116 protein-coding genes, 1 tRNA gene, 2 other RNA genes and 1 pseudogene (2 of these 120 running past the window's edge) are annotated in these 110,882 nt (G+C 61.3%); 74 read left to right on the top strand and 46 right to left on the bottom strand.

Annotated features, from left to right (window positions below):
• From HS968_RS22895 to HS968_RS22875, 5 genes are all read right to left on the bottom strand, one after another.
• Positions 1-1,982, bottom strand: partial view of an FdhF/YdeP family oxidoreductase gene (locus tag HS968_RS22895; protein WP_182368804.1) — the 5' portion only. It extends 322 nt beyond the left edge of the window; only the first 1,982 of its 2,304 coding nucleotides appear in the window; the start codon lies at positions 1,980-1,982; the stop codon falls past the left edge of the window.
• A gap of 121 nt (positions 1,983-2,103) precedes the next feature.
• A complete protein-coding gene (locus HS968_RS22890) occupies positions 2,104-3,441 on the bottom strand; it encodes a hypothetical protein (RefSeq protein WP_182368803.1) in 1,338 nt (445 codons plus the stop codon).
• Positions 3,442-3,566: 125 nt separating this feature from the next.
• A complete protein-coding gene (locus HS968_RS22885; protein ID WP_182368802.1) occupies positions 3,567-5,126 on the bottom strand; it encodes an acyl CoA:acetate/3-ketoacid CoA transferase in 1,560 nt (519 codons plus the stop codon).
• A 112-nt stretch (positions 5,127-5,238) separates the two neighbouring features.
• On the bottom strand, positions 5,239-6,624 hold the full coding sequence (locus HS968_RS22880; protein WP_182368800.1) for a GntP family permease: 1,386 nt from the start codon (positions 6,622-6,624) through the stop codon (positions 5,239-5,241).
• A 649-nt stretch (positions 6,625-7,273) separates the two neighbouring features.
• Positions 7,274-8,734, bottom strand: a complete 1,461-nt coding sequence (locus tag HS968_RS22875; RefSeq protein ID WP_182368799.1) for a sigma-54 interaction domain-containing protein — start codon at positions 8,732-8,734, stop codon at positions 7,274-7,276.
• Between the two features lie 213 nt (positions 8,735-8,947).
• Here HS968_RS22875 and HS968_RS22870 point away from each other — a divergent pair, with 213 nt between their 5' ends.
• Positions 8,948-10,048, top strand: coding sequence for a GGDEF domain-containing protein (locus tag HS968_RS22870; protein ID WP_182371675.1), 1,101 nt, complete (start codon positions 8,948-8,950; stop codon positions 10,046-10,048).
• An 80-nt stretch (positions 10,049-10,128) separates the two neighbouring features.
• Positions 10,129-10,521 (top strand): helix-turn-helix domain-containing protein, encoded by a 393-nt coding sequence (locus HS968_RS22865; protein WP_106738576.1) that lies wholly within the window; start codon positions 10,129-10,131, stop codon positions 10,519-10,521.
• 205 nt (positions 10,522-10,726) lie between these two features.
• Here HS968_RS22865 and HS968_RS22860 read toward each other — a convergent pair whose 3' ends face one another.
• Positions 10,727-11,254: a BRO-N domain-containing protein gene (locus tag HS968_RS22860; protein WP_182368798.1), complete on the bottom strand. Its 528-nt coding sequence runs from the start codon at positions 11,252-11,254 to the stop codon at positions 10,727-10,729.
• Positions 11,255-11,399: 145 nt separating this feature from the next.
• Here HS968_RS22860 and HS968_RS22855 point away from each other — a divergent pair, with 145 nt between their 5' ends.
• Both HS968_RS22855 and HS968_RS26455 read left to right on the top strand, forming a co-directional pair.
• Positions 11,400-11,672 (top strand): helix-turn-helix domain-containing protein, encoded by a 273-nt coding sequence (locus HS968_RS22855; RefSeq protein WP_322790696.1) that lies wholly within the window; start codon positions 11,400-11,402, stop codon positions 11,670-11,672.
• Positions 11,673-12,087: 415 nt separating this feature from the next.
• Positions 12,088-12,339, top strand: a pseudogene (locus HS968_RS26455) (helix-turn-helix transcriptional regulator).
• Between the two features lie 133 nt (positions 12,340-12,472).
• Here the strand turns inward: HS968_RS26455 and HS968_RS22850 are convergent.
• From HS968_RS22850 to HS968_RS22815, 8 genes are all read right to left on the bottom strand, one after another.
• Positions 12,473-13,336, bottom strand: a complete 864-nt coding sequence (locus HS968_RS22850) for a hypothetical protein (protein ID WP_182368797.1) — start codon at positions 13,334-13,336, stop codon at positions 12,473-12,475.
• Positions 13,326-15,029, bottom strand: a complete 1,704-nt coding sequence (locus HS968_RS22845; RefSeq protein WP_182368796.1) for an AAA family ATPase — start codon at positions 15,027-15,029, stop codon at positions 13,326-13,328. Before HS968_RS22845 ends, HS968_RS22850 begins: the two co-directional genes overlap by 11 nt.
• A 59-nt stretch (positions 15,030-15,088) precedes the next feature.
• Entirely contained in the window at positions 15,089-16,009 is a 921-nt protein-coding gene (locus HS968_RS22840) for a restriction endonuclease (protein WP_182368795.1), read from the bottom strand.
• 34 nt (positions 16,010-16,043) lie between these two features.
• Entirely contained in the window at positions 16,044-16,571 is a 528-nt protein-coding gene (locus HS968_RS22835; RefSeq protein ID WP_182368794.1) for a hypothetical protein, read from the bottom strand.
• Positions 16,572-16,596: 25 nt separating this feature from the next.
• On the bottom strand, positions 16,597-17,367 hold the full coding sequence (locus HS968_RS22830; protein WP_182368793.1) for a nuclease-related domain-containing protein: 771 nt from the start codon (positions 17,365-17,367) through the stop codon (positions 16,597-16,599).
• A 185-nt stretch (positions 17,368-17,552) separates the two neighbouring features.
• Positions 17,553-18,674: a Fic family protein gene (locus tag HS968_RS22825; protein ID WP_182368792.1), complete on the bottom strand. Its 1,122-nt coding sequence runs from the start codon at positions 18,672-18,674 to the stop codon at positions 17,553-17,555.
• Between the two features lie 120 nt (positions 18,675-18,794).
• Positions 18,795-19,127, bottom strand: a complete 333-nt coding sequence (locus HS968_RS26840) for a putative Ig domain-containing protein (RefSeq protein ID WP_407681669.1) — start codon at positions 19,125-19,127, stop codon at positions 18,795-18,797.
• 293 nt (positions 19,128-19,420) lie between these two features.
• Positions 19,421-20,149 carry a LexA family transcriptional regulator gene (locus tag HS968_RS22815; RefSeq protein WP_182368790.1) on the bottom strand — a complete coding sequence of 243 codons (729 nt, stop codon included), beginning with the start codon at positions 20,147-20,149 and terminating at the stop codon, positions 19,421-19,423.
• Between the two features lie 168 nt (positions 20,150-20,317).
• Between HS968_RS22815 and HS968_RS22810 the strand changes: the two genes are divergently transcribed.
• From HS968_RS22810 to HS968_RS22670, 29 genes are all read left to right on the top strand, one after another.
• Positions 20,318-20,656 (top strand): helix-turn-helix domain-containing protein, encoded by a 339-nt coding sequence (locus HS968_RS22810; protein ID WP_182368788.1) that lies wholly within the window; start codon positions 20,318-20,320, stop codon positions 20,654-20,656.
• Positions 20,657-20,658: 2 nt separating this feature from the next.
• On the top strand, positions 20,659-21,090 hold the full coding sequence (locus HS968_RS22805) for a hypothetical protein (protein WP_182368787.1): 432 nt from the start codon (positions 20,659-20,661) through the stop codon (positions 21,088-21,090).
• Complete coding sequence (locus tag HS968_RS22800; protein ID WP_182368786.1) at positions 21,087-21,281, top strand: hypothetical protein; 195 nt, start codon at positions 21,087-21,089, stop codon at positions 21,279-21,281. Before HS968_RS22805 ends, HS968_RS22800 begins: the two co-directional genes overlap by 4 nt.
• Positions 21,274-23,322 carry a DNA-binding protein gene (locus HS968_RS22795; RefSeq protein ID WP_182368785.1) on the top strand — a complete coding sequence of 683 codons (2,049 nt, stop codon included), beginning with the start codon at positions 21,274-21,276 and terminating at the stop codon, positions 23,320-23,322. The genes HS968_RS22800 and HS968_RS22795 overlap by 8 nt, the downstream gene beginning before the upstream one ends.
• Positions 23,323-23,339: 17 nt before the next feature.
• On the top strand, positions 23,340-24,062 hold the full coding sequence (locus HS968_RS22790) for an AAA family ATPase (RefSeq protein WP_182368784.1): 723 nt from the start codon (positions 23,340-23,342) through the stop codon (positions 24,060-24,062).
• Positions 24,062-24,679, top strand: a complete 618-nt coding sequence (locus HS968_RS22785) for a helix-turn-helix domain-containing protein (protein WP_182368782.1) — start codon at positions 24,062-24,064, stop codon at positions 24,677-24,679. Before HS968_RS22790 ends, HS968_RS22785 begins: the two co-directional genes overlap by 1 nt.
• The gene (locus HS968_RS22780; protein ID WP_182368781.1) at positions 24,676-25,062 is read left to right on the top strand and encodes a hypothetical protein; all 387 of its coding nucleotides are present in this window, start codon (positions 24,676-24,678) and stop codon (positions 25,060-25,062) included. Before HS968_RS22785 ends, HS968_RS22780 begins: the two co-directional genes overlap by 4 nt.
• Entirely contained in the window at positions 25,049-25,363 is a 315-nt protein-coding gene (locus HS968_RS22775; protein WP_182368780.1) for a hypothetical protein, read from the top strand. Before HS968_RS22780 ends, HS968_RS22775 begins: the two co-directional genes overlap by 14 nt.
• A 10-nt stretch (positions 25,364-25,373) precedes the next feature.
• Entirely contained in the window at positions 25,374-26,039 is a 666-nt protein-coding gene (locus tag HS968_RS22770) for a DUF3164 family protein (protein WP_182368779.1), read from the top strand.
• 1 nt (position 26,040) lies between these two features.
• Complete coding sequence (locus tag HS968_RS22765; protein ID WP_182368777.1) at positions 26,041-26,484, top strand: hypothetical protein; 444 nt, start codon at positions 26,041-26,043, stop codon at positions 26,482-26,484.
• Position 26,485: 1 nt separating this feature from the next.
• Positions 26,486-26,752, top strand: coding sequence for a hypothetical protein (locus HS968_RS22760; RefSeq protein WP_182368776.1), 267 nt, complete (start codon positions 26,486-26,488; stop codon positions 26,750-26,752).
• A 2-nt stretch (positions 26,753-26,754) separates the two neighbouring features.
• Positions 26,755-26,949: a hypothetical protein gene (locus tag HS968_RS22755; RefSeq protein ID WP_182368775.1), complete on the top strand. Its 195-nt coding sequence runs from the start codon at positions 26,755-26,757 to the stop codon at positions 26,947-26,949.
• Positions 26,948-27,018: hammerhead ribozyme type II (locus HS968_RS22750), an RNA gene on the top strand. The genes HS968_RS22755 and HS968_RS22750 overlap by 2 nt, the downstream gene beginning before the upstream one ends.
• A gap of 5 nt (positions 27,019-27,023) precedes the next feature.
• Positions 27,024-27,431 carry a hypothetical protein gene (locus tag HS968_RS22745; protein ID WP_182368774.1) on the top strand — a complete coding sequence of 136 codons (408 nt, stop codon included), beginning with the start codon at positions 27,024-27,026 and terminating at the stop codon, positions 27,429-27,431.
• Positions 27,430-27,501, top strand: an RNA gene (locus HS968_RS22740) — hammerhead ribozyme type II. Before HS968_RS22745 ends, HS968_RS22740 begins: the two co-directional genes overlap by 2 nt.
• Positions 27,501-27,779 (top strand): hypothetical protein, encoded by a 279-nt coding sequence (locus tag HS968_RS22735; protein ID WP_182368772.1) that lies wholly within the window; start codon positions 27,501-27,503, stop codon positions 27,777-27,779. The genes HS968_RS22740 and HS968_RS22735 overlap by 1 nt, the downstream gene beginning before the upstream one ends.
• A complete protein-coding gene (locus HS968_RS22730) occupies positions 27,776-28,174 on the top strand; it encodes a gp16 family protein (protein WP_182368771.1) in 399 nt (132 codons plus the stop codon). Before HS968_RS22735 ends, HS968_RS22730 begins: the two co-directional genes overlap by 4 nt.
• Complete coding sequence (locus tag HS968_RS22725; RefSeq protein ID WP_182368770.1) at positions 28,171-28,611, top strand: Mor transcription activator family protein; 441 nt, start codon at positions 28,171-28,173, stop codon at positions 28,609-28,611. The genes HS968_RS22730 and HS968_RS22725 overlap by 4 nt, the downstream gene beginning before the upstream one ends.
• Positions 28,612-28,666: 55 nt before the next feature.
• Positions 28,667-29,002 carry a hypothetical protein gene (locus HS968_RS22720; protein ID WP_182368769.1) on the top strand — a complete coding sequence of 112 codons (336 nt, stop codon included), beginning with the start codon at positions 28,667-28,669 and terminating at the stop codon, positions 29,000-29,002.
• Entirely contained in the window at positions 28,999-29,532 is a 534-nt protein-coding gene (locus HS968_RS22715; RefSeq protein WP_182368767.1) for a lysozyme, read from the top strand. The genes HS968_RS22720 and HS968_RS22715 overlap by 4 nt, the downstream gene beginning before the upstream one ends.
• On the top strand, positions 29,529-30,167 hold the full coding sequence (locus HS968_RS22710; protein WP_182368766.1) for a hypothetical protein: 639 nt from the start codon (positions 29,529-29,531) through the stop codon (positions 30,165-30,167). Before HS968_RS22715 ends, HS968_RS22710 begins: the two co-directional genes overlap by 4 nt.
• Positions 30,164-30,478 carry a hypothetical protein gene (locus HS968_RS22705; protein WP_202884196.1) on the top strand — a complete coding sequence of 105 codons (315 nt, stop codon included), beginning with the start codon at positions 30,164-30,166 and terminating at the stop codon, positions 30,476-30,478. Before HS968_RS22710 ends, HS968_RS22705 begins: the two co-directional genes overlap by 4 nt.
• Positions 30,478-30,780: a hypothetical protein gene (locus HS968_RS22700; RefSeq protein ID WP_202884195.1), complete on the top strand. Its 303-nt coding sequence runs from the start codon at positions 30,478-30,480 to the stop codon at positions 30,778-30,780. The genes HS968_RS22705 and HS968_RS22700 overlap by 1 nt, the downstream gene beginning before the upstream one ends.
• A gap of 4 nt (positions 30,781-30,784) precedes the next feature.
• Positions 30,785-31,297, top strand: a complete 513-nt coding sequence (locus HS968_RS22695) for a DUF3486 family protein (RefSeq protein ID WP_182368765.1) — start codon at positions 30,785-30,787, stop codon at positions 31,295-31,297.
• On the top strand, positions 31,294-32,868 hold the full coding sequence (locus HS968_RS22690) for a hypothetical protein (RefSeq protein ID WP_238338875.1): 1,575 nt from the start codon (positions 31,294-31,296) through the stop codon (positions 32,866-32,868). The genes HS968_RS22695 and HS968_RS22690 overlap by 4 nt, the downstream gene beginning before the upstream one ends.
• Positions 32,868-34,445, top strand: coding sequence for a DUF935 domain-containing protein (locus HS968_RS22685; protein WP_182368764.1), 1,578 nt, complete (start codon positions 32,868-32,870; stop codon positions 34,443-34,445). The genes HS968_RS22690 and HS968_RS22685 overlap by 1 nt, the downstream gene beginning before the upstream one ends.
• Positions 34,442-35,233, top strand: coding sequence for a phage head morphogenesis protein (locus HS968_RS22680; protein ID WP_182368763.1), 792 nt, complete (start codon positions 34,442-34,444; stop codon positions 35,231-35,233). Before HS968_RS22685 ends, HS968_RS22680 begins: the two co-directional genes overlap by 4 nt.
• 280 nt (positions 35,234-35,513) lie before the next feature.
• Positions 35,514-35,741 (top strand): Com family DNA-binding transcriptional regulator, encoded by a 228-nt coding sequence (locus HS968_RS22675; RefSeq protein WP_322790695.1) that lies wholly within the window; start codon positions 35,514-35,516, stop codon positions 35,739-35,741.
• Complete coding sequence (locus HS968_RS22670) at positions 35,683-36,450, top strand: Mom family adenine methylcarbamoylation protein (RefSeq protein WP_182368761.1); 768 nt, start codon at positions 35,683-35,685, stop codon at positions 36,448-36,450. Before HS968_RS22675 ends, HS968_RS22670 begins: the two co-directional genes overlap by 59 nt.
• On the opposite strand, the gene HS968_RS22665 is transcribed toward HS968_RS22670, so the two are convergent.
• Entirely contained in the window at positions 36,434-37,165 is a 732-nt protein-coding gene (locus tag HS968_RS22665) for a hypothetical protein (RefSeq protein WP_182368760.1), read from the bottom strand. The two genes, HS968_RS22670 and HS968_RS22665, sit on opposite strands and share 17 nt — an antisense overlap.
• 114 nt (positions 37,166-37,279) lie before the next feature.
• On the opposite strand from HS968_RS22665, the gene HS968_RS22660 reads away from it, so the two are divergent.
• Genes HS968_RS22660 through HS968_RS22620 form a run of 9 tightly spaced genes read left to right on the top strand, consistent with a single transcriptional unit; the run spans position 37,280 to position 42,325 of the window.
• Positions 37,280-38,278: a phage protease gene (locus tag HS968_RS22660; RefSeq protein ID WP_182368759.1), complete on the top strand. Its 999-nt coding sequence runs from the start codon at positions 37,280-37,282 to the stop codon at positions 38,276-38,278.
• Between the two features lies 1 nt (position 38,279).
• Positions 38,280-39,197, top strand: a complete 918-nt coding sequence (locus HS968_RS22655) for a Mu-like prophage major head subunit gpT family protein (RefSeq protein ID WP_182368758.1) — start codon at positions 38,280-38,282, stop codon at positions 39,195-39,197.
• 12 nt (positions 39,198-39,209) lie between these two features.
• Positions 39,210-39,656 carry an HI1506-related protein gene (locus HS968_RS22650; RefSeq protein ID WP_182368757.1) on the top strand — a complete coding sequence of 149 codons (447 nt, stop codon included), beginning with the start codon at positions 39,210-39,212 and terminating at the stop codon, positions 39,654-39,656.
• Positions 39,657-39,658: 2 nt separating this feature from the next.
• Positions 39,659-40,069 carry a gp436 family protein gene (locus HS968_RS22645; protein ID WP_182368756.1) on the top strand — a complete coding sequence of 137 codons (411 nt, stop codon included), beginning with the start codon at positions 39,659-39,661 and terminating at the stop codon, positions 40,067-40,069.
• Positions 40,066-40,509, top strand: a complete 444-nt coding sequence (locus HS968_RS22640) for a phage virion morphogenesis protein (RefSeq protein ID WP_182368755.1) — start codon at positions 40,066-40,068, stop codon at positions 40,507-40,509. The genes HS968_RS22645 and HS968_RS22640 overlap by 4 nt, the downstream gene beginning before the upstream one ends.
• Positions 40,502-40,969, top strand: coding sequence for a hypothetical protein (locus tag HS968_RS22635; RefSeq protein ID WP_182368754.1), 468 nt, complete (start codon positions 40,502-40,504; stop codon positions 40,967-40,969). The genes HS968_RS22640 and HS968_RS22635 overlap by 8 nt, the downstream gene beginning before the upstream one ends.
• 8 nt (positions 40,970-40,977) lie before the next feature.
• Positions 40,978-41,175, top strand: a complete 198-nt coding sequence (locus HS968_RS22630) for a DUF7210 family protein (protein WP_182368753.1) — start codon at positions 40,978-40,980, stop codon at positions 41,173-41,175.
• 2 nt (positions 41,176-41,177) lie between these two features.
• Positions 41,178-41,915 (top strand): phage tail tube protein, encoded by a 738-nt coding sequence (locus tag HS968_RS22625; RefSeq protein WP_182368752.1) that lies wholly within the window; start codon positions 41,178-41,180, stop codon positions 41,913-41,915.
• Between the two features lie 50 nt (positions 41,916-41,965).
• Positions 41,966-42,325 (top strand): hypothetical protein, encoded by a 360-nt coding sequence (locus tag HS968_RS22620; RefSeq protein WP_182368751.1) that lies wholly within the window; start codon positions 41,966-41,968, stop codon positions 42,323-42,325.
• Between the two features lie 221 nt (positions 42,326-42,546).
• Here the strand turns inward: HS968_RS22620 and HS968_RS22615 are convergent, their stop codons facing one another.
• Positions 42,547-42,711, bottom strand: coding sequence for a hypothetical protein (locus HS968_RS22615; protein WP_182368750.1), 165 nt, complete (start codon positions 42,709-42,711; stop codon positions 42,547-42,549).
• Here HS968_RS22615 and HS968_RS22610 point away from each other — a divergent pair.
• The 7 genes from HS968_RS22610 to HS968_RS22580 are packed head-to-tail and all read left to right on the top strand — an operon-like array spanning position 42,710 to position 51,458.
• Entirely contained in the window at positions 42,710-46,003 is a 3,294-nt protein-coding gene (locus tag HS968_RS22610; RefSeq protein ID WP_182368749.1) for a phage tail tape measure protein, read from the top strand. The two genes, HS968_RS22615 and HS968_RS22610, sit on opposite strands and share 2 nt — an antisense overlap.
• Positions 46,000-46,518, top strand: a complete 519-nt coding sequence (locus HS968_RS22605) for a hypothetical protein (RefSeq protein ID WP_182368747.1) — start codon at positions 46,000-46,002, stop codon at positions 46,516-46,518. The genes HS968_RS22610 and HS968_RS22605 overlap by 4 nt, the downstream gene beginning before the upstream one ends.
• Complete coding sequence (locus HS968_RS22600; RefSeq protein WP_182368746.1) at positions 46,515-48,251, top strand: hypothetical protein; 1,737 nt, start codon at positions 46,515-46,517, stop codon at positions 48,249-48,251. Before HS968_RS22605 ends, HS968_RS22600 begins: the two co-directional genes overlap by 4 nt.
• Positions 48,251-48,595: a hypothetical protein gene (locus HS968_RS22595; RefSeq protein WP_182368745.1), complete on the top strand. Its 345-nt coding sequence runs from the start codon at positions 48,251-48,253 to the stop codon at positions 48,593-48,595. The genes HS968_RS22600 and HS968_RS22595 overlap by 1 nt, the downstream gene beginning before the upstream one ends.
• On the top strand, positions 48,592-50,454 hold the full coding sequence (locus HS968_RS22590; RefSeq protein ID WP_182368744.1) for a hypothetical protein: 1,863 nt from the start codon (positions 48,592-48,594) through the stop codon (positions 50,452-50,454). Before HS968_RS22595 ends, HS968_RS22590 begins: the two co-directional genes overlap by 4 nt.
• A 9-nt stretch (positions 50,455-50,463) precedes the next feature.
• Positions 50,464-50,916 (top strand): hypothetical protein, encoded by a 453-nt coding sequence (locus tag HS968_RS22585; RefSeq protein ID WP_182368743.1) that lies wholly within the window; start codon positions 50,464-50,466, stop codon positions 50,914-50,916.
• A complete protein-coding gene (locus tag HS968_RS22580; protein ID WP_182368742.1) occupies positions 50,913-51,458 on the top strand; it encodes a hypothetical protein in 546 nt (181 codons plus the stop codon). Before HS968_RS22585 ends, HS968_RS22580 begins: the two co-directional genes overlap by 4 nt.
• Before the next feature lie 226 nt (positions 51,459-51,684).
• Here HS968_RS22580 and HS968_RS22575 read toward each other — a convergent pair.
• The 5 genes from HS968_RS22575 to rpsU all read right to left on the bottom strand — a co-directional run bounded on the left by HS968_RS22575 (position 51,685) and on the right by rpsU (position 59,980).
• Positions 51,685-51,761, bottom strand: a tRNA-Ile gene (locus HS968_RS22575).
• A gap of 16 nt (positions 51,762-51,777) precedes the next feature.
• Positions 51,778-55,512: a bifunctional diguanylate cyclase/phosphodiesterase gene (locus tag HS968_RS22570; RefSeq protein ID WP_182368740.1), complete on the bottom strand. Its 3,735-nt coding sequence runs from the start codon at positions 55,510-55,512 to the stop codon at positions 51,778-51,780.
• Positions 55,513-55,712: 200 nt separating this feature from the next.
• The gene (rpoD, locus tag HS968_RS22565) at positions 55,713-57,560 is read right to left on the bottom strand and encodes an RNA polymerase sigma factor RpoD (RefSeq protein WP_182368739.1); all 1,848 of its coding nucleotides are present in this window, start codon (positions 57,558-57,560) and stop codon (positions 55,713-55,715) included.
• 67 nt (positions 57,561-57,627) lie between these two features.
• Positions 57,628-59,619, bottom strand: a complete 1,992-nt coding sequence (dnaG, locus tag HS968_RS22560) for a DNA primase (protein WP_182368738.1) — start codon at positions 59,617-59,619, stop codon at positions 57,628-57,630.
• Between the two features lie 145 nt (positions 59,620-59,764).
• On the bottom strand, positions 59,765-59,980 hold the full coding sequence (rpsU, locus tag HS968_RS22555; protein WP_003290642.1) for a 30S ribosomal protein S21: 216 nt from the start codon (positions 59,978-59,980) through the stop codon (positions 59,765-59,767).
• 202 nt (positions 59,981-60,182) lie between these two features.
• On the opposite strand from rpsU, the gene tsaD reads away from it, so the two are divergent.
• The gene (gene tsaD / locus HS968_RS22550; RefSeq protein ID WP_182368737.1) at positions 60,183-61,208 is read left to right on the top strand and encodes a tRNA (adenosine(37)-N6)-threonylcarbamoyltransferase complex transferase subunit TsaD; all 1,026 of its coding nucleotides are present in this window, start codon (positions 60,183-60,185) and stop codon (positions 61,206-61,208) included.
• Between the two features lie 56 nt (positions 61,209-61,264).
• Here tsaD and plsY read toward each other — a convergent pair whose 3' ends face one another.
• Entirely contained in the window at positions 61,265-61,834 is a 570-nt protein-coding gene (gene plsY / locus HS968_RS22545; RefSeq protein ID WP_119694321.1) for a glycerol-3-phosphate 1-O-acyltransferase PlsY, read from the bottom strand.
• 75 nt (positions 61,835-61,909) lie between these two features.
• Here plsY and folB point away from each other — a divergent pair, with 75 nt between their 5' ends.
• Both folB and folK read left to right on the top strand, forming a co-directional pair.
• Positions 61,910-62,266 carry a dihydroneopterin aldolase gene (gene folB / locus HS968_RS22540; protein ID WP_182368736.1) on the top strand — a complete coding sequence of 119 codons (357 nt, stop codon included), beginning with the start codon at positions 61,910-61,912 and terminating at the stop codon, positions 62,264-62,266.
• Positions 62,257-62,799 (top strand): 2-amino-4-hydroxy-6-hydroxymethyldihydropteridine diphosphokinase, encoded by a 543-nt coding sequence (folK, locus tag HS968_RS22535; protein ID WP_119694323.1) that lies wholly within the window; start codon positions 62,257-62,259, stop codon positions 62,797-62,799. The genes folB and folK overlap by 10 nt, the downstream gene beginning before the upstream one ends.
• Before the next feature lie 57 nt (positions 62,800-62,856).
• Here the strand turns inward: folK and HS968_RS22530 are convergent, their stop codons facing one another.
• The 12 genes from HS968_RS22530 to HS968_RS22475 form a co-directional block, all read right to left on the bottom strand.
• On the bottom strand, positions 62,857-64,086 hold the full coding sequence (locus tag HS968_RS22530; protein ID WP_182368734.1) for a multifunctional CCA addition/repair protein: 1,230 nt from the start codon (positions 64,084-64,086) through the stop codon (positions 62,857-62,859).
• Positions 64,087-64,214: 128 nt separating this feature from the next.
• On the bottom strand, positions 64,215-64,727 hold the full coding sequence (locus HS968_RS22525; RefSeq protein ID WP_182368733.1) for a DUF4136 domain-containing protein: 513 nt from the start codon (positions 64,725-64,727) through the stop codon (positions 64,215-64,217).
• Between the two features lie 61 nt (positions 64,728-64,788).
• Positions 64,789-66,354 carry a SpoVR family protein gene (locus HS968_RS22520; RefSeq protein ID WP_182368732.1) on the bottom strand — a complete coding sequence of 522 codons (1,566 nt, stop codon included), beginning with the start codon at positions 66,352-66,354 and terminating at the stop codon, positions 64,789-64,791.
• Positions 66,355-66,364: 10 nt separating this feature from the next.
• Positions 66,365-67,636 (bottom strand): YeaH/YhbH family protein, encoded by a 1,272-nt coding sequence (locus HS968_RS22515; protein WP_182368731.1) that lies wholly within the window; start codon positions 67,634-67,636, stop codon positions 66,365-66,367.
• A gap of 216 nt (positions 67,637-67,852) precedes the next feature.
• Positions 67,853-69,775, bottom strand: coding sequence for a PrkA family serine protein kinase (locus tag HS968_RS22510; protein WP_182368729.1), 1,923 nt, complete (start codon positions 69,773-69,775; stop codon positions 67,853-67,855).
• Positions 69,776-70,054: 279 nt separating this feature from the next.
• Positions 70,055-70,384 carry a thiosulfate sulfurtransferase GlpE gene (gene glpE / locus HS968_RS22505; RefSeq protein ID WP_182368728.1) on the bottom strand — a complete coding sequence of 110 codons (330 nt, stop codon included), beginning with the start codon at positions 70,382-70,384 and terminating at the stop codon, positions 70,055-70,057.
• 30 nt (positions 70,385-70,414) lie between these two features.
• Positions 70,415-71,233: a symmetrical bis(5'-nucleosyl)-tetraphosphatase gene (locus HS968_RS22500; RefSeq protein ID WP_179622743.1), complete on the bottom strand. Its 819-nt coding sequence runs from the start codon at positions 71,231-71,233 to the stop codon at positions 70,415-70,417.
• Positions 71,233-71,613, bottom strand: coding sequence for a Co2+/Mg2+ efflux protein ApaG (apaG, locus tag HS968_RS22495; RefSeq protein WP_119694329.1), 381 nt, complete (start codon positions 71,611-71,613; stop codon positions 71,233-71,235). Before apaG ends, HS968_RS22500 begins: the two co-directional genes overlap by 1 nt.
• Before the next feature lie 29 nt (positions 71,614-71,642).
• Positions 71,643-72,452, bottom strand: coding sequence for a 16S rRNA (adenine(1518)-N(6)/adenine(1519)-N(6))-dimethyltransferase RsmA (gene rsmA / locus HS968_RS22490; protein WP_182368727.1), 810 nt, complete (start codon positions 72,450-72,452; stop codon positions 71,643-71,645).
• A gap of 117 nt (positions 72,453-72,569) precedes the next feature.
• A complete protein-coding gene (gene pdxA, locus HS968_RS22485) occupies positions 72,570-73,565 on the bottom strand; it encodes a 4-hydroxythreonine-4-phosphate dehydrogenase PdxA (protein WP_182368726.1) in 996 nt (331 codons plus the stop codon).
• A gap of 101 nt (positions 73,566-73,666) precedes the next feature.
• Complete coding sequence (locus tag HS968_RS22480; protein ID WP_182368725.1) at positions 73,667-74,959, bottom strand: peptidylprolyl isomerase; 1,293 nt, start codon at positions 74,957-74,959, stop codon at positions 73,667-73,669.
• A complete protein-coding gene (locus HS968_RS22475) occupies positions 74,940-77,738 on the bottom strand; it encodes an LPS-assembly protein LptD (protein WP_182368724.1) in 2,799 nt (932 codons plus the stop codon). The genes HS968_RS22480 and HS968_RS22475 overlap by 20 nt, the downstream gene beginning before the upstream one ends.
• Positions 77,739-77,863: 125 nt before the next feature.
• Here HS968_RS22475 and HS968_RS22470 point away from each other — a divergent pair, with 125 nt between their 5' ends.
• Genes HS968_RS22470 through HS968_RS22460 form a run of 3 tightly spaced genes read left to right on the top strand, consistent with a single transcriptional unit; the run spans position 77,864 to position 80,319 of the window.
• Entirely contained in the window at positions 77,864-78,889 is a 1,026-nt protein-coding gene (locus HS968_RS22470; RefSeq protein WP_182368722.1) for an aminoglycoside phosphotransferase family protein, read from the top strand.
• Complete coding sequence (gene murU, locus HS968_RS22465) at positions 78,886-79,557, top strand: N-acetylmuramate alpha-1-phosphate uridylyltransferase MurU (RefSeq protein WP_182368721.1); 672 nt, start codon at positions 78,886-78,888, stop codon at positions 79,555-79,557. The genes HS968_RS22470 and murU overlap by 4 nt, the downstream gene beginning before the upstream one ends.
• A complete protein-coding gene (locus HS968_RS22460) occupies positions 79,558-80,319 on the top strand; it encodes a DnaJ domain-containing protein (protein ID WP_182368720.1) in 762 nt (253 codons plus the stop codon).
• A 37-nt stretch (positions 80,320-80,356) separates the two neighbouring features.
• On the opposite strand, the gene HS968_RS22455 is transcribed toward HS968_RS22460, so the two are convergent.
• Positions 80,357-81,337 (bottom strand): alpha/beta hydrolase family protein, encoded by a 981-nt coding sequence (locus tag HS968_RS22455; protein WP_182368719.1) that lies wholly within the window; start codon positions 81,335-81,337, stop codon positions 80,357-80,359.
• Between the two features lie 115 nt (positions 81,338-81,452).
• On the opposite strand from HS968_RS22455, the gene HS968_RS22450 reads away from it, so the two are divergent.
• From HS968_RS22450 to trpC, 12 genes are all read left to right on the top strand, one after another.
• Complete coding sequence (locus tag HS968_RS22450) at positions 81,453-83,858, top strand: PAS domain-containing sensor histidine kinase (RefSeq protein ID WP_182368717.1); 2,406 nt, start codon at positions 81,453-81,455, stop codon at positions 83,856-83,858.
• Entirely contained in the window at positions 83,855-84,484 is a 630-nt protein-coding gene (locus HS968_RS22445; RefSeq protein ID WP_179622735.1) for a response regulator, read from the top strand. The genes HS968_RS22450 and HS968_RS22445 overlap by 4 nt, the downstream gene beginning before the upstream one ends.
• 218 nt (positions 84,485-84,702) lie before the next feature.
• Positions 84,703-85,800: an ABC transporter ATP-binding protein gene (locus HS968_RS22440; RefSeq protein WP_106738603.1), complete on the top strand. Its 1,098-nt coding sequence runs from the start codon at positions 84,703-84,705 to the stop codon at positions 85,798-85,800.
• A gap of 53 nt (positions 85,801-85,853) precedes the next feature.
• Positions 85,854-86,885, top strand: a complete 1,032-nt coding sequence (locus HS968_RS22435) for an ABC transporter substrate-binding protein (protein ID WP_182368716.1) — start codon at positions 85,854-85,856, stop codon at positions 86,883-86,885.
• Between the two features lie 67 nt (positions 86,886-86,952).
• Entirely contained in the window at positions 86,953-88,200 is a 1,248-nt protein-coding gene (locus HS968_RS22430; protein ID WP_106738605.1) for an ABC transporter permease, read from the top strand.
• Between the two features lie 166 nt (positions 88,201-88,366).
• Positions 88,367-89,194 (top strand): ABC transporter permease, encoded by an 828-nt coding sequence (locus HS968_RS22425; protein WP_106738606.1) that lies wholly within the window; start codon positions 88,367-88,369, stop codon positions 89,192-89,194.
• A 350-nt stretch (positions 89,195-89,544) separates the two neighbouring features.
• Positions 89,545-90,219 (top strand): ribulose-phosphate 3-epimerase, encoded by a 675-nt coding sequence (gene rpe / locus HS968_RS22420; RefSeq protein WP_182368715.1) that lies wholly within the window; start codon positions 89,545-89,547, stop codon positions 90,217-90,219.
• Positions 90,216-90,896, top strand: coding sequence for a phosphoglycolate phosphatase (locus HS968_RS22415; RefSeq protein ID WP_182368714.1), 681 nt, complete (start codon positions 90,216-90,218; stop codon positions 90,894-90,896). The genes rpe and HS968_RS22415 overlap by 4 nt, the downstream gene beginning before the upstream one ends.
• Before the next feature lie 348 nt (positions 90,897-91,244).
• Positions 91,245-92,735, top strand: a complete 1,491-nt coding sequence (gene trpE, locus HS968_RS22405; RefSeq protein WP_119694345.1) for an anthranilate synthase component I — start codon at positions 91,245-91,247, stop codon at positions 92,733-92,735.
• A 15-nt stretch (positions 92,736-92,750) separates the two neighbouring features.
• Complete coding sequence (locus tag HS968_RS22400; protein ID WP_182368713.1) at positions 92,751-93,347, top strand: aminodeoxychorismate/anthranilate synthase component II; 597 nt, start codon at positions 92,751-92,753, stop codon at positions 93,345-93,347.
• A complete protein-coding gene (gene trpD, locus HS968_RS22395; RefSeq protein WP_182368712.1) occupies positions 93,344-94,390 on the top strand; it encodes an anthranilate phosphoribosyltransferase in 1,047 nt (348 codons plus the stop codon). The genes HS968_RS22400 and trpD overlap by 4 nt, the downstream gene beginning before the upstream one ends.
• Positions 94,387-95,187: an indole-3-glycerol phosphate synthase TrpC gene (trpC, locus tag HS968_RS22390; RefSeq protein ID WP_182368711.1), complete on the top strand. Its 801-nt coding sequence runs from the start codon at positions 94,387-94,389 to the stop codon at positions 95,185-95,187. Before trpD ends, trpC begins: the two co-directional genes overlap by 4 nt.
• A 46-nt stretch (positions 95,188-95,233) precedes the next feature.
• On the opposite strand, the gene crp is transcribed toward trpC, so the two are convergent.
• Positions 95,234-95,878 carry a cAMP-activated global transcriptional regulator CRP gene (gene crp / locus HS968_RS22385; RefSeq protein WP_106738613.1) on the bottom strand — a complete coding sequence of 215 codons (645 nt, stop codon included), beginning with the start codon at positions 95,876-95,878 and terminating at the stop codon, positions 95,234-95,236.
• 235 nt (positions 95,879-96,113) lie between these two features.
• Between crp and HS968_RS22380 the strand changes: the two genes are divergently transcribed.
• Positions 96,114-96,536 (top strand): OsmC family protein, encoded by a 423-nt coding sequence (locus HS968_RS22380; protein WP_182368710.1) that lies wholly within the window; start codon positions 96,114-96,116, stop codon positions 96,534-96,536.
• A gap of 46 nt (positions 96,537-96,582) precedes the next feature.
• On the opposite strand, the gene coq7 is transcribed toward HS968_RS22380, so the two are convergent.
• The 3 genes from coq7 to HS968_RS22365 all read right to left on the bottom strand — a co-directional run bounded on the left by coq7 (position 96,583) and on the right by HS968_RS22365 (position 98,490).
• Positions 96,583-97,230 (bottom strand): 2-polyprenyl-3-methyl-6-methoxy-1,4-benzoquinone monooxygenase, encoded by a 648-nt coding sequence (coq7, locus tag HS968_RS22375; RefSeq protein WP_179622729.1) that lies wholly within the window; start codon positions 97,228-97,230, stop codon positions 96,583-96,585.
• A gap of 112 nt (positions 97,231-97,342) precedes the next feature.
• Positions 97,343-98,152, bottom strand: coding sequence for a formylglycine-generating enzyme family protein (locus HS968_RS22370; protein WP_182368709.1), 810 nt, complete (start codon positions 98,150-98,152; stop codon positions 97,343-97,345).
• Positions 98,152-98,490: a histidine triad nucleotide-binding protein gene (locus tag HS968_RS22365; RefSeq protein ID WP_182368708.1), complete on the bottom strand. Its 339-nt coding sequence runs from the start codon at positions 98,488-98,490 to the stop codon at positions 98,152-98,154. The genes HS968_RS22370 and HS968_RS22365 overlap by 1 nt, the downstream gene beginning before the upstream one ends.
• A 100-nt stretch (positions 98,491-98,590) precedes the next feature.
• Here HS968_RS22365 and HS968_RS22360 point away from each other — a divergent pair, with 100 nt between their 5' ends.
• Positions 98,591-100,072, top strand: a complete 1,482-nt coding sequence (locus tag HS968_RS22360; RefSeq protein ID WP_182368706.1) for an AAA family ATPase — start codon at positions 98,591-98,593, stop codon at positions 100,070-100,072.
• Positions 100,073-100,080: 8 nt separating this feature from the next.
• On the opposite strand, the gene HS968_RS22355 is transcribed toward HS968_RS22360, so the two are convergent.
• The 5 genes from HS968_RS22355 to hemJ all read right to left on the bottom strand — a co-directional run bounded on the left by HS968_RS22355 (position 100,081) and on the right by hemJ (position 104,622).
• Positions 100,081-100,869 carry an SDR family NAD(P)-dependent oxidoreductase gene (locus HS968_RS22355; protein WP_119694354.1) on the bottom strand — a complete coding sequence of 263 codons (789 nt, stop codon included), beginning with the start codon at positions 100,867-100,869 and terminating at the stop codon, positions 100,081-100,083.
• A 9-nt stretch (positions 100,870-100,878) separates the two neighbouring features.
• The gene (locus HS968_RS22350) at positions 100,879-101,838 is read right to left on the bottom strand and encodes a DUF805 domain-containing protein (RefSeq protein WP_182368705.1); all 960 of its coding nucleotides are present in this window, start codon (positions 101,836-101,838) and stop codon (positions 100,879-100,881) included.
• A 123-nt stretch (positions 101,839-101,961) separates the two neighbouring features.
• Entirely contained in the window at positions 101,962-103,224 is a 1,263-nt protein-coding gene (locus HS968_RS22345; protein WP_182368704.1) for an alanine racemase, read from the bottom strand.
• Positions 103,221-104,183, bottom strand: a complete 963-nt coding sequence (locus tag HS968_RS22340) for an NAD(P)H-dependent flavin oxidoreductase (protein WP_182368703.1) — start codon at positions 104,181-104,183, stop codon at positions 103,221-103,223. Before HS968_RS22340 ends, HS968_RS22345 begins: the two co-directional genes overlap by 4 nt.
• Before the next feature lie 10 nt (positions 104,184-104,193).
• The gene (gene hemJ, locus HS968_RS22335; RefSeq protein WP_182368702.1) at positions 104,194-104,622 is read right to left on the bottom strand and encodes a protoporphyrinogen oxidase HemJ; all 429 of its coding nucleotides are present in this window, start codon (positions 104,620-104,622) and stop codon (positions 104,194-104,196) included.
• A gap of 134 nt (positions 104,623-104,756) precedes the next feature.
• Between hemJ and argC the strand changes: the two genes are divergently transcribed.
• From argC to erpA, 4 genes are all read left to right on the top strand, one after another.
• On the top strand, positions 104,757-105,791 hold the full coding sequence (argC, locus tag HS968_RS22330) for an N-acetyl-gamma-glutamyl-phosphate reductase (protein WP_182368700.1): 1,035 nt from the start codon (positions 104,757-104,759) through the stop codon (positions 105,789-105,791).
• A complete protein-coding gene (locus tag HS968_RS22325; protein WP_238338874.1) occupies positions 105,788-106,531 on the top strand; it encodes a DUF6776 family protein in 744 nt (247 codons plus the stop codon). Before argC ends, HS968_RS22325 begins: the two co-directional genes overlap by 4 nt.
• Complete coding sequence (locus HS968_RS22320; protein ID WP_179622720.1) at positions 106,521-106,931, top strand: bactofilin family protein; 411 nt, start codon at positions 106,521-106,523, stop codon at positions 106,929-106,931. Before HS968_RS22325 ends, HS968_RS22320 begins: the two co-directional genes overlap by 11 nt.
• 128 nt (positions 106,932-107,059) lie before the next feature.
• Entirely contained in the window at positions 107,060-107,410 is a 351-nt protein-coding gene (erpA, locus tag HS968_RS22315; protein ID WP_182368699.1) for an iron-sulfur cluster insertion protein ErpA, read from the top strand.
• Between the two features lie 63 nt (positions 107,411-107,473).
• Here the strand turns inward: erpA and HS968_RS22310 are convergent, their stop codons facing one another.
• Positions 107,474-108,565: an anhydro-N-acetylmuramic acid kinase gene (locus HS968_RS22310; protein ID WP_182368698.1), complete on the bottom strand. Its 1,092-nt coding sequence runs from the start codon at positions 108,563-108,565 to the stop codon at positions 107,474-107,476.
• 3 nt (positions 108,566-108,568) lie between these two features.
• Complete coding sequence (locus HS968_RS22305; protein WP_182368697.1) at positions 108,569-109,999, bottom strand: peptidoglycan DD-metalloendopeptidase family protein; 1,431 nt, start codon at positions 109,997-109,999, stop codon at positions 108,569-108,571.
• 209 nt (positions 110,000-110,208) lie between these two features.
• Between HS968_RS22305 and tyrS the strand changes: the two genes are divergently transcribed.
• Positions 110,209-110,882, top strand: partial view of a tyrosine--tRNA ligase gene (gene tyrS, locus HS968_RS22300; protein ID WP_119694363.1) — the 5' portion only. Its footprint extends 526 nt past the window's final position; the window shows 674 of its 1,200 coding nt (coding positions 1-674); its start codon is at positions 110,209-110,211; the stop codon falls past the right edge of the window.

Raw genomic sequence — 110,882 nt, 5'->3', positions numbered from 1 at the left:
TTGAACTGATCGTTGCTGCGCACCGTCATCAGGTTCAGCACGTCACGGCGTTCCGTCGTCGGCTCGACATCATCATTGATCGCCAGCGTCTCCGGGCGGGTGAAATTGGCCTTGCCGCTGTCGGTGCTCCATTCACGCTTGGTGGCCGGCAATGGGCGGTGGAAGCCACCCGGTTCGAGCATGCGCGTGTTGAAGTCGTGAAAGGTTTCCGGGTAGGTGGTGGCGATGGCGTCGCGGATCAGCCCGTAGTCGGCTACCCAGGCGTCCCAGTCCATCAGCGGGCTGGCTGGTAGCGTGGCCTTGGCCAGGGCGGCGATGATCGCGGGCTCCGAGCGCAAGTGCGAACCAGCCGGTTTGACCACCCCCTGCCAGGCGCGGATGCATGCGGTGCTGTCCTCGGTGGTGTGGTATTGCAGGCCGCTGGCCTGAGTATCCATTTCGGTGCGGCCCAGGCAGGGCAGGATGTAGGCTTTTTCGCCGTGCACCAGTGCGCTGCGGTTGAGCTTGGTGGCGATCTGCACGGTCAGGCGCAACTCGCTCCAGGCCGGTTCCAGCCGATGTGAGTCAGGGGTGGCGCGGACGAAATTGCCGCCGAGGGCGAGGAACGCCTTGATCTTGCCGCTCAGCACGCCTTCGCAGGCATCTACCGTGGTCGTGCCGTCGTGCTCCGATACGGTGAAGTCGAACTGCTCGCGCAGGCGCTCGACCGGTACCTGCGTCACCTTCTCTGTGATGCCCACGGTGCGCTGGCCCTGCACGTTGGAGTGGCCGCGTACCGGGCAGATACCGGCGCCTTCCTTACCCAGATTGCCGCGCATCAGCAGCAGGTTGACCAGCATCTGGATGCTGGTCACGCCGTGGCGATGCTGAGTCAGCCCCATGCCATAGATGGCGATAACCCGTTGGCCGCTCGCGTAGATCCTGGCCGCGCCTTCCATGGCACTGCGGCTCAGGCCGCTGCGACGCTCCAGCATCGACCAGGCATAGCTGCGGATAACGTGTTCGAACGCTTCGAAGCCCTGGGTGTGCTGTTCGATGAAGGCAATGTCGAGTACGCGATCCTGACCGGCTTCGCGCGCCGCATCGTCCATCGTCAGCAACGCCTTGCAGATACCGGCAATGGCCGCTGCATCGCCGCCGATGGTGACTTGGTGATAGTGGGTGCTGACCACCTGTGATTCGCCCGTGAGCATCTGTTTGGGCGACTGCGGATTGGTGAAGCGCTCCAGGCCCCGTTCGCGCAGCGGATTGAAGGTGATGATCGGCGCGCCGCGCTGCCTGGCTGCCTCCAGGTCATGCAGCATGCGCGGGCTGTTGCTGCTGGTGTTGTGGCCGAAGATCAGCAGGCAGTCGGTCTTGGCAAAGTCGTTCAGCGTAACGGTGCCGACCGGTACGCCGATGCTCTCCGGCAATGCCACCGAAGTGGTTTCGTGGCACATGTTGGAGCTGTCGGGCAGGTTGTTGGTGCCGAAGCGGCGGGCCAGCAATTGCCACAGATACGAGGCTTCCAGCGAGGCGCGGCCGGAGGCGTAGAACACTGCCTGATCCGGAGCATCGAGGCGCTTCAGCTCGGCGCCGATCTCGGCGATGGCCTCTTCCCAGGTCACGGGCAGGTAGCGGTCGCTGGTCGCGTCCCAGCGCATAGGGTGAGTTAGCCGGCCCTGTTGCTCCAGCTGGTAGTCGCTCCAGTTGCGCAACTCGCTCAGGGCGTGAGCGGCAAAGAACTCGGGAGTGCAACGCAGGCTGGTGGTTTCCCAGGCCGTGGCCTTGGCGCCGTTCTCGCAAAAGGCCAGCGGTTTCGACGGATGCGGTTTGGCCCAGGCGCAACTGACGCAGGCGAAACCGTCGATGGGACGGTTCTGCTTGAGCAAGGTGACTGCGCCGGTCAGCGGTGCCCGCTCGCGCAGCAGGATGGTGCCCACGGCGTTGGCCGAACCCCAGCCACCGGAAGGGCCACGATAGGGTTTGAATCGGGGTTTCATGCTCCGCCTCCCTAAGTCGTCATCTTGCAGTTACGACGGAGGGGGCGGGCGGATGGTTCAGGTTGTTTGCCTGGCGCCAGTCGAAGTCGGCCTGGGGAGCCGCGCGATTGGTTTGGCAGGGTCAGCTCTTGATCAGCACGGCCAGCATGACAGCGGCGATGACCAGAGCCAGCAGCAGTGCGCCACGGCCACTCGAGGTGCCTCTGGACGAGACATCGCCATCGGATTCGCGTACCCACGGCTGCGCGGCAGCCGCATCGTTATCGGTACTTTCCGTGACGCGTGCCTGCGATGGCGTCGGCGAGGTGCCCTGTCCGAGCGCTGCCTTGCGTTCAACGGGCGCCTGGATGAACTCACTGTCGCGATAGCTTTCCAGCACCTGCGGTTGCTGGTCGGCTCCGATGGCGAGCACCTCCAGTTTGCAGGTCACTTCGAGGTTGATCATCAACGAGCGGTCGGCTGCATCATCGCTTGCCTGCACCCGCTGCCATTCCTCACGCATTTCCTCGTGTGCCAGGGCTTCCCACAGCTGTTCCAGCGCAGGCAGATCGAGGTGCTCTGGCAGCAGGATGCTTTGTTGGCCAACGAGCTTCACACCGCGTACCGCCTTGCCGAAGGCCGGCAGATAGGTCTCTGGGTTGAGCATGTATTGCGCGCTGTAGTGCACCTCGCTGCCGACCATCAGGCGTACGCGCTGCCATTCCTGCTGGCGGGCGGACAGATCGGCTTGACCGCTTTCGAGAGCACGTTGGCGCAGCGCACGCAGCATGACCGAGAGGATGTCGTAGGCGACGCTGTAGGCCGGCTGGCTTTCGTCCAGTGGCTGACCAGCGAGGACGATTTCACAACGCTGCTGTGGCAGGCCGGCCAGTTCTTCCAGTTTGAGTTGCTCCTGATAGGTATCCAGGCGGCTCGGGTAAACCAGGGTTTGGCTATCGGCAAACGCCGGGGTCAGGGTGATGGTCATGCCTGGCAACAGCGCGCAGGTATGTCTCACGGGCTGCGAGATATCGGACTCCTGCAGTTGCTTCAGCGCCTTGGCCATGGCATCGACCGGCTTCAGTCGCGCGTGCAGTGCTTCGACTCCGGCGCTGGCAGGCCCGTCGGCCAGCAACAGCAGATTGCCGATGTAAATGCCGGGGATTATCTGGTGCTCATGCAACGGCTGATCCGGCTCAGGATGCTCTTCACCGAAGCTCAAGCAGCCACCCGAGTGCAACTGGACATGGGCTCTGAGCCCATAGAGCAGCGGCTCGACATCCGCGGCTTGCCTAACGCGCTCCGGATGCTGGTCGGCCAATGCCTGGCGCACCAGGAAACCTGCCAGGTTCAGCAGATTTTCGCTGTGCTCGGGTTGGCCATCGATTTCCAGGGAAAGATCTGGCCATGCCTGGAAGGGCATGTCTCCTTCGATGGGGTTGGTGCAGAAAACGAACGGAGTGGGGGCGGGCATGCTCATCGGTAACGATCCTTGTTCATGAGAGAGGCGCACCATGCCAGCCCCCAACCGGACGCGCAACCATGTAGGTTAGAGCGCGTGAGCGCAGGCAAAAAAACGGGCCTATGCGGCCCGTGAGTTCACGCTCAAAGATTCCCCAGGCATTGCGCCAGGCCGATTGGCTCGGGCCGGAACAGCCGCGCATCCATCAGTTTCGGTTCGCGCACGATGGGGGCGAAGTCCATGCGCGCGAGGATGTCGCGCTCGATGTCCACGCCCGGCGCTACCTCGATCAGTTCCAGGCCTTCGATACTCAGGCGCAGTACGCAGCGCTCGGTGACGTAGAGCACCGGTTGGCCACGTTCGGCAGCCAGGCGCCCGGCGAAGGTGCGGTGCTCCACTTCGCTGACGAACTTGCGCAGTGCGCCGTCCTGGACGATGCGCAACTGGCCATCCTCGATGCGGATGTCCTGCGTACCGGCGCTGAAGGTGCCGACGAACACCACCTGCTTGGCGTTCTGGCTGATGTTGATAAAGCCGCCTGCCCCTGCCAGCCGGCTACCAAATTTGGACACATTGAGATTGCCCGCCGCATCGGCCTGAGCCAGGCCGAGGAAGGCGATATCCAGGCCGCCGCCATCGTAGAAATCGAACTGATAAGGCTGATCGAGCAGCGCGCTGTGGTTGCTTGCTGCGCCGAAGTCCAGCCCCGAGGCCGGCACGCCGCCGATCACGCCGGGCTCAGCAGTCAGGGTCAGGCGCTCGATCACGCCTTCTTCGGCTGCCACCGCCGCCACACCCTCGGGCATGCCGATGCCGAGATTCACCACCGCGCCGCTCTTCAGCTCCAGCGCCGCGCGGCGCGCGATCAGCTTGCGTACGTCCAGCGGCAGCGGTGCCAGGCTGTCCACCGGCACGCGGGTCTCCGCAGCGAAGGCCGGGTTGTAGGCGGTGGCGAAGGTCTGCTGATGGTTGGCCGGTTCGGCCACCACCACGCAATCCACCAGAATGCCGGGAATCTTCACCTGGCGTGGGTTGAGCGAGCCGCGCTCGACCACTCGCTCGACCTGGGCAATCACCAGACCGCCGCTGTTGCGCGCAGCCATGGCGATGGCCAGGCTCTCGATGGTCAGCGCCTCGCGCTCGAAACTGAGGTTGCCGTCGGGATCGCTGCTGGTGGCGCGGACGATGCCGACATGCACCGGAAAGGTCGGGTAGAACAGGTAGTCCTCGCCGTCGATGGGCATCAGCCGCACCAGATCTGCTGTGGTACGTGCATTGAGCTTGCCGCCGCCATGGCGCGGGTCGACATAGGTGCCGAGGCCAACGCGTGACAGTTGCCCCGGCTTGCCGGCGGCGATGTCGCGAAACAGCTGGGAGATCACTCCCTGCGGCAGGTTGTAGGCCTCGATGCGGTTATCCACCGCCAGCTTCTGCAGCCCCGGCACCAGGCCCCAGTGGCCGCCGATCACGCGGCGCACCAGGCCTTCATGGGCCAGGTGGTTGAGGCCGCGACCCTTGCCGTCGCCTTGGCCGGCGGCATACACCAGGGTCAGATCGCGCGGCGCCTGTTCAGCAACGAAGCGCTGTTCCAGAGCGATGGCAATCTGCTCGGCGAAGCCGATGCCGACGAAGCCGCCGGTGGCCAGGTTGGCGTTGTCCGGGATGCGCGCCACGGCAGCGGCGGCAGTCATGATCTTGCTCATAGCGGGTACTCATGCAAAACGGGGATTTGTAGGCGTGGCTAGGCGGTGTTCCGCTTCAGTCGCGAAAGTTGCGGGTGAAGCGGAGCCCCGCCCAGCGCTCCTACAGAGAACGTCAGAAGCTTCCAAACAGCGTGCCCAGGGTGATGACCACCGCCAGTGCCAGCATCGGGAAGGCCACGGTGTTGAAGAAGATGAACTTGTACGACTCGCGGTGGGTGAGCTTGCAGATCGCCAGCAGCGAGATCACCGCGCCGTTGTGCGGCAGGGTGTCCATGCAGCCGGACGCCATCACGGCCACCCGGTGCAGCAGCTCGGGGCTGATGCCGGCGGCGTTGGCCATCTCCAGATACTGCTCGCCGAGGGTCTTGAGGGCGATGGACAGGCCGCCGGAAGCCGAACCGGTGATACCGGCGAGGATGTTCACCGCCACCGCCTCGGAGATCAGCGGGTTGCTCGATACGCCCAGCACCAGGTCGCGGATGATGACGAACCCGGCCAGCGAGGCGATCACCGTGCCGTAGCCCACTTCGGCGGCGGTATTGAGGATCGGCAGCATCGCGCCGAACGAGCCTTCGTTGACGCTCCTCTTCAGATCCAGCCAGCGTTTCCAGTGTATGGCGATCAGCAGCACGATGGCCGCGGCCAGGGCGACGATGATCGACCAGATACCGATCAGCGAACGGGCATCCTGCAAGCCGCCATACTCCGGCTTGGCCAGGTAGCTGGCGTCGATATTGGGCAGAATCTGCTTGGCCATCAGGAAGTTCAGCGCGATCACCAGGAAGATTGGCAGCAGCGCCAGCCAGAAGCCCGGGGTGTAGCCGGTGTCCTGAACGACCGGGTCGTCCTTGTGTTGGCCATACCCCTCACCAGCCGCCTTCAGCTTGCGCGCCTGGCTGTTCAGCCACCAGGTACCGAAACCGAACATGATCAGCGCGGCGATCATCCCCAGGCCTGGCGCGGCGAAGGCGTCGGTGCCGAAGAACGGGTTGGGGATGGCATTCTGGATCGCCGGTGTGCCCGGCAGCGCGGTCATGGTGAAGGTGAACGAACCCAGGGCGATGGCACCGGGGATCAGGCGCTTGGGAATGCCCGCCTCGCGAAACAGCGCGGCGCCGATCGGGTACACGGCGAAGGCCACCACGAACAGGGATACGCCGCCGTAGGTGAGGATGGCGCAGGCCAGCACGATAGCCAGAATCGCCCGCTCGCTACCGACCTTGGCGACGATGCCGTGGGCGATGGCGCGGGCCGAGCCTGAGTCGTCCATCAACTTGCCGAACAAGGCACCGAGCAGGAACAGCGGGAAGAACTGGATCACGTAGCCGCCCATGGCCTTCATGAACACCTGGGTGTAGGTGGGCAGCAGCAGGGCGATGTCGCCGGCGAATAGCAGCGCCAGCAGGGCCAGCAGCGGGGCGAGGATCAGGACGTTGATGCCGCGATAGGCGAGGTACATCAACAAGGCGAGGGAAATCAGAATACCGAGGGTACCCATGGGTGGTTCCTTTTGTTGTTGTTCTACCGGCTCAAGGCCGCTTTATCGGGAAGGCGCAGAATCGGCAGCGCGCCTTTGTCGGATATAGAGCCAGAGTCGTGCCAGACCGGGGTGAGACTTTGGTCGATAGCCTCGAAAGGCTTGTGCGGTGAGGGTTTCAGGCGTTCATGACGAGCGCGGAGCCGTCAGGCTAGATGTAGGGTGGTGTCCATTTTTCTGGATTAAGTCCAGATTCTTGGATTTTATTTGAGGCGAATTCCAGAAATATGGATTCGCAGCCCGAATGCTATTAGGGAGTTTTGTGGTGCCTGATCCCGGATTTCATCCGGGCTACGTAATTGCGGCCGGCACCGGTACCTGTAGGAGCGGCTTTAGCCGCGACTGTGACGAAGCAGCAATCGCGGCTGAAGCCGCTCCTACAAGGAAGCCATACGTAGGGCGGGTGAAACCCGCCAACTGTCTTTATGCCGCGCTGTAGCCCGAATGCAATCCGGGTTTTTTAGGTGCCTATCCCCGGATTTCATCCGGGCTACGCAATTGCGACCGGCAACGGTATCTGTAGGAGCGGCTTTAGCCGCGAAGGGCTGTGGAGAGCATCGCGACTAAAACGGAATGTCGCCCAGTCGCTCCTACGACAAACGAGGTGAGATCAGCCTCGGCGCCCCAGCCCATGCTGCGCTAGCTTGGCGTAAAACCCGGCGCGGGAAATCCCCAGGCGTTCAGCGGCCAACTGGCGATTACCATCAGTGGCTGCCAATGCCGCCAACAGCGCCTGGCGTTCGGCCTGCGCCAACTGCTCGGCCAGCGTCTGCGCTGTGCTCGTCACCACTGGCATAACGGGCGCGGGCTCGCTCGGTGCGACCGGGTCGACCAGCAAACCACGCAAGGCCTCGCCATCCACTCGTCCATCGACGGCCAGTTGCGCCCGCTCCAGCAGATTGCGCAACTCGCGCACATTACCGCGCCAGGGCTGCGCGCAAAGCAGGGCCAGGGCATCGTCGCTCAGCTCCAACGGCGCCAGGCCGGAGCGGTTGGCCAGGTCATCGAGCAGGTGTTCGATCAACGCGGGTATATCGCTGGCCCGTTCGCGCAGCGGCGGTACGCGCAGCGCCAGCACGTTGAGTCGGTAGTAGAGATCGTCGCGGAACTGTCCAGTCGCCACCTTGGCTTCCAGATCGATATGCGTGGCCGCGATCACTCGCACGTTCAGCGGCTTGACCTGATTAGAGCCGAGCGGCTCCACCTCCTGCTCCTGCAGCACACGCAACAGCTTGGCCTGCAAGGGCAGCGGCAGGTCGCCGATCTCATCGAGAAACAGGGTGCCGCCGTTGGCCACCTCGAACTTGCCGATCCGCGCCTTACGCTCTGCGCCGGTGAAGGCGCCCGGTGCGGTGCCGAACAGCTCGGCTTCGACCAGGGTTTCCGGAATCGCCGCGACGTTGACCGCGACGAATGGGCCGTTGGCCCGTGGCGACAGGTTATGAATGCCCTGCGCCAGCAGCTCCTTGCCGGTACCGGTTTCCCCCCGGATCAGCACTGTGGCATCGAGCTGTGCGGCGCGGCGTGCCTGACGCTTCACCTCGCTGGCCGCCGTGCTGGCGCCGATGAACCCGGCGATGGTGTAACGTGCCCGGCGCGCCTTGGCCAGCTCATGCTGGGTGGCGAGCAACTGCGTCTGCAGGTTGTTGTACTTGGCCATCAGTGGCTTGAGGTGACGGGCACGGTCGAACAGCACGAAGCCCAGCGCGCCGACCAGGGTGCCGTCCTCATCGCGCAGCGGAATCCGGGTGACCACGAAATGTTCGCTGCCGAAGGCCATCAGATCGAGCATGCTCGGCTGGCCGCTTTCCACCACCTCACGCAGGCGGCTGGCCGGCAGCACCTCCTCGATCTCCTTGCCCAGCGCCGTGCGCGCATCGGCGATGCCGACCTTCTGCGCGTACTTGTCGTTGATCCAGACGATGCGCGCCTGGCGATTGACCGCGATGGTGCCCTCGCATTGAGCGTCGAGGTGGTCGAACAGCAGCGGCATGGCCACCGCACGGAACCGCTCGGGCGACACACCGATGATCAGGCCGTGCTGGTCGAGATCGTCGCGGGAAATGGCCATGGCGGCTCTCCGAAATCAGGTCTCGGCGATTATGGGAGGGGCCCTGCGCCGCGAGCAAGGCAGTGCACCTGAGGGTTACGGCTTCTCGGGTGTTGGCAAATGGCGTAAACAGCCGTTTGATTCAGCTACGGCTAATGGCTCCCCGACGTCTATAGTTGCGTGATGGTGAGCGGGGAGGGCCGCGCACCGACCACGGCGGTGCTGGACATGAAAATGGTCGATGGCAAGCAGAACCATGACAGGGACATAGGCGCGGGGCATTGCGAAGGGTTACGTGAAGCAGGCAAGCGCGCCTTGATGCGCACCATCCTGCTCGCCACTGGTTTGACCCTGGGCGGGTTTTCCATCCTGCAGGCTTTGGCCGGCAACTACCCCTTCGCCATTCTCGAGGTGCTGTGCACGGCCATCCTGCTGTTCGGCGCCTGGCGTATCGAGCACGCTCGTCATCTGTACCTGTGGATCTACCTCTACCTGATCCCCACCTTCAGCTTCATTCTCTACATCATCATCATGCCGGGCGCCTCATCGGCAGCTTTCGTCTGGCTGTACATGATTCCCCTGCTGGCCTACCTGCTGCTGGGTAAGCAGCGTGGTTTTCTGCTGGCCGCCCCTTTCATGCTTGCCGGGCTGCTGCTGTATTTCGCCGACAAGCACCTCAGCCTTGATACCAAGGGCCTGATCGACCTGGGCAACGCGGCCCTGTGCGGCATTCTGATTCTGGTCTTCGTGCATATCTACGACGGCTTGCGCATGCAGGCCTACGAGGAGCTGGAGCGCCTGGCGCAAACCGACTCGCTGACCGGTGTCGCCAGCCGCGGCAGCTTCCAGCACGCCCTGCAGCGCAGCATTCAGGAGGCGGAACGCAGCAGTGGGAAGCTGGTGCTGGTACTGCTCGACGTCGACCATTTCAAGCAGGTCAACGACCAGTGGGGGCATGACGCAGGGGACATGGCGCTGCGGCATATCTGCCAGATTCTGCAGCAGCGGCTGCGGGTTACCGATTTCCTCGGGCGGCTAGGGGGAGAAGAGTTCGGCCTGCTGTTGCGCTACACCGACGCGGCAGGTGCTTACTCGATGGTCGAGAAACTGCGCCAACAAATCACGGAACAGCCACTGGAATACGACGGTCAGCAGATTGCCCTGTCTGCCACGTTCGGCCTGGCCGCCTGGCCCATGGATGGCCGCGGCGCCGCCGAGCTTTACCGGGCAGCGGATCGCCGTCTCTACAGTGGTAAACAGCGGGGGCGTAATCAGTTGGTCAGTGCCGACCCAGTGGGGGAGCTGTTGCTGGACAAGTTCGACGTACGTCTCTGAGGCGGTCGGGCAATCAGGTCGAACCTATCGCCGGGCAGGGCAGTCGGAACCAGTAAGCCATCGATAGCGGAGATGCCGCCATGTACAACTGGGATCTGATCGAGCGCCTGCTCCACGAAGTGCAGAACGGTGCCGGCAAACCGTTCGCACCGCGCCGTTACGCCGAAGACCTGGCCGAGGAGCTCGACCAGGCGGGCGAGAGCGTCGACAACCTCGACCATTTGCGCGCCGAGGCCGCCCGTTACGAGGCTCGCTTGCTGGAAAGCGGCTTCATCGAACCGCGCCCGGAAGAAGAGGGCGGCAACGGCGAGAACTTCGTGCTCACCCCACGCGGCGCGCAGTTGCTCAGCATGCTCGATAGCAGCATCCCCGGCAGCGAACGTCCACGCGATGTCCTCGACGAGGCCGGTGATACAGCGCTGACGCCCGAGGTCTTCGACCGAATCGCGCCGAAGGCCAATCTCAGCGAATGAGTCTGAGCGGACATGAAAAAGGCGCGCAATGCGCGGCTTTGAAGGTGGTGGGCAGCAGGTTTTTGTTGGGGCCGTCTGGAATGCGAAACGGGGGCGATGAACTGGCGATACGCTGCCTCGTTTAGTCGCCGTCTGTGTTAGCGAACCCACCTTCTGAAGTTGCATTACCGCGAGAAGTAATCGTCGTTACTTGGTTGTTCGGGGTTCAACGCGTTGCCCCAGCTCGGAGAGCCCCTTGCCACCAGCGCGCCAACCACGAGCATGGTTTGCGCGGCGCTGGCTGAACCTGCCGATGGAAGCGCGGCAACTCGTCCAGGGCGATCCACAACTCACCCTGCCACTCCAGCAAACTGACCTGCTGGTTATCCCAGGCCATCAGGCAGCGCGACGGCTCATGAGCTGCTTCCGCCTCACTGTCGCGCAGCGCCGGCAAAGCAACATGACTAAGCCAACGACGCAGATGACGGTTCTCCGGATGCGAGAAGCGCCACAATGCCCTGTACATGCCCGACTCACTGAGCACCTCCACCGCCTCCAACTCCCCGCTGGCCAGTTGGAAGTGCACCACCCGCACCTGATCGGCATCCATCAGCCGACAGATCCGCTCCGGATGGCGATGGCCCAGCAAGCGCGCAAACTCCCGGGCACAGACCCACGGCTGGCGGTCGATCATCACGCCGCGTAGCGGGCGGTTATGCCGCATCAGCAAGATGGGGATGTAGGCGTCTTCCATAAGGCCTCCCGGCTGTCAGTCGATAATGGCAGGTGGGTTCGAGCATGCGGGCAGGGGAATGCACACGCATAGCGTGTCTAGGGCGAACGGCTTTTGATACCCTGCCAGAACTCAGATTTATAAGGTTCCAATCTTGGAACTAATGATGGTTCCAAGATTGGTACCTGTCAAGGGGGTTAAATTGGATTTGCCGGCAAAAATGAAGGCGATACGAGCCAAGGAAAACCTGACCCAGGAAGATTTTTGCCGGGAAGTCGATATCAGCTTGAGCAGCTGGAAGAAATACGAAGCCTCAATCACGGACATGGGGCTGGCTCCGTTCCTCAAGGTCGCTAACCACCCGCGCTTTAAAAAGTACGCACTGTGGCTGACAACCGGAGAAACGGCCCCGGAGTGCGGACAGATCAGCCCGCTTTGAGGCTTTGGCTGTGGATCAAAGGATTATGAGTTGCCTAGAAACGCTGCAAGCCCGGTGAAATCGTGCGTAGCTTAGGGCAGGTACAGTTAGCTGAAAGTAGCGTCGTAGAGCGGGTTAAGCGTAGTTTAGCGTAACCTGCAAAAGCTGGGCACTGTACCGCCAGTGTACTGTTTTTTGTACCGTGAAACGGTCAGGTTTTGCTTTTCCATCGGACGATGACTGCGCAGATGCTGTTGATTGTGTTGCGGATCAAGAGTTGAAACCTATCGCCAACGCAGTCGCGAATTGCGATTGGTGGTAAATCGCTATATGGCCGAGTAGTGTCGTTTCTTGGGCTTGAGCAGCGTATTTGCTTCGCCCATTGAAATGGTCGTGTATACGTTACATCCACTCTGACTTGTGACGTATACCAAACATGGACTATGCCCTTATCGCAACACGCCTTGGCGACGAGGTCCGCCTGCGCCGCCTAAATCGCGGGCTGACTCAGGCTGCGCTTGCCTCCCTGGCCTCTATCACCCGGCAAAAGGTTATCGCTATCGAGAAGGGTGACCTCTAGGTGGGCATGATGGCCTAGGCACGAGTCCTGGGTGCCTTGGACTGTGAGCTTGCGGTTGTGCCTGCAAGAATGCCCACGCTGGATGAAATCCACGAAGTGTTTAATTGATGACAGACGTGCAGCAAATGGAATTCACAAAGTGACCCGCACGAGCAAAGCAGGTTTAGCATCTTGAGAAGGTTTGAGGGGGAGCCTCAGGCTCCTTTAGCCCGGCGGTAAATTTCATTGGTATTTATGTTAGTTAAAGATTGTCTGGGAGATCGCCGTTCTCTAAATAGTCAATGAGATCTTTGTCTGCAAGCGCAGATCGATAGAAAACAGCTTCCCAGCAGTTTATTGATTTGTCTTCTTCGCTCTGTAATAGTATTTCAATAATTTCGCCCAGACCTACGCGCCCTCCTTTGTCTCGATGCCTTTTGGCAGACTTCAGTAAGTGCACATACTTTGTATTACAGAATTTTTTGAGTCTTAGGGTAAGGTCGATCCCGATAGCGTGTTCATTTGCGAGTTTTAGTAGATCTGGCTCTATATCGTCATTCATGACTATCGAGAACTTCGGGCTGTTATATGGGGGTTGAAAAGTAATTTTGTATAATGGTGTAGTGACTTCATCAAAATACGGATGGATGTACTTTTTTGAGCCGTTGTTAGTTTTGTATTGTGTCCCTTTAGCTTGTTGGCATTCGAAACACATGGGGGTGAGGTTTAGCAGTAGTACAGAAAGTTCAGGAAATTCATCTTTAGGGAGGTAGTGGTCTAGCGTCCCTGGAATACCTGCTTCTCCACAAGACGGGCAGCAGATAAGTCCATGTTCTCTACGCATTTTAGATAGTATCTCGTGCGGGGTTTTTCCTTGTTGTGGGCTATAGAGGCCTATGAGTGATTTCTTTCTATCTTCGGCCTCATCTTCATCTTTCGTATAAAGTAGTAAGTCTAAAGCGGCTATTTTTTCTGGATTGCCTTTGTGTTTAATGTATATTTCAATGCTCTTCTGCCAATCGTTTTTTATGCGTTGGTAGAAGTCTAGGTGCCGCTTGCGCTCATCCAAGATTCTCAAGAAAACTTCTATGGAGTCATCCTTGGGAGGGGGTATATTAGCGACCACTACCAATCTCCGAATTTAGAAGTTTTATTATTATTTCCTCATTAATTTCTCGTCCTAGCGCTGATATCAAGGAATTCGCACTGCCATATTCGGTTAGTTTCGTCTCTAACCATTCGTCAAATGGCTTGGATATTGAATCGTCACCGAAAACGTAAGTTGATATACGTTGCATATCACCTCCGAATGTTTCGAAGGGAGGATTGACAACGTCAAGCCCATCTTCAAGCTCTCGGAAAACATGGACGCATCTGGTTGGTATTTCTCTAGCTATTGCGAGTGAGTGCGTCGCTAGGATAGCTTTTGAACTGAATGCAGAGAGAACTTTTTTCAGCAAGGAAATGAATTCAATTTCTAGGGTTGGATGAAGAAATAGCTCTGGCTCATCAATTATTACAAGGCTATCCCTTTTAATTTCTCCGGCCACATTAATTACAATGTAGCAAAATAGCCGTTGCCCGGAACTAAGCTCGACAGGAATGCCGTTTTTTATAAAGGTAACGCCAGCTTGGTAGTTTATAGAGTTAGAGAAGTCGAAAAATTCAAGCGCGTCATAATTTTCCTGGTTTACTATTAGGTAATCATAGTCATTTATCGTTCGAAAGCAGTCTGGTAAGAAAGGATCGTCGTTATCGACTTCGTCAGTTAGCATAAGTGCTAGTTCGTCATACCCAATGGCTGCTTGCAATACACTATTTATAATGTTTACCTTGCCAATCCAGTTTGGCATGAAGCTAAATTTTTCGTCGTCAGCAAAGGCCTTAAGTAGTGAGTGCGCTGAATCACTAGCCGGTAAATTCCTACTGATGCCTATTCGCGACTCTCCGTCTCGCTCTATGTTTTGTCTGAATCCAAAATATTTGTAGGCAGTTTTGTCTAATAGGTTGGTATCTGAAAGATCAAGTGTGTACTCCTCGAATGGGCTGTACGATACAAGTATCAAACGGGAAATGTTTGGTGTCTCATCGAACGGCTCATGGCCGGTTTTGTCGAGCTCTTTCTTACTTCCTTTGTCTACACCAAGCCAGTATTCAACTAAGGATTTTAAACAGTGGGATTTTCCGACCCCATTCGGGCCAATTAAAACATTTATGTCGTATGGAAGTAGTTTTGAGTTGAACTCGAATGAGACCTTCTGTGAGCCGCCATTACGCTTTTCTAGGTTAAGAGAGAAATTCTCTATCGCAGAGTTTCTGCCATGGTCAAAGATCAGCCATCCGTCGCTATATGATTTTCTTGCGCCAGCTTCTCTTAGTAATGAGTTTTTGAATTCATCTTTCTCAATTAGCTTTATGGCTTTTTTATCATGCTTAATGTTCTTTAGGTATCCGGCGTCACGGATTGATTCCATTACTTTTATGGTTGATTTGATTCCTATTTTTCCGATCAAGGCTGAGTATAAGTCTATATCGCTAGGTACTGAAATATAGTCGCTTCCTGGTATGGGGAAGTAGCCATCCCAGCCGTTCGATATTTTTTCATTTAGATGCTGTGCTGTAAAATTTGAGTCGCTGAGCAAGGTTTTTAATGAAAATTCGAGTAATTTTTCGCCTTCAAAAAATAGAGCGGCGTTCAGTGTTGTCTTTGAGCCAAAGTCATCCCAGTTGTTATATGAAAGTGTTAGGATATTTTGCTCTGACTTTGGTCTGCTTGGCGGTCTATTCCAAGAGCTTCCGGTTTGATAATATACTTTCATATTTTTAATTCTGGCTTAAAGCGTTGCAGAGGAGTTGTTTGATTTGGCTACGGCCATAGTCATGCTTCATCGAAGTAGTCACTATCCAGCTTCGGTAGCTTGAGTAAGCGTGAAGTCACACCTACCTCGTGATCCATCATCAGATTGACCAGCCGACTGCCATCAACCAGCACCATGCCTTCTACGGAGCGGGAGAAGTCGATTGCCTGTGCGGTGAAGCCTGAGGTGGTAATAAATACGCCACGCTTTGCCTTTTGCCCTGCAAGAGCGCCATAGAAGGCCTGCAGCTCTGGCCTGCCTACTGTTCCCTGCCAGCGTTTGGCCTGGACGTAGACTTTTTCCAGGCCGAGTTTGTCGAGAGATATCACTCCGTCGATACCGCCATCACCGCTGCCGCCGACGCGCTGCAGATCGTTGCGGCTAGCGCCGTAGCCAAGGCTGTGCAGCACATCCAGCACGATGACTTCAAAGCGGTTGGGGCTGACTTGCAGAAGGTTATCTAGTAGGTCTGCAGCCGTTGCCTCGCGTAGCTCACGTAGAGCCTGTTCCAGGCGGTCGTCAGGGCTAACAGTGGCTGAGATGAGTGCCGGTACAGGCCGTTCTTGCCCATCGAGGGGGATAGCGTCGGTCAGGCTCTTGAGTTTCACGTCCATAAAGCCGATGGCAAGCTGCTCGACCTTATCCGCCGTCAGAGGGGCGGGGTGCTGTGCGGCATAGGTAATGCCTGCGTCGGTCAGCTTCCAATACCCACGCTTGGCACTGCTGGACAGGCCAGCGCGTTTGAGGCGGTCATGGGCCCAGCCTGCTCGGTTCTTGTACGTGGCCTGGCCGCTGGCAATCAGCTCTTGGCGCTGTGCTTCCGACAGGTTCAGCGCATCAGCAGCTGCTTCATGGGCGTCACGTGCTGTCGCGCCTTCTGGCGTGGCGGCCAAGTAGCGCAGGATCGGCTCAATAAACTGGTCGTAGGTTGGGACGGACATTGCGACTCCAGGCGCAGGGGGCATGACAAGTATTTCAGTTATTTTTACTAGGTTGAGTTGCTTGTTTTTTAGCGCTTGCTAAGTCGACGAAATACTGTCCATATGTGAGTGCTGCAGCGATGATGGCGCATATAAAAAATATGCCTGTCATGGATGCTTGTTTTATTAGCTCTACATTTATTGAGCTTGCAGAGAAGTAAGAAGATAGCGCTGCCCCCGCTAGCGTGAATGTGATCCATGAAATAAAGTTTAGTCTTTCATCTTTGAGGTAGAGGGCTTTGTTCTCTCTGCTGAGTGTGCGACTTCTGCCTATTAAAAGAAGGTGAGTGATGTGTAATGCTCCTGATGTTAGTAGGAGTATCGGGATTAGATAAAGTACATCTTCTATGTTGTTTAATGTTGATCTAATAGTTGATATTTGGTCTTCACGGGTTTCTATTTTTACTGAATCCATGCTGGATAGAGAAACTTGCATGGCATACAGCGTTCCAGCCCAGCAGCCGACAAACGTAGATGTAAAGGTGTATATAGCGGTTTTTATTTTTTTGATTGTGGGGATCACCGTGGAGCTCTCCTGATACTTTTTCTCAAAGGCTTTGCATGGATCGACATTTGGGAAACGCCGAACATCCCCAAAACTGCTGCCCCGCTTTCGCCCCTGATTTCACGGTGCGAATCAGCAGCGCACTGCCGCATTTCGAGCATTGCCGCTCGGCTGTCGGATCGCTACGGCGCTTAAGGTTCTGCACATGCTCGCGATGTGTGGCGAGGGTCGGCGCGCGGCGGCCGGTTTGCAGGGCATGCAGCATGGCGTCGACTTCAGCCTCGCTGAATACCTGCTGCTGGAATGACTGGATATAGCGGATAAAGCCGATGCCTTGAGTGACGTTGGCCGGTACTTCGGTTTTGAAGGTGCTGCCGCCCACGAATGTGATGACCGAATGCAGGTGCTCGGGCTTGACGCCGAGGGTGGCTTCCAGCGCTTTGAGGTGTTTGTAGTTCTGCCGCAGCGGGTTCTGGAATTTGAAGGTGCGTTTGTAGAGCTTCTGCGTCCACTGCGCCTGCTTTTCACTGCCGAAGATCCAGCCGCTCATGCTCTTCGTTTCGAGCGCGAAGATGCCGTAGGGCGAGAGGAAAACGTGGTCGATCTGCGTGGTGCCGTCCTGCGTGTTCAGGGTGACGTTGTGCAGGCGGCGGTAGGTTTGCTTGTCCAGCCGCCAATGGGCGAACAGGCGCACCAGCAGTTCACCGATCTGCCCCTTGGCCCAGGGCGATTTAAGCAAGCTGATCAGTAATATCGCTGGAACCAGCCAGAACAGGCTGTCGATAAGCGGGCGAAGAATGAGGCCGACGTCCATATTTTCTTCCGTGAGCAAAGCTGCTTAAGTGGCGCTCGTGGTTCGAGCGAGCAGGCGTGCCGAAATCCAATTGCCTGGCACTGATCCGGATAATGGCTAATTGCTTCCAATGGCTCAAGGGGATCGCGACCATTGTCCTATGGTGCGATGACGCACCAAGGGGCTGACACGCTTGGCTCAGGTGCTCAGCGTGCTATCTGGTAACGCGTACTGCGCCCACCACCGGGCAGCCGCTCGATGCAGCCCTTTTCCAGCAGGTCGCTCAGGTGACGAGTCGCGGTGGCTTTGGAGACTTTGGCCACGGCCTGGTATTGCGACGCGCTGATGCCGTCCTCGAAACCCTGTTCGCCGCCATCGAGCAGGCGGTTAAGCACTTTGACCTGCTCCGCCGATAGCGTTTGGTTGCGGTGGGCCTGCCAGAAGCGCGCTTTGACCAGTACACGATCAATCCGAGCAAGCGCCTGCTCCAGGCTGTTGAGCAAGGTTGCGAGAAACCACTGCAGCCAGTTGGTGATATCCAGCCCACCCTTCTGACTGGCTTCGAGGATGCGGTAGTAACCGGCGCGGTCGTCGAGGATGCTCGCCGACATGGCGTAAAAGCGGATGGCCTGCTGCTCGCCCTGAGCCAATGCAAGGTCAGTGATAGCGCGGGTGAGGCGGCCGTTGCCGTCATCGAAGGGATGCAGGGTCACGAACCAGAAATGGGCGATACCGGCGCGCAGAAAGGGATCGAGGCTGGCATCGCTGCGGCTGCTCTCGAACCAGGCGAGAAAGTCTGCCAGTTGCGCTTCCAGCCCTGTGCGGGGAGGGGCTTCGAAATGGATAGTCGGGCGGTCGATTCGGCCGGAAACCACCTGCATGGGCTCTTCGCCACGCAGTGCGCCGATGTGTAACGGTCTAGCCAGCAGTTGGTCATCGCTGGGGAATAGCCAACGATGCCAGGTGTAGAGTCGCTGTTCGTCCAGCGGTTGTTGGTGCGCACGGGTGGCATCTAGCAGTAGTTCCGCCAGGCCTTCGGAGCGCGACGTGGTGCGGCCTTCTTCATTCAATCCCAGGCGCCGCGCCAACGACGAGCGCACCGAACCAACATTCAGCTGTTCGCCCTCGATGGCTGAAGAGGTGACGATGTTTTGCAGCATGGCATCCAGGCTGCTCTGCACTTCGGTGTCACTGCCCACCGCGCCAAGCATCCCCAGCAAACGCCCCTGGGCCTGAGCGCAAGCGCGCAGCAGCGGTGCAAGTGCTTCGGCTTGCCAGCTGAAGTGTGGCCAGTCGGGCTGCTGCCAGATCCAGAGCGGGTCGTTCATGAGGAGTATCGATGAGCCGATTAGCGAGCCTATTCGGCTCATTCAGTGAGCCGATAATGCCGGCTATTCGGCTCACTGTCTAATCAGGTTCAGTCTCGGCTTTATAGTTTGGGCCTACCGCTATTGCTTCACTTCGAGTTTATAAAGCCGTTCTACGGCTTGCCCTGTGCATTGGGTGCCGAAGGTGCTCCCGTATACCAGCACGTCATATGTGCCGGTCTTGGTCGGTGTCCCGTGGATGACACCATGCTTTTCTCTTGTTTCATGGCTCAAGACTAGTCCTTCAGGCAGAGGGTTGGCTGGAGCCACCAACAGTCTGCTGATGGGCGTGCTTGCGTCGATCACATCAATCCGAACGCTATAAGGTGCTCCCGCTCTGGCTGTTGGAAGTTCTGTAGGTACTAATTTGGGGGGTGGTCTGGTAGCGCAGCCCACAAGTACATTGGCAAACATTACTGCTTCACAGCCAGACAACATCATCACTAATCCGCCAATGACGAATGATCTAAATCTCATGTGCATTTCCTTCTGCGCAATGGAATTTGTGAGGGGGTTATAGGTTTGGCATAGGGCCGATTGGGTGCGGGACTACCTGGGATGAGATGGGTTGATCCGGGACAGCCAGGCGCGGCGCGGGTTTGGGCGCAATGCCAAAAGCCGGGCCTATGCCAAAGGGCTGCGAAGGTCGGAACGGGTCGGGCGACCCTGATAGCCCTTGTTTTGCAGCCCATTTGGCATAGCCGATGTCAGATCAGCCAGCCGCCAGCCCACACCGCGCGGCCGATGATCTGGAGTTCACCCAGGCGCTCCTTGGGGACGGTCATCGGCTGGTAAGCCTTGTTCTCGCTAATGATCTGTATAGCCCCATCAAACTGGCGTTGGAGCCGCTTGGCGTATAGATGGTCATCCAGCATGAGCACATAGACACCCTCGGCCTCAAGGGTGTTGCGGCTCTCGTCAATCATCACCGTATCGTCGTCATCCAGCAGCCCCAGCATCGAATCCCCGTCATTGCGTAGACACGACAGAGTGGCGGGGTTAAGCCCCTTCTTGCGCAGCGAGTAGCGCGTAAACGCTAGATGCGTGAGCACGCGCGCGCGCTCGTTCCATGAACCATGTCCCGAGCTGCAACGCGCATCGTAGAGCGGGATATAGGCGTACTTGTCCTCTTCCGGCTCAGCAGGCTCGGCAGGCCTTGTCTCGTACCGGCCGTACATGTCCCCTTCACCGGTAGCGATCCAATCCAGTGACGCGCCCTTTGCCATAGCGAGGCGAGCCAGTGAGTCGAAGGCTGGCATGCCTTCCTCTGCCAGCCACCGTTGCAAGGTTGAGACAGCTACTCCAGCGGTCGATGCAGCCTGTTTACGGGAATCGAACAGGTCAGCTATCGCTTCAATGCGTGTTCCGATTCCTGCGCGAGGAAAAGGAACTGAATTTGCGTCTTCTTTGTTTGGTTCCGATTCTTCGTAACTCATTGATTTCTCGCAGATTTATCTAAAAATCTTCCATGAAGTCGCACAAACGGGAATCGGAACCGCAAAAACGGGCTTTGATCGCTCCCGTATTTGCGTTATGTTTATGCCCAAGGACAGGTTAGACGTCCCAAAAAAGCCACTCGAAAGTGGCGTAATTAGGACAAGGGCATGAACATTACCGACATTCCAAAAGACCCCGCCCTCCGCTGGGAGTGGATCAAGTTCCAGCTCCGCGCGGCGGGTTCCTCCCTCGCCATCGTGGCTCGCTCGCTAGGGCTCAGTGCCCAGGCTGTGAAGAACGCCAAGCGCCAGCCATACCCAAGCGTCGAACGTGCCATCGCCAAGGTTCTCGGGCTGAAACCGATTCAGCTCTGGCCGGAGCGCTGGAACGAGGACGGATCGCCTCATCGCCAGCGGCCGAACCGCGCGGAATCTGTGGGGCCGCAATTGCGAAAGCATAACCCAGCTCATGACCTTGGGCACCGTAAAACAGGAACGGAGGCTTGAACATGCGTCACGGAAAAGATGACCGCACGCTAGACATCTTCGATGTTCCCCAGCCGAAGCTGGCAGTACCCGGCGAGGGCAACTACGCCGCAGAGGTGAGCCTGATGGTTGGGCTACTTCTCAAGGGTCAGGATCGTCGCGAGCTTGCCGCGCATATGTCGCGCTTGTCCGGCGATGACGTGAGCAAATACATGCTCGACGCCTGGGCGAGCCCGGCCCGCCAGGATCACAACATCCCCTTCTACCGCGTCCCGCTCCTGGAGCAGAGCTGCGACAGCCACGACCTGACAGATTGGCTGGTCGAGCAGCGTGGCGGTCGCGCCTCTTATGGCACAGAAGCGCTCGATGCCGAGCTGGGGCGTTTGAAGCGCCAGGCCGCCGACTTCACCCGCCGCGCCCGTCACCTGGAGAAACTCATGGGGGTGCGGAAATGACCAGCATCCCGCAAAACCTTCTGGACGATCTGCGCCACGCCAAAGAGTTCTATGACTGCTGCGTTGCTGAAAGCGCAGCCGGGCACAACGACGCCGAGACAGGCACTTTCCGCGATGCCGAGGATTGGCTCCGTAGTGCCGCACTGAACCTGGGCACATTCCTTGTGAGCGGCGAGGTGCCCAATGCGTAAGTGGTTTACCTCTGCCGAGCTGGCAGGCCTGGACGGCATGCCCAGCACCGAACGCGGCGTGCGTAAACATGCTGAGCGCGAGGGCTGGGAAGGCCAACGCCGCCTCGGCTCCAAAGCCATCGAGTACCCGTTCGGGTGGCTTCCGCCCGAGACACAGGCTGCCTTGTTGGCACGCATGGTTGGCCAGGAAGAGCCGCAACCGGAACCGGTGCAGGAGCAAAAACCGTGTGAGCGTGACGTGCTTTCGGCGTCACGCTTTAGCGATTCGCAACGCTCCGTCATGCAGGCCCGCCTGTCGTTCGTGCGCGAAATCGAGCGCATGAGCAAGGGCGTATCCCAGCAGCGCGCAGTCATGACCCTGGTCGGCCTGGCCCGCGATGGTGACCTACCGCCGTACCTGGCCGAGCGCGTTGTCCGCGCTAACGACCGCAAGACGGCCGACCGCAGCCTTAGCGAACGTACCCTCAAGCGCTGGCTGTCCGACTACCGCCGCGACGGCGAAGCCGGCTTGGCGCCTGTGCGCCGTCAGGCTGACATGAGCGTGCCTGCTTGGGCGCCCGACTTCCTGCGCCATTTCCAGCGGCCTACCAAGCCCAGCGTCGAGTCGGCCTATGCCGAATATGCCGCGAAATGCACAGGCGACCGCCCGAGCATTCATCAAGTGCGCCGTTTCCTGAAAAAGCTCAGCGCGGAGGCCCGCGAGCGTGGCCGCCGTAGCCCGCAGGAGCTGAAAGCGTTACAGCCCTTTAAGCGCCGCGACACCCGCAGCATCATGCCCGGCGACGTCTACACGGCGGACGGTCACAAGTTCGATGCCGAGGTACTGAACCCGCGCACCGGCAAACCGTACCGCCCGGAAACTACCACCGTACTCGACGTGGGCACACGCCGCGCCCTGGGCTATTCCATTGGCGAAGCCGAGTCGACAGTCGGCGTTGTCGATGCCCTGCGTGATGCCGTGAAACGTGGCGGTATGTTCGCCGTGTTCTACGTCGACAACGGTTCGGGCTTTGCCAACGACACCGTACGCGAAATCGTCGACCGTCTCGGCGGCACCATGACCCATGCGCTGCCCTACAACAGCCAGGCGCGTGGCTTGATCGAGCGTGCCCACCAGTCCATTTGGGTGACGGCTGCCAAGAAGCTGCCGAGCTACATCGGCGCCGCCATGGACAAGCACGCGGGCACTGCGGTGCACAGGATCAGCCGCAAGCAGTTGCGCGAGGTCGGCACCACCGCACTGATCCCGACCTTTGCCGAGTTCATCGCGGGCGTCGAGTTCGAGCTAGAGGCCTACAACAATCGCCCCCACCGTGGCCTGGCGAAAATCCGCGACCCGCAGACGGGACGCATGCGCCACATGAGCCCGAACGAAGCCTGGCAGGCCGCCATCGACAGCGGCTGGGAACCCATGCTGGCGCCGGCCGAGCTGGTCGATGACCTGATGCGCCCGCAAGTGATCCGCCCAACCCGCCGTGGCGAAATCGCCTGGGCCGGCCAGCGCTACTTCCTCGACAGCTTGCGCGACCTACACGGCGAAGAGGTGCGCGTGGCCTACGACGTGCGCGATGCATCCCGCGTTTGGGTGCGCACCCTGGAAGGTCACCTGCTCGGCGAGGCGCTGCTCGATGGCAACGCCAGCGACTACATGCCGAAAACCATGATCGAGCAGGCCTACGAGCGCCGCGAACACGGCCAGATGAAGCGCGCAATCGACAAGCTGGAAACCGTGACCGGCAAGCGTGTCGAGCTGCTCGTACCGACTACCGCACCAAGCGCCAACCTGGAGCCGGCTCAGTTGGCCACCGCCCAGCAATACGCCGCCCTGGCTCTAGATGCCCAGGCCGCCGCGTTCACCGTGCCGGGCGACCCGATGGCCCGCTACGACCTTTGGCAGAGCCTCAACGAACGCCACCTCGCTGGCGCAACCCTCACCGATGACGAAGCCCGCTGGCACAAGCGCTACCCGGCCCACCCGGACTTCGCCTCGATTCAACGCATGTATGACCAATTCGCGGAGCCGGCAACGGCCCGCGCTTGACCTGGGGAGTAACACCTATGAGCGTTTCCAAGATCGTTCCTTTGACCAACGTCGGCCTCCTGGCCAGCGCCATTGACCGCGCCCTGCAACGCCCGCTCGGACTGCCCGGCCTAGTCGTCATGTTCGGGCCGAGCGGCTTCGGTAAGTCCGTTGCCGCCGCCTGTGCGGCAAACCAGCACCGCGCTTACTACGTCGAGTGCCGTGATAGCTGGACTAAGAAGGCGTTTCTACTCGCCATCCTGCGCGATATGGCGATCACCCCCGCCCGCAACATCAGCGAGATGGTTGACCAGATCGCCGAGCAGCTCAGCCTGAGCGGCCGGCCGCTGATCGTCGATGACGTGCAATACCTCCTGGACAAGAGCGCGGCCAACGTCCTGACCGACCTCTACAACGCCAGCCAGGGAACCATCATCCTGATCGGTGAAGAGAAGGTAGCCACCAGCCTGGCCAAGCTGGAGCGCCTGCATAACCGTGTGCTGGAGTGGGTGCCCGCCCAGGCTGCCAACCTGACGGACGTCAAGCGCCTGGCCGACGCCAGTTACCCGAACCTGCGCCTGGCAGATGACCTGCTGCAAGACCTGAACCACCACGTTAAAGGCTGCCTGCGCCGGGTAGCGGTCAACCTGCACCGCGTGAACAGCGAGGCCACCGCGTCCGGCCTGGAGGAAGTCGACTTGACTACCTGGGGCAAGCGCGGCTGGTTCACTGGCGCAGCTCCTGCGCGGAGGGTTGCTTGATGGCAACCGGACGCAAAGCGATTCACCTGGAAATGCGTGGCGGGAAAAACAACCGGCAACGCGTGTGGGAAGCCATCCGCTCTGCGGCCGAGAGCTTCACCAGCGCCCAGGTCGCAAGAAAGGCCAGGGTCGATCACGCCACTGTCCGCACCTATCTCCAGGGGCTGATGAAGGGTGGCTATGTGACGGTGATCGGCGGCGGACGCACAGACGGGCGCTTTGAAGAGCAGACCCTCACCCTTACCAATGATGTCGGCGCCGAAGCCCCAGCAGTCACCCGCGACGGCAAGGCGAGCACGGCAGGTACAGGCACAGAGGCTATGTGGCGAACGCTGCGAATCCTGGGCGAGTTGGATGCGCAGGAGCTGGCTAATCAGGCCTCGATTGCAACGCCGACCACGCGTAGCACAGCCATGCGCTACCTCCAGTGGCTGGTGCATGCCGGCTATGTCCAGATCGTGAGCAAGGGCGCGCCGGGCAAGCCGGCTCGTTACCGCCTCATTCCCCAGCGCTACAGCGGCCCGCGCCCGCCAATGATTCAGCGTATCGGCCAAGTGTTCGATCCGAACCTGGGCAAGGTCGTTTACCGCCAGCCCGAGCCGGAGGGCGACGAATGAACCAGGCCGCCCGCGTAGACCTTTCGGCCTGGGGCGAACAGCCGCCGCTGTTCGTCAGCCTGCTGGCCCGTGAGGTCGAGAACAGCAACCGCACCAAGGCGGCCGGCCGCATCGGTATGAGCCGCACAGCCGTAACCCTGCTGTTGCAGAACCGCTACCCGTCACCAAGCACTGAGCATGTTGAGCGCCGTGTGATGGACACCCTCGGCCGCATTGATTGCGTGGTGCTGGGCGAGGTGATCACGGCCGAGCAGTGCCAAACAAACCGCGATAAACCAGCACCGACACATAACCCGCATGCGATGCAGCACTGGCGTGCCTGCCAGCACTGCCCGCAGAACCCTCGCTGTGCAGCAAAGGAGCAACGCCATGGCAGCCACTGAGCCGCGCCCGCTGAAAGTCCTGACAACTGCGCTGGCAACCAGCCTGCGCGACTTCAACGCAGCAGCTCGCCACCTACAGGGCATGGGTGTGCGACTGCTGCAAATCCTGCCGACCGAAAACCGCTTGGAGATAGGCCCGGAAGATGGCGAGCGCCTACTCGAAAAGCGCCTGACTGACGGCGGCTATCAGGCTCACCGCTCTGCCGGGAGCACGCGTTACACCGTGCTTTTTGAGGGGGTAACCCTCGAATGGCGCCGCCCCATCAGCTACCTCGACCTTCAAAAAAAGACCTTCCACTGAGGAACCGAACATGACCGCACAACAGACCATTCCCGCAGGCTACCGGCAAGACGCACAGGGTCGCCTGATCCCTGAGAGCATGATCAAGCCCATCGACGTCGAGCGTGACCGGCTAGTGCGCCACCTGATAGACCGTGCCAGTGAGCTGAACAGCCTGCTGGCGGACTTCAAGGCCTCGGCCTTTGGTGACGTGCGCGCCTTTATCGAGATGAGTTTCGAAGAGTACGGCGCCAAGCTCGGCGGCAAGAAAGGCAACGTCACCCTGCTCAGCTTCGACGGCAGCTACAAGCTACAGATTGCCGTGCAGGACTCCATCAGCTTCGACGAGCGTCTGCAGGCTGCCCGCTCACTGATCGATGAATGTTTGGCCGAGTGGACGGAGGGCGCCCGGCCGGAAGTGGTCACGCTGGTCAATGACGCCTTCCGTACAGACACCAAGGGCGAAATCCGCACTGCCCGCGTGCTGGCTCTGCGCCGCCTGGAGATCGCAGACGAGCGCTGGCAGAAGGCAATGAAGGCCATTGGCGAGGCGTGCCAGGTGACCAGCTCCAAGGAGTACCTGCGTTTCTACGAGCGCATTGGTGACAGCGACATGTATCGCCCGATCCCGCTCGACCTGGCTGCGATTGCGCTGCCTGCGGAGCAGCCCCTGCAACCGGCGCCGGGGGTGCACTGATATGAGCACTTCCATTGTCGAGTTCACAGACAACGGCCAGGACTTCCTTCACTGGGTGGTTGACGCCGAGGGTGTGGTGATCGACTCACGCCCTTTTCAGGCCGACGTCTGGAAGGGGTTGAAAGTGACCAACCTGGCCAAGCTCAAGGCGGGCAGCGTTATCGAATACCGCCACCATGGCCGCGCGGGTTGCATCAGTCACCTGGTGCGGTCGGTGGTTCCAGTCGTGCCGACCGAGGTTGCAGTGCGGGTCAACGGCATTGCCGGGTACGTGACCAGTTCCATTCGCGGCAAGAAAGTCTCCTGCACTCACAGCGACGAGTACGCAGTTCAACAGCTCGCCAAGAAGCTGTTTCCAGATCGTTCTAGCACTGTCGAGCGCGTGCCGTTCAAGGCAGACGGTCACATACACAGCAAATGGCGAATCACTCCTGAGGGGGCTTGAAATGACCAAGTTCTATGCAGTCTGCGACATCAGCGGGGCAATCAGGATCACCGACGAGCAACCCAGCGAGGGGCAATTCGCCCTTGCCGTTGGGGAGTTTGATGCGGTGATCGAAACCATCGCCAAGACCAGCGATGGATGCACCGTCAACCAGGTTCCTGGCGTGGAGCCTAATGGCGATACCCGCGCAAACCTGGGCGCCATCGCCCGATACATCCAGGTGCTGGGCACACTTGAAGTGCCGGGCTTTCGGGCGCTGGGGGCTTAGGCATGACCAACAAAGTGACATTCACCCTGGAAGAGAAAGACGGCGAAGTGTGCTTGACGCTCGATCTGCGCGAAGCCGCGCGCAACAGCAAGTCCGGGCAGTTGGCAAACACCCTTTACAGGCTGGCGGTACAAGAGGCCTGGATCGACAAACTGCCAGTCTGCTACCGGAATCAGGTACTGAACACCATCCACTAAGCGAAACCGCTCCGGTTGGCCGGGGCGGTCTGCCCAGCGTGGTGGCTGGGTACTGACGAGCAGCCGAGGAATCTATGCAGCAACAAGACTGGGACGATCTGAAACAGCAGATGGCCAGCCCATACGGGTACATGAAATTGAAGTGCGACCAGTTCGAGGTGGCGCTTTCTCAGGAGGTCGATTCCAAAGGCCGCAAATGGGCTACCTCCGTCTATGTCGACGGAGTCTTTAAGGGAGCCTGGTGCTCAGCCGACGAGAAAGGCGAAGCGAAGCACGAAGAAGGCCGGCGTTTCCTGCGCAAAGTCACTCGTCGCATGCACAGTGCCAAGAAGGTGGAGGCTTACCGCAAGGCCTTTGGAAAGCGTGAGGCCAACAAACTTGCGGCAGAGGTCTACACCTACTACCTCCCATCCTGGAACAGCTTCAACAGCCTGAAAAAGCACCTGCTAGCCAACAACACCAGCATCGAGCGAATCCACTAAGCGAAACCTAGCCCCACCAGGGGCGAAGGTCTGCCGGGCGTGGTGGCCCGGTACTGATGAGCAGCCGCAATGAATGAATCGACACAAGACCGCAGACGCCGATTGAGCCGCGCTCGCTCGGCCCGTTACCGCAAGAACAAGCGCGACCAGGTGGCGCGGGTTAAAGGCGTCAAGTTCAAGGGCGTCTTTGGTGCAGGAACCATGGCCGACCTAGAGCACATCCGCGCCGAGTGTGGGTGCCAGAACATCGAGGAGACGATTGCGCTGATGGTTCGATTCGTCGCGGCATCCGTTCGCCTCGATCCGCTAGCAGTCCGCGCCGCCATGAATCCGAGGAACCCGGTATGAGCACAGGTAAGACGAAAATTCAGATCGCCCGCCGCCAGCTCGGCCTGGACGATGAAACATACCGCGCGATCCTCAAGCGCACTGCCGGTGTTGAGTCGTCCAAAGACTTGAACCCGCGCCAGATCGGTCGCGTGCTTGTCGAGCTGGAGCGCCTCGGCTTCAAGCCCAAGGCATCGACAGGTCGCGCCAAGCCGAAGCCCGCAGCAGAGCGCGCTAAGTTGGTCGGCAAGATCGAGGCGCAACTGGCTGAGGCCGGCCGCGCCTGGGAGTACGCCGACAGCCTGGCCAAGCGTATGTACCAGGTCGAGCGTCTGGAGTGGTGCGACACCGACCAACTGCGCGGCATCGTTACTGCGTTGGCGCTAGACGCCAAGCGCCACGGGCGGACGCTATGAAACTGGAACAGGCTCGCGACCTGCTGCCGCCGACCGTGCAACGCATTGCCGAGGTCGTCGGCCTGCCCGCCACGATGAAGCTGGTGGCCGAGCTGGGTGGCACGTCCTGGTTCTTTGCGCAAGGTGTCGGCCGCAATGGTCAGGCCCGTGTGGCGGCTTTGGCCGAGATCGTTGGCGAGGAAGCCGCCGAGAAGCTCGGGCGCTATGCCAGCGAGCGCGAGACGATCTACATACCCAAGTGCGACGCCGCATTGATCGCGCTGCGCGATGCCGAGATTCATCGCCAGTTTGAACAAGCGACGCGCGAGGGTGTCAGTGCAAATACCGTTGTCGCCGAGCTGGCCCGCACCTACAAGCTCAGCGACCGGCACGTCTGGCGCATTCTCAAGCGCCTGCCAGAGCTGGCGGCCCCGTCTACGCCCGACCTGTTCAACTGAGTTACTGACACCCGTCCGCTAATCCCCACATGCCGATGCCGCCGACCATGGCGGCATGAACACTCTAGACCCCAGCATTCTCACCAGCCCCCGCGCCTACGCTGCCGCCGTATTGGTCGAGACGGCGCTCGACCGCCGTCAGTGGCTGATGGAGCGCTGCCCTGTTGAGTGGCGCGCCCAGGTCGAGGAGCACGTCAAAAGCGCCTGGCCAAAGGTCGCCGCCTACCGCCGCCACCGTGCTGGCCGTGAAGAGCAGGCGCGCGAGAAGCCAACGGCCGCACAGCGCCGCGATGCCACCCCCAAGCCCCGCCACGTGTCCCGCTCGGCCCCCGAGGTCGGCAATGCGGCTATCGCCAAGCTACGCGACGCCATCGGCAAGGGGGCAGCATGAGCCTGCGTGGACGTATCGCGGCCGGAACGCTGGTGCTGGCCAGCGCAGGGCTTATGGCTTTCCTGGGTACCTGGGAGGGTGACGGGCAGAACACCGTCTATGGCGACAAGTTGGCCCGTGGTCTGCCCACCGTATGCAAGGGCATCACCAAGCACACCAGCCCTTACCCGGTGATCGTGGGTGACTACTGGTCAGACGAGCGCTGCGAAGAGGTAGAGCGCCTGGTTGTCAGCAAAGGCCAGCTGGGGCTGGCTGACTGCATAACCAATCAGAGCATCAGCCAGAAAACCTTCGACGCGCTGAGCAGCCATGGCCACAACTTTGGCAATCCCTCTACGTGTGCAAGCCGGGCCGTCGTCCTGATCAACCGGGGGCGCGTGGCCGAGGGCTGCAATGCCCTGGCATGGGGGGCGGATGGCCGTCCAGTGTGGGCATACGTCACCGACGCCAATGGCCGCCTGGTGTTCGTGCGGGGGCTTCACCTTCGCCGCCTGGACGAGCGCCGCCTGTGTCTGGAGGGTCTGCAATGAAGTGGCTCAGCTTCCTGCGCGCCGCACTCCCGTTCGCCCTACCTGTTGCGCTTGGCGCAGCTATCTACCTGCTGGTCGGAATGTTGGAGCGTTCCGCCTATGAGGCCGGCGAGCGCGCAGCAACCTCCAGGGGTGATCTGGCCCTGGCCAAGTTGAGGAACGAACACCAGGCCCAGGAGCTGACCCGTGCCCTGGCCGCCGAAGCCGATGCCAAAACCGCCGCAAAACGTCTGCAAGACGAGCAGGCCCGCAACGACAAGCTCGCGTCAGACCTGGCCGAGCAACAACGCCAACACCGGAAAACAACTGACTACCTCACTGGGGAGATTGCTCGTGTCGCAGACCTCTATCGGGAGGCGCTCGATGCGCCGCCTAAGCCTCTGCCTGCCTGTGTTTTTACTGCTGGCTGGGTGCGGATTTATGACGAAGCAACCGGCGCCAGAGCCGCAGTGCCCGGCGCCGCAGATTCCGACCGAGCTGTTGCGCAAAGCCCCGACGCCGTCGCCGCTGAGCAACTCGATTCAGGCCTCGGCCAAGCCGCTCTCCTGGGACACCACATCAAGTACGCCGAGCAGTGCCGCAACACAGCGGCACAGCTGGACGCTCTGATCGACGCCGTCGTGGGGGGCAAATGATGGTGATGGATTTTACGCAGGCCGTGACCTGGGCCATTTCGCTGCTGGGCATCTTCAGCACGTTGGTTTTCGGCCTGGTCAAGCTGCTTCTGAGCCAGATGGAGAAACGCCTGGGTGAGCGCTTTGCAAGCCAGGAAAAGGAGATTGCAAAGCTGGCTGAGTTGGAGCGCGACTTCCTGCGCTTCCAGGCAGAACTGCCCATGCAGTACGTCCACCGCCAGGACTACGTGCGCAACCAAACAGTGATCGAAGCCAAGCTGGACGGGCTACGGGACAAGCTTGAAGTCGTCCAGATGAAAGGAGCCAAATAATGATCGATGCCGCCAAGATTCGCCGTGAGTCGATGCGCTGGTACATCCTGCTCACCCTCAACAACGCGCGCCCAGTAGACCCGCATGAAGCACTGGTGCTTTCCACCATTCAAGGCATTTACAGCGACGCGACCCAGCTTGAAGTGCGCCGCGAGCTGGACTACCTCAAAGACCGCAGCCTAGTCACCCTCGACAAGCAACCTAGTGGTGTCTGGATTGCCGGGCTGACCCACTACGGAGTCGACGTCGCCGAGTACACCATTCCCTGCAATCCGGGCATTGCCCGGCCGGTGCGAGGCTGAGCCTATGCCACCGCGCAGCAAAGTGGGCCAGCTACCAGCCAAGGTGAAAGCCTGGCTGGATCAAGCTCTAGCCGAGAACAACTTCAGCGACTACGAAGCTCTTTCTGTCGAGCTGGCCGGCCGGGGCTTTGCCATCAGCAAGAGCGCGCTACACCGCTACGGGCAGAACTTTGAGGAGCGCTTGAGCGCCCTGAAGGTAGCCAGCGAGCAGGCCCGCGCGGTCGTGGCTGCCGCACCTGACGAAGAGGGGGCGGTAAACGAGGCACTCATGCGCCTGGTGCAAGAACACTTGTTCAAGCTGCTCATGAGCGAGGGTGGCCAGTTCGACCTACCCAAGGTGGCCAAGGCCGTAGCCGAGCTGGGCCGGGCCTCTGTGGTGCAGAAGAAGTGGCAGAGCGAGGTGCGGGCAAAGGCCCAGGCTGCCGCTGAGCAGGTCGAAAAGATCGCCAAGAAAGGCGGCCTCAATGCCGAAACTGTCGAGGCGATCCGCCGAGAAATTCTCGGGGTGGCATCGTGAGTGCCAACATCGAGCACAAGCTATCGCCACTGCATGAGGCCGTTTCGGGCGGCCGGGTGCCTGGCGTGCCAGTCGTCCTGCTCCCGTATCAGCAGCGCTGGGTCAAGTTGCGGGCGCCCCTCAAGGTTGGCGAGAAAAGCCGCCGTATCGGCCTGACCTGGGCCGAGGCATCCGACAACGTGTTGGTCGCCGCCAGCTCCACGGTGGCCGGGGGGATGAACGTCTATTACCTGGGCTACAACCAGGACATGACCGTCGAGTACATACAGGCCTGCGCCATGTGGGCGCGGGCGTTCAACTATGCGGCGGGCGAGATCGAGGAAGCTATCTGGCACGACGAGGACGCAGATAAGAACATCAAGACTTACACCATCACGTTCCCATCGGGCTATCGCATCGTTGCCCTGACCAGCCGGCCCAGCAACTTGCGGGGCCGCCAGGGCGTGGTAGTGATCGACGAGGCGGCGTTCCACTCTGACCTGGCCGAGCTGCTCAAAGCGGCATTGGCGCTGCTCATCTGGGGCGGAGAGGTGCATGTGATCAGTACCCACAACGGCACCGACAACCCGTTCAACGAGCTGATCGACGAGATACGGGCAGGCAAGCGCAAGGGCGAGTTGTTCCGCTGCACCTTCAAGGAGGCCGTGGCCGATGGCTTGTACAAGCGCGTCTGCCTGCGCAAAGGCATCCCTTGGGACAAGGCCGAAGAGCTGGAGTGGGTAAAGGACGTTTACAGCTACTACAGCGACGCTGCCGACGAGGAACTGGACTGCGTTCCAAGCCAAGGCGGTGGCACCTTCCTGAGCCTTGCGATTCTGGAGGCTCGGAGCCGTTCCAGCGTGCCGGTGCTGAGGCTTTCCTACCCTGTTGGGTATGAAGTCATCGCCGAGCCCTTGCGCCTGGTCGATAGCCTGGCCTGGTGTGAGCGTGAATTAGCACCGCTTTTGGCACAACTGCCGGCCGGTGCCTGGAGTTTCTACGGCATGGACTTCGCCCGTAGCGGCGACCTTTCTGTGATCGTGCCATTGCTCCAGGAGCAGGACAGCCGCAAGCGGCCGCCCTTCATGGTCGAGCTGCGAAACGTCCCTTTCAAGCAGCAAGAGCAGATCCTGTTCTACATCGTTGACCGCCTGCCCAACTTCATGGCCGGAGCCAACGACGCGCGGGGCAATGGCCAGGCGCTGGCCGAGGCGGCGGCCGTGCAGTACGGCCACAACCGCATCAGCCAGGTGATGCTTACCGAGGGCTGGTATCGAGACAACATGCCCGGCCTCAAGGCTGACCTCGATGACGGAACGCTTTACGACCTGCCATCGGATCGTGACGTGATAGCCGACCTGCGCGCGTTCCGCATGGTCAAGGGCGTGGCCCGAATCCCTGAGTCCAGGACAAACGAAAAAGGCGCGGCGCAGCGCCATGGCGACGCCGGTATTGCCATCGCCCTGGCCCGCTTCGCCAGCCGCATGGATATCGAGCAGTACGGCTATGAGGCCGTGCGCTCCAGCAACAGCAATTCATTCGATGACGACGACACGTTCAGCGGTGGCCGCAACGTGGGAGGTGTGTGGTAATGGCTGAATCTGTGATCGTTGACGCCCAGGGCCGGCCGATCCATAAAACCGAGCTGCTCCAGGAGCTGGTTCAAGCCAGCACCACGGGCGTCTATCAAGCGTGGACGGTTGAGTCTGTCTCGGCCACCCTCGACCCTGCGCGCCTGCGCTCGATCCTCAATGCCGCCGCCCAGGGCGACCATTACTCGTACCTGACCCTGGCCGAGGAAATGGAGGAGAAAGACCCGCACTATGCCGCCGTGCTCGGTACGCGCAAGCGTGCCGTCAGCGGGCTGCCAGTGACCGTAGAGGCCGCCAGCGAGGACGAACACGACACGCAGTTGGCAGACGTCGTGCGCGAGCTGGTCGAGGCGCCCGAGTTCGGCGACATGCTCGATGACCTGCTTGATGCTATCGGCAAAGGCTTCTCTGTAGCCGAGCCCATTTGGCAACTGATCGGCGATCAGTTCTGGCCGACTCGCTACGAGCACCGCGACCCGCGTTGGTTCCAGTTCGACAAGGTCACCGGCCAGCGCTTGCAGTTGCGCAGCGAGGGCGGCGACGGGCTGGAGATTCCGCCCGGCAAGCTGATCGTCCATAAGCCGCGCTTGAAGTCGGGTCTGCCGATCCGTGGCGGCGTGGCGCGCCTGGTGGCCGTGTCGTTCATGTGTAAGGCATTCGGTCTTAAAGACTGGATGCGATATGCCGAGCTGTTTGGCATGCCGCTGCGTATCGGTCGCTATGGTCCAGGGGCAAAGTCTGACGATATCGCTGTCCTGCGCCGCGCCGTGGCCCAGCTCGCAGCCGATGCCGCAGCCGTCATGCCGGAAGGCATGAAGATCGAGTTCCAGGAGATCGCCAACGCCGCAGGCGGCGCCGAGCTGTTCGAGCGCATGGCCGAGTGGCTCGACAAGCAGATCAGCAAGGGCGTGCTTGGCCAGACCATGACGACTGACGACGGGTCGAGCCAGAGCCAGGCCAATGTGCATAACGAAGTGCGCATGGACATTCTGCGCGCCGATGCCAAGCAGTTGGCCGCGACACTGAACCGCGACCTGGTGCAAACCTTCATCGACCTGAACTACGGCCCGCAGGAGCGTTATCCGCGCATCGTCTTGCAGGTGACCGAGGCCGAAGACCTCAAAGCGCTGGCCGATGCCCTGGGGCCGTTCATTGACCGAGGGCTGCCGGTAGAGGCCTCGGCCATCCTGGACAAGTTCGGCTTGTCAGCGCCCCAGTCCGGCGCCCAGGTGCTGCGCCCGCAGCATTCGATGCAGTCGCCGCTGGCTTTGAACCATCAGCAGCCATCGTGTGCCTGCCCGGCCTGTGGCGAGCGCAAGGCGCTGAACGCCGAACAGCAGCAGAGGCGCGACGAGCTGGACGAGCTGGTGGCCGGCGAGCTGGGTGATTGGGTGCCGGTGATGAAGCCCGTGCTCGATCCCGTGCAAGCGTTGGCGCAAAAGGTTGAAACCTTCGACGAGTTCCGCGCCGGCCTGGCCGGCCTGCTCGATGAAATGGACGACAGTACGTTGATAGAGCGCCTGGCCCTGGCAGCGTTCAAAGCCCGCGCCAAGGGTGACGTGAGCGACCAGCTATGACCGGGCCGACCCGTGAGCCGCTGCCTGTCCCTGTGCCAAAGGAAGCGCTCGACTACCTGCGCGCCAAGGGCTACCGGGTGGGCTTCGATCACCGTGACGTGTTCCAGGAAGAGCACGCCACGGCATGGACGGTGGCCAAGGCCATGCGCCTGGACATACTGGAGGCGATCCGCGCGGCCGTGGACGAGGCTATCGAGGGCGGCCAGGCCTTCGCAGAGTTCAAGCGTGATCTACAGCCGCTCCTGGAAAAGCTCGGTTGGTGGGGGCGCGGCGAGTTGCTCGACCCGCTGACGGGCGAGAAGCGCGACGTGCAGTTGGGCAGCCCGCGCCGGCTCAAGACCATCTATGACGTGAACCTGCGCCAGGCCCACGCTGCCGGTCAGTGGGAGCGCATCGAGCGCACCACCAAGACACACCCATACCTGCTGTACTCGCTCGGCCCAAGCCGGGAGCATCGCCCTGAGCACGTGAGCTGGGCGGGCATTCTGCTGCGTGCCGATGACCCGTGGTGGCAGACCCATTTCCCGCCAAACGGGTGGGGCTGCAAGTGCTGGGTACGACAAGTGAGCCGCCGCGAGGCCGAGCGCCTATTCGCTACCGGGCAGTACCTGAGCCTGGCGCCAGAGCTGGGCGAACAGGAGTACGTCAACCAGAGGACTGGCCAGGTCGTCAGTGTGCCGCGAGGCGTAGAGCCAGGCTGGGCGTACAACCCCGGCAAGGTGTCCAGACTGGCCAGGGCGCAGCAGCTCCTGGACGAGAAAGAGGCCGCAATACCGGCCGAAAGCTGACCCCGCCAAAACGGCCCGCCACGCAACGAACGGCGATCTACGGCTACCAGGGCTAGGGGTGAGGTTCGAAAACAGTTTCTAACGCAGGTCTAACGCGGCCTGCGAACTATCGGAAGGGAGGGCGAACGATGAAATAACGAGGAAGGAACAAAGAGAGGGTGCCCGAGGGCGATGCGCGAACATCGCAAACAGGCACCGACAGCAGAGCAACCCTGCATGCCAGCCAAGACCCTCCCACTCTCGCGAGAGCGGGCGGAAGCCTACCAGCTTATTAAGGGCATTGCAGTTGATAGACATACGTTGCGGCGGCTGTGGCCGACTACTCGGCAAGGCCGCCAGTTTTACCCTGTTGCAGATCAAGTGCCCGCGTTGCCGGGTAATGAATCAGATAGCCACGAGCTGCCCTAGTCCAGAGCGCCCCCGAGCGCCTCGATACTTTGAGGTAGCTCATGGCCAAGAAAGCCCACCACCCGGCAGCACCGGGACAATTCACACCACCTACCAATGACCAGGTGGGATACCTGAACGGGAGCGAAGCCTTGGCCGGCTTCGGCTCCCGTAGCTTCTACGTGGCGCAGCTCCCGCGCGCCGAGGCCAACCAGATGATCATCGCCAACCACTACTCCGGCCGCATCGTGAACAACTCTTACATTCACCTGGGCGTATGGATTGGCGGTGTGCTGCGCGGCGCGTTGCAGTTCGGCTATGCGCTGAACCCCGTAGCTGGCGCGCAGAAGTTCGTAGCCGGCACCCAGGTCGATCAGTACCTGGAGCTGAACCGTATGTGGCTCGATGACGTGGCGCCGCGTAACAGCGAGAGCCGCGCCTTGAGCTATGCATTCAAGTTCATCAAGCGGGCCTGCCCGAAGGTGGCTTGGGTGCAGAGCTTTGCGGACGAGCGTTGCGGGGGCTGGGGCGTGGTCTACCAGGCGGCGAACTTCCTTTACCTGGGCCACCACCGCACCAGCTTCTATGAGCTAGACGGCCAGGCCTATCACCCCATGCTACTGACGGCGCACAAGAAGTCGGGCCAGCGTGGTGAGTTCTTGAGGGCCAACAAGCATCGAGCGGTCAAGCGGAGCCTCTTGCAGTTCCGCTATATCTACCTGATCAAGCCGGCTTGGCGGGCCAAGTTCAAGAAGGCGCCGCTGCCGTTTCCGAAGCCTGGGCAGGTGTTGCCGGATCGGCGCCGTCGCAAAGTCAGTCAGCGTTCTTGACTTGGCCGTGAGACCGGAGCCGTTCTTGAATCAGCTGTTGTATTTCGGCGTACAACGGGGCTGCAGCATCATTGATATGTCTCCACCCATCAAGCCGTCTTGGGTCACTGGGATCTTCGAGAGAAAACCTTTTTGATGAGAGTGCGCTATGGATTGCTTTCGATACAGAATCTAGCTTTTCTTTAAGCTGGCCAGGAAAGAAGATGGCATATCTCGATATGTAGGCGCCGAGTTCGACGCTGTTCTTGTGGGCGATACTCATCCTGTGCCAGATAAATGCCTCCTGGTACAGGTTGTTTCTAGCGCCTGCATCAGCCGAAATAATCTTCTTCTTATCGCTTCCCAGGAGGGGACTTGAATCTAGGAACTCTTCTAGACGGAGGGCGTCCATCTGGGATAGGTCGTTATATTCCTGAAAAGGTGAAAGCAAGTTGATTGCATATGAATATGCCGAGTAGAGCTTCTCCCAAACCTCAGGTAGGACTTTGAACTCATACTCTTGCAATCGAATCGTACCGTTGAGAAGGGAGTCAATCTCAACTCTCAAACGCTGAATCTCCAAGCTTTGTTGATGGCGATGGTTTTCTAGACTCTGTGCAAACTTCTTGTCCAACCAGCCTTTGCCATAATGCCCGAACAACATGTATGCGACGCCTCCTGAGCCTAGGAGGCCAACGACAAATTGAGTCAGCCATCGCAAAACTTCTTGATCCATTGGTTTCTCTCCTTTTGCTTGCCTACACCTTCATTCAATACGCCAGCATATGAAGCGAAGCTACTGACATCCGTCAACTAATCCCGCCCCCCTCATGCCGCCGACACTGGCGGCATGAACACACAAAACGCCCCTCACAATCGCACCACCTCTACAGCCCTCTGTTTCGAGCTGAGCGCAGACGTTCCCGAGTGGATCGAGGTGCTGCCACCCGGCCCGACTGTGGAAGGCCGCGATGGCCGCACTTGGACGTATGACCCGGCCCAGGTGCTGGCCGCCACCAAGGCGCACACCGCCGGTGCCGATCTGCCCTTCGATTATGTACACGCAACCGAGCTGAAAGCCCCGCAAGGCGAAGAAGCACCGGCCAGCGGCTGGGCGCGTGAGTACCGCATCAACGAGCGCGGCGCCATTGAGGCCCGTGTCGAGTGGACGGCCAAGGCCCGTAACGCCATCGCTGAGCGCGAGTACCGCTACATATCGCCGGTCTTCACCTATGACGACACCGGTCGCATCCATCGCTTTAGCAGCTTCGGCCTGGTCAACAAACCGAATTTGCTGACCAAGGCGCTCAACGCCGAACAACCCACCACGGAGAAAATCCCGATGCTCGCAGCAGCCATCCGGGCAGCCCTCGGCTTGCCTGAAACCGCGACGGAAGAGGACGCCGTCGCTGCCATCAACGCGCTGACGGCGGCCAAGGAAAAGGCCGCCCTCAACTCCGAGGGCGTGCCGTCGCTGAATCTGTACGTGCCGCGCCTTGATTACAACGCCCTGGAGCAGCGCGCCCTCAACGCCGAGCAGCAGCTCAAGCAGCGCGACAAGGCCGAGCATGACAAGGCTATCGACACCGAAATCGACGCGGCCCTCAAGGCCGGGAAGATCACCCCGGCGACCAAGGGCTACCACCTGGCGGCCTGTCAGGAGGAAGGCGGCCTGGAACGCTTCCGAGAGTTCGTCAAGGCCGCGCCCTCGGTGACGGCTACGGTCGTGCCCGAAGGCCGGGTGGAAGAGCAAAACAAAACCGCGCTCAACGCCGAGCAGCAGCAGGCCGCGCGGATGTTCGGCATGACCGACGCCCAATACCTCAAACACATCAGCGAGGCTCAATAACATGGCTGTATCCATTACCCCTGCGTTGCTGGCCGCGCTGTTCGCCGGCTATCGCGCTGAGTACCAAAAGGCGCTGGCCGCCGCCCAGCAAACGACCCAGTGGGCCAAACTGGCCACCCTGGTGCCCAGTTCCACAAGCGAGAACATCTATCCCTGGTTGGGCCAGTTCCCGACCCTGCGCGAGTGGATCGGTGCCCGCGTGCTCAAGGACATGGCCGCGCACGGCTATGCCATCAAGAACCGCAAGTTCGAGGGCACCGTCACCATCGAGCGCGACAAGGTCGAGGACGACCTGGCTGGCGTGTTCATGCCGATGTTCACCGAGATGGGCCGCGCTGCTGCGTACCACCCCGAGTTGCTGGTTTTCGAGCTGCTCAAGGCGGGCTTTACCACCGCCTGCTACGACGGCCAGAACTTCTTCGACGAAGAGCACCCGGTCTACGAAAACGCCGATGGCACTGGCGCCGTGACCTCGGTCAGCAACATGGACGTGCCAGCCGCAGACCCTGGCCCGGCCTGGTTCCTGTTGGATACCACCCGCGCCATCAAGCCGCTGATCTTCCAGGAGCGCACCAAGCCGGAACTGACCAGCAAGACCAACCCGGAAAACAGCGACCACGTGTTCACCCATGACGCCTACGTGCATGGTGTGCGCTACCGCTGCAATGCCGGCTTTGGTTTCTGGCAGATGGCCTACGCATCGCAACAGCCGCTGACTGCGGAGCACTACGGCAATGCCCGTGCTGCCATGCAGGGTTTCGTTGCTGATGGCGGTCGCCCGATGAAGATCAAGCCGACGCTCCTGGTCGTGCCGCCGCGCTTGGAAGCAGCCGGCCGCAAGCTCCTGGCCAAGGACGAGAACGGTGGCAACGAATGGGCCGGCTCGGCCGAGCTGTTCGTATGCGACGAGCTGGTCTAAGGGGGCGCCGCCATGATCGTTCGTATCAAGTCAAAACGGGACGGCTACCGTCGTTGCGGCATCAGCCATCCCCGTCTTGCCACCAACCACCCGGCCGAGCGCTTCACCGAGAGCATGCTGGCAAAGCTCCAGGCCGACCCGGTGCTCACCGTCGAGCTGCTCGATGGCGAGCTACCTGGCCCGGCGCCGGAGAGTGCTGGCCCAGGTGGCGGCTCGGAGTCTGGTGACACCGACAGCAATACCAACCAGGAAGCCACCAAGCCGGCCCCGGCCAAGCCGAGCAAGCCCGCTCCGGCTAAACCGAAGGCGAGCAAGGCCGGTGCCAAACCCGCTGCGAAAAAGCCGGCAAAGTCTGCGGCGAAACCGACCGCACCGGCCGCGACGGCTGACACGCCCGCCGCTCAGGAAGAGCAAGCCAGCGCCGAGGAACCGGGCGAGAAGAAGGACGGCGAGGCTTAACCATGGCCTACGCGACCCTTGAGGCGCTGATCAAGCAGTACGGCTTGGATGCCGTGCTGCTTGTGGCCGACCGCGACCAAGACGGCGACATCGACCCGGACGTGGTTGAGGACGCATTGACCTCCGCCACGTCCGAGATCGACAGCTATGTGGGCGTGAAACACCGCCTGCCGCTGCCAATCGTGCCGGACGTCCTGGTGCGGGTCTGCGGCGATATCGCCCTCTATCGCATGTCGTCCGAGGGCGGCTTGCTGACCGAAGACAAGCGCCAGCGCTATGAAGATGCCGTCGATTACCTGAAGCGCGTAGCCGCTGGCACCGCATCGCTCGGCTTGCCGACACCACCTGAGCAGGAAACCAGCGGCGACGCCTGGTTTGACGCTCAGCCTGTGCGCTTTGGGCGGTTGCTGTGAGCGGCGCCGGCATCCGTGCTGACGTGTGGGCCGATCCGCGCCTGGCTGGACGCCTGGAGCGCTTGGCCCAGCTCGACACCACGCCGCTGCTGGAAGCAATCGGCGCCGAAGTCGAGAGCCAGACGCGGCACCGGATCGCCGTAGACAAGGAAAGCCCGGCCGGGATGCCCTGGCCGGAGTGGTCGACCGAGTACGCAACGACGCGGCACAGCGGCCAGAGCCTGCTGCAAGGCGATGGCCATCTGCTCGACAGCATCACGCACCAGGTCGAGGGCGACAGCGTCTTGATCGGCAGCCCGCTGATCTACGCCGCCACTCACCAGTTCGGCGACCTTGAGCGCGGCATCGAGCAGCGCGAGTTCCTCGGGCTTGAGGGTGATGACCTAGATGACGTGGTGGGCCTGATCGAAGACTACCTGGAGGAAATCGCAAGTGACTGAGTACACCGCTGACGAGGTACTGAGCGGCATCAAGGATTGGGCTGAGCAGTGCTACGAGCAAGCTGGCCGGAAGGTTGACGTCGAGCTGCATGGCGGTCGTTTCACAGTTGCCGACCTCAAGAACTACGCCACGAACAAGCTCGCCTGCCGTATCGCCCTGGAAGGTTTGCGCTTTGAAGTGACGGGCCGGGGCGAGTTGATCGCCAGCGGCCAGGCCGTGGTGGTGGTGCTGGCCGGCGACAACGGCAAGAAAGGCACCCGCGCACTAAACGTGCTGCAAGTCGCCAGCCCGTTGCAGGCCGCATTGCCCGCGAGCCGCTGCGGGCTGGAGCTGCAAGACAGCATCAATGCAAAAGACGTGCGTAGCGCGAACCTCTACAACGCCGCGCTCGACACGTTAGGCACTGCCGGCTGGGTCATCACCTGGCCGGTGAAGTTTCAACACCCACGCGTCCGCTAGGAGGACACATGAGCACTACCGAGACTCCCGCCGAAGCGGGCAAACAGGCCAAGACCGTGAAGGTGAAGATCACCCGCGAGAAAGGCCACCGCCACAAGGGCGAACTGGTCGCCAAAGACGCGACCATCGACGTCTCCGAGGACGACGCCGCAATCATCGTCGACCAATTCAAGGTCGGTGATCGTGTAACTGGGAAGGGGAACTGATCATGGCAGCACCCAAGGTATTTAAGGGCATCGGCATCGTGCATGCCCGTCGCCGTAGTGTCCCCGGCTCGGGCTTTCGCGACCTGGGCGACGTCGAGACGCTGAAACTGGCCCACCGCAACAACCAGCAGGTATGGAAACAGCACCGCATCCCTGGTGGCGGCAACCTCGCGACCCTGGACACCCCGGACGGCGTGAGTCTCGACGTGCAGATGCAGGAATGGACTGACGAGAACATGGCCATGACCCTGCAAGGCAAGGTCGTGGACGTTGAGTCCGAAACCGTCACCGGCGAAGAAATCGTGCTGGCGCCCGGCATGCTCAGCCCGACCGAGTTCCCTGGTGCTGGCAGCGTAGTGATCACCAAGACTGAAGGCAGCACACCGATTCCGTTGTCGGCGGTTCGCATCTCCCCGGCCGGTATCACTGTGCCTGCTGGCAGTACCGTCATCACCGTGCCGACCCCGGCGACCATCGCCTACGTCAGCAAAGCGGCCAAACGTATCGAACCGCTAGTCGAGGCCGGCGAGGAATACGAGCTGCTGTTCGACGGCCTCAACGAAGCTGAAGGCAACCGCCCTTGCATCGTCCGTGTGTACCGCTGGAAAGCACCGCCTGCCGAAGAACTGGCCCTGATCGACGCCGAGAACCCCGGCAAGCTCCTGGCCAAGGGCGAAGTGCTGGCAGACCCCAGCGTCCCGCCCGGTCAGTCGCCGTTCTACAGCATCACCTGGCTGTAACCACCCACAGCACGCCGGGTCGCAATGGCCCGGCTATGGAGCCTGCACGCATGAGCATGACCGTAACCAAAACCATCACCGTGGGCGAAGGGCCGGCCGCCCAGGTTGTCACCGTTCGCGAGCTGACCGTGGGCGAGATTCGCGCATGGATGAAACGCGCTGCCGAAGGTGGCGGCGACGTCGTCGACGACACCCTGTTGCAGGAAGTCAGCCTGCCCGACTTGTTCAGCATGACCGACCTGAAAGCCGACCAGGCCGAGGGGATGACCCCTAGCCAGTTGCGACAAGTGGTCAATGGTTGCCGGGAGGTGAACCCTGATTTTTTCGGCCTGCGGGATCGGATCGAGAGCGCCGGGCGCCAGATCCTCGAAAGGCTCTCGGAAGACTTGAAAGAAACGGCAGCGCACTGATCCGCCACGGGCATAGCCAGGTGTGGACGTATCCGTGGGGGACGTTTCTAGCGGCGCTGGATGAAGCGACTAGCGCGGCCGAGAAGGCGAAGCAAGGGCGCTAAGGAACAGCGCCCCAAGACAGACGGCCAGGCTGGCCAGCACGGTGATGGCGAGAGCCGAGGCAGTGAAGCGCGGGAACAGGGCTAGGCAGATGACCAGGCCGAGAAGAGGAAAGGCTTTCACCGAGGCTTGTCCGGGCTACGGCCAAAAAGCGGTTTGCTTAGCGCAACGACAACCCAAAGGACGATGGCCAAGCCGATAAGGGCAGCCAGCATCTTGCTGCCCAGTGCCGGAAGCAGCACAGCGATCAAGGCAAGCGGAATAACCAGGTGGTAAATCTTCATGACTGATGTCCGTCTCTCAGTAACCGTCGATGCCGATGCCGGCCGGCGCAACATGCAGGCCTTCCAGGCCGGCTATAAGGCATTGGTCGAGAATCTGCGCCAACCGCTGGGGCAGATCGGCGCGTTTCGTGACCTGCAGGCAAGCCTAGTTCAGAACGAGGCTCAGCTCAACGCTACCCGTCAGCGTGTGCGTGAATTGCGCGATGAACTAATCCGCGCCGAGCAGCCGACCCGCGCGCAGCAGAACGCCTACCGGGCCGCTACTACCGAGGCGATGAACCTGGAGCGCGCCATCGCTGGCCAGAAAGGCCAGCTTGCTCAGCTCTCATCAGTTCTGAAAGGCGTAGGTGTCGACACCAACTACCTGAGCAATGAGCAGAAGCGTTTAGCGGCGGATATGGCACAGGCCGCCCGCGCCGCTGATCAGCAAGCGCGCATCGCTGGGGCGCGTGACGCCTTGGGCGTGCGCCCACACCGGGAGATTCGCAACGAAATCACCCAGCTTACCCGCGACTATCAGTTGCTCCAGCGCACTGGCAACCTGACCACCGCCGAGCTGGCCCAGGCCAAGGTGCGACTGCGTGAACGTGTCGCCGAGCTGGAGCAAGGCACGAATGGTTGGGTACAGAGCCTGAGCCAGGTGCGGGTGCAGGTAGGTGCCGCCGCCGCGGGCATGGGCGCCATGGTCTACGCAGGCGCTGGCCTGTTGCGCTTCTATGCGCAGTACCGCCAGCAGATCGCGGCTATCGACAGTATTACCAATATGAGCCGCGCCCAGCTCCAGGGCATGTCTGATGACGTCCGCGCTCTTGCTGTGGCCATGGGCCGTGATGCAACCGAGTCAGCGTCTGCCCTTAACGATGCGCTGTCATCTGGTGTTGCTGAGGCAGATGGCATTGAAGTGCTCGGCCTGGCGACCAAGGCGGCTATCGCCGGCCTGACTCAGACTGCGACCGCAATGCAGGGTGGCCTGGCCATCGTGAACGCCTACGGCGAAGGCATCGACAACCTTGAGCTGCGCTTCGACCAGATGTTTCTGGCCGTTCGCGACGGCGTTGTGTCGTTTGAAGAGCTCAGCCGCTTCATCGGTGACGCCCTGCCCAGCGCCCGCGCTGCCGGTGTTGGCTTCGACGAAGTGGCCGCCGCGATTGCCCGAATGACAGTTGCCGGTATCCGCGCGCCGCAGGCTACCACTGCACTCAAGGGCGCCATCAACGCCCTGGCCGCGCCGACACCAGAGGCTGCCAAGCAGATGGAGGCGCTGGGCATTAGTTGGCGCGGCCTGACCGGCACCCTGGAAGACATTGCCGCCCTCGATCTCAACATCGCCGACCTGCGCGCACTGGTGCCTGACGTTGAGGCGCGCACCGCTGTCATGTCCCTGACCCAGGACATTGGCGCCATGCGTGCTCAGGTCGAAGCCATGCGTGGTGCAGGGGGCGCGATGGAAGAGGCCTATGGAAAATTTGCCAGCACGCCCCAGGCCGAAATCGACAAGTTCAACGCATCGTGGGCTGAGTTGAAGTTGCAACTGGGCGAGGCAGCAACAGCGTTCTTGCCGCTGGTACAGGCCGGAACGGAGCTGCTCACGTTCTTCAACGAGCTGCCCGATCCAGTGCGGAACGTAACTGTCCTGGTGCTGGGATTCGGTGCCGCTGTCGTGTCGATCCGCACGGCGATCAACGCATTGCGTAACCCCTACGCGCTGATGCTTGCGCATATGGCTGCCACTCCAGCGGCGGCCGGCGCTGCCGCCTCGGGCATGAGCACCGTGGGCACCGCCGCGACATCGCTGATTCCAAAGCTGCGCACACTGGCCGACGTCGCCAAGCTGGCCAAGGGCGGTCTAGCCCTGGGCGTGGTGAGTTGGACAGCGGGCAACCTGGCTGAGCTGTACGAGGTTCACAAGCAGCACCAGGCACTGATCAAAGGCCAGCGCGACTACGAACAGGCACTACAAGACACCATCACCCGCACCACTGAATACGCCAGCACGGTGGTTTTACCTGCCGCGACGTTGTCGCGCATGACCGAGACTGAGCGCCGAGCCTATGCAGAGCAACTGCGCATGGCTCAGGAGCACTACAGCAAACTTGCCGAGCTGACTATTCGCCAGGACATAGATCGTAACGGCATTGACGCCCCGGTCTCCGAAGAGGCCAAAGCCTCGCTGCAGCGCACCGCGACGTACAGCCGAGCGCTAAAGGAAATGCAGGACGCTCATGCAGCCCGTGAGGCGGCGGAGGTCAAGCACCGCGACACCATCGCCAAGATCAAGGCCGATAACCTGAAGAACATCCAGGACGCGCTGGGTAAAGAGCTGCTGGCCTACGAGCAGGCCACCAAAGCCCTAGAGGAAGAGAATAAGAAAACTCAGGCGGCGATGAAGGCCCGCGCTGATCTGGCGAAAGAGTTCGATCAGTTGGTCAAGGATATGCGTGCGAGTGCCGAGGATGGCCCCGCGACCTTCGGAGATGTAAGTGCCCTCAAGGCAGGCGCACGCCAGTCTCTGCTGCGCGGCGATACCGAGGGCGCGATTCGCCAGGCGCGTGAAGCGGCCGAGGTGTTGCGCGAACTGAAAGCCAATGGCGAGAACACCTATGGCTTTGCAGGTATTGCAACGGAATTGGCACAACTGGCTGACGAAGCCGCGCGCCTCGACGAGCTGAATGCGGACGTCAAACGCATTGATGCCAAAGGGCGCGTGGACGAAATCAAAGCGCGCATGGATGACCTGTTGGCCGAGGCCGAGGCCTTCAAGCGTATCAACATCGAGTTCAATGGCTTTGAGCAGTCGGCGGAGTACCTGGAGCAACAAGCCAAGGCGCTGGCCGAGCGCCTCAAGCAGTACATGATTATCCCGGTCAACTACGTGGGCACGGACGGCAAGGCGCTGAGCGAGTCGGACAAGAAGGCAGCCGAGATCATCGGTGCCGAGCCGGTCAAACGTGCGGCCGGTGGCTGGGTCGATGGTCCAGGTAGCCCAACCAGTGATAGCGTTCTGCTTGCGGCGTCGCGCCGTGAGTTCGTCGTCAATGCGTGGGCGGCTCAGCGTCTGGGCGCGGCTAACCTCGCGTATCTGAACAGCACAGGCGACTTACCCCAGCGTGCGACGTCCATGCCGGACTTCCCAGACTTCCCGCAGTCCCTTGACCGGATGGGCGAACGCCAGCCGATCAACCTGGCGCTGCCCTGGGGTGGCAGTTATGCCTTGGAGGGGGCGCCCGCAGAAGTCGAGCGGCTGAATAACGATCTGGAGCGCCTGGTACGGAAGCTGGGGGCGCCGAGATGAGTCGCCTTGCATTGGTTCTAGGTGGTATCGAACTCGTCGCGCACTCTGGCCCGATTCGTCAGCGCTACGAGCCGCTTGTTGGCGGTGCGCTGCTGCGCCTGTCCAAGGGAACGGGGGTCATCATGACCCACTGGCGCAAGTCGCGGATAACTGCATCCGCCAGCGGCCACCTTGATCCGGGGCTTGAAGACCTGAACTACGGCATGCCTCTGGAGCTTTGGTGTGTGAAGGCCCGGAGCAAGGATAGTGCTGGGCGAGAGTTCATCTTGCCGGCCGGGTCTGGCGGCCCACGCCCAGACTACGCCCCCTGGGGATTGGCACGGGTTGGCGATACCTGGTTTGAGACCGAGCTTCACCAAGTCGGCCAGAGTATCGAGCTGGGCGCCGTGCCCGGAGCGGCTTCGTACCGGCTGTGCTGGATGCCAGCCTTCGTGGTGCATACCAAGGGTGTCGTGTCTGACTTCGATCAGCAGTCGGGGCTTTATGACTGGTCGCTGGAGGCTGAGGAACTGTGAATATCAACGGCGAGCAGATCAACGGCGCCGTCCTCAATGGCGCCTCGGCGTTGCACTTGGTCACTGAGCCTGAGCCGCAGCCCATCACTGGCGGTCACGCCTTCTACTGGCACCTGGAGCTGCTGATCGGCGATCAGGACAGGTCGGATTGGTTGCACGGGCAACCGACTACAGACCGCGAGCGAGGCTCGGCCGCTCTGTGTGACTTCGCCTTGCATGTCCCCGAGAGCGAGGGCAGCTACAACCCGAGCGAGTGGCGCGGTAAGACAGTCCGCTTGAACTACGTCAGTACAGGCATGGATGGCATCACTGTCTCGGCCCGGCGCTTCACTGGCCGAATTATTACGCCGAGCTGGGACGGCACCCGTCGTCTGGTTTCATGCCAGTGCAGTGACCAGTTGCAGCAGCGGGCAGAGGCGCTGAGCATCGAGCAGATCGACACGCTGACGCCCGGCGCGATCTGGACGCAGGACGTGTTTTCCCCCTTGGCCGGCCGGTCTCATTGGGAGTATCTGCAGGAGCGACTAAGCACGATTCCCGCCAGTGTTGACGCTGACGTTTATGGGGATATCAGGCTAACCCCATGGTTCAGCGACGCACCGGCTTGGCGCTTCGGCCCGGACACCACGCTTTATGACACTGCGAGTAACACCTATGCCGACCTCGATCAGCTCATCAATGTTGTCGAGTTGACGGTCGCCGTTCGGTTCGCACGGTTGCGGCAGTTGAATAAAAGCTATTACTGGCAGCACCTGGACACAGCCGGGCAAACCGGGCTGCCAGGCTTTTGCGTGTGGCGTGGTAACTCAGGTGAGTTGCCGAACATCGAGATGGTGCAGGCGGCGGTTGAGGGTTCCGGGCAGACCATCATTAACCCCAATTGGTATCGCTTGCCACCGAGCACACCCAACCCATGCGGCACCGGCATACCGTGGATCAACAATTTTCCATCGCTTTTGCTGGGCGGCTCTTGGGTTGGTGCGCGGCGCTGGTCGCAGACCGTCACAGAGACCTACACGCTGCGCCTGGAGGCACCGGCCAGCATCGAGGACGTGGGTGAGGTTTACAGCCGGGACTCGGCCTCCTACGAAGTGGAAACGGAGCGATCCACTGCCTGGGAGTCCGACCCCATCACGGACGGCATCACAGGGCATGAGGACATTCTTGACGAGCCCCGTCGACAGCTAGTTATCCGCTGCATGCTGGCCCGTGGGCGTGTCGAGATCCTCCGCGCCCACAACCAGACGCTGGTGACCTGGCGCGAACCAACCAGCATGGTTCTCGGGGTTGAGCTGGGACAGACATTGTTTATCGAGGATCAAGGGTATCTAGCACGCGCTCGCTGCTGCCGAATTGTCGACGAGTTCGACCTATCAGGCGCACCTGTTACCACGCTGACCATTGCCCTTATGCGCTTGGGCGGCGAGGCGTCCGACCCGCTGATTCCTCCCGCTCACTCATACGAACCACAGCCAGAACCTGAGCCGATGAACCCTATCGCACAGAGTCTGCCGACCCAGATGGGGCGCCGACCTGGCTTGCCTGAGTATGACGAGGAGCTGGATGGCTTCTCGGGCAACTACGACAACTTTGACCCTGTGCTTGACGCGTTCCCGCGCCGGTTTCAGTTGACGGCCCCTGAGATAGCGGCAGAGCTGCGTGATGAATTGAAGGTTGCCATTGCGGCCACTTACCGGGTTTCGGCAGATAGCGACCCTCTGGAGCTGAGCTGATGAAGACGGTGCAAAGTGAACGCGCTGTCAGCGACCTGAAGCGATTGGTTAACCCGGCATCTGGTCGCGGTAAAGCGCTCAGCCCTGTTGAGCCCAAGGGAGCTGTAGCTGCCAAGAAGGGGCGTGGCAACTGGGATGATCACGCCAACGAACTGCCACCGAGTGGCGGCGTCGCCAGCCCCTTGATCGAGCAGGACTACAACTCCCGTGAGCGTTGGGGCGCTCGCACCTTGTCGTCTGTTGATGGACTCCTGTCATTCCGTTATCGCCCTATCAAGCAGACGCACCAGGTCGATGCCAATGGCGCCGAAGTGGTCAACCAGTGGGCAGAGCCGCCGCTATGACAGAGATATTTCTTGATGATCTTTTGGATCATCCTTTGGACGAGCCAGACGCATTTGGTTGCACCGTCCACGGCCTCGTCGCCAGCTTTGCTGGTGTTGAACGCCGCAAGGTTGGCGAGCAACTTTGGCCATTGCCGGAAGGCTACATGGACTCACTTCGCGTCATTCCCGAGCGCCACGTCGAGGATTTTGGCGATACGCATCTGCTGCGTGTTCCTGGCGTGCCCGAGTTGGATTGGGAGGCGCAGGAGCTGCAAGCCGAAACGGCGGCCGGGCGTGTGTGGCAGAACTATGCCCTGCTGTCAGGTATGGGGCCGGGTCTATTCGGGCACCCATTAAGGGGCTGGGTCTATGTTGACGATGAAGGTAAGCGCTGGCTCATCCAGCCCGCAGAGTTTTACCCAAGTCCATGGGGCGGCCAGCTCTCGCAAAGCGGCTCGGCCAGCCTGGCATTTACTGTTCGGCCCTTTGGCGAGCTGGGGGCAGAGCCGGTTGAACCTTGGACGGTTAGCGCCTCGCTTGTGGATATCGGCCAAGCCAACCCAGCGGGCCTAGCGGATTTTGCTGGAACGCCCCAGGGCAGCACCCTCTTGTATATGCGGGTCGCAAACATATCGAGCGCCGGGCGGCAGTTGATCATCGGCCTCTATCCGTCTGTCACGTACATCAATGACCGCCGTGATCTGCCCTATGGATTCTTGATGTTGAGCGTTGCAGGCACTGACCAGGACATTGCCGTGACGCTTGAGGTGCTGCGTTCTCGCTCTCAGACGTTAGGGCAATTCAGCTCAACCCATACCGGCAGCATAGCGCCTGCGGTTGTAGAGCCGAGCTTCGACGTAACGGTGACAGACCTACAGTTGAACGGCGCCGGGGCGGTCACACACGCTGAGGCCGATATTGTCGTCAGCGGCTATTCGCTGGTTCCCCCAGGTAGTCGACCGCCAGGCTCGCTCACGCATGAGCTTGTGGTCTCGCTCGGCTCAGACCAGGGGGAGCGCGAGGTTCAGGGGCGAATCATCGCCCTGCTTTTTGACGATGCAGACCAAATTGTCGAGTTCACAGCAGACTGGGAATCTACCGTCGTGCGCGAGTACGGGTTGGCTGGCGCCAGCTTTTCCGGTAGCTGGCACATCGAAGCGAATCGCTCACCCGCAGACGGTGCCACCGGCAATGTAAATGCGGTGCTTGAGTACCGCTCCCATGAGCGGGTGAGCAGCGTGCTGCGTATTAAGCGCGGCAGCGAGCTGTTGCAGACCTTCGAAAACCAGTTTGAGTTACTGGGCGAGTACACCTGGAACACTGGCGTGCTTGGAGGCTTCTGGGGCGGGCTCGGCCCGGTGACCGTGGACTTCCTGGCCGGCTCTGCTACCACCAGGTTCTGGCTCGGTAGCGGCGGTCAAGCCGCCTGGCCTCCTCAAGGTGGCGTGCCAATCCACGCCACCTGGCACTGGTCATCCTCCACAGCGCTCGATGGTGCCGTGGTGGCGGAGCGGTCGGGGGCAGAGATCACAGATGCCCCGCTAGTGAATTGGACGTGGCACCGAGTCGCCGTCTCGTTTGTCGAGCAGGCTGCAACGCCTGGGCCGTATAGCCGGACAGATTACGCAGTGCAGCGGCTAAGCAATAACGTCATCACCGGCCGCTATGAGCTTTATTCCGCTGCCACGGGCACGGCCCCGACCTTCGCGCGGTCGCCCAGTTTTTTTGCGCCGCAAGCCACGATGGCCAATGCCGATACAGGCAGCGATGACGCTAACCGTGCGTTGATCCGCGCGACCTACCACCCCGTTACTCGTGAAATCCATGTTGTGACCCGTGCCGTGGGCGGCGCCTATCCGTTCGGCGTCTGGGTCTGAGAGGTAAGCATGCAACTGTACCTAAATAACTTTGCCACCACGCTACTCGCGCCGGCCGATGCTGACGCTGATCAGTTCAGTGTGCCGCCTGATGAGGCCGCCCTTCTGGTCGGTCTGGATGGCGCGAACTACTACTGCCTGACGGCCGTTCTTCGTGACGACCTAGGCCGCGAGGTTGCCTGGGAAATCATCCGGGTGACGAGTAAATCAGGCGGCATGCTCACGGTTCAACGGCATCAGGAAGGCACCACAGCGCTCAACCTGGAGGCTGGTGCGGAGCTGCATTTGAGGCTCACTGCTGCCGCGCTCATGACGTTACAGGAGCAGGTTAAGAGCCTTTCAGAGCGTGTCTCGGAGCTGGAGACACCAGAGCAGCCCGGCGCAGATGGCGTTTTGCTCGACGCTAGCGGCAACCAACTCACAGACCACATGAACAACCTGCTCACAGGAGTAAGCGAATGACCACCGCACAGCATATTTTCAAGGGCAACGGCGCACCGACGGACGTGCCGCAGAGCCTGGCAGCACATTACATTGATGAAGACACTGGAGATCAGTACCTCTCGACAGGCACCACAAACGCAACGGACTGGCGCCTGGCCGTCCAGGTTAGTGAAGGCAAGTTGGCCGCGCAGAACCCTGGCACCTACTTGATTAAGCAGACCACTCGCACAGTGGAGGCTGATATATCTGAAGGAAGCGTCACGCTGGAGCTGGAGCCGGCGCTGCTGATCGGCTCAACCTCTTTCGAAGTATTGCTGTACCTCAATAGCTCGCCTGCAACCCTATCGATTCGCGGCACGGCGAGCGGGCCAGGGGCGTCCTTGGGGTATGCGAAGCTCGATAGCATGCCTTACTCAGATCACTTAGCGGGTGCTGGCCAGGAGTGGAGGCTTAGCTCTGAAGGCGCGAACGTGTGGTTTGTCTGGTTCCAGGTGATGGTCAACGGCGGCGCAATCTATCTGCTGGAACGCATGGCTAATGTGAGTGACCCAGAAGAGTAGCGGCACGTTATGCCAAGTAGGTTGCGAAATTCGCAGGGTGACTGCGTGGAGCCTTGTGCCAAATAGGTTGCAAGGCTATGCCAAATCCGCCGCGCGCTTACAGAATTCGGGTGAGTATCAACGCGTACTGGCCTGTACCGGTACTGTGCTGAATTTGCACTCTTGGATCTGCCTAGCTGCTTTTACAGCGGACATGAAAAAGCCGCGCAGTGCGCGGCTTTGAAGGTGGTGGGCCCACACGGACTCGAACCGTGGACCAAAGGATTATGAGTCCTCTGCTCTAACCAACTGAGCTATAGGCCCCCAGAAGGCCGGCGGATTATAACGGCGCGTTCTCGCCAGCGCCAACTGCTTGACCTGGCGAAAGAAATTTCCGGGCGAAGGCTTCTGCCGAGAGGGGGCAACTGACTACGTAACCTTGAATCTGCAGGCAGCCTTCGGCGGCCAGACAGAGTTCCTGGGCTTTGGTCTCCACGCCCTCTGCGATCACTGTCAGTTGCATGCTGTTGCCCAGGGCGATGATGGCGCGGGTGATCGCCAGGTCGTGCGGGTCGTCGGGCAGGCCGCGGACGAACGACTGGTCGATTTTCAGCACGTCCAGCGGCAGGCGCTTGAGGTAGCTGAGCGAGGAGTAACCGGTGCCGAAGTCGTCGATGGCCAGTTGTACGCCCAGTTGTTTGAGGCGATGGAGAATCTCCAGCGCCTCGCCTGACTGGTTCATGATGAAGTTTTCGGTGATCTCCAGTTGCAGCAACTCAGGTGCCAGGTCGTAGCGCTGCAGCAGTTCCTTGATGCGCGGTAACAGGCTGGGTTGGTGCAGCTGAGCGCCGGCCAGGTTGACCGAGAGGGTGCCGAAGCCGCGATTGCTCTCCTGCCATTCCTGCAGTTGGCGGCATGCCTCTTCCAGCACCCAGTCACCCAGCGGAACGATCAGCCCGCTTTCTTCGGCCACCGGGATGAAACGATCCGGTGGTATGTCGCCGAATACCGGGTGTGGCCAGCGTACCAGGGCTTCGGCGCCGATCAGGCGTTGGCTGCGCAGGCAGTACTTGGGCTGGTAGTACAGGCGCAGCTCGTTGCGCTCCAGGGCGCGACGCAGTTCCTGTTCCATGGCCATGCGCTCGTTGACCTGAAAGGTCAGCGAGCGGGTATAGAACTCGCTGCGGTTGCGCCCTTTCGCCTTGGACTGGTACATGGCGGCGTCGGCGTTCTTGACCAGTGTGGCGACGTCCATGCCGTCCTGCGGGTAGAGGCTGATACCGATACTGGCGCTGATGAAGAACTCGTGGGCGTCGATCTCGAAGGGGGCGCTGAAGCAATGCAGCAGTTTCTGCGCGACCTGTTCGGCGTCCTGTGCCTGTTGCAGGCTCGGCAGCAGGATGATGAATTCGTCGCCGCCGAGGCGGGCGACGGTGTCGACGTTGCGCAACTGCAACTTGAGGCGTGCGGCGATGGCTTTGAGCAATTGGTCGCCGACCGGGTGACCGAGGCTGTCGTTGATCTGTTTGAAGCGGTCGAGGTCGAGAAACAGCACTGCGCCCAATTGTTCGCTGACACGTGAGCTGTCCAGCGCGCTGCGCAGGCGATTTTCGAACAGCAAGCGGTTGGGCAGGCCGGTCAGGTGATCATGATGGGCCTGGTGGTCGAGTCGAGCCTGGGCGTGCTTGAGGCTGGAGATATCGGCGAATACGCCCACGAAATGGGTGATCAGGTTGTCGCTGTTACGCACGGCGCTGATGTTCAGCCATTCGGGATAGAGCTCTCCGTTCTTGCGCCGGTTCCAGATCTCGCCTTGCCAGTGGCCGTTGGCCGCCAGGCTGTGCCACATGGCGGCATAGAAGGTGCTGTCGTGCTGACCGGAGGCCAGCATGCTGGGACGCTGGCCGAGGGCCTCGGCTTCGCTGTAGCCGGTGATCTGGCTGAAGGCGCGGTTGACGGCGGTGATGCGCTGTTCGAGGTCGGTGATCATCACGCCTTCGGCGGTGCTCTCGAAGACGGTCGCTGCCTGCTGCAACTCGTCCTGCATGCGCTGTCGCTCGGTGATGTCGCGGGCGATGGTCAGCAGGCACTGTTCACCGCCAATCAGCAAGGGTTGGGCGGACAGCTCGCACAGGCGCAGTTGCCCGCCCTTGTTGCGTACTGGCGCGATCATTTCGTGTGTGCTGCCTTGCTGGCGAATACATTCGACTAGGCGCTGACGATCTTCCTGGTTGGCCCAGATACCCAGGCTGATGGTGCTGTGCCCGTTGATCTCGTCGAGGCCGTAACCGGTAATGCGGCTGAAGCCTTCGTTGGCTTCGACTATCAGGCCATCGCGCTGCCGGGTGATCAGCAGGCCATCGGGGGAGGCATGGAAGGCCTTGGCGAATTTCTCCTCGGAGGTCTGCAGCTGCTGCTGCGTTGTTTTGAGTTGGCTGATATCGCGCACGACGATCACCAGCACGGGCGTTTTATCGAGGATGAAAGGGCTGGCGGAGATCAGCCCAGTGAACAGGCTGCCGTCGGCGCGGCGGAAGGGCATTTCCAGGTTGCGCAGGCGTTCGTCTTGCAGGCGCAGTAGCAGGCTCGGGCCAATCCCCGGAATGCCCCACAGGTCGAGTTCGGTGGCGGTTCTGCCGATGGCCTGTTCACTGCTGAGGCCGGTCTGGGCGGTGAAGGCGGCGTTGACTTCGAGCAGTACACCGTCGAGGCGTCGAGAGATGATGAGAATGTCCGGGCATTGCTGGAACACCGAGGCGAATTTTTGCTCCGACAGGCGCAGCGCCTGTTCGGTCTGCTTGGCTTCGCTGATGTCGATCATCAGGCCACGAATGACCTGACGCTCGCCGCGTTGCAGCAAGGTGACGATGTCGCGAACCCAGACGGTGCGGCCGTCGGCTGCGAGCAGGCGGTACTCGAGGGCATGATCCTCGCCATTGGCGCATTGCTCCAGGCACGTGCGCAGGGTGCGCTGGTGGTCGTCCGGGTGCAGGTGGCGTTGCCAGAAACCGGGCTGCAACCATTCCTGTAGCGGGTAGCCGAGCAGTCTCTCGGCGTGAGGTGAGACGTAGGTGTAGGTGAGCCCGCTCGGCTCGGTTTCCCAGGTGATGGCCGAGAGGCTTTCGACCATGTCGCGAAAGTGCTGCTCGCGGCTGCGTAGTTCCTGCTCCAGTGCCTCTCGGTTGCGTATCTCGTGCTTTAGGCGGCGGTTGATGCGCAATATCGCCGCGATCACGAGCAAGAGGATTAGCAGTGCCGGCAAGGCGTACAGCAGCATTTCATGCCAGGCGTCGCGGTTGTCCAGTTCGCTGCCGATCCAGGGCGCTTGCAGATCGGATACCTGCTCAGGGCTGAGGTCGGCGAGGAGTTTGTCGAGAATGCCGAGCAGGATCGGTTGATCGCGTGGCACGGCCATGGCCAGTTGGTAGCGATAGGGCGTCTCACCGCTGATGTACAGGCCTTCGAGCTTGAGCTGACGCAGGCTCCAGACGCTGGAGGCGAGGTCGCTGACCAGTGCATCGGCCTGACCGGTGGCCAAGGCCTGAAGGGCGGCGGCCACATTGTGTACGGCGAGCAGGTTGAGATCCGGATGTTGCTGGCGCAGCAGTTCGTGTGGTGCGTAGTCGGCGACGACTGCGACCCGCAGACCGTACAGGTCGTTGATCTTCTTCGGCTGCGGCCCGCCGTCACGGGCCATGATGATGATGGGGAAATTCAGGTAAGGGCGGGTGAAGGCGAGGTACTGCTGACGCTCGGGCGTCGACATGATGGCCGGCAGCAGGTCGATCTGGCCTGTACGCGCCTGCTCCAGTACTACGCTCCAGTTGCTGGGCTCGACGGGTTGAAACTGTACGCTGAGGCGCTCTTCGATCAGCCTGACGTAGTCGGCGGCAAGGCCCTGGGCGTTGCCTTGCTCATCGCGGAATTCGAACGGTGGCCAAGATGCATCGACGCCCAGGCGCAGCTCGGGGTGGGCGGCCAGCCAGGTGCGCTCTTGCTCGCTGAGTGTCAGGGCTAGGGCCGGGGTCATCCAATACGCCAGGCACAACATCAAAATGGCTGGCCAGCGGGGCATAACGGCCTCGTTTCGAAATCAGTATCGTCCCAGTGTAGACCGCCAAAGCAGGGATGGCAGTTTGATTGCAACGGCAGCGCTGCCGTTTGCTTGCGGGCGGGGCGGCGAGGTGACGAGCTGTTCGCCTCGCCCCTTAACTCGCTCTACGCAGAGGTGTACCCAGAAAGCAAAACCCCCGGCCTGGGCCGGGGGTTTTGGTATCACTCGTCGAGGAAGGAGCGCAGATGCTCGCTTCGCGTCGGGTGGCGCAGCTTGCGCAGCGCCTTGGCTTCGATCTGACGAATCCGCTCACGGGTGACATCGAACTGCTTGCCCACTTCCTCGAGGGTGTGGTCGGTGTTCATGTCGATACCGAAGCGCATGCGCAGAACCTTGGCTTCACGGGCAGTGAGGCCGGCCAGCACTTCGCGAGTGGCTTCCTTGAGGCTTTCGACCGTGGCCACGTCGATCGGGGACTGCATGGTGCTGTCCTCGATGAAGTCGCCCAGATGCGAATCTTCGTCGTCGCCAATCGGGGTTTCCATGGAGATCGGCTCTTTGGCGATCTTCAATACCTTGCGGATCTTGTCCTCGGGCATTTCCATGCGCTCACCCAGCTCTTCCGGAGTGGGCTCGCGACCCATTTCCTGCAGCATCTGACGGGAGATGCGGTTGAGCTTGTTGATCGTCTCGATCATATGCACCGGAATACGGATGGTGCGCGCCTGGTCGGCGATCGAGCGGGTGATCGCCTGGCGAATCCACCAGGTGGCGTAGGTCGAGAACTTGTAGCCGCGACGGTATTCGAACTTGTCCACCGCCTTCATCAGGCCGATGTTGCCTTCCTGGATCAGGTCGAGGAACTGCAGGCCGCGGTTGGTGTACTTCTTGGCGATGGAGATCACCAGACGCAGGTTCGCCTCGACCATTTCCTTCTTGGCGCGGCGAGCTTTCGCTTCACCGATGGACATGCGACGGTTGATGTCCTTGATCTCGGCCAGGCTCAGGCTGCACTCGGCTTCCAGATCGACCAGCTTCTGCTGGCAACGCTGGATGTCGGCTTGCAGGTTGCCCAGGGCTTCGGCGTACTTGGCCTTGCCCTTGGCCAGGTCGGCAGCCCAGCTCATGTCGATTTCGTTGCCCGGGAACAGGCGCAGGAAGTCGGCACGCGGCATGCGAGCGTCACGCACGCACAGCTGCATGATGGCGCGTTCTTGAGTGCGCAGGCGGTCGAGGGCATCGCGCACCTGGGTGACCAGGGCGTCGTACTGCTTGGGCACCAGCTTGATCGGCATGAACAGCTCGGCCAGTGCGGCCAGCTCTTCGGTGGCCTGCTTGCTGCCACGGCCATGCTTCTTCAGAGCCTTCAGCGCTTTTTCCTGCTGCTCGGCCACGGCTGTGAAGCGGCGTGCCGCTTCTTCCGGATCCGGGCCGCCATCGCCTTCTTCTTCCTCGTCGTCGCTGCTCTCTTCTTCCTCGTCGTCGTCGCTCTCTTCAGCAGCGGCGCCTTCTTTTACAGGAACAGGAGCGGCGGCTTCGTCGGGTACGCTGCCGTCATCCGGGTCGATGTAACCACTGAGTACTTCGGCCAGACGGCCGCCCTCGGTGGTGACACGCTTGTACTCGGAGAGGATGCCGTCGACAGTGCCGGGGAAGTGAGCGATGGCGCTCATGACTTCGCGGATGCCTTCCTCGATGCGCTTGGCGATTTCGATCTCGCCTTCGCGGGTCAGCAGTTCCACGGTACCCATTTCACGCATGTACATGCGCACCGGGTCGGTGGTACGGCCGATATCGGTCTCAACGGCGGCGAGGGCGGCTGCGGCTTCTTCTGCCGCCGCTTCGTCGGTGTCGGCCTCGGCCAACAACAGGGCGTCCGCATCCGGAGCACTCTCGAATACGTTGATCCCCATGTCGTTGATCATGCGGATGATGTCTTCCACCTGTTCCGGATCGGAAATATCTTCCGGCAGGTGGTCATTGACCTCCGCGTACGTCAGGTAACCCTGCTCGCGACCACGGCTGATCAATTCTTTCAAACGAGATTGCTGTTGCGCTTTTACGGACATAACACCCTATCCACTGAAGGTCTTGGCGGGCTAAAAACAAGCCGCGGATTATACCTGATCTCGAGCCCTACGCGCCAGTTGGGGAGGGGGAAACTGGTAATGCGTTACGGCTTAGCAGGGCGCGCAGCTGATCTTTTTCCTCTGCGCTCAACTCATTTTGACGGGCCTTGCGCAGCAGTTGTTCCAGGCTGCGCTCGCGTTGGCGGGCTGCAAGAGTAGTTATAGTGTCGAAAAACTGTTGTTCAAGGTTATCGGCAGAAATCAACCATTCCTTCTCTGCCAATGCCCGTAATAGACGGCCTTGCTCCGTGCCGTGCCAGCGCGCGATCAATTGCAGTGAGCGCAGGTTGGGCGACTTTTGCAGGGCGCCGACCAGGGCGACCAGTAGCTGGGCGTAGGTATCGTCTTCGTCGGCGAAATGACTGACGTCCTCGACCTTCTGTGCCAGCTGCGGGTGATGCAAAAGTGTGCGCAATGCGCTCAGATGCGGTGATTCGACGCTGACTGCGGTGCGTGGGGCACGTGGCGCGAAGTCGCCTTTGCCCTTCTTGCTCCACTTGCCACCTTCTTTTTTCCAACTGCCCTTGCCGCTGTCGTTGCTGCGCTGCTCGTAGTGCTGCTGTTGCGGTGCGGGTTGCTCGTAACCGCCGAGATCCGGCATGGCGTCGTAGTAGGCGCTGTCGGGGATATCGCCATAGTCCGGGTAATCGCTGGTCGGTGCCGGGTTGATCGTGCTCGGGGCATGGCTGCGTGGGCTGCTGGCGACCTGGCTGAGCGCTTCGCCGGAAAGGCCGGTGATTTCGCTCAGGCGCTGGCGCATCAACGCGCGCAGGTTGTTGCCGGGAATCTTGTCGATCAACGGCGCGGCCAGGGTCACCAGGTGCGCCTTGCCTTCCAGTGAGCGCGGGTCGGCTTCTTCGCTGAGTTGCTGGAAGAAGTAGTCGGCCAGCGGCTGCGCGTGCTGATTGATGCGGGCACGGAAGGCGTCGGTGCCCTCGGCGCGTACCAGGGTATCCGGGTCTTCGCCTTCGGGCAGGAACAGAAAGCGCGCGCGACGACCGTCCTGCAGGCTCGGCAGGGTCGATTCCAGTGCGCGCCAGGCGGCATTGCGGCCAGCCGCGTCACCGTCGAAGCAGAACAGTACGCTGGGCACGATGCGGAACAGGCGCTTGAGGTGCTCCTCGCTGGTCGCCGTGCCCAGGGTTGCGACTGCATTGCGCAGGCCTTGCTGGGCCAGGGCGATGACGTCCATGTAGCCTTCGACCACCATGATCTCGTCGAGATCGCGGTTGTGTTTGCGCGCCTCGTACAGGCCGTAGAGTTCCTGGCCCTTGTGGAACACAGGGGTTTCCGGCGAGTTCAGGTACTTGGGCTTGTCGTCGCCGAGTACGCGGCCGCCGAAGGCGATCACCCGGCCGCGGCTGTCGCGGATGGGGAACATGATGCGGTCGCGGAAGCGATCGTAGCGCCTGCCGTTCTCGGCGTTCTCGATCAGCAGGCCGGCGTCGATCATCGCTTTTTGCTGCAGGGCGTCGGCGCCCAGCTGCTTGAGCAGGTTGTCCCAGCCGGGAGGGGCGAAGCCGAGGCCGAAATCGCGGGCGATTTCGCCAGTCAGGCCGCGACCCTTGAGGTAGTCCACCGCATATCTACGCTGCGGATGGCTTTTCAGTGCCTGGCGATAATGTTCGGCTGCGGCGTTGAGCAGCGGGTAGAGCGGGGAGTCGACTGGTTGTCTGGGCTTGTGCCCGCGGCCGCTTTCCTCGCGCGGTACGTCCATGCCGGCGCGCTTGGCCAGTTCCTCGATCGCCTGGGGGAATTCCAGTTGATCGTGATCCATGACGAAGCCGAGGGCGTTACCGCCGGCGCCGCAGCCGAAACAGTAGTAGAACTGCTTGTCCGGGCTGACGGTGAAGGAAGGGGTCTTTTCCTTGTGGAACGGGCAGCAGGCGCTGTAGTTCTTGCCGCTCTTCTTCAGCTGGATGCGCGAACTCACCACATCGACGATGTCGGTGCGGTTGAGCAAGTCATCGATGAAGGATTGCGGGATCAGGCCGGCCATAGGCGCTCAGCATACTGCCCGGCGCGAACGCGGGACAACGATTGGTAGAAAAGCAAAAACTCCGCACACTCGCTGAGGCGCGAGGCGGAGTCTTCAAATGCAATGCCCGGCCGAAGCCGGGCATTCGGGCGTTGCGTGTACTGAATTAGTACAGGCGAACGCTGCGACGCTGTTCGCGTTGCACTTTCTTGGCGTGACGCTTAACAGCGGCAGCGGCCTTGCGCTTACGCTCAGCGGTCGGCTTTTCGTAGAATTCGCGGCTACGGACTTCAGCCAGTACACCGGCTTTCTCGCAGGAGCGCTTGAAACGACGCAGAGCTACGTCGAAGGGTTCATTCTCTTTAACTTTGACGGCTGGCATCCAGGTCGTACCTTCGTTAATTACCGGTGTTCAACGCGTTCCCGGCAAATGGCTCGGGGTGCGTCGGTTTTCAAGGGTTGCGGATGTTACCCCCTCGGGGCGAGGAATGCAAAGCCCTTAGGTCGAAAAGCGCTGGCCGGAGCATTGGGCGGCGCTTATCATGCGCGCCTTCGTTCTATGCGGCAAACCAAGGCTTTACTCCATGCTCGTACTGGGATTGGAAACTTCCTGCGATGAAACCGGCGTTGCGCTCTATGACAGCGAGTGCGGCCTGCTGAGCGATGCGCTGTTCAGCCAGATTGACCTGCACCGTGTCTACGGCGGCGTAGTGCCTGAGCTGGCTTCGCGCGATCACGTCAAACGCATGTTGCCGTTGATCCGCCAGGTGCTGGACGAAGCCGGTAAGCAGGCCAGCGATATCGACGCGCTGGCCTACACGGCGGGGCCTGGCCTGGTCGGTGCGCTGCTGGTGGGCGCATCCTGCGCGCAGGCGCTGGCCTTCGCCTGGGGCATACCGGCCGTCGGCGTGCACCATATGGAAGGTCATCTGCTGGCGCCGATGCTGGAAGAGCAACCGCCGGCATTTCCGTTCGTCGCCTTGCTGGTTTCCGGTGGCCACACCCAACTGGTGCGGGTCGACGGCATTGGTCAGTATCAATTGCTCGGCGAGTCGCTGGACGATGCTGCAGGTGAGGCGTTCGACAAGACCGCCAAGCTGATGGGGCTCAATTATCCTGGCGGTCCGGAGATCGCCAAGCTGGCAGAGCAGGGCACGCCGGGGCGTTTTGTATTCCCTCGGCCGATGACCGATCGCCCTGGCCTGGATTTCAGCTTCAGTGGCCTGAAGACCTTCGCCCTTAATACCTGGCAGCAGTGTCGTACCAATGACGACGACCTCGATCAAGCTCGCCGCGACATCGCACTGGCCTTCCAGCAGGCCGTGGTTGAGACTCTGACCATCAAGTGCAAACGTGCGCTCAAGCAGACGGGGCTCAAGAGCCTGGTGATCGCAGGTGGCGTAAGTGCCAACAAGGCGCTGCGTGAGCATCTGGAGCGCATGCTGGGTGAGATGAAGGGCAAGGTGTTCTATGCGCGGCCGCGCTTCTGCACCGACAACGGCGCGATGATCGCCTATGCCGGTTGCCAGCGTCTGTTGGCGGGGCAGCATGAGGATCTGGCGATCAAGGTGCAGGCGCGTTGGCCGATGGAGTCGTTGCCAGCGCTTTAATGAGTCGATGCCCTGTAGGAGCGGCTTCAGCCGCGATTTTCATCCCGACAGGTTGGTTAAAAACGGCGCTCGCGGCCGGCGAACAGATCACGCAGGTTGCCGCGGTGGCGCCAGACGATCAGCCCGGTCAGTACGCAGGCCGGTAGCAGGGCTGCCGGTTGTTGCCAGGCCAGCAGTGGCAGCGTCAGCGGGGTAGCGATCAGCGAGGCCAGCGAGCTGGTGCGGGTCAGCAGGAAGACCAGAGCCCAGGCTGCAAGGGCGAGTAGTGCGGCCGGTGGGTAGAGGCCGAGCAGCATGCCGGCGGCAGTGGCCACGCCTTTGCCGCCGCGGAAGCGAAAGTACAGTGGATAGAGGTGGCCGACGACAGCGGCCAGCCCGATCCAGGCCTGTTGATGCAGGCTGAGGCCGAGCAGCTTGGCGATCAGGATCGGTAGCAGGCCCTTGAACAGGTCGCCGATCAGTGTCATGACAGCGAGCTTCTTGCCGGCCACCCGCAGCATGTTGGTGGCGCCGGGGTTGCCCGAGCCGCTGGCGCGCGGGTCTGGCCCGCCAGCAAGTCGGCTGAGCAGGATGGCGAAGGACAACGAGCCGAGCAGGTAGGCGAGGATCGCCAGAAGCCAGAACATGGTGGCCATTCCAATGCATGGGGTGGGCCGATTCTAACGAGGTGTGGCGCCCTTGTCGTGGCGCGGAGAGTGTGGGTGGACAGAGTATTTATCGAGGGGCTGGAGGTCGACACGGTGATCGGCGCCTACGATTGGGAGCGCGACATTCGCCAGTGCCTGCGCCTCGACCTGCAGATGGGCTGGGATAACCGCCCGGCCGCGGCCGACGATGATCTCAACCGGGCACTCGACTATGCCAGCGTGTCCGCGCGCATTCAGTCCTTCGCTTCCGAATCGCAATTCATCCTGGTGGAGACTTTCGCCGAACGCCTGGTGCAGGTGTTGATGGAGGAATTCCAGATTCCCTGGATACGCCTCAAGCTGACCAAGCCCGGCGCCGTGCCGGCGGCACGTGGTGGTGTAGGCGTGGAGATCGAGCGCGGATGTCTCTGACCCGGGTATTCCTTGGCCTCGGCAGCAATATCGAGCGCGAGGCTCACCTTGTTGCCGGGCTCGAGGCACTGGCTGGTCTGCTCGCTGACATGCGCTGCTCGCCGGTATTCGAGAGCCACGCGGTGGGCATCAAGAGTGGCAACTTCTTCAATCTGGTGGTGGTGGGCGACACCGAGCTGCCGCTGCTGGAGCTGGATCGCCGGCTGAAATTCATCGAAGCCGATAACGGTCGCTATGCTCCGGATCGCAAGGGTTTGCCGCTGGATATCGACGTGCTGCTGTACGGTGAGCAGGTCGGCAACTTCAATGGCTTGATCCTGCCGCGCGCGGAGATTCTCAAGAACGCTTTCGTGCTCTGGCCCCTGGCGCTGCTGGTGCCGCAGCTGCAGCATCCGGTGGATGGCCGTTCGTTCGCTGATCTGTGGGCGACGACGCAGATCGATCAGCAACTCTGGCCGGCCGCCTTTCAGTGGCGTGGTATCGAGTTGACACCGCAGGCGTTGTTGCAGGCGCATTCGGACGGGGCTGCGTAGGGGGCGCCGCCTGTACCGCGGTTACCAGGGGTGCGCATGGCGCACCCTACGGTTTCGTCAAAGAGACGGCTGTTCCTTGTAGGCCTTGAGTGCTTTCAGGCGTTCGCGATTGAGTGCTTCGCCTAACTCGGCACCTTTGAAACCCTTCTCCAGCAGCGGTTTGACCGCCACTTGCCGAGCGATCTCGGCAGCGCCTAGCAGATACGCGGCTTGTGGATATTCACGCTGTTCCAGACCCTTACGGCCACGAGCGTCCATCTCGCAGGCCGTGACGAATTCAGCGAAGCGCTGCGGCCGCCGGAACACGTCGAAGCGTTGCAGCAATTCCAGCAGCGTCGAGGGACGCAGCTCAAAGGCACGGTGCCCATGGGTATGGAACTCGCCGACCAGTAACGCCAGCTCAGCGCAGTCACGCGGTGCCTTGCAGCGGTCGTTGATCGCCTGAATCAGCTTCAGGCCTTTGTGCTCGTGGGCGATATGGTGTGGCCAGTCGGCCTCCGGGGTCAGACCCTTGCCAACGTCGTGAAGCAGGCATGCCCAGCGTACGCTCAACGGTTGTTGGTGCTCGGCGCACTGGCGCAGCACGCTCAGTACGTGCACGCCGGTATCGATCTCCGGGTGATGGGCGGGCGGCTGCGGCACGCCGAACAGGTCGTCCACTTCCGGCAGCAGGGCGGCCAGTGCGCCGCAGTCGCGTAGCGCCTGGATGAATACATCCGGGCGCGGCTCCATCAGCGCGCGAGAGATTTCTTTCCAGCTGCGTTCGGCGGTGAGATGACCCAGTTCGCCGGACTCGGCCAACTGATGCATCAGCGCCAGGGTTTCCGGCGCAATGCTGAAGCCGAGCGGCGCATAGCGCGCGGCGAAGCGGGCGACGCGCAGTACACGTAGCGGGTCTTCGGCGAAGGCCGGGGAAACGTGGCGCAGGATGCGTGCCTGAAGATCGTGCTGGCCATCGTAGGGGTCGATCAGCTTGCCCTGTTCGTCCTCGGCCATGGCGTTGACGGTGAGGTCGCGGCGGATCAGGTCTTCTTCCAGCGTGACGTCGGGGCTGGCGTGAAAGGTGAAGCCGCCGTAGCCGCGGCCGCTCTTGCGTTCGGTGCGAGCCAGAGCATATTCCTCGCCCGTCTGCGGGTGCAGGAACACCGGAAAGTCGGCGCCCACAGGGCGGTAACCGAGCTCGAGCATCTGCTCGGCACTGGCGCCGACCACTACCCAGTCCACTTCGCTGACGGGGCGGCCGAGCAGGCGATCACGTACTGCGCCGCCGACTTTGTAGATCTGCATGACTGTTCCTCCACTGAGCGCAGAGGATACCGAAGATCGCGCCAGGCTGCGCCGTGCAACGGTTTATCAGGAGGTAGCCCGGATGCAATCCGGGACGTTCGCGCGGATATCCCCGGATTGCATCCGGGCTACGGTGTGGTTTGCGGGATCTGTTCGGTCAGCACCTGAACGGCACGCTCCAGCAGTTCGGCGCTGTCACGCGCTGGGCTCAGCCCCGTGCTGATCACGCCTTCCCAGAGGATGCGCTCGTCGAGGTCGGTGAGGCGCAGGCGCAAGGTGCCGGTTTCGTCGCGCAGGCGATGGATGGCCTGATAGGGGCCAAGTGCGTTGGGTGGCGGCGTGGCGACCTTGAACATCAATGGGCTGTCCTGCACGGCCAGCCAGTAGTAGATATGCAGTTGCGGCTGCTGGCTCTCGTGGTAACCCCGTGCGGATAGGCCATGGCGCAGCAGTTGCGGAAGCTGGCGATAACGCTCTGGAAAGGGTGCTTCGCCCTCCAGGCTGGATTGTGGGTCGATTAACTCGAAACTGTGACGCCCGGCGAGCGATGCGTCGGCGGGGCTGAGTATTTGTGCCTGGGGGATGTGGCTGGTGCAGGTGGCCAGCCCCAGGCACAGGAGAATTACCAGAAATAGGCGCATGCGCGGCATCTCGCGGAGTCTGCCTGCGATGCTGATTGCTCGCGTCATGCCCGGCAACCGATCAAATGGGTGGAATGATCAGATCCAGGCGAGGATATTCGTTGTCCCCCTCGGCGCTGCCGCGTGGTGGGACGTGCTGGGTGGTGATCAGTTGATCGCCCTGGCACACCTCCAGGTGAATATCGAAGCCCCACAGCCGATGCAGGTGTTTGAGCACTTCGCCGGTGGAGTCGCCCAGTGGCTTGCGGTCGTGCTGCTGGTGGCGCAGAGTCAGCGAGCGGTCGCCGCGACGGTCGATGTTCCAGATCTGCACGTTGGGTTCGCGGTTGCCCAGGTTGTATTGCGCGGCGAGCAGCTCGCGGATGGTGCGATAACCGGGTTCGTCATGGATGGCCGGTACCAGCAGCTCGTCCTTTTGGTCGTCGTCGAGGATGCCGAACAGCTTGAAGTCACGAATCACCTTGGGTGAAAGGAACTGCAGGATGAAGCTCTCGTCCTTGAAGCTGTTCATGGCGAACTTGAGCGTGGTCAGCCAATCGCTGCCGGCGATGTCGGGGAACCAGTGTTTGTCCTCCTCGGTGGGCTCCTCGCAGATACGGCGGATGTCGCGGTACATGGCGAAGCCCAGGGCATAGGGGTTGATGCCGCTGTAGTAGGGACTGTCGAACGGTGGCTGGTAGACCACACTGGTGTGCGACTGCAGGAACTCCATCATGAAACCGTCGGTGACCAGGCCTTCGTCGTACAGGTCGTTCATCAGGGTGTAGTGCCAGAAGGTGGCCCAGCCTTCGTTCATCACCTGGGTCTGGCGCTGCGGGTAGAAGTACTGGGCGATCTTGCGCACGATGCGGATCACTTCGCGTTGCCAGGGCTCCAGCAGCGGCGCGTGCTTCTCGAGGAAATAGAGGATGTTCTCCTGCGGTTCGGCCGGGAAGCGCTTGTTGTCCTTCTCGTTGCCCTTCTCTGCGCTCCTGGGAATGGTGCGCCACAAGTCATTGATCTGCTTCTGCAGGTGTTCTTCGCGATCCTTCTGGCGCCTGCGTTCTTCTTCGGCGGAGATGGGGTAGGGGCGTTTGTAGCGGTCGACGCCGTAGTTCATCAGGGCATGGCAGGAGTCGAGCAATTCCTCCACGGCGTCGATGCCGTAGCGCTCCTCGCACTGCATGATGTACTGCTTGGCGAACACCAGGTAGTCGATGATCGAGCTGGCATCGGTCCAGGTGCGGAACAGGTAGTTGCCCTTGAAGAAGCTGTTGTGACCGTAACAGGCGTGGGCGATCACCAACGCCTGCATGCAGATGGTGTTTTCTTCCATCAGGTAGGCGATGCAGGGATCGGAGTTGATCACGATCTCGTAGGCCAGGCCCATCTGGCCGCGCTTGTAGCCTTTCTCGGTGGCGAGAAAATGCTTGCCGTACGACCAGTGGTGATAGCCCAGCGGCATGCCTACCGAGGCGTAGGCGTCCATCATCTGCTCGGCGGTGATGACCTCGATCTGATTCGGATAGGTGTCCAGCGCGTAGCGCTCGGCGATGCGCGCGATCTCACGGTCGTAGGCGCGGATCAGCTCGAAAGTCCATTCCGAACCGGTGGACAGCGGTTGGCGCTTCTTGGCAGTAGCATTCATGGCTTGGCCCTCAGCTCACCAGGCGACGCTGGAACAGTTCACGGAACACCGGATAGATGTCCGCCGCAGACACCAGTTGTTGCTGGGCGAAGCTGTCGGCGAAGGCCTCGGCCACCTGCTCGTATTCGAACCACAACGCCTGGTGCTCGCGTGGAGTGATCTCGACGTAGGTGAAGTACTGCACGAACGGCATGATCTGGTTGATCAAGATATCCCGGCATACCGGGGAGTCGTCGTTCCAGTTGTCGCCGTCCGATGCCTGGGCTGCGTAGATGTTCCACTCGTTGATCGGGTAGCGCTCGGCCATTACCTCCTGCATCAGCTTCAGCGCGCTGGATACGATGGTGCCGCCGGTCTCGCGGGAGTAGAAGAACTCCTCCTCATCCACTTCCTTGGCACTGGTGTGGTGGCGGATGAACACCACGTCGATCTTGTCGTAATTGCGCTTGAGGAACAGGTACAGAAGGATGAAGAAGCGCTTGGCCACGTCCTTGGTGGCTTGGGTCATGGAGCCGGACACGTCCATCAGGCAGAACATCACCGCCTTGGAGCTGGGGTTGGGCTGTTTGGTCAGCAGGTTGTACTTGAGGTCAAAGGTATCGAGAAACGGCACGCGATGGATGCGTGCACTGAGTCGTTCGATTTCTTCCTGAATCGCCTGGATATCGCCGAAGTTGTCTGGTTCTTCCCGTCGTAGCCGCTCCAGCTCGGCCTTGGCTTCGCGCAATTTGGCGCGGCTGGAGCCGGACAGGGCGATGCGCCGCGCATGGGCCGAGCGCAGGGTGCGGATGATGTTGATGCGCGAGGGGTTGCCCTCGTTACTGATGCCGGCACGTACGGTCTTGAAGGTTTCTGCGCCAGTCAGGTGGCGCTTGACCAGGTTAGGCAGCTCCAGATCCTCGAACATGAAGTCGAGAAACTCCTCCTGGGTGATCTGGAAGACGAACTCGTCCATGCCTTCGCCGGAGTTGCTCGCCTTGCCGCTGCCACGCCCACCACCACCTCCCTGGGGGCGCGGAATGCGTTCGCCGGTGGTGAACTCCTTGTTGCCGGGGTGGACGATGGTCTGCTTGCCGCCGCGGCCGTGATGCAGCACCGGCTCGTCGATATCGCGGCCGGGAATGCTGATCTGCTCGCCGTGCTCCATGTCGGTGATGGAGCGCCGGCTGACGGCCTCCTCCACCGCCTTCTTGATGTGCTCACGGTAACGCCGCAAAAAGCGCTGGCGGTTCACCGTGCTCTTGTTTTTGCCATTTAGGCGTCGGTCGATCACGTAGCTCATGACGTCTCCTTCGAACCCGTTCAAACTCTGCTGCGCGTCGGCCCTGCTGCGTTAAAAACAGGCTCGGACTGCTCATTTACAGCTCGTAAACTGCGCGTCCTCGCCTGTTTTCGCCTTGCATGACTCTAGCTCGCGAGACTTTGAACAGGTTCTTGCCCGCCCGTAGCTACGGGCAGGCAGCGAATGACCCGGCGCGCGGTGCGCGCCGGACAGGGCTTACTGAGACTTGCGAACCCGCAGGTACCACTCCGAGAGCAGGCGCACCTGCTTCTCGGTGTAGCCGCGCTCGACCATGCGCTTGACGAAGTCGTTGTGCTTCTGCTGATCCTCCTTGCTGCCCTTGGCGTTGAAGCTGATGACCGGGAGCAGATCCTCGGTGTTGGAGAACATTTTCTTCTCGATTACCACGCGCAGCTTCTCGTAGCTGAGCCAGGTCGGGTTCTTGCCATTGTTGTTGGCGCGTGCGCGCAGCACGAAGTTGACGATCTCGTTGCGGAAATCCTTCGGATTGCTGATGCCGGCCGGCTTCTCGATCTTCTCCAGCTCCTCGTTGAGGGCCACGCGGTTGAGAATCTCGCCGGTTTCCGGGTCACGATACTCCTGATCCTGAATCCAGAAGTCGGCGTACAGTACGTAGCGGTCGAAGATGTTCTGCCCGTATTCGCTGTAAGACTCGAGGTAGGCGGTCTGGATCTCCTTGCCGATGAATTCGATGTAGCGCGGTGCCAGGTATTCCTTGATGTAGCGCAGGTAGCGCTCGCGCACCTCGGCAGGGAATTGTTCCTGCTCGATCTGTTGCTCCAGTACGTAGAGCAGATGCACCGGGTTGGCAGCGATCTCGTGCGGGTCGAAGTTGAAGACCTTGGACAGAATCTTGAAGGCGAAACGGGTCGACAGGCCGTTCATGCCTTCGTCGACCCCAGCGCTGTCACGGTATTCCTGGATCGACTTGGCTTTTGGGTCGGTGTCCTTGAGGTTCTCGCCGTCGTAGACGCGCATCTTCGAGTAGATGTTGGAGTTCTCCGGCTCTTTCAGGCGCGACAGGGTGGAGAACTGGGCGAGCATCTTCAGGGTATCCGGCGCGCAATGGGCTTTGGCCAGCGAGCTGTTGATCAGCAATTTGTCGTAGATCTTGATCTCGTCGGTCACGCGCAGGCAGTAGGGCACCTTGACGATGTAGATGCGGTCGATGAAGGCCTCGTTGTTCTTGTTGTTACGGAAGCTGTGCCATTCCGATTCGTTGGAGTGGGCCAGCAGGATGCCGCTGTAGGGGATCGCGCCGAGGCCTTCGGTGCTGTTGTAGTTGCCTTCCTGGGTGGCGGTCAGCAGCGGGTGCAGCACCTTGATTGGCGCCTTGAACATCTCGACGAATTCCATCAGGCCCTGGTTGGCCCGGCACAGTGCCCCCGAGTAGCTGTAGGCGTCGGCATCGTTCTGCGGGAATTCCTCCAGCTTGCGAATATCCACCTTGCCGACCAGGGCGGAAATGTCCTGGTTGTTCTCGTCGCCCGGCTCGGTCTTGGCCACGGCGATCTGGTTGAGGATCGACGGGTAGAGCTTGACCACGCGGAACTGGCTGATGTCGCCACCGAACTCCTGCAGGCGTTTGGTGGCCCAGGGCGACATGATCGAGTTCAGGTAACGGCGCGGGATACCATAGTCCTCTTCGAGGATCGCACCGTCTTCGGTGGCATTGAACAGACCCAGCGGCGACTCGAATACCGGCGAGCCCTTGATGGCGTAGAAGGGCACCTTCTCCATCAGTTGCTTGAGCTTTTCGGCCAGCGAGGATTTACCGCCGCCTACCGGGCCGAGCAGATAGAGAATCTGTTTCTTCTCTTCCAGGCCCTGAGCGGCGTGGCGGAAGTAGGAGACGATCTGGTCGATGCACTCTTCCATGCCATGGAAGTCGGCAAAGGCCGGATAACGGCGGATCACCTTGTTGGAGAAGATTCGTGACAGGCGGGAGTTGCTCGAGGTGTCGAGCAACTCCGGTTCGCCGATTGCCATCAGCAGGCGTTCGGCCGCAGTGGCATAGGCGCTGCGATCCTGTTTGCACAGTTCAAGGTACTCCTGCAGCGAGTACTCCTCCTGGCGGGTCGCCTCGAAACGTTGTTGGAAGTGACTGAAAATGCTCATGACTTCACCTCGCTCGATGCTGAAAGCTGGCTCGGGATCGGTCGTGCGGGTGCTGGGTGACCCCGGCTTAAGGACAAGTCGGGAAGAATCCCCCAGAACCAGAAAGTCGTACCGATGGCCCGATGCCGGTTAGCCGGCTCTACCTTGAGTGGGATGGCCTAAGTAACAGAATAGTTCGTTCTGCCGAGCGTCAAGGGCGGGACAACGATAACTGGATGTTACCGTGCGTCGGGAAGAGCCGGCAGGCCAGAGCGGGCGCGGCCTGCCGGCTGAAGAAATTTATTCTTCGCTGCTCTGCGCGGTTTCGCTCGGGTAAGTGGCGTGCCACAGCTCGAAACCGCCGTCGAGGCTATACACCTCGGAAAAACCCTGTCCGACCAGATAGGCCGCGGCGCCCTGGCTGGAATTGCCGTGGTAGCAGGACACGATCAGCGGCGCGTCGAGGTCGGCCTGGGTGATGAAGTCATGCAGTGAGTGGTTATCCAGGTGGCGCGAGCCGCTGATATGGCCATTGGCGAAGCTCTGTGGGTCGCGAATATCGACCACGACGGCGCCTTTGCTGCGCAGCTCCTGGGCCTGCTGCGGGGAAATACGTTTGAATTCGCTCATGTTCGTGGCCTTTGCGTGATTCGTAGGGGCTTATTCCTTGGGACAGGTGCAGCGGCGATGTTCACCGCTGTCGACATCGAGCAGGGTCATTGCACCGCCCCAGACGCAGCCGGTGTCGAGTGCGTACAGGCCGGGCTCCTGGCAATTGCCTTCGAGCGCTGCCCAGTGGCCGAAGATGATCTTCTCTCCGCGCATCTTGCGCTGCGGGTGGCTGAACCAGGGGGCGAAGCCGGGCGGGGCACTGCCAACGCCTTCCTTGCTTTTCAGATCCAGGGTGCCATCGGCCTTGCAGAAGCGCATGCGGGTGAAATAGTTGGTGATCACGCGCAGGCGGGTCACGCCATGCAGCTCCTTGTTCCATTTGGCCGGTTCGTTGCCGTACATGCCATCGAGAAACAGCGGTAGGCGCGCATCGTCACGCAGGGCTTCCTCCACCTCGGCGGCGCGGCGCAGGGCCTTGCTCAGTGTCCATTGTGGCGGAATGCCGGCATGCACCAGGGTGACTTTGCGCTCGGCATCGTGATGCACCAGTTTCTGCATGCGCAGCCAGTCGAGCAGGTCGGCGCGATCGGGGGCATCGAGAATCTCGCGCAGGGTGTCGCCTTTTTTCAGGCGCTCGATGTTGTGGGCCACGGCCAGCAGATGCAGATCATGGTTGCCCAGCACACAGGTCACGGCGTGGCGAATGGAATAGAGGAAGCGCAGGGTTTCCAGCGACTGCGGGCCACGATTGACCAGGTCGCCTACCAGCCATAGTTGGTCTTGTGCCGGATCGAAAGACACCTGCTCAAGCAGGCACTTGAGCGGCTTCAGACAGCCTTGCAGGTCGCCGACTGCATACACCGCCATCAGTGAAGGGCCCCGGGGACGGCCAGACGGAACGGCGCGATGGTCGCGTCGAAGCGTTTGCCGTCTTCAGCGAGCATCTGGTAACTGCCCTGCATGATGCCGACCTGAGTGGCCATGACCGTGCCGCTGCTGTAGGTATGGCTGGCGCCTGGCTCGATATGTGGCTGCTGGCCGATCACCCCGGCGCCACGAACCTCCTGCACGCGGCCATCGCCGTCGGTGATGATCCAGTGGCGCGACAGTAGCTGGGCTGGGAGCTCGCCGTTATTGACGACGGTCACGGTATAGGAGAACGCATAGCGATTCTGCTCCGGCTGCGACTGGGCGGCCAGGTAGCGAGTGGTGACGCTGACGTCGATCTGATAGCGAGGGTCGGACATGCGGGTAACCCGTTGAGCGTGATTGCAGTTTAGTCCCGCGCAGCCGAGGGCTGCAGAGCCAGTTGGTCGGCCAGACGGACGAACGCGGCCAGATCCAGCTGTTCAGGACGCAGGCTGCCATCAACGCCAGCCGCCTCGATGGCTTCGGCTGGCAACAGCAGTTTCAGGGTGTTGCGCAGGGTCTTGCGGCGCTGGTTGAACGCTTCGCGCACGACGCGCTCGAGTAGGCGGTGATCCTGGGCCGGGTGCGGCAGGGTTTCATGAGGAACCAGACGCACGATCGCCGAATCCACCTTGGGTGCTGGATTGAAGGCACCGGGGCCGACATTGAACAGGTGTTCCACGCGGCAGTGGTACTGCACCATGATCGACAGTCGTCCCCAGTCGCCACCGCCAGGGCCTGCTGCCATACGCTCGACCACTTCCTTCTGCAGCATGAAGTGCATGTCGCGAATCAGCGGCGCGTTGTCCAGCAGGTGGAAAATCAGCGGGGTGGAAATGTTGTAAGGCAGGTTGCCGACTATACGCAGGCTGCGCGGCGCCGCGTTGAGACGAGTGAAGTCGAACTTCAGTGCATCACCCTGATTCAGCTGAAAGTGCGGGTTATTGCCGAACTTGTGCTGCAGGATGGGGATGAGATCGAGATCCAGCTCGATCACGTCGAGCTGTGCGCCGCTGCCGAGCAATCCCTCGGTCAGGGCGCCTTGCCCCGGGCCGATCTCCAGCAGGCGCTCGCCTTCCTTGGCGCGGATGGCGCGAAGGATGCGGTCGATCACTCCGGCATCGTGCAGGAAGTTCTGGCCGAAGCGCTTGCGCGCACGGTGTTGGTAGTCGGACATGGGCGGCTCCGCGGAGCGCCTCGAGGCGTTACGCATCGAGGCTGGATGCAAAAAAAAGAAGTCGCACAGTCTACCAGCGAATGCCGCCCCGCGGGCGCGGCCCGTGGTGTCAGTGGTTCAATTCGTACGGCTGGCGGCCATCTGGTAGGCGGTTTCCAGTGCCACTTGCAGGCTGCCGATATCTATCCGGCCGGTACCGGCCAGATCCAGCGCGGTGCCGTGATCCACCGATGTGCGAATGATCGGCAGGCCCAAAGTAACGTTCAGCGCGGCGCCAAAACCCTTGAACTTGAGCACCGGCAGGCCCTGGTCGTGGTACATGGCCAGGACAGCATCGGCATGTTCGAGGTACTTGGGGGTGAACAGGGTGTCGGCTGGCAGCGGGCCGATCAGGTTCATGCCTTCCGTACGCAGATGCTCCAGCGTCGGTTCGATGATCTCGATTTCCTCGCGGCCAAGGTGGCCGCCTTCGCCTGCATGTGGATTGAGTCCGCAGACCAGGATCCGTGGCTTGGCGATGCCAAATTTGCTTTGCAGATCGGCATACAGGATACGTGTGACGCGTTCCAGGCGTTCGGCGGTGATGGCAGCGGCGACATCTTTCAGGGGTAGATGGGTGGTGACCAGGGCGACACGAAGGCCGCGGGTGGCCAGCATCATCACTACTTGCTCGGTATGGGTCAGGTCGGCGAGAAACTCCGTATGCCCGGAGAAGGCGATGCCGGCCTCGTTGATTACGCCCTTGTGCACGGGCGCCGTGATCATCCCGGCGAATGTACCGTTCAGGCAGCCCTGGCCGGCGCGGGTCAGGGTTTCAAGCACATACCCTGCGTTGGCGAGCGCCAGTTTGCCGGGCTCGGCTTGTGCTGCCAGTGGCGTATCCCAGACATACAGGCTGCCGGCAGCTGCGGGGCTGTCCGGCCACTGCCCTGGTTCGGCACTAAGCAGTTCGATATCCAGCCCAAGCTGTATTGCGCGCTCGGCCAGCAGTTGGCGGCTAGCAATGGCCACCAGCGCCTCGGGCTGTTTCTCCCGGGCGAGCAGAAGGCAAAGGTCAGGGCCGATTCCTGCGGGTTCACCAGGGGTCAGGGCAAAGAGTCGGTGTGCGCTCATGTACGGTCTCGCAGAGGTCGCGGGCCGGTCAGTCTACGCTGCTTGTGCACATAACGAAAAAGCCCGGCGCAGGGCCGGGCTTTCTGGTCGAGTTACAGGGATTACAACTTGGTCTCGACGTAGGCTTCGTCGCGGATCTGCCGCAACCAGGCCTGCAGTTCCTCGTCGTATTTGCGATTGCGCAGCAGGTTGGCGGCCTGTTGCTCGCGGAACTGGACGCTGCTGTCGGTGGCGCGGCGGCCCATGACCTGCAGCACGTGCCAGCCGTAAGGGCTCTTGAAGGGCTTGGACAGCTCGCCGCTCGGCGTGTTGTTCATCACTTCGCGGAACTCGGGAACCAGCGCATTCGGGTCGATCCAGTTCAGATCGCCGCCGTTGAGCGCCGAGCCTGGATCTTCGGAGAAACTCTTCGCCAATTCGGCGAAGTCCTCGCCGGCAACGATGCGCTGATATAGGCGCTCGACCAGGCGACGGGTTTCTTCTTCGCTGCGAATTTCGCTGGGTTTGATCAGGATATGGCGAACATGTACTTCGTCACGCACCTGGGTGTCACCGCCGCGCTTCTCGATCAGCTTGAGGATGATGAAACCGCCCGGCGTGCGCACCGGCTCGGTGACCTCACCTGGATTCAACATGTTGATCATGTTGTCGAACGGAGGCGGTAGCTGACCGGCTTTACGCCAGCCCATTTCGCCACCTTCCAGTGCGGTTTCGCTGGCGGAGCGGGAGATCGCCAGCTGGGCGAAATCCGCGCCTTGCTGCAGTTGCTGATACAGCTCTTGCGCTTGGCGCTCTGCGGCCTGGATTTCGCTGGAGGAGGCAGCTTCCGACACCGGGATGAGGATGTTGGCCAGGCGGAACTCTTCCGACAGCTGCATCTTGCCCAGGTCGGAGGCCAGGAAGTTCTGCACTTCCTGATCGGTAACCTGGATACGCTCGGCTACGCGGCGTTGACGGACGCGGCTGATGATCATCTCGCGGCGTACTTGCTCGCGAGCATCGGCGTAGGACAGGCCGTCGCGTGCCAGGGCTTCGCGGAATTGCTCGAGGGACATGCCATTGCGCTGAGCGATGGTGCCCATGGCCTGGCTGAGTTCCTCGTCAGTGATGCGGATGCCGGAGCGATCACCGATCTGCAGCTGGATGTTCTCGATGATCAGGCGTTCGAGTACCTGCTGGCTGAGCACATGCTCGGGTGGCAAGGAGCCACCGCGTTTGCCGATGGTCTGTTGCACTTCGTGCAGGCGAGCGTCGAGCTGGCTCTGCATGACCACGTCGTTGTCGACGATGGCCACGACGCGATCCAGAGGGCGGACTTGGGCCTGAGCCGTCACCGCCAGCAGTGCTGCGCCCAACAGCAGGGGGCGCAGGCAATCAGAAAGCTTGGTCTTCACGTTCACGGTAACCTTGAATGCCTTGGTCGAGGAAAGTTTCCACCTTGTTGCCAACAACGCCGCCGAGGCCCTTGAGGACGATCTGCAGGAAGATGCCGCGGTCGGCCTCGTCGTTGCGCGATGGGTCGAGACTGACTTCGTCGTAATCGATCCAGTAACGGTTGATCAGGCGCAGCTTCCAGCAGCAACTGTCGTACTCGAAGCCACCGAAGGCTTCCAGGGTACGGTTGCGGCCGTAGTCATACTGCCAGCGCGAGATCAGACTCCATTGTGGCGCCAGAGGCCAGATGACGGAGAAGTCATGCTGGTCGATCTTGTAGTAGTTCTTGATGTAGTTGGGGCTGCCGGGTGTGCCGTAGTCTGGATTGGTTGTCCAGGTACCGCTGTCGCGGTCATAACGCACGGTGTCATTACGATAGCGATAGCCGACGTTGACCACCTTGTTCGGGTTAGCTTCCGGTTGGTAGTGGAACATCGCGCTACCCGAGCGGGTTGCGTGCTGATCTGGATCCCAGTTGAAGGTCGACGAGAAGCGCCAGTCGCGGTTGAAGCGATACAGGTACTCCAGCGCATATGGCGACACATCGGAAGTGGCTTCCTGGCGGGCACGGTAATCGATACCGGGCATCTGCACCTTGCGGTCTTCGAAATAGAATGCCTGGCCGATGCTGAAACGCTGGCGTTCGAAACCGTTCGGCTCGATCCAGCGGCTGGTTACGCCCAACGACAGCTTGTTCTCGTCGCCGATGCGATCCTTGCCGCTAAAGCGGTTTTCACGCCACAGCGAGGCGTAGCTGAAGGTGGGCTCGCCCGTGTCGAACACCGGGATATCGGTCTGGTCTTCTTCCGGAACGTACAGGTAGAACGCGCGGGGTTCCAGGGTTTGGCGGAAGTCTTTGCCGAACAGCTGGGTGTTGCGGTCAAAATACAGGCCACTGTCGACGCTGAACAAGCCGACACCGCGATTAGGCGAACGCTTGTAGTCGACGCCGAACCACTGATTTTCCGGATCATTGGTCGCAAGTTCGGATTTACCTTTGCCATCCAGGTTTACCTGATACTGCGTCTGCAGGTACTTCACCTGGGGCTTGACGTAGCCCCAGCTCCAGTCCAGCGGCAGGCTTACGCCAGGCTCTACATGCAAGCGTTCGCCATCTGCGCGGTTCAAGCCAGTCAGTCGTTCGTCGTACCAGATATCCTGCGGGCGACCGGTTACACCGTCCTTGTCAGTGAAAAAGCCCGAGCGCAGATTGCGATCGAAACGGACGTACTCGGTTCCGTAGGTGAAATCCAGACCGCCCGGATTGAAGGGCAGTTTGCCGTCCAGAGTAATTTGCGGCAGACGGTCGTATGGCGTTACGTCGGTGATATTGGCCAGTTCGTAAGCATGCAGGTTCAGGCGTGCGGTATAGCTGTCGCCACGATAGGTCAGCGTGCCACGCTGGTTGACGTAGGTGGTTGTCTCGATGCCCAGGTCAGTATTCAGATCCTGGAAGTAGTACGGGTCGCTGATATCGGTGTAGTCGACTTCGGCGAGCAGACGCGAGTTCAAGCCCTGCTTGTGCTGCCAGCTGTACATCCAGCGTTGGTCTTCGTACTCGGACTGCAGTTTGCGTTCGTCTTCGCTGTCGTTCAGCCATGCTCCGCCGACCTGACCTTCGCTGCTTTCTGTCAGGTAGCGGAACTCGCCTTCCATCAGCAGGCCGCGTTTGGCCATGTAGGTCGGATACAACGTGGCGTCGTAGTTCGGCGCCAGGTTGAAGTAGTACGGTGTTTGCAGCGAGAGGCCGTTGCTGCTCGACGTGCCGAAGCTTGGTGGCAGGAAGCCGGACTGGCGACGGTCGTCGATCGGGAAATAGATGTACGGGGTGTAGAACACCGGGATGTCCTTGACCCGCAACGTCACGTTGGTCGCGGTGCCGAAGCCGGTTGCCGGGTTCAGGGTGACGTTGTTGCCCTTCAGGTGCCAGGCGTTGTCGCCCGGTTCGCAGCGGGTGTAGGTACCATCCTTGAGGCGGATGATTGCGGTCTCTTCGCGCTTGGCGTAGAGCGCGCTGCCGCGTACGTGAGCCTTGTGCATGACGTATTCGGCATTGTCGATACGGGCTTCGCCGTTATCCAGCTGCAGATCGGCACGGTCGCCGACAACCAGCATGCCCTTGTCGCGCAGGCGCACGTTGCCGACCAGCTCGCCACGGTTTTCCGTCTGGTGCAGGCTGGCCTCATCGGCCTCGACCTGCATGCCGGACTGGCGCAGCACCACGTCGCCAGCCAGGGTCGCGATCTGTTTTTCCTGCTCGAAGCGTGAGGCCTTGGCGGAAACGAACATCGGCGACTCGTCCAGCGGCGTGGTGTCATCCATGCCAGGGCGAAGCGGCTCGACATAGGCACCGGCACAATAAGGGCCGGCTTCGGCGAGTTGTGCGGCGGTCAGCTTCTCGCGCGGAACCCAGTCCAGGTGGCTGTAGTCAGCACTACGCGAGGCGAGGGCGCGGCCCTTGCTCTCGGTTACCAGTGCGGGAGCCGCCTCTTGCTTGGCAGTCGTTTCGCCAGCCGAGCCACTCGATGCGCTGACAGCATTGCGGCTGTGTTGCGGGCGAGGAGGCAGGGCGCTGGTCGCCGTTTTCGGCGCGCAGGCCCAGCCGCCCGAAGACGACGCCTGGCAATCGTATTGCTCGGCGGCAAAGGACTGTAGGCTGAACGCGGGCTGTAAGGCCAGGAGGCTGCCAGTTACCAGCAGCGGGAATTTTTTGCGGAACGCGGGGTATTTTACTGCCATCTTGTTAGTCCGGGCTTCCTGCGCGCTATCGGCCCAGGGGCCGCACGCCTCTCGATGGGCTGAAAAAGATGCTGGATAATAAAGCATGACCCGCGCAACGGCTAGCGCCGTCGGAGACCCCCTTGATGTCCGAACACGATGTACGTCTGCAACAGCTGCAAACCTGGCTCACCGAGCAATTGCCTGTCCTCTTCGCTACGCGTGGCTGGGGAGCGCTGCCGGCGGCCAGTCTGACGCCGGCTAGCAGCGATGCCAGTTTTCGTCGCTACTTCCGTTGGCAGTCCGAAGGGCGCAGCCTGATTCTGATGGATGCGCCACCGCCTCAGGAGAACTGCGCGCCTTTCGTCAGAATCGCCGCTCTGCTGGCTGGCGCTGGCATTCATGTGCCCGAGGTGCTGGCAGCCGATCTTGAGCAAGGCTTTCTGATTCTCGACGATCTTGGCAGGCAGACCTACCTGGACGTGATCGATGAAAGCAATGCCGATGTACTGTTCGCCGACGCCATCGAGGCCTTGTTGCAACAGCAGCGTTTGCCACTCGACGGCGATCTGCCGCATTACGACGACGCCCTGTTGCGACGTGAGTTGCAATTGTTTCCCGAGTGGTACGTGCAGCGCCATTTGGGTCATACGTTCACTGCCGAGCAAGACGCTGCCTGGCAGCGCATCAGCACACTGCTGATCGACAGCGCCCTGGCTCAGCCCAAGGTGCTGGTGCACCGCGACTTCATGCCGCGCAACCTGATGCTCAGTACGCCCAACCCAGGTGTCCTGGATTTTCAGGACGCTGTCTATGGGCCGGTAACCTATGACATCACCTGCCTGTTCAAGGATGCCTTCCTCAGTTGGCCCGAGGCGCGGGTTCAGAGTTGGCTGCGTGGCTACTGGGAGCAGGCGAAGGCGGCAGGCATTCCAGTGCAGGCCTCGCTGGAGGACTTTCTGCGCGCCAGCGATCTGATGGGCGTGCAACGGCACCTCAAGGTGATCGGTATCTTCGCCCGTATCTGCCACCGCGATGGTAAGCCCAGGTACCTGAGCGACGTGCCCCGCTTCTTCGCCTATATCCAGGCGGTACTGGAGCGTCGCCCGGAACTGGCCGAGCTGGCCGAGTTGTTTGCCAGCCTTCCACAATCCGAGGCCGTGCCAGCATGAAGGCAATGATCCTGGCGGCAGGCAAGGGCGAGCGTATGCGTCCGTTGACCCTGCACACCCCCAAGCCGCTGGTGCGTGCAGCAGGCGTTCCTTTGATCGAGTATCACGTGCGCGCCCTGGCGGCTGCGGGTTTCACCGAGTTGGTGATCAACCACGCCTGGCTTGGCCAGCAGATCGAGGATTACCTCGGCGATGGCTCGCGTTTTGGCATGCGCATTGTCTATTCCCCCGAGGGCGAGCCACTGGAAACTGGTGGCGGCATTTTCAAGGCGCTGCCGCTGCTCGGTGAGCAGCCGTTTCTGGTGGTCAATGGCGATGTCTTCACCGACTACGCCTTCGCTGAACTGCGTAGGCCGTTGGCCGGTTTGGCACATCTGGTGTTGGTGGCGAACCCGAGCCATCACCCGCAAGGCGACTTTCGATTGGTCGACGGCAAGGTGACGGATGAGTCGGAAGATACCAATCGACTGACCTACAGCGGCCTGGCCGTGCTGAGCCCAGCGCTATTCGACGGCTGCCAGCATGGTGCCTTCAAGCTTGCGCCTCTGCTACGTCGCGCCATGGCTGGTGGTCAGGTCAGTGGCGAGTGTTTTAGCGGGCGCTGGATCGATGTCGGTACGCACGAGCGCCTGGCGGAAGTCGAACGCCTGCTGCAGGAGTCACCTTAAGTGTTGTGGCCTGCAACCATGCTGGGAGCTGCTGCCGGGCTTGCCCTGGCCAGTATCCCGGGAGCGCTGTTGGGCGGCCTGCTTGGCCAGGTGCTGGATCGACGCCTGCGTTTGCATGGCTGGGACAACCTGCGTGAGCGCCTGGGATGGCGTGCCGCGCCCACGGATGATGATCTGCTGTTTCTGATGTTGGGGCGCATGGCCAAGAGCAATGGGCGCGTTCTGCAGAGCCATATCCAGCAGGCGCGTTCGGAGATGCAGCGGCTGGCGTTCGATGAGGCTGGTCGGCGGCGCGCCATCGAGGCGTTCTCCCGCGGCAAGACGGGTCGCGACAATCTGCGTGCGCCCCTGCAGCGACAGCGCGAGCGGGCCGACACCCTGCTGCGTGCCTGCTGGCGGATGGCCTGGGTCGATGGTCAGGTGGCGCCCGGTGAGCACGAGTTGATCCGGCTGTGGGGCAAGTGGCTGGGTTGGGACACTGCCCAACTGGAGAAGCTGGGCGAGGAATATGCCCCGCGCCGCGGCCAGCAGCCGGCTCCAGCGGGCGGCAGTTATCAGGAGGCGTTACGCCTGCTGGGGGTGGCGGCCGATAGCGAGCCGGAACAGATCAAGCGCGCTTATCGGCGTCTATTGAGTCGCCATCATCCCGACAAGCTGGCAGGTTCCGGCGCGTCCCCGGAACGTATCCGCGAAGCCACCGATACCACGCGCCAGTTGCACCAGGCCTATGCACTGATTCGCCAACGCCGGGGTTTACGCTGAGGCGCATGCAAGTCGCACGCACCCTTGAATGCATCGTCTACCCGGCGGCATGGATGTGCAGTTTCAGCCAGCCGCGCAAACGTCGATACAGCTGTTCCTCCTGAACGTCCAGATTGCCCGGCAGGGCTTTCATGGCCACCTGTATATAAGTGGGTAGTTTGGCGCGCTTGCTGGCTTGCAGACGTTTCAGCGCTGCATTGCGGTCGCTCGCCTGATCCTTGTAGTAGAAATCCCCCGTCGCCACTGGCAATTGCGGAACCAGTTCGTCGAGTGGTGGGGCGAACCCTGCCGGCACTTCCGCAGCGACGATCAACAGATTGTGGATGTTGTCCGGCTTGTGCTCGCTCAGATAGCGCGCTGCCCAGTAAGCGCCGCTGCCGTGACCCAGCAGGACGATCTCCTTGGCCTGCTGCTGGCTGGCAAATGCAATGGCCGCATCGATACGGGCCATGACGCGCTCGCTGTGAGCCTGCCGCCGCTGTTCGGGGCTGATCTCGGTCGTGGTGGGTTGGGGCTCGGCTGGGGCGGCGCCGCTCGTGCTCGTCGTGGATGTATCGGCTGCTGGAGTGCCTTCGCTGGGCGTGTTGTCAGCTGCTGCGCTGCGCAGGGGCAGTGGGTCGCCGTCCGGATCCGGCAGCGTCAGGCTCAGGCTGTGCCAGCCGGCGTCGGGTAGCTTGCGTCGCAGTGGGCCGGCGGCCGCGGCACCGTCGGCATTCTCGACATCGCCAGGCAACAGGATCACGGCGCCGCTGGGCTCACCCACATTGGCTGGCAACCAGAGCGCGAGGAAGCTTTCGTCCTTGGCTTGCAACGTCTGTTGTTCACGTTTGTCCAGGCGTTGTTCCAGGGCTAGCGCCTCATTGACGCTGCGCTCGGGTAAAGCCGGGCGCTCTGTCGTCGCAGGCGACTCGCTGGTGCCTGGCGAGGCGGCATCCGCGCTGCTCGTGGGCTCCTGTGCCCACGCAGTCGTCCAGGCGAGCAGGCAGAATCCGAACATTGCATATGAGGTCGAGCGCATCGGTGAGACTCCTGAGTGTCTGCAGCAGAGCCTAATGCCGACTTCCGTTTTTGTCAGGAAGTTGGATAAAGACTGGAGTAAGGTAAGGGATCGCGTCATCGGATCTACCCCGCGCATGAAGTCCCTCCTGTCCTCCTTCGTCGTCCTGCTGATGCTGGGCGTTTCTACTTGCTGGGCGGATACCACGCGTGTGCCGCTGCGCCCGGCCTTCGATGGCGAGCAGCGTGCCTGGCTCCAGGCGCATCCGGTGTTGCGGGTAGGGCTCGTGCTGCAGGCGCCTTGGGTGCAGCGTGGACGGGATCGGCAACTGACCGGCGCCAATGTCGAGCTGATGGAGCGTCTGCTGGAGGGCATGGACGTCAGCCCGGACTGGCGCCTCTACCCGACGCTAGAAGCGCTGGATAAAGCCGCCCAGGCCGGCGAAGTGGATCTTGCTCCAGGCCTTCAGCAGACGCCGGCCGGTCTGCGTATCTGGCATTACTCCATGCCGTATCTGCGCGTCCCGCATCTGGTGGTGGGGGAGCGCAGCGGCAGCGGTGCGGTGGATATCGATCAACTCCCTCTGGAGCAACTGGTAGCCGTACGCGCGCCGAGCCAGGCGGCGGAGTACCTGGGGCGAACCCACACCAATCTGCGTTTGCATCTGGTGCCTTCCGAGCGTGCGGCGTTGCAGCAGGTGTTGAGTCAGGAGGCCAGCTACGCGGTGCTGGATGAAGCCAGCCTCAGTCTGCTGCTGCGCGAGTCGCGTTTCTCCATTCTCAGCATCGTCGGCGATATTGGCCTACCGCAGCTGTTACGCCTGGCGACCCGGCGTGACCAGCCGACCTTGTCCGCCATCGTCGATCAGACCCTGAAGGCGCTGCCCGCGCGTGAGCTGGAGGAGTTGCGCGAAGCCTGGATGCCACTGCGTTATCCGCAGTCCAGCGACTTCGTTGGCTTCTGGAAAACCCTGACCCTGTTCCTTGGCCTGTTGCTGCTGATCGGCGCAACCGCCCTTTATCGTCAGCGCCAGCAGACCCGCCAGTTGGAGCGTGAGCTGCTGGCTGCGCGTGGTGAGTTCGATCGGCATCGCCAGGCTGCGGAATCCCTGCGTCTGAGTCAGTTCTCCATCGATAACAGCACGGTGGGAATCCTCTGGGTCAACTGGGATAGCCACCTGCGTTACGCCAACCGTGCGGCCGAACGTATGCTCGGTTATGGCGTGGGTGAACTGGTGGACAAGCCGCTGGGGCTGCTCGAGCCCGGGCTCGATATGGATCGCTGGTTGCGCCTGTGGAAGCGCGTGCGCGAGCAGGACGCGGGCTCGCCGAGTTTCGAGATCGACTGCCTGCGTGCCGACGGCAGTCGCATGCCGGCGGATGTGTCGCTGAGCTTTCTGCGTTACCGCCAGGCCGAGTATCTGGTGGTGTTTCTCAGCGATGTGACCGAGCGCCGTCGGGCGCGTGCGGCGCTGGAGGAAAGCGAGGCGCGCTTCAAGGGCATCGCCGGCAACGTCCCCGGTCTGGTGTTCCGCCTGGAGCGTGCCGGGCCGGGGCAGGCGGTCAACTTCGCCTACATCAGCGAAGCCAGTCAGGAGATGGTCGGCTGGCCGGCGCACGAGCTGCAGCGCGAGGATCGCGGCATTCGTAGCCTGGTGCATCCGCAGGATCTGGCCAGTTATCTGAACAGCCAGACGCTGGCGCTGGAAAGCGAGAGTGACTGGGACTGGCAAGGCCGTATTCAGACGCATCAAGGCCTGGTGCGCTGGGCAGATATCCGCTCGACCGCGCGCTCGTTGGGCAACGGACGGGTGGTCTGGGACGGCATTCTCTGGGACATCACCGAGAACAAACTGGCGGAGCTGGCCTTGGCCGATTCCCGTGCACGCCTGCGCGAGCTGTCCGCGCATTTGGAGAGCGTGCGCGAAGAGGAAAAGGCGCGTATCGCCCGTGAAGTGCATGACGAGTTGGGCCAGGTGCTGACCGTGCTCAAGCTGGAAACCGCGATGTGCGAGCTGGCCTGCGCCGGGCAGATTCCTGCGCTGGATGAGCGTTTGGCCAGCATGAAGCGGCTGATCGCCCAGTTGTTCCAGCTGGTGCGTGATGTCGCGACCGCTTTGCGTCCGCCGATTCTCGATGCTGGCATCGCCTCGGCCATCGAGTGGCAGGTGCGACGATTTGAAGAACGCACGCAGATCCCCTGCCTGGTCGAGGTGCCGGAGCATTTGCCGCGCCTGCCGGATGCTCAGGCCATCGGTCTGTTCCGCATCCTGCAGGAGGCACTCACCAACGTGATGCGTCATGCCGGTGCGCACAGCGTCGAGGTTCGTCTGTGGCAGGAGCAGAGCACTCTGTGTCTGGCGGTGGCCGACGATGGCAAGGGTTTCGACCCGTCTCAGCGCAGAGCAGGGCAGTCGTTCGGCCTGGTCGGCATGCAGGAACGCATGCTCATGCTGGGCGGCGAGTTGCGGATTGACAGTCTGCCAGGCGAGGGCACTACCCTTTACGCTCGGGTGGTTCTGGATGGGGAGGAGAACGCGTGATTCGGGTACTGGTGGCTGAAGACCACACCATCGTGCGGGAAGGTATCAAGCAACTGATCGGCATGGCGCGCGATCTCGAAGTGGCGGGTGAAGCCTGCAATGGCGAGCAACTGCTCGACGTGTTGCGCCGCACACCGTGCGATGTGGTGCTGCTGGATATCTCCATGCCCGGCGTCAACGGTCTGGAGGCCATTCCGCGTATTCGGGCACTGAATGCGCCGCCGGCGATTCTGGTGTTGTCGATGCATGACGAGGCGCAGATGGCGGCGCGGGCGCTCAAGGTCGGCGCGGCTGGCTATGCCACCAAGGACAGCGACCCGGCGCTGTTGATCACGGCGATTCGTAAGGTCGCTGCGGGTGGGCGTTACATCGACCCGGCATTGGCCGATCGCATGGTGTTCGAGGTCGGCCTGACCGATTCACGCCCGCCGCATGCGCAACTTTCCGAACGCGAGTTTTCGGTGTTCGAGCGTCTGGTGCGTGGTGAGGGGGTCAACGATATCGCCCTGCACCTGGCCATCAGCAACAAGACCGTGAGCACCCACAAGGCACGTCTGATGCAGAAGCTCGGTGCGCACTCGATGGCCGACCTGGTGCGTTACGCCATGGAGCATCGGTTGCTGTAGGGGCGCTGTGCGCACCGATCTTTCGGCCCCAAGGCAATTGGTGCACACGGCACCCTACGGACGTAATGCCTGATTTCTCTGCTCGGATTTTGTAGGGCAATCCCTACAGCAGATTCTCCTTGTGCCTGATATCAGCTTGTCATCCCGCCTGATTTGCCGCTTCGCCAGGCAGTTCTAATCTCTAGTCATCAGCCAGAGACAAGAACAAGGGTGCGGTGATGGCAAACGATGTTTTGGTGAGCTTCCGCGGCGTGCAGAAGAGCTATGACGGTGAGACGCTGATCGTCAAGGATCTCAATCTGGATATCCGCAAGGGCGAGTTTCTGACCCTGCTCGGACCGTCCGGCTCCGGCAAGACCACCAGCCTGATGATGCTGGCCGGTTTCGAAACGCCGACCGCAGGGGAAATCCTCCTCGATGGCCGTTCGCTGAACAAACTGCCGCCGCACAAGCGCGACATTGGCATGGTGTTCCAGAACTACGCCCTGTTCCCGCACATGACCGTGGCCGAGAATCTGGCCTTCCCCCTCAGCGTGCGCGGCATGTCGCGCACCGACACCAGCGAGCGGGTCAAACGCGCCCTGTCGATGGTGCAGCTCGATAGCTTCCGCAACCGTTATCCGGGTCAGCTGTCCGGTGGCCAGCAGCAGCGTGTGGCACTGGCCCGCGCACTGGTGTTCGAACCGCAGCTGGTGCTGATGGACGAACCCCTCGGCGCGCTGGACAAGCAGTTGCGCGAACACATGCAGATGGAGATCAAGCACCTGCACCAGAGCCTGGGCGTGACCGTGGTCTACGTCACCCACGACCAGGGCGAGGCGCTGACCATGTCCGACCGCGTGGCGGTTTTCCATCAAGGCGAAATCCAGCAGATCGCCCCGCCGCGCGAGCTTTACGAAGCGCCGCATAACACCTTCGTTGCCCAGTTCATCGGTGAGAACAACCGCCTGGCTGGCGAGCTGGTCAGCCAGCAGGGCGAGGAGTGCGTGGTGCGCCTGGCGCGTGGTGAGGAAGTGCGCGCCACGGCAGTGAATGTCGGCGCCATCGGCGAGCCGGTGAGCCTGTCGATCCGTCCCGAGCGCATCCGCATGAACGGCCACAGCGAAGCCTGTCCGAACCGGTTCTCCGGGCGCATCGCCGAGTTCATCTATCTGGGCGACCACGTGCGTATTCGCATGGAGGTCTGTGGCAAGTCCGATTTCTACGTCAAGCAACCCGTGGCCGAGCTCGATCCTGGCCTGGCGGTTGGCGATCTGGTTCCGCTCGGCTGGTCTGTCGAGCATGTCCGCGCGCTCGATCCACTCCAAGCCGAGTGACCGTTTCGCGCAGTGCTTCACCTTTACCACGTAACACAGAGGAGCTTACAAGAATGACGAAATCCCTGAAGCTCGCGGCTCTCGCCCTGGGCGTGAGCTGTGCCATGCCGGCACTGGCGGTGGATCTGACAGCAGTGTCCTTCGGCGGCGCGAACAAGGCGGCGCAGGTCAAGGCGTTCTACGAACCCTTCGAGAAAGACACCGGCAACAAGGTGCTGGGCGGCGAATACAACGGCGAAATGGCCAAGGTCAAAGCCATGGTCGATACCCGCAGCGTGAGCTGGGATCTGGTGGAGGTGGAGTCGCCGGAACTGGCCCGTGGTTGCGATGAAGGCCTGTTCGAAGAGCTCGATCCCGCGCAGTTCGGCGACGAGTCCAACTTCATCGAAGGCGCCATCCAGCCGTGCGGCGTTGGCTTCTTCGTGTGGTCGACAGTACTGGCCTACAACGCCGACAAGCTCAGCGCAGCGCCGACCAGCTGGGCCGATTTCTGGGACGTAAGTAAATTCCCGGGTAAGCGCGGCCTACGCAAAGGCGCCAAGTACACCCTGGAGTTCGCCCTGATGGCTGACGGCGTACCGGTCAAGGACGTGTACAAGGTGCTGGCGACCAAAGACGGCCAGGATCGCGCCTTCAAGAAACTCGACGAGCTGAAACCGAACATCCAGTGGTGGGAAGCTGGCGCCCAGCCGCCGCAATACCTCGCTTCCGGCGACGTGGTGATGAGCTCGGCCTACAACGGTCGTATCGCCGCGGTGCAGGGCGAGAGCAACCTGCAGGTGGTGTGGAACGGCGGTATCTACGACTTCGATTCCTGGGCCATTCCGCGTGGCGCCAAGAACGCCGAGCTGGCCAAGGAATTCATCGCCTATTCGGTCAAGCCAGAGGCGCAGAAGACCTACTCGGAAAACATCGCCTACGGTCCGGCCAACAAGCAGGCCATCGAGCTGCTGGCGCCTGAGCGTCTGAATCTGATGCCGACCACGCCGGAGAACATCGCCAACCAGGTGGCCATCGACGTGACCTTCTGGGCTGACTACGGCGAGCAGCTGGAACAGCGTTTCAACGCCTGGGCAGCACGTTAATCAGCCGCCTACCCGGCCCCGTCTTGGCGGGGCCGTCTGAATTCCTACCTTGCTTGCGGAGTTGTCCATGGCCAGCGAATTGTCCGCCACCGCGCTGCCCGGGCCGAGCCTGAAGCAGCGTCTGGCCCGAGCCGAGCGCTTCAACCGGCTGAAGTCGAAGGCGCTGATCCTGCCTTTGCTGCTGTTCCTTCTGCTGACCTTCCTGTTGCCTATCGGCGCACTGTTACTGCGCAGTGTCGACAACCCGGAAGTGGTTGGCAGCCTGCCGCGCACGGTCGAGGCGATTGCCAGCTGGGACGGCCGTGGCCTGCCCGACGAGACGGTCTATCAGGCTATCACGCTGGACATCGCCGAAGCCCGGCGTAACCAGAGTTTGGGCGACCTGTCGAAGCGGCTGAACATGGAGCTGGCGGGTTTCCGCAGCCTGGTCAGCAGCACCGCACGCAAACTGCCGCTGCGCGAAGAGCCGGCGTCCTACCAGGATGCGCTGCAGGAAATGGACGAGCGCTGGGGCGACCCCGCCTATTGGCAGGTGATCCGTCGTAACGCTTCTTCGGTAACGCCGTACTACCTGCTGGCGGCGCTCGACCACCGTATCGACGACCTGGGCGAACTGGCCAGTGCCACGCCGGATCAGGCCATCTACCTGGATATCTTCGCCCGCACCTTCTGGATGAGCCTGGTGATCACCGCTATCTGCCTGGTGCTGGCCTACCCGCTGGCGTACCTGCTGGCCAACCTGCCGACTCGCCAGGGCAACCTGCTGATGATTCTGGTGCTGCTGCCGTTCTGGACATCGATTCTGGTGCGGGTCGCAGCCTGGATTGTGCTGTTGCAGTCCGGCGGGCTGATCAACAGTGCGCTGATATCACTGGGCATCATCGAGCAGCCACTGCAACTGGTGTTCAACCGCAGCGGCGTCTACGTGGCCATGGTGCATATCATGCTGCCGTTCATGATCTTGCCGATCTACAGCGTGATGAAGGGCATCTCGCCCAGCTACATGCGTGCGGCGGTGTCACTCGGTTGCCATCCGTTCGCCAGTTTCTGGCGGGTGTACTTCCCACAGACCCTGGCTGGTGTCGGCGCCGGTTGCCTGCTGGTATTCATCCTGTCCATCGGCTACTACATCACCCCGGCGCTGCTGGGCAGCCCGAACGACCAGATGATCAGCTACTTCGTCGCCTTCTACACCAACACCACCATCAACTGGGGCATGGCCACGGCCCTCGGCGGTCTGTTGTTGGCTGCGACCCTGGTGCTGTACGTGGTGTACAGCTGGCTGGTCGGTGCAAGCAAACTGCGCCTTGGCTAAAACGGCCATAGAACACGCCTGCGTAGCAGGCCATCTGATGACCCTCTCCCGCTTGCGGGAGAGGGTGCCCAAAGGGCGGGAGAGGGCGGGTTTACCAAACCCTCTCCCCCAGCCCCTCTCCCGCAAGCGGGAGAGGGGAGCTAAAAGCACAAGTGGAGTAGCACCCATGCTCAGCCCCTACATGTCACCCGTCGAGCGTCTCTGGTACTACGGCCTGCGCATCATCTGCGGCCTGGTACTGCTGTTCCTGATACTGCCGGTGCTGGTGATCGTGCCGCTGTCGTTCAACTCCGGCACCTTCCTGGTCTACCCGCTGCAAGGCTTCTCGCTGCGCTGGTACGAGGACTTCTTCATGTCCGCCGACTGGATGCGCTCGCTGAAGAACAGCCTGATCATCGCCCCGGCCGCCACCCTGCTGGCGATGGTCTTCGGCACCCTGGCCGCCATTGGCCTGACCCGTGGTGAATTCCGCGGCAAGGCGCTGGTGATGAGCTTGCTGATCTCGCCGATGATCGTCCCGGTGGTGATCATCGGCGTGGCCAGCTACCTGTTCTTTGCCCCGCTGGGGATGGGCAACAGCTACCTGTCGCTGATTCTGGTGCATGCGGTGCTGGGTGTGCCGTTCGTCATCATCACCGTGTCGGCTACGTTGCAGGGCTTCAACCACAACCTGGTGCGCGCAGCGGCCAGCCTGGGCGCTTCGCCGATCACCGCGTTTCGCCGGGTGACCCTGCCGCTGATCGCGCCTGGGGTGATCAGCGGCGCGCTGTTCGCCTTCGCCACCTCGTTCGACGAAGTGGTGGTGACCCTGTTCCTCGCCGGGCCGGAGCAAGCGACCCTGCCACGGCAGATGTTCAGCGGCATCCGCGAGAACCTGTCACCGACCATCGCTGCCGCCGCGACCTTGCTGATCGGCTTCTCCATCCTCCTGCTGCTGACTTTGGAATGGCTGCGCGGGCGTAGCGAGAAACTGCGGACATCGACGCCGGAATAAATGGCGACCGCTGCATGAACAAGGCCTCGCCGGAAAACCAGCGGGGCCTTTCTGTCGTGAGGCGAATTGGCGCGCTTGTCATGGTGCGCTGTCATCCGATGCATCAGCCGCTACAATGCGCGCCACCGTGACCAAGCACTACGAACCTTTTACGATCTGCTGCGCGTCGGCCAGGCGTCGTTAAAAACAGGCTCGGAATGCTCATTTACTTCAGTAAACTCCGCTTGATTCGCTGCGCTCCCCCTACGGGCCAGCCTGCGGCTGTTACTTCACTTCGTTACGTTCTCGCCTGTTTTTGCCTAGCTTGGCTCTAGCTCGCGAGATCCCAAACCGGTTCTCAGAGGTGCGCCATGCAACCCTTCGCCATCGCTCCGTCGATCCTTTCCGCCGACTTCGCCCGCCTGGGTGAGGAAGTGGACAACGTACTCGCCGCCGGGGCGGACATCGTCCACTTCGATGTCATGGACAACCACTATGTGCCCAACCTGACCATCGGCCCGATGGTCTGCTCGGCGCTGCGCAAGTACGGCGTTACTGCGCCTATCGATGTGCACCTGATGGTCAGCCCGGTCGATCGCATCATCGGTGATTTCCTCGAAGCCGGCGCCAGCTACATCACCTTTCATCCCGAAGCCACCCTGCACATCGACCGCTCCCTGCAGTTGATCAAGGACGGCGGCGCCAAGTGCGGCCTGGTGTTCAACCCGGCGACCTCGCTGGATGCGCTGAAGTACGTGATGGACAAGGTCGACATGATCCTCTTGATGAGCGTCAACCCCGGCTTCGGCGGGCAGAAGTTCATCCCCGGCACGCTCGACAAGCTGCGCGAAGCCCGTGCGCTGATCGACGCCAGCGGCCGTGATATCCGCCTGGAGATCGACGGTGGCGTCAGCGCCAAGAACATCCGTGAGATCGCCGCAGCGGGCGCCGACACCTTCGTTGCCGGCTCGGCGATTTTCAACCAGCCGGACTACAAAGCCGTGATCGACGCAATGCGCGCCGAACTGGCCCAGGTGCGTGGATGAAAGCGCTGCGCGAACTGTGCGCCGGTGAGTTGCCGCGCCTGGTGATGTTCGATCTGGATGGCACGCTGGTCGATTCGGTACCGGATCTGGCCGCAGCCGTCGACCGCATGCTGGTCGAGAGAGGGCGCGCACCAGCCGGTATCGAGCGCGTACGCGAATGGGTCGGTAACGGTGCGCGCGTGCTGGTGCGCCGTGCCCTGGCTGGTGGCCTGGATCACGCCGCAGTGTCCGACGTCGAGACCGAGGAGGCGCTGGGGCGCTTTCTCGATATCTATGCCGACTGTCATGAACTGACCGTGCTCTATCCGGGCGTTCACGAATTGCTGGAGGCCTTGAGCACTGCTGCGGTCGAGCTGGCTGTGGTGACCAACAAGCCGGAGCGCTTCGTCGCACCGCTGCTGGAGCAGGTCGGGTTGGGTGGCTACTTCCGCTGGATCATCGGCGGCGACACCCTGCCGCAACAGAAACCGGATCCGGCCGCTTTGCTGCAGGTCATGCACTTGGCTGGCGTCAGCCAGGCCCAGTCGTTGTTCGTCGGCGACTCGCGCAACGATGTGCTGGCCGCCCGCGCTGCCGGAATCCCCTGCATTGCGGTGAGCTATGGCTACAACCATGGCCGTCCCGTTGCCGAGGAGCAGCCGAGCCTGGTGGTCGATAGCCTCGCCGAACTGCTCTGACGAATCTGTAGAAGTGAAGCCACTGGCTATGTCCGCGCAGGCTGCAAATACACGCATCTGGCTTTTGTAGGAGCGGATTTATCCGCGAAATTAGCGATGAAATCGCGGATAAATCCGCTCCTACAGCGCTATCGCCTTGCCCTGCTTGCAGCGTGTGGCTTGTAGCTGCTACCTTGGCCGCTCTCCTTATTCCCCCGCCTGTCGAGATCGCACCGTGGTGGTTAGCTGCAAACTCTGGATGAAAGTGATCAAGGCCCTGGCCCGTTGGCGCTGGCGCGCCTGATTTCGTCCTGCCGCTGCGCGCGGCCCGTTTGCACTTGACCGATTTTCCAAGCCATGAGGCTGATCATGACCCATGAAGAATTCCTGCGTTTAGCCGATGAAGGCTACAACCGCATTCCGCTCGCCTGCGAAACCATCGCCGACTTCGACACGCCGCTGTCGATCTACCTGAAACTGGCCGATGCGCCCAATTCCTACCTGCTCGAATCGGTGCAGGGCGGTGAGAAATGGGGGCGTTACTCGATCATAGGCCTGCCGGCGCGTACCGTACTGCGCGTGCACGGCCACGAGGTGGTGATCACCACCGACGGCGTCGAAGTCGAGCGACATCAATGCACCGACCCCCTGGATTTCGTCGAAGCGTTCAAGGCCCGCTACCGGGTGCCGACCATCGCCGGTCTGCCACGTTTCAATGGCGGCCTGGTTGGCTACTTCGCCTATGACAGCGTGCGTTACGTCGAGCCCAAGCTGGCTGCCGGGGTGAACCCCGATGCGCTGGGTACGCCGGATATCCTGCTCAATGTCTCCGATGCCGTGGTGGTGTTCGACAACCTGGCGGGCAAGATGCACGCCATCGTCCTGGCCGACCCGACCGAGGCGGACGCCTTCGAGCGTGGTCAGGCGCAGTTGCAGGAAATCCTGCGCAAGCTGCGCCAGCCCTTCACTCCGCGTCTGGGCGTGGATCTGAACAAGCCGGCAGGCGAGGAGCCAGCGTTTCGCTCCAGCTTCAGCCGCGAGGATTACGAGCGCTCGGTCAGTGCCATCAAGGACTACATCCTGGCCGGAGACTGCATGCAGGTGGTGATTTCCCAGCGCATGTCGATCCCGTTCAAGGCTGCACCGATCGACCTTTATCGCGCGCTGCGCTGCATCAATCCGACGCCTTACATGTACTTCTTCAACTTCGGCGACTTCCACGTGGTGGGTTCGTCGCCCGAGGTGCTGGTACGCGTCGAGGACAATCTGGTCACCGTGCGTCCCATCGCCGGCACCCGCCCTCGCGGTGCCACCGAAGAGGCCGACCTGGCGCTGGAAGAAGACCTGCTCGCCGATGCCAAGGAAGTCGCCGAACACCTGATGCTGATCGACCTGGGCCGCAACGACACAGGCCGCGTCTCGGAAATTGGCTCGGTCAAACTGACCGAGAAGATGGTCATCGAGCGTTATTCCAACGTCATGCACATCGTTTCCAACGTCACCGGCGAGCTGAAAAAAGGCCTTACTTCGATGGACGCGCTGCGCGCTATCCTGCCGGCCGGCACCCTGTCCGGCGCGCCGAAGATCCGCGCCATGGAAATCATCGACGAGCTGGAACCGGTCAAGCGTGGCGTCTACGGCGGCGCGGTCGGCTACTACGCCTGGAACGGCAATATGGACACCGCCATCGCCATCCGCACCGCGGTGATCAAGGACGGTGAACTGCACGTGCAGGCTGGCGCCGGCATCGTCGCCGACTCGGTGCCCGCGCTGGAGTGGGAAGAAACCCTGAACAAGCGCCGCGCCATGTTCCGCGCCGTTGCGCTCGCCGAACAGACTGTCCCCCAGGCCAAGGTATAAGTAAGGAGCCGTACCATGCTTTTGATGATCGATAACTACGACTCCTTTACCTACAACGTGGTGCAGTACCTGGGCGAGCTGGGTGCTGACGTGCACGTGATCCGTAACGACGAACTGACCATCGCCCAGATCGAGGCACTCAAGCCCGAGCGCATCGTCGTCTCGCCCGGCCCGTGCACGCCGACCGAGGCGGGTGTGTCCATCGAGGCCATCCTGCATTTCGCCGGCAAGCTGCCGATCCTCGGTGTCTGCCTCGGCCACCAGAGCATCGGTCAGGCCTATGGCGGCGATGTGGTGCGCGCGCGCCAGGTGATGCATGGCAAGACCAGCCCGGTGTTCCATGAGGACAAGGGCGTGTTCGCCGGTCTCAACAACCCGCTCACCGTGACCCGCTATCATTCCCTGGTGGTCAAGCGTGAGACCTTGCCGGACTGTCTGGAAATCACGGCCTGGACGCAGCATGAAGACGGCACCGTCGACGAGATCATGGGCCTGCGCCACAAGACCCTGAACATCGAAGGCGTGCAGTTCCACCCCGAGTCCATCCTCACCGAGCAGGGCCACGAGCTCTTCGCCAACTTCCTCAAGCAGACCGGAGGCGTGCGCGCATGAATATCAAGGAAGCCCTCAACCGGATCGTCGCCCAGCTCGATCTGACCACCGAGGAAATGCAGGCGGTCATGCGCGAGATCATGACCGGCCAGTGCACCGAGGCGCAGATTGGCGCCTTCCTCATGGGCATGCGCATGAAGAGCGAGACCATCGACGAGATCGTCGGTGCTGCCAGCGTCATGCGTGAACTGGCCTCGCCGGTGGTGATCGACGCTGAGCGTCTGGTCGATACCTGCGGCACCGGTGGCGATGGCATGAACATCTTCAACGTCTCCACCGCGGCGGCCTTCGTCGTCGCCGCGGCTGGCGGCAAGGTGGCCAAGCATGGCAACCGCGCCGTGTCCGGCAAGAGCGGCAGCGCCGATCTGCTGGAAGCGGCCGGCGTCTACCTGGGGCTCAAGCCGGAACAGGTGGCCCGCTGCGTCGAAAGCGTCGGCGTCGGTTTCATGTTCGCGCCGTCTCATCATGGTGCGATGAAACATGCCATCGGCCCACGTCGCGAGCTGGGGCTGCGTACCATCTTCAACATGCTCGGCCCGATGACCAACCCAGCTGGCGCCAAGCATCAGGTGATCGGCGTGTTCAGCCAGGCGCTGTGCCGGCCGATGGCCGAAGTGCTGCAGCGTCTGGGCAGCACCCATGTGCTGGTGGTGCATGCGCAGGATGGTCTGGACGAGATCAGCCTGGCGGCGCCGACCTTCATCGCCGAGCTCAAGGATGGCGTGGTCAGTGAATACCGCGTCCAGCCTGAAGACTTCGGCATCAAGAGCCAGAGCCTGATCGGCCTGACCGTCGACAATGCCGAGCAGTCGCTGGCGCTGATCCGCGATGCCCTGGGTCGCCGCAAGACCGAGAATGGCCAGAAAGCAGCCGACATGATCGTGCTCAACGCCGGCGCCGCGCTTTACGCCGCCGACCATGCCAGCAGCCTGCGCGAAGGCATGCTGCTGGCGCATGATGCGCTGCATACTGGCCTGGCGCGGGAGAAGCTCGAGGAGCTGGTGTCCTTTACCGCTGTATTCAAACAGGAGAATGAAGGGTGAGCGTGCCAACCGTTCTGGAAAAGATCCTCACCCGCAAGGCTGAAGAGGTTGCTGCTCGCCGTGCGATCGTCAGCCTTGAGGAAGTCGAGCGCGAAGCCCGTCAGGCCGATGCGCCGCGTGGTTTCGCCAAGGCGCTGCTGACCCGTGCCCTGCAGAAGCAGCCGGCGGTGATCGCCGAGATCAAGAAGGCCTCGCCGAGCAAGGGCGTGATCCGTGAGGATTTCGTACCGGCCGATATCGCCCGCAGCTATGAAGCGGGTGGTGCGACCTGCCTGTCGGTGCTGACCGACATCGACTTCTTCCAGGGCGCTGATGCCTATCTGCAACAGGCTCGCGCCGCTTGCAGCCTGCCGGTGATCCGCAAGGATTTTATGATCGACCCCTATCAGGTCGTCGAGGCGCGTGCCCTGGGTGCTGACTGCATTCTGCTGATCGTGGCGGCGCTGGAAGATGCGCGGATGGTCGAGCTGGCCCAGGTGGCCAAGGCGCAGGGGCTGGATGTGCTGGTCGAGGTGCATGACGGCGAAGAGCTGGATCGTGCGTTGACGCTGTTGGACACACCGCTGGTGGGCATCAACAATCGCAACCTGCACACCTTCGAAGTCAGTCTGGATACCACCCTGGATCTGCTGCCGCGCATTCCGCCCGAGCGCCTGGTGGTCACCGAGAGCGGCATTCTCAACCGCGCCGATGTCGAGCTGATGGAAATCAACGAGGTTCACGCCTTCCTGGTCGGCGAAGCCTTCATGCGCGCGGAAGACCCAGGCGCCGAGTTGAACCGCTTGTTCTTCCCGTGAAAACGAAAAAGCCGGCTCGATAGCCGGCTTTTTCATGGCACCAGACTCAGCGAGTGCCGAATACCACCATGGTCTTGCCCTTCACGTGTACCAGCCCCTGTTCTTCCAGAGACTTGAGTACGCGGCCGACCATTTCCCGCGAACAACCGACGATGCGGCCGATTTCCTGACGAGTGATCTTGATCTGCATGCCATCTGGATGGGTCATCGCATCCGGCTGCTTGCACAGATCGAGCAGGGTGCGGGCGACACGTCCGGTGACATCGAGGAAAGCCAGGTCACCGACCTTGCGCGTGGTATTGCGCAGGCGCTCGGCCATCTGGCTGCCGAGGGCGAAGAGGATGTCTGGATCCTGCTGGGTCAGTTCGCGGAACTTGGTGTAGCTGATTTCCGCGACCTCGCATTCGGTCTTGGCGCGAACCCAGGCGCTGCGTTCCTTCTCCGTGCCTTCTTTCTCGAACAGGCCCATCTCGCCGAAGAAATCGCCGGCGTTGAGGTAGGCGATGATCATTTCACGGCCATCGTCATCTTCGATGAGGATGGTGACCGAACCTTTGACGATGAAGAACAGGGTTTCGCAGCGATCACCCGCGTAGATGATGGTGCTTTTCGAGGTGTAGCGACGACGGTGACAATGCGCGAGAAGTTTATCGAGGTTCTTGATTTTAGGTGTAAGGGTAATAGCAACCATGCCCGAGTCCCGAATATGAAAAATGAAGGCCTTTGTCCAACGGCAATTTCTTATTTGTTATCCGGCCAAGTGTGCCAGCAATCCGGCGTCAGCTTAACAAACATACTATGACCAGGGAGTTTTTTGCGACCTGGATAACATAACGCAGCGGAACTTTGGCGCATGGCGTGCACGTCGGATTGCCCGGCTGCCTGTGCTAATCTGCGGGACTTTTCCACTCAGGGAGCCAAGATTGATGAAAGCGCGTGTGCAGTGGGCCGGTGAAGCTCTGTTCCTCGGCGAGTCCGGTAGTGGCCATGCGGTGGTGATGGATGGCCCGCCCGATGCCGGTGGTCGCAACCTGGGTGTGCGTCCCATGGAGATGTTGCTGATCGGTCTGGGTGGCTGCAGCAACTTCGACGTGGTCAGCATCCTGCGCAAGAGCCGGCAGCCGGTGGAGAGCTGCGAGGTGTTCCTCGAAGCCGAGCGTGCCACTGAAGAACCCAAGGTGTTCACCAAGATCCACCTGCATTTCGTGGTCAAGGGCCGTGGGTTGAAGGAGGCGCAGGTCAAGCGGGCGGTAGAGTTGTCGGCAGAGAAGTATTGCTCGGCCTCGATCATGCTCGGCCGTGCTGGTGTGGATATCAGCCACGATTACGAGATCGTCGAGTTGGGCTGAGTCGCCTCACGCAAAGAACAAGGGCGCCGATGGCGCCCTTGTCGTTTCAGATGCGATACGTGCTCTTGGTCATGACCTTCGACAGCAGCGTCATGCCGAACTTGATCGGCGCCGGGAAGCGTACGCCGCCAGCAGCCAGGGCACTGTTGGCGTGCTGCTCTTCGTCGACGCGCATCTGTTCGAGAATGGCGCGGGACTTGGCGTCGTGCTCGGGAATCTGTTGCAGATGCTCGTCCAGGTGCTTGCACACCTGATCCTCGGTGGCTGCGACGAAGCCCAGGCTGACCTTGTCGCTGACCAGGCCGGCTACCGCGCCGACCCCGAAGGAGAGGCCATAGAACAGCGGGTTGAGCACGCTGGGGTGGCTACCGAGTTCACGGATGCGCTGTTCGCACCAGGCCAGGTGGTCGATCTCTTCGTCGGCCGCATGTTCCATGGCGCTGCGCACTTCCGGCAGCTTGGCGGTCAATGCCTGGCCCTGATAAAGCGCCTGGGCGCAAACCTCACCTGTGTGGTTGATGCGCATCAGGCCGGCGATATGACGACTTTCCTCGGGGTTCAGCTCCGCATCGCTCTGCACGATGGCTGGCGATGGTCGGCTAGAGGCGCCGCTGAATGGCAGCAGGGTGCGCAGGGCGGCATCGGCCTGCAGTAGAAGGCGGTCGACAGGGGAATAGTGGCGTTCGCTGGCCATGGGGCACCTCCGGGAAATACAACGCCGCCAGTTTACTGCAAATGTGACCACATCGCCGAAACACCAGAGCGGTAGAGCGCGTCGTACGCAGTGAAAAACCACCAGCGCCCCATTAAGGCAGTTCGCGCACCACGCGAAAGCCCAGGGCGTAATCGCGATGATGGGGTTGCTTGAGGTCGCGCATGCTGCTGCGCAGGTAGGCTGGGCCACTGTTCCAGGCACCCCCGCGCACCACGCGTGGGCTGTTGTCGAGCAGGCCGACACTTTGCGTTTCGCTGCCATCGAAGCTTTGCGTGAAGCGCGAAGCGGTCCATTCCCAGACATTGCCGGCGGTGTCGTAGAGGCCGAAGCCATTGGCGGGGAACTGGCCTACCGTGGCCGTCTTGTTCTGCAGCAGGCGCGGGCTGGCGCAACCGCGGCAGTGGGCGCGTGGCCGTGCTTCTGTACTGTCCAGCTCATCGCCCCACCAGTAGTAGGTCGTGCTGCCGCCACGTGCGGCATATTCCCACTCCGCTTCGGTCGGCAGGCGATAACGTGCGCCAGTCTGCCGGGATAGCCATTGTGTATAGGCATGGGCATCGCGCCACGAGACATGAATCACCGGGCGCGTGGACGAAAGCCCCCAGCCTTCGTTATCCGGCATCTGTGCACCACTGGCGGCGGCATAGCGCTGCCAGTCCGCGAAGGTCACCTCGTAACGGCCGATAGCAAACGGAACCGTGATCTCGATGGTTCGTTGCGGACGTTCGTTGTGATTGCCACGCCCGCTGCCATCGCCCATGAGGAACTGCCCGGCAGGCACGACCACCAGCTCCGGCCCGTTGCCGCCAGCGTCGAGCCCGTCATGAAATATCTGCCCCGGCTGCAGGCTCCAGGCCGGCAGCGTCAGCAGTGTCAGGGCAATGCCCGTCAGCAGGCGCATCAACCCGGAGGCCAGTGCAGCTGGCGCTGCCCGAGCACGTGCATATGGATGTGGTGAACCGTCTGCCCGCCGAGGTCGTTGCAGTTCATCACCAGGCGGAAACCTTTCTCGCAGCCCTGTTCGCTGGCCAGGCGCTGGGCACTGTAAAGCAGGTGTCCGGCCAATGGCTTGTCGCTTTCCTTCAGGTCATTGAGGGTGGCGATGTGTCGTTTCGGGATCAGCAGAAAGTGAACGGGTGCCTGCGGCGCGATATCGTGAAAGGCGATGATCTGATCGTCTTCATAGAGCTTGCGCGCCGGAATTTCACCAGCGACGATCTTGCAGAACAGACAGTCCATGCGGCGGACTCCTGGCGATGGTCGAGGCCGGGAGTTTAACAGCCTGTCGCTATCGAGGGCGCGAGCGCGGCCTCTGCGGGGCTTTCACAAGGAGCGGGTGTTGAAGAACGATATTCACGATCTGGGCTTGGTGCTGGACTCGAAGGTCAAGCTGGTGGTCATCGAGTCCTGGGACGAGCTGCGCGTGCTGGAAACCCTGACCGGGCTGGCTGTGAAGCGCGGCCTTGGGCTGCACACCTGGTCGGTGACGGAGGGCCTGCAGCACCTTGGTTTTGCGGGGGCAGCCGTGGATGAATCGACGACGCTGGAGCCGGAAGCTGCGCTGCGCATGATCAAGGCTGACCCGCAGCCCAACCTCTACGTGATGTGCGATCTGCATCCGTTCCTTGCCGACAACCCCCGCCTGGTGCGCCTGCTCAAGGAAATCGCCATGAACGAGGCGGCGCACAAGCCGACCCTGGTATTGGTTTCCCATGCGCTCAAGTTACCGGCCGAGGTGCAGCGTTATGCGGCGCGCTTCAGCCTGGCCCTGCCTTCGGAAGATGAGCTGCTGAGCATCGTTCGTGACGAGGCCACGCGCTGGAGCGAGCGCAATCGCGGCGCGCGGGTGCGCACTGACAACCGCACCCTGCAGCAGGTGGTGAAGAACCTGCGAGGTCTCAGTCACGCCGAGGCGCGGGCGCTGGCGCGTAATGTGATCTGCGATGACGGTGCGATTACCCAGGAAGATATCCCCGAACTGAACAAGACCAAGTTTCAGTTGCTGGATCTGGAGGGCGTACTCAGTTTCGAATACGACACCGCGCGCTTTGCCGATGTCGGCGGGCTGCTCAATCTCAAGCGTTGGCTGGCCGAGCGTCAGGCGGGTTTCATCGAGGGCAAGATCGCTGACGCACCCAAAGGGGTCATGCTGGTCGGCGTGCAGGGTGGCGGCAAGAGTCTGGCGGCCAAGGCCGTCGCCGGATTGTGGGGGCTGCCACTGCTGCGACTGGATTTCGCTTGCCTGTACAACAAGTTTTTCGGTGAGACCGAGCGCAACCTGCGCGAAGCGCTGCGCCTGGCCGAGCAGATGGCGCCCTGCGTGCTGTGGATGGACGAAGTGGAGAAGGGCTTGGCCAGCGGTGATCATGACGGCGGCGTGAGCCAGCGCGTGCTGGGCACGCTGTTGACCTGGATGGCCGAGCGCAAGGCGCCGGTGTTCGTCGTCGCCACGGCCAACGCCATCGACCGTTTGCCACCAGAGCTGGTGCGCAAGGGGCGCTTCGACGAGTTGTTCTTCGTTGATCTACCCAGTGCCGAGGTGCGCGCCGAGATTTTCCGTATCCATCTGCAACGCCGCGAGCTGGAACCGGTAGCATTCGATCTGTTGCAGCTGGCTGCGGCCAGCGAGGGTTTTTCCGGGGCGGAGATCGAGCAGGCGGTGGTCAGCGCGCTGTACGCCGGGCAGGCGCAGCAGCAGGCTGTCGATCAGGCGTTGATGCTACGAGCACTGCAAGGCACGGCGCCGCTGTCGGTGGTGATGGCCGAGCGGCTGGCTGAGCTTCGCCACTGGGCCGATGGGCGGACGGTCAATGCCGGTTAGTGGCCCGTTCAGGAGCCGGTGAATGGCCGAGTTAGGCGGCCACTGAGTTTACGTACCAGCCAGCGTGGCGCCAGACGCGGGCTGAGTGCCAACAGGCGATTGCGCCAACCGGGGATGATGATGGCGCGGTTCTTCTCCAGTGCACGTATCGTGATGAGCGCCACTTCCTCGGCTTTCATCATCAACTTGCTGCCTTCCAGGCGGGCGACATTCATCTGTGCGCCGCGGAAGAACGCACTGTGCGTCGGCCCGGGGCAGAGCACGGAAACCTTGATGCCGTGCGGGCGCAACTCTTCACGCAGACCTTCGGAGAAGTGCAGCACGTAGGCCTTGCTGGCGTAGTAGCTGCTCATCCACGGGCCTGGCTGAAAGGCGGCAATCGACGCTACATTGAGAATCTGTCCGCCGCCCTGTTGCGCCATGTGCTGGCCGAGCGCGTGGCACAGGCGTGTCAGGGCCAGCACGTTGACCTCCAGTTGTTCCCGTTCGCGACTCCAGTCCTGCTCCAGGAATGGGCCTGCGCAGCCAAGCCCGGCATTGTTCACCAGCAGATCGATGCGCCACTGCCCCTGTTCCAGTTCATGTAGCAGACCCGACAGTTGCAGTGGCTCGCTGAGGTCGCAGAGGCGAAACAGCACCTCGACACCAAAACGTTGCGCCAACTCACAGGCGATGCTTTCCAGCGCGTCGCGGCGGCGCGCCACCAGAATCAGGTGACGCCCTCGGCGCGCCAGGGCTTCGGCCATGGCCAGGCCGATGCCGCTGGATGCTCCGGTGATCAATGCATAACTGCGCATGGTGGGCGGTTACTGCTCCTGGTATTCGGCGGCGCGTTCGGCGTAGCCCTGATATTGGGGAATGGCGATGGCGGCAACGATACCGCTGATGGGAATCAGCAGGAACAACCAGGCCAGAATCTTGACCGATGTGCTGTTGGGTGGTGGTGGTGGCCCGAAGCGATTCGCACCCTGGGTGCCAGGGATGATCAGCATCAACAAGGCGAATACGCTACCCACGACCGGAATCAGGTGAACCAGCAGCAGCCAGCCCGACCAGCCGATGTCGTGCAGGCGCTGCACGCCGATAAAGACGCTGACGACGATGGCGGCAATGCTGAGCAGGCCGATCACCAGCATGCCCAGAGTCGAGGAGAGCGCAGTGAGGCCGATCCATGCTCCCAGGATGGGAATGAAACACAGGGTCATCGCCATCAGCCAGCCCAGATAACGTACGCGACCTATGCGGCCATTCACGCCGAACACCTTGAGCTCGCCGAACTCGGGCAGACGCTCGGCGACATTGGCTTGTGGTGGGGCGTAGGGCGAGGCGTTGCTGGCAGTTGTTGCGGCCTGGGGTTGTTCGGCCAGTTGTGCCTGACGCGCCAGGTACTTCTCGATGATGATGCCGCAGGCCGCGCATTCGTTGGCCTTGGCTTGCTGGTGGCCACACTTGGGGCAGCTCATGCTGGAGGTCTCGGCCTGCGTGGCCTGCTGCACTTCGTCGTCGGTCGGTACCAGGCTCAGGTTGGCAGCCTGATCCAACTCCTTGCGCACCTTGGCGCCGGCCTTCTGCAAGGCGCTGAGGTATTGATCGGCCTCGCTTTCGCCCAGGTCGCGCTTGAGCGCTACCGGGTTGCCACTGAACAAGCTGTCGATGCGGGCCTGATCGCTCTTGAACAGGCGAGCCAAATTTTCCTTGACCGTTTCCAGCGTGGTCTCGGGCATTAATTGGCCGTCGAACACGATCTTGTAGCGCGGTTGGTTCATGCGAGCTTCCTTGTCGGCGGGAAGTTGGAGTGAGCTGATGGCCCGTTGGGGGAACAGGCTCCTAGCCTAGAGTGCGGTGAGGCCAATGCACAAGCGGCCTGGAGCACAGTTCGGAGTCATGCTTCAACCGGCGGGCAGGGGACTCCAGCGACCGACCAGTTGGCCACGTCGCAATAGGCGTATCTCATTGAAGTCGGCCAGCAGGCCTTCGCTGATGGCGGGTCGCAGAAATACCCAGTCGTCCTCGCTCAAAGCAGTGCTCGCGCTGCCGATCAGGCGCTCCTGGTTGGCACTGCGGCCATAGAGCGCGTCATAGTCGAGCCCTTCGGGCGAGACCGGTTGTGCAGGCCAGCGCCCACCGTAGAGGTAGTACGCCCGCTGGCGATTTGGATTCCAGTTGGCGATCAAGGGCTGTACCGGCTTTAGGTAGGGCAGCGCGCCATCGACAGCTTTCAGCAAGGGGCTGGCTATCCACAATGCTGCCTGGTGCTGCGCCAGCAGAGGCGTATCGAACTCCCCGGGCATGAGCAACGCCGAACCTACGGCGATCTCGTTGAGTGCCGTATCCAGTTGGCTGTGCAGCGGGTAGGTCAAGCTTCCACCACCATTGAGCAGCGGCGTCGAGGGCCATAGCTTGGGGAAGGCCTGAGCAGCGGCAATGAACTCGCGATAGCGAGCGTTGGCGTCGGCGAATGCCTGTTGCTGCGAGACCCAGGGTGGCGTGTGGGCGATATGCGCGTCATAGCCCATCAGTCCCTGCAGTTGCAGCGTAGGGTGCTGGTGCAAGTGTTGCAGCGCCTGGCCCAGCGCTTGCGGTGTAGGGAAACCACCGCGCTGCAGACCGATATCCACCTCCAGGGCGATACGCAGCGGCTGCTGCAAGGCCTTGGACAGTTCGGCGTATTGCAACAGGCGCGCTTCGCTGTCGATCAGCCAGGTCAGTTGGCGCGTTGGATCGAAAGGCAGGTATCGCGGCAACTGGCGGTAGAAGGTCAGGGCTGCTTGTGCTGGCATGGGTTTACCCAGCAGCAGGTCGGCTTGCGGGAAATCGCGAGCCAGACGGTTCAGCTGAGGCTGGTGAAAGACCATGAAGCGCTGGGTTTGCAGGCGTTTGGCCAGGTAGTCGAGCAGGCCGTTGCTGGCCAGTGACTTGGCCACCAGGCGCAGTTCCAGGCGACCGCGTAAACGCTCGGCCAGTAGATCCGCGTTGGCATCGAGGCGGTCAAGATCGATCAGCAGCGTCGGAATGCCCTCGGCATCACGCTGCAACTGCTGGTTGAGCGCGGCGAAGTAGGCATCATGCACTCGGCCGCGATCATCTGGCCGCAGCGCCCAGCCCCCGAGCAGGGTGAGGGCGCCCAGGCCCAGCAGATGGCGGCGCTTCATCGCGGCCAGCGTTGTCCCAACTGCTGGCTCTGCGTCAGCGTGGCGCGGTACTCGCTGTCCAGTCGTGCCACGAGTGCTTGTACCGATGGCAGATCATCGATACCGCCGACGCCCTGGCCTGCTGACCACACGGTTTTCCAGGCCTTGGCTTCTTCATCCATCGGCTTGAGCTTCTCGCCGTAGTTGATATCGGCCTTGTTCTGCAGTTGCTTCAGGTCGTAGCCGGCCTGTTCCAGGCTCTGGCGCATGAAGCTGGCCGGTACACCGGAGACGGCGGGGGTATGGATGATGTCGGCAGCTCGGGCGCCAAGGATCATCTCCTTGTATGCCTGTGAGGCATTGTTCTCGGTCGTGGCGATGAAGCGGGTGCCCATGTAGGCCAGGTCGGCACCGAGCAACTGCGCCGCGAGAATTTCGTGGCCATGGTTGAGGCAGCCGGACAGCAGTACGGTCTTGTCGAAGAACTGGCGGATCTCGGCCAGCAGGGCAAACGGGCTCCAGGTGCCGGCATGTCCACCGGCGCCGGCAGCAACGGCGATCAGGCCGTCGACGCCCGCTTCGGCGGCTTTCTCGGCATGTCGACGGGTGGTTACGTCATGGAACACCAGGCCTCCATAGCTGTGCACCGCGTCGACCACTTCCTTCACTGCGCCGAGGCTGGTGATGACGATGGGTACACGGCGCTCGACGCAGATCGCCAGATCCGCCTGCAGCCGTGGGTTGCTCTGGTGAACGATCAGGTTGACGGCAAAGGGTGCCGCGTCGGCTGTCAGGCTGGCGGAAATTTCATCGAGCCAGGCGCTGAAACCTGCGCTTTCACGTTGGTTCAGTGCCGGGAAGCTACCGACGATACCGCTGTTGCAGCAGGCACTGACCAGGGCAGGGTTGGAGACCAGGAACATCGGAGCGGCTACCAGGGGTAAACGCAGGCGTTGCTCGAGCAGGGCAGGCAGAGACATGGCGATTTCCTCAGAAAGGGCGAACGACGACCAGGATGACGATGCCGAGCAACGCCAGCACCGGCGCCTCGTTGAACCAGCGGTAGAACACATGGCCGCGGCTGTTCTCGCAGCGCGCGAAGCGCTTGAGCTGAGCACCGCACAGGTGGTGATAGATCACCAGAGCGATGACCAGTGTGAGCTTGGCGTGCATCCAGCCCTGGCTGAAGTAGTAGCTGGGGTTGAGGCTGAGCAGCCAGATGCCGAGAGCCAGGGTGAGAATCATCGACGGGATCATGATGCCGCGATAGAGCTTGCGCTCCATGATGCAGAAACGCTCGTGGCTGATGCTATCGCTGCTCATGGCGTGGTAGACGAACAGGCGCGGCAGGTAGAACAGACCGGCGAACCAGCAGACCATGGCGATGATGTGCAGGGCCTTGAGCCATAGGTAGAGCATTTTCGATCCTTGCGCGGGAAAATGGCCTCGATAGTAGAGGCAGCTGACAGCCTGAGTCACCTCCGCGGTTGGAGCTTGGCCGATGCAGCTTTATCATCGGCACCTTTCCAATGGTTTTTGCAAAGGGGCATGGGATGATCAAGGTCGGTATCGTCGGCGGCACGGGTTACACCGGTGTCGAGCTGCTGCGTCTGCTGGCGCAACACCCGCAGGCAGACGTGGCCGTGATCACTTCCCGCTCCGAGGCCGGCCTGCGCGTCGATGAGATGTACCCGAACCTGCGCGGCCACTACCCGGATCTCGCCTTCAGCGTGCCGGACGTTGCTACGCTGGGCGCCTGTGATGTGGTGTTCTTCGCCACGCCGCATGGCGTTGCGCATGCCTTGGCGGCGGAGCTGCTGGCCGCCGGTACGCGGGTTATCGACCTGTCTGCCGACTTCCGTCTGCAGGACGCCGAGGAGTGGGCCAAGTGGTACGGTCAGCCACATGGTGCGCCGGAGCTGCTGAGCGAGGCGGTATACGGCTTGCCCGAGGTCAATCGTGAGGCGATCAAGTCTGCGCGCCTGATCGCCGTGCCTGGTTGCTATCCGACAGCCACTCAGCTCGGTCTGATTCCGCTGCTCGAAGCGGGTCTGGCCGATACCGCCAGCCTGATCGCCGACTGCAAGAGTGGCGTCAGTGGTGCGGGTCGCGGGGCCAGTGTCGGCTCCCTGTTCTGCGAGGCGGGCGAAAGCATGAAAGCCTACGCAGTCAGGGGCCACCGCCATCTCCCGGAAATTCGTCAAGGCCTGCGCCTGGCTGCTGGCAGTGATGTCGGCCTGACTTTCGTGCCGCACCTGACGCCGATGATTCGCGGCATTCACGCCACTCTGTACGCACGTGTGGCCGATACCTCGGTGGATCTGCAAGCGCTGTTCGATACCCGTTACGCGAACGAACCTTTCGTCGACGTGATGCTGGCCGGCAGTCATCCGGAAACCCGTAGCGTGCGCGGTGGCAACGTCTGCCGTATCGCCGTGCATCGCCCACAGGGTGGCGATCTGGTCGTGGTGTTGTCGGTGATCGATAACCTGGTCAAAGGGGCATCCGGTCAGGCCGTGCAGAACATGAACATTCTCTTTGGTCTCGACGAGCGTCTCGGCTTGTCCCATGCGGCCCTGCTGCCGTGACGCCGGCCTGGGAGGTTCGCCTCAGCGATCCACGTCGTGATCGCCGACGCCGCTGGCTGTTGTGTCTGTTACTGCTGGCCGTGCCGGCAGCATTCCTGATCGGCATGTATTGGCCTCAGCAACAGTTTCAGCAGCGTCAGGGGGATGATCAGACGCTGCTCACCCGTCTGGCTGAGCAGGATCAGGAACTGGAGTTGTTGCGTCAGCGCCTGGCCGTGGTCGGCAGCAGTGACAAGGTCAGCCAGCAGGCCATCGAGCAGAACCGTCGTACCATCAAGTTGCTCGAGGAGCAGATCTTCAAGCAGCAGCAGGATCTGGCTTTCTACAAAGGCGTACTGGCTCCGGCCAGCCGCCGCGAAGGCATTCGCGTGCGTGCTTTTGAGTTGCAAGCGACGGACGTGCCACAACGTTTCCGCTACAAAGTGCTGATGAGTCGTGTCGGTACCAGTGATGAGCCGCTGCAGGGACAGCTGCGCATCAGCATCGAAGGCAAGCAGGGCGGCAAGGACGTCAGTCTGGAGCTGGCGGCGTTGTCCGATGAGGTGAGCGAGGCTGCTATTCCGTTCTCCTTCAAGCACTTTCAGTCTTTCCCCGAGGCCGGACGCTTCGGCGAGTTGCAACTGCCTGACGGCTTCGAGCCGCTGCAGGTCAAGGTTCGTGCGGAAGTCGAAGGTGACAAACCGCTGGATCGTACGTTTGATTGGATAAAATCAGGAGTGATACCCACCCATGTGGAATAAAGACAAGGCCAAGCCCGACCTGCAGCGTTTCAGCGGCAAAACCAGCCTGATCGCCGCCGGTGCCGAGCTGGTGGGTGATATGCGCTTTCAAGGCGCGGTACAGGTGGATGGCCGGGTCACCGGTAATCTGCTGGCGACCGAGGGGCTGGTGCGAGTCAGCGTGGGCGGTATGGTTGAAGGTGAGATTCGCGCCCCCCATATAGTGATCGACGGTGAGGTAAGCGGGGATGTTTTCTCCAGCGGTCACCTTGAGCTGGGTTCGCGCTCCCGGGTTCGCGGCAATCTGCACTACGGCCTCATGGAAATGGCCATGGGAGCACAGATCGAAGGTCGGCTCTATCACCTGAAAGACGGCGAGCGGCCGCTGGAGCTTCCGGCGACTGTGGATGCCGAGCAATAGTTGACCAATTTTGTAGGGCAAGCTGATAATGCTTGCCTAGCAGGCTGTTCTTAGCGACGGCCAGGCAACGTAGGTAGTTTTCAACAACCTGCTAACGCAGTAGGGCGCATGGCGCCGGGAGTCATAGCATGAGCGTCGAAACCTTCACCCCTGCCCCCTTGCACTTCACCCAGGGTGCAGCCAGCAAGGTGAAGACTCTGGTCGATGAAGAGGGTAATCCACGCCTGAAACTGCGCGTGTTCGTCACGGGCGGTGGTTGCTCGGGCTTTCAATATGGCTTCACCTTCGATGAAGACACCGCTGAAGATGACACCATCGTCGAGCGCGAAGGGGTCAGTCTGGTGGTCGATGCCATGAGCTTCCAGTACCTGGCAGGCTCGGAGGTCGATTATCAGGAAGGCCTGGAAGGCTCGCGTTTCGTGATCAAGAACCCCAACGCCACCACGACCTGTGGCTGTGGTTCGTCTTTCTCGATCTGAAGCGATTCGTTGGAATGAAACGCCGCGCCTAGTGCGCGGCGTTTTCGTTTGCTCGCTACATCCCTAGGCAGGGTAGATGGCACCGAGTACGCGAAGGCCGTGTGCTCCGGTCACGCTGGGGCGATTGCCTGGGATGCCCTCGAGGGCGCAATGGGCGAGCCAGGCGAATGCCATGGCTTCGACCCAGTCGGGGTCGATACCCCGGTCGGCCGTGCTGGTGACATGAGCTTCTGGTAACAGCGAACCCAGGCGCGTCATCAGGCACTGGTTATGAGCGCCTCCCCCGCATACCAGCAGGGCATCGGTCTGCGCTTGTGCCCTGCGCAGAGCGCTGACGATGCTATGAGCCGTGAGCTCGACCAGGGTCGCCTGCACATCTTCTGCGGCAATGGGTGCAAGTGTCTGCAAATGCCTGAGCAGCCAATCCAGGTTGAACAGCTCACGCCCAGTGCTCTTCGGGCCCTGCGCAGCGAAGAAGGGATCACCCAGCAGGCGAGTTAGCAGCTCGGCATGTACCTGTCCGGTGGCAGCCCAGTCGCCATTGCGATCATAGGCTTGCCCCTGGCAGTGCTGGATCCAGGCGTCGAGCAGGACATTGCCCGGGCCGCTGTCGAAACCCAGCACTTCCTGTCCCGGAGAAAGCAGGCTCAAATTGCTGAATCCGCCGACATTGAGTACCGCGACATGCTTGCTGCTGTCGCTGAACAAGGTCTGATGGAAGGCTGGTACCAAGGGGGCACCCTGGCCCCCGGCGGCCACATCACGTCGCCGGAAGTCGCCCACTACGCAGATGCCGGTCAACTCGGCCAGCAGTGCCGGGTTGCCAATCTGTATGGTGAATCCGCGTGCAGGTTCGTGGCGTACGGTCTGGCCATGACTGCCGATGGCGCGGATTTGCTGTGACTGCAGGCCTTGCTGTTGCAGTAGCTCGCCGATGGCAGTGGCTGCCAACTCAACCCAGTGCTGTTCTGCGAGTGCGGCGCGAGCCAGTTCATCGGCTCCTGATGCACAGAGTGCCAGCATGTCGCTGCGCAGTTGCTCTGGCATGGAACGATAGGCAGTGGCCAATAGGCGGGTGTGCTGATCATGCTCGATCAGCGCGATGTCCAGTCCGTCCAGGCTGGTACCGGACATCACACCGAGATAGAGAGGCATGGCTTACTGCTGATTGGCGGCCAGCATGGTGGCCTTTTCCTGATCCATGCGAGCCATCAGCGGTTTGCTCAGCTGCATGAAACGTTGCTTTTCGCTGGCGGCGATAGGATCGGCCATCGGCAGTTTCTGACTGAGCGGGTCGACGTGCACGCCGTTGACCTGGAACTCGTAGTGCAAATGAGGGCCGGTGGAAAGACCGGTCGTGCCGATATAACCGATGATCTGCCCTTGCTTGACGTTCGAGCCATTGCGCACGCCTTTGGCGAAGCCCTGCATGTGCGCATAGAGGGTACGGTAGCGTTGGCCGTGCTGGATGATCACGGTGTTGCCGTAGCCGCCGTTACGCCCAGCCAGGGTGACGCGGCCGTCACCGGCAGCCTTGATCGGCGTACCGCGTGGTGCTGCGTAGTCGACGCCTTTGTGCGCGCGAATCTTGTTCAGAATGGGGTGCTTGCGGCCAGTGGAGAAACGCGAGCTGATACGGGCGAAATCCACCGGAGTACGGATGAACGCCTTGCGCATGCTTTCGCCGTTGGCGTTGTAGTAGCTGGTGGTACCTTGCTTGCTGGTGTAACGCACGGCGGTGTAAGTCTTGCCGCGGTTGGTGAAGCGTGCCGAAAGAATGTTGCCGGTGCCAACGCGCTTGCCGTCCACCACCTTTTCTTCATAGATCACTTCGAACTCGTCGCCTTCGCGAATATCCATGGCGAAGTCGATGTCGTAGCCAAATACATTGGCCAGATCCATGGTCAGGCTATGGGAAAGACCGGCGCGTTTGGCGGAGAGAAACAGCGAGCTGTTGATCACGCCATGGCTGTAAGTGGTGACGACCTCGGGCTTGATCAGATCGCTTTGGAAATCGAAGCCCTTGTCAGTGCGACTGAGGCGGATGGTTTCCAGGTCGCTCAGTTTGGTCTGCAGGCTTTTCAGCTTGCCGTCTTCGCCCAGCTCGAAATCCAGAACCTGTCCGATCTTCAGGCGGCTGAACTGCTTGGCTTCCTTGTTGCTGTTGAGCGCCTCGTGCAGATCATTGGCGTTCAGGCCGACCTTGGCGAATACGGTAGAGAGCGTATCGCCGTTACTGACAGTGATGTTGTGGTGGTTGGGGGCGGAGGGGGGAGTGGTGTCGGCTGTTTCTAGGGTGTTTTCTTCAGCGTCTTGTTCTGCGCTGTTTGCGTTGGTGTCGGCGCTTTGCTCGATTTTTGCGAAGGGCGAGGCGGCGCCAGGTACTGGCAGTGGCGCTCGGAGGTCATCCTTCTCCTGCAGTACCAGCTCGGCATCGTTGCCAAGATCCAGGTCGAGGAAGGTTTTCTGCGCTTCGACTTCACGTGTCGGAAACACCAGAAGGGTAAGGCTGAGCAGTGCGGCCACACCGCTTGCTGCAAGAATATGGGTCTTCGGATAGAGCGGCGGCGCTTTAGATGTAGAGGTCATAGGGCTGCTTTTTGAAGTAAAAAATGAAGATTAAAAGAAGAGCATGATGAATATGCACTAACTGTATAAAATATAACCAAAACTGCACGGAGGCAACCCTGCGGGTGATGATCGGCGCATTGCCTGCCTTGCGCTGAGCAAAACTTGTGATTTGTCAGCGTTCTTGTATGGTTGGTTCCCTTTTGAATTCGGTCACTGTGAGTCATTTTATGAAGTCGGTTGAAGAGCAGCTGGCGCTGATCAAGCGTGGCGCGGAAGAGGTTCTGGTTGAAGCTGAGCTGGTCGAGAAGCTCAAGCGCGGTCAGCCATTGCGGATCAAGGCTGGGTTCGACCCTACCGCCCCCGATCTGCATCTCGGCCACACCGTCCTTATTAATAAGCTGCGCCAGTTTCAGGAGCTTGGCCATCAGGTGGTTTTCCTGATTGGCGATTTCACTGGAATGATCGGTGATCCCAGTGGCAAGAGCGCAACGCGTCCTCCTTTGACTCGTGAGCAGGTTCTGGATAACGCCGAGACCTATAAACAGCAGGTCTTCAAGATCCTCGATCCAGCCAAGACCGAGGTGGCGTTCAACTCAACCTGGATGGATCAGCTCAAGCCGGCTGATTTCATTCGCCTGGCTTCGCAGTACACCGTGGCTCGCATGCTCGAGCGTGACGATTTCGACAAGCGCTACACCGGCAATCAGCCGATCGCCATCCACGAGTTCCTCTACCCGCTGGTACAAGGCTATGACTCGGTGGCGCTCAAGGCGGATGTCGAGCTAGGTGGTACGGATCAGAAGTTCAACCTGCTGATGGGGCGCGAGTTGCAGCGTGCTTATGGTCAGGAGTCGCAGTGCATCGTCACCATGCCTCTGCTGGAAGGGTTGGACGGCGTTAA

Origin of the sequence: Pseudomonas berkeleyensis, from assembly GCF_014109765.1 — a bacterium.
GTDB classification, from domain to species: Bacteria; Pseudomonadota; Gammaproteobacteria; order Pseudomonadales; family Pseudomonadaceae; genus Aquipseudomonas; species Aquipseudomonas berkeleyensis.
The sequence above is the reverse complement of the archived record's forward strand: the minus strand, read 5'-3'. Positions and strand labels throughout refer to the sequence as shown.

Excerpts from the sequence above, each read along its gene's own strand:
- HS968_RS22890 (WP_182368803.1), bottom strand. The coding sequence starts at position 3,441 with ATGAGCATGCCCGCCCCCACTCCGTTCGTTTTCTGCACCAACCCCATC.
- HS968_RS22885 (WP_182368802.1), bottom strand. The coding sequence starts at position 5,126 with ATGAGCAAGATCATGACTGCCGCCGCTGCCGTGGCGCGCATCCCGGAC.
- HS968_RS22880 (WP_182368800.1), bottom strand. The coding sequence starts at position 6,624 with ATGGGTACCCTCGGTATTCTGATTTCCCTCGCCTTGTTGATGTACCTC.
- HS968_RS22875 (WP_182368799.1), bottom strand. The coding sequence starts at position 8,734 with ATGGCCATTTCCCGCGACGATCTCGACCAGCACGGCCTGATCATCGGT.
- HS968_RS22870 (WP_182371675.1), top strand. The coding sequence starts at position 8,948 with ATGGTCGATGGCAAGCAGAACCATGACAGGGACATAGGCGCGGGGCAT.
- HS968_RS22865 (WP_106738576.1), top strand. The coding sequence starts at position 10,129 with ATGTACAACTGGGATCTGATCGAGCGCCTGCTCCACGAAGTGCAGAAC.
- HS968_RS22860 (WP_182368798.1), bottom strand. The coding sequence starts at position 11,254 with ATGGAAGACGCCTACATCCCCATCTTGCTGATGCGGCATAACCGCCCG.
- HS968_RS22855 (WP_322790696.1), top strand. The coding sequence starts at position 11,400 with ATGGTTCCAAGATTGGTACCTGTCAAGGGGGTTAAATTGGATTTGCCG.
- HS968_RS22845 (WP_182368796.1), bottom strand. The coding sequence starts at position 15,029 with ATGAAAGTATATTATCAAACCGGAAGCTCTTGGAATAGACCGCCAAGC.
- HS968_RS22840 (WP_182368795.1), bottom strand. The coding sequence starts at position 16,009 with ATGTCCGTCCCAACCTACGACCAGTTTATTGAGCCGATCCTGCGCTAC.
- HS968_RS22830 (WP_182368793.1), bottom strand. The coding sequence starts at position 17,367 with ATGGACGTCGGCCTCATTCTTCGCCCGCTTATCGACAGCCTGTTCTGG.
- HS968_RS22825 (WP_182368792.1), bottom strand. The coding sequence starts at position 18,674 with ATGAACGACCCGCTCTGGATCTGGCAGCAGCCCGACTGGCCACACTTC.
- HS968_RS26840 (WP_407681669.1), bottom strand. The coding sequence starts at position 19,127 with ATGTTTGCCAATGTACTTGTGGGCTGCGCTACCAGACCACCCCCCAAA.
- HS968_RS22815 (WP_182368790.1), bottom strand. The coding sequence starts at position 20,149 with ATGAGTTACGAAGAATCGGAACCAAACAAAGAAGACGCAAATTCAGTT.
- HS968_RS22810 (WP_182368788.1), top strand. The coding sequence starts at position 20,318 with ATGAACATTACCGACATTCCAAAAGACCCCGCCCTCCGCTGGGAGTGG.
- HS968_RS22805 (WP_182368787.1), top strand. The coding sequence starts at position 20,659 with ATGCGTCACGGAAAAGATGACCGCACGCTAGACATCTTCGATGTTCCC.
- HS968_RS22800 (WP_182368786.1), top strand. The coding sequence starts at position 21,087 with ATGACCAGCATCCCGCAAAACCTTCTGGACGATCTGCGCCACGCCAAA.
- HS968_RS22795 (WP_182368785.1), top strand. The coding sequence starts at position 21,274 with ATGCGTAAGTGGTTTACCTCTGCCGAGCTGGCAGGCCTGGACGGCATG.
- HS968_RS22790 (WP_182368784.1), top strand. The coding sequence starts at position 23,340 with ATGAGCGTTTCCAAGATCGTTCCTTTGACCAACGTCGGCCTCCTGGCC.
- HS968_RS22785 (WP_182368782.1), top strand. The coding sequence starts at position 24,062 with ATGGCAACCGGACGCAAAGCGATTCACCTGGAAATGCGTGGCGGGAAA.
- HS968_RS22780 (WP_182368781.1), top strand. The coding sequence starts at position 24,676 with ATGAACCAGGCCGCCCGCGTAGACCTTTCGGCCTGGGGCGAACAGCCG.
- HS968_RS22775 (WP_182368780.1), top strand. The coding sequence starts at position 25,049 with ATGGCAGCCACTGAGCCGCGCCCGCTGAAAGTCCTGACAACTGCGCTG.
- HS968_RS22770 (WP_182368779.1), top strand. The coding sequence starts at position 25,374 with ATGACCGCACAACAGACCATTCCCGCAGGCTACCGGCAAGACGCACAG.
- HS968_RS22765 (WP_182368777.1), top strand. The coding sequence starts at position 26,041 with ATGAGCACTTCCATTGTCGAGTTCACAGACAACGGCCAGGACTTCCTT.
- HS968_RS22760 (WP_182368776.1), top strand. The coding sequence starts at position 26,486 with ATGACCAAGTTCTATGCAGTCTGCGACATCAGCGGGGCAATCAGGATC.
- HS968_RS22755 (WP_182368775.1), top strand. The coding sequence starts at position 26,755 with ATGACCAACAAAGTGACATTCACCCTGGAAGAGAAAGACGGCGAAGTG.
- HS968_RS22745 (WP_182368774.1), top strand. The coding sequence starts at position 27,024 with ATGCAGCAACAAGACTGGGACGATCTGAAACAGCAGATGGCCAGCCCA.
- HS968_RS22735 (WP_182368772.1), top strand. The coding sequence starts at position 27,501 with ATGAATGAATCGACACAAGACCGCAGACGCCGATTGAGCCGCGCTCGC.
- HS968_RS22730 (WP_182368771.1), top strand. The coding sequence starts at position 27,776 with ATGAGCACAGGTAAGACGAAAATTCAGATCGCCCGCCGCCAGCTCGGC.
- HS968_RS22725 (WP_182368770.1), top strand. The coding sequence starts at position 28,171 with ATGAAACTGGAACAGGCTCGCGACCTGCTGCCGCCGACCGTGCAACGC.
- HS968_RS22720 (WP_182368769.1), top strand. The coding sequence starts at position 28,667 with ATGAACACTCTAGACCCCAGCATTCTCACCAGCCCCCGCGCCTACGCT.
- HS968_RS22715 (WP_182368767.1), top strand. The coding sequence starts at position 28,999 with ATGAGCCTGCGTGGACGTATCGCGGCCGGAACGCTGGTGCTGGCCAGC.
- HS968_RS22710 (WP_182368766.1), top strand. The coding sequence starts at position 29,529 with ATGAAGTGGCTCAGCTTCCTGCGCGCCGCACTCCCGTTCGCCCTACCT.
- HS968_RS22705 (WP_202884196.1), top strand. The coding sequence starts at position 30,164 with ATGATGGTGATGGATTTTACGCAGGCCGTGACCTGGGCCATTTCGCTG.
- HS968_RS22700 (WP_202884195.1), top strand. The coding sequence starts at position 30,478 with ATGATCGATGCCGCCAAGATTCGCCGTGAGTCGATGCGCTGGTACATC.
- HS968_RS22695 (WP_182368765.1), top strand. The coding sequence starts at position 30,785 with ATGCCACCGCGCAGCAAAGTGGGCCAGCTACCAGCCAAGGTGAAAGCC.
- HS968_RS22685 (WP_182368764.1), top strand. The coding sequence starts at position 32,868 with ATGGCTGAATCTGTGATCGTTGACGCCCAGGGCCGGCCGATCCATAAA.
- HS968_RS22680 (WP_182368763.1), top strand. The coding sequence starts at position 34,442 with ATGACCGGGCCGACCCGTGAGCCGCTGCCTGTCCCTGTGCCAAAGGAA.
- HS968_RS22670 (WP_182368761.1), top strand. The coding sequence starts at position 35,683 with ATGGCCAAGAAAGCCCACCACCCGGCAGCACCGGGACAATTCACACCA.
- HS968_RS22665 (WP_182368760.1), bottom strand. The coding sequence starts at position 37,165 with ATGGATCAAGAAGTTTTGCGATGGCTGACTCAATTTGTCGTTGGCCTC.
- HS968_RS22660 (WP_182368759.1), top strand. The coding sequence starts at position 37,280 with ATGAACACACAAAACGCCCCTCACAATCGCACCACCTCTACAGCCCTC.
- HS968_RS22655 (WP_182368758.1), top strand. The coding sequence starts at position 38,280 with ATGGCTGTATCCATTACCCCTGCGTTGCTGGCCGCGCTGTTCGCCGGC.
- HS968_RS22650 (WP_182368757.1), top strand. The coding sequence starts at position 39,210 with ATGATCGTTCGTATCAAGTCAAAACGGGACGGCTACCGTCGTTGCGGC.
- HS968_RS22645 (WP_182368756.1), top strand. The coding sequence starts at position 39,659 with ATGGCCTACGCGACCCTTGAGGCGCTGATCAAGCAGTACGGCTTGGAT.
- HS968_RS22630 (WP_182368753.1), top strand. The coding sequence starts at position 40,978 with ATGAGCACTACCGAGACTCCCGCCGAAGCGGGCAAACAGGCCAAGACC.
- HS968_RS22625 (WP_182368752.1), top strand. The coding sequence starts at position 41,178 with ATGGCAGCACCCAAGGTATTTAAGGGCATCGGCATCGTGCATGCCCGT.
- HS968_RS22620 (WP_182368751.1), top strand. The coding sequence starts at position 41,966 with ATGAGCATGACCGTAACCAAAACCATCACCGTGGGCGAAGGGCCGGCC.
- HS968_RS22610 (WP_182368749.1), top strand. The coding sequence starts at position 42,710 with ATGACTGATGTCCGTCTCTCAGTAACCGTCGATGCCGATGCCGGCCGG.
- HS968_RS22615 (WP_182368750.1), bottom strand. The coding sequence starts at position 42,711 with ATGAAGATTTACCACCTGGTTATTCCGCTTGCCTTGATCGCTGTGCTG.
- HS968_RS22605 (WP_182368747.1), top strand. The coding sequence starts at position 46,000 with ATGAGTCGCCTTGCATTGGTTCTAGGTGGTATCGAACTCGTCGCGCAC.
- HS968_RS22595 (WP_182368745.1), top strand. The coding sequence starts at position 48,251 with ATGAAGACGGTGCAAAGTGAACGCGCTGTCAGCGACCTGAAGCGATTG.
- HS968_RS22590 (WP_182368744.1), top strand. The coding sequence starts at position 48,592 with ATGACAGAGATATTTCTTGATGATCTTTTGGATCATCCTTTGGACGAG.
- HS968_RS22585 (WP_182368743.1), top strand. The coding sequence starts at position 50,464 with ATGCAACTGTACCTAAATAACTTTGCCACCACGCTACTCGCGCCGGCC.
- HS968_RS22580 (WP_182368742.1), top strand. The coding sequence starts at position 50,913 with ATGACCACCGCACAGCATATTTTCAAGGGCAACGGCGCACCGACGGAC.
- HS968_RS22570 (WP_182368740.1), bottom strand. The coding sequence starts at position 55,512 with ATGCCCCGCTGGCCAGCCATTTTGATGTTGTGCCTGGCGTATTGGATG.
- rpoD (WP_182368739.1), bottom strand. The coding sequence starts at position 57,560 with ATGTCCGTAAAAGCGCAACAGCAATCTCGTTTGAAAGAATTGATCAGC.
- dnaG (WP_182368738.1), bottom strand. The coding sequence starts at position 59,619 with ATGGCCGGCCTGATCCCGCAATCCTTCATCGATGACTTGCTCAACCGC.
- rpsU (WP_003290642.1), bottom strand. The coding sequence starts at position 59,980 with ATGCCAGCCGTCAAAGTTAAAGAGAATGAACCCTTCGACGTAGCTCTG.
- tsaD (WP_182368737.1), top strand. The coding sequence starts at position 60,183 with ATGCTCGTACTGGGATTGGAAACTTCCTGCGATGAAACCGGCGTTGCG.
- plsY (WP_119694321.1), bottom strand. The coding sequence starts at position 61,834 with ATGTTCTGGCTTCTGGCGATCCTCGCCTACCTGCTCGGCTCGTTGTCC.
- folK (WP_119694323.1), top strand. The coding sequence starts at position 62,257 with ATGTCTCTGACCCGGGTATTCCTTGGCCTCGGCAGCAATATCGAGCGC.
- HS968_RS22530 (WP_182368734.1), bottom strand. The coding sequence starts at position 64,086 with ATGCAGATCTACAAAGTCGGCGGCGCAGTACGTGATCGCCTGCTCGGC.
- HS968_RS22525 (WP_182368733.1), bottom strand. The coding sequence starts at position 64,727 with ATGCGCCTATTTCTGGTAATTCTCCTGTGCCTGGGGCTGGCCACCTGC.
- HS968_RS22520 (WP_182368732.1), bottom strand. The coding sequence starts at position 66,354 with ATGAATGCTACTGCCAAGAAGCGCCAACCGCTGTCCACCGGTTCGGAA.
- HS968_RS22515 (WP_182368731.1), bottom strand. The coding sequence starts at position 67,636 with ATGAGCTACGTGATCGACCGACGCCTAAATGGCAAAAACAAGAGCACG.
- HS968_RS22510 (WP_182368729.1), bottom strand. The coding sequence starts at position 69,775 with ATGAGCATTTTCAGTCACTTCCAACAACGTTTCGAGGCGACCCGCCAG.
- glpE (WP_182368728.1), bottom strand. The coding sequence starts at position 70,384 with ATGAGCGAATTCAAACGTATTTCCCCGCAGCAGGCCCAGGAGCTGCGC.
- HS968_RS22500 (WP_179622743.1), bottom strand. The coding sequence starts at position 71,233 with ATGGCGGTGTATGCAGTCGGCGACCTGCAAGGCTGTCTGAAGCCGCTC.
- apaG (WP_119694329.1), bottom strand. The coding sequence starts at position 71,613 with ATGTCCGACCCTCGCTATCAGATCGACGTCAGCGTCACCACTCGCTAC.
- rsmA (WP_182368727.1), bottom strand. The coding sequence starts at position 72,452 with ATGTCCGACTACCAACACCGTGCGCGCAAGCGCTTCGGCCAGAACTTC.
- pdxA (WP_182368726.1), bottom strand. The coding sequence starts at position 73,565 with ATGAGCGCACACCGACTCTTTGCCCTGACCCCTGGTGAACCCGCAGGA.
- HS968_RS22475 (WP_182368724.1), bottom strand. The coding sequence starts at position 77,738 with ATGGCAGTAAAATACCCCGCGTTCCGCAAAAAATTCCCGCTGCTGGTA.
- HS968_RS22470 (WP_182368722.1), top strand. The coding sequence starts at position 77,864 with ATGTCCGAACACGATGTACGTCTGCAACAGCTGCAAACCTGGCTCACC.
- murU (WP_182368721.1), top strand. The coding sequence starts at position 78,886 with ATGAAGGCAATGATCCTGGCGGCAGGCAAGGGCGAGCGTATGCGTCCG.
- HS968_RS22455 (WP_182368719.1), bottom strand. The coding sequence starts at position 81,337 with ATGCGCTCGACCTCATATGCAATGTTCGGATTCTGCCTGCTCGCCTGG.
- HS968_RS22450 (WP_182368717.1), top strand. The coding sequence starts at position 81,453 with ATGAAGTCCCTCCTGTCCTCCTTCGTCGTCCTGCTGATGCTGGGCGTT.
- HS968_RS22440 (WP_106738603.1), top strand. The coding sequence starts at position 84,703 with ATGGCAAACGATGTTTTGGTGAGCTTCCGCGGCGTGCAGAAGAGCTAT.
- HS968_RS22435 (WP_182368716.1), top strand. The coding sequence starts at position 85,854 with ATGACGAAATCCCTGAAGCTCGCGGCTCTCGCCCTGGGCGTGAGCTGT.
- HS968_RS22430 (WP_106738605.1), top strand. The coding sequence starts at position 86,953 with ATGGCCAGCGAATTGTCCGCCACCGCGCTGCCCGGGCCGAGCCTGAAG.
- HS968_RS22425 (WP_106738606.1), top strand. The coding sequence starts at position 88,367 with ATGCTCAGCCCCTACATGTCACCCGTCGAGCGTCTCTGGTACTACGGC.
- rpe (WP_182368715.1), top strand. The coding sequence starts at position 89,545 with ATGCAACCCTTCGCCATCGCTCCGTCGATCCTTTCCGCCGACTTCGCC.
- HS968_RS22415 (WP_182368714.1), top strand. The coding sequence starts at position 90,216 with ATGAAAGCGCTGCGCGAACTGTGCGCCGGTGAGTTGCCGCGCCTGGTG.
- trpE (WP_119694345.1), top strand. The coding sequence starts at position 91,245 with ATGACCCATGAAGAATTCCTGCGTTTAGCCGATGAAGGCTACAACCGC.
- HS968_RS22400 (WP_182368713.1), top strand. The coding sequence starts at position 92,751 with ATGCTTTTGATGATCGATAACTACGACTCCTTTACCTACAACGTGGTG.
- trpD (WP_182368712.1), top strand. The coding sequence starts at position 93,344 with ATGAATATCAAGGAAGCCCTCAACCGGATCGTCGCCCAGCTCGATCTG.
- crp (WP_106738613.1), bottom strand. The coding sequence starts at position 95,878 with ATGGTTGCTATTACCCTTACACCTAAAATCAAGAACCTCGATAAACTT.
- HS968_RS22380 (WP_182368710.1), top strand. The coding sequence starts at position 96,114 with ATGAAAGCGCGTGTGCAGTGGGCCGGTGAAGCTCTGTTCCTCGGCGAG.
- coq7 (WP_179622729.1), bottom strand. The coding sequence starts at position 97,230 with ATGGCCAGCGAACGCCACTATTCCCCTGTCGACCGCCTTCTACTGCAG.
- HS968_RS22370 (WP_182368709.1), bottom strand. The coding sequence starts at position 98,152 with ATGCGCCTGCTGACGGGCATTGCCCTGACACTGCTGACGCTGCCGGCC.
- HS968_RS22365 (WP_182368708.1), bottom strand. The coding sequence starts at position 98,490 with ATGGACTGTCTGTTCTGCAAGATCGTCGCTGGTGAAATTCCGGCGCGC.
- HS968_RS22355 (WP_119694354.1), bottom strand. The coding sequence starts at position 100,869 with ATGCGCAGTTATGCATTGATCACCGGAGCATCCAGCGGCATCGGCCTG.
- HS968_RS22350 (WP_182368705.1), bottom strand. The coding sequence starts at position 101,838 with ATGAACCAACCGCGCTACAAGATCGTGTTCGACGGCCAATTAATGCCC.
- HS968_RS22345 (WP_182368704.1), bottom strand. The coding sequence starts at position 103,224 with ATGAAGCGCCGCCATCTGCTGGGCCTGGGCGCCCTCACCCTGCTCGGG.
- HS968_RS22340 (WP_182368703.1), bottom strand. The coding sequence starts at position 104,183 with ATGTCTCTGCCTGCCCTGCTCGAGCAACGCCTGCGTTTACCCCTGGTA.
- hemJ (WP_182368702.1), bottom strand. The coding sequence starts at position 104,622 with ATGCTCTACCTATGGCTCAAGGCCCTGCACATCATCGCCATGGTCTGC.
- argC (WP_182368700.1), top strand. The coding sequence starts at position 104,757 with ATGATCAAGGTCGGTATCGTCGGCGGCACGGGTTACACCGGTGTCGAG.
- HS968_RS22320 (WP_179622720.1), top strand. The coding sequence starts at position 106,521 with ATGTGGAATAAAGACAAGGCCAAGCCCGACCTGCAGCGTTTCAGCGGC.
- erpA (WP_182368699.1), top strand. The coding sequence starts at position 107,060 with ATGAGCGTCGAAACCTTCACCCCTGCCCCCTTGCACTTCACCCAGGGT.
- HS968_RS22310 (WP_182368698.1), bottom strand. The coding sequence starts at position 108,565 with ATGCCTCTCTATCTCGGTGTGATGTCCGGTACCAGCCTGGACGGACTG.
- HS968_RS22305 (WP_182368697.1), bottom strand. The coding sequence starts at position 109,999 with ATGACCTCTACATCTAAAGCGCCGCCGCTCTATCCGAAGACCCATATT.